Below are 113481 nucleotides of genomic sequence, written 5' to 3'. Positions count from 1 at the left end.
AAAAAACTCCGCTTATTTCCTACTATATAGCCATCATAAACCTATTTGATTTTTCAAAAAAAGATATTGACACTATAAATTTACAGTGCTAACATTCAAATTGTAATTGAATATGGTCTCTGTTAGGTGAGGCTCCTGTATAGAGAAACGCTGCTGCCCAAAAATGTCGAGAGACGCCAATGGGTCAACAGGAAAGGTCGGAATGAAGGCCTTTTTTAACGTAGCTGGTTTCAGTACCTATGCTATACAGTGCTAAAACTCAACGAGGGAGAGGTGCGTATATTTTGTCATACACAAAACTGTTTTGATCTATATTTACTAACAGTCTTTGTTGTGGACTCTTTTAACTGCGAATTCAGACCTTTACTCGTTTTGAGTAAAGGTCTTTTTACGTATTATGCACCTTACTATGAAACAAACATAGCATATTCAGAAACTACTAAATTGTACGGAGGTGAGGAACAGTTGGCAATTGATGATTCGGCCCAGATACCCATATGTTTTACGTTAATATTTCATCATGGAGGTAAGAAAGAAACTGTTCCTCCTAATTTTAAATAGTCGAGTAACAGCTTGTTTCCTCCTCCATGAAAAAGGAGGAACTACCGATGTTAAATTTACAAAGACAAGAAACGAAACATTCATACGATCAAGATTGTATGAAAACAAATAACAAATTATTAGTGGAAGCCGCAACGCAGGATGCAAACAAAGCGTTACAACTTTTAGAAACAACAGAAAATGGACTCTCTAAAGAAGAAGCGTCTCGTAGACTTTCTTTATATGGCCTTAATGAAGTAGCTCATAATAAAACATCACCGTGGTACATTCAATTTCTGCTGGCATTTAAAAATCCATTTATTTTTGTTTTATTAGCTCTCGGCGCACTTTCTTTTTTCACAGATGACATACAAGGAACTATTGTCGTATCTGTAATGGTAATGCTAAGTGCAACGATTCGCTTTTTACAAGAATTTCGTTCTCAAAAAGCTGCGGATCAGTTAAAGGCTATGGTTCGAACAACGGCGAGTGTCTTTAGAATAGATAGATTTGTACACGAAACAAAAAATGTAAAGATTTTAAAGCAAACCGATACAACGGAAATTCCAATTGAGGAACTTGTACCTGGCGATATTATCTCACTTTCAGCCGGAGACATTGTTCCAGCTGATGTGCGTATTTTATCGGCTAAAGATTTATTTGTAAATCAGTCTTCTTTAACGGGGGAAGCACTACCTGTAGAAAAGTACGAAAACTGCTATCATACAGAAAATAAACATCTATTACCGAAAAGCACGAAAAAAAATTACAATCCACTCGATATGGAAAATCTTTGCTTCATGGGGACAAATATTGTAAGTGGTAGCGCAAAAGCTGTTGTCGTCTCCACAAGTACTGATACGTATTTCGGCTCTTTAGCAAAAAAAGTAATCGGTAAACGCGTAGAAACAAGCTTTGATAAAGGTGTAAACAAAGTAAGCTGGCTCTTAATTACATTCATGCTTATTATGGCACCTATCGTTCTTCTCATTAACGGATTCACAAAAGGGGATTGGCAAGAAGCTTTCTTCTTCGCTATTGCAATCGCAGTTGGTCTAACACCTGAAATGTTACCAATGATTGTGACTGCTAATTTAGCTAAAGGTGCCGTTAACATGTCTAAACAGAAAGTAATTGTAAAACAGCTGAATTCTATTCAAAACTTAGGTGCTATGAACATTCTTTGTACCGATAAAACAGGAACTTTAACAGAAGATAAAGTTGTACTTGTTCGGCACTTAGATCCTAATGGTAATACATGTAATCGTGTATTACAATTTGCCTATTTAAATAGCTTCTATCAAACAGGATTGAAAAATTTAATAGATAAAGCCGTTATAAAACATACAGAAGAAAATCAAAAATTTGATCCATCCGTTTTTCAAAAACTAGATGAAATTCCATTTGATTTTGCTCGCCGGCGTATGTCTGTCATCGTGAAAGATATTTCAGGTGAACATACAATGGTTTGTAAAGGGGCAGTAGAAGAAATTTTATCTATTTGTAACTACACTGAAGTAGATGGCAAAGTTGTTTCTCTTACCGATGACATGCGCGTAAATGTAAAACAACTAAGTGAGACATTAAATAGTGAAGGTATGCGTGTTATTGCTGTAGCTTATAAAAAAGATAGACCAATACATGATACAGAGTACGCGGTACAAGATGAAAATGATATGATTCTCGCTGGATATATTGGCTTTTTAGATCCACCGAAACCATCTGCCGCTACTGCCATTCAAGCATTACAGAAGCATGGAGTACAAGTGAAAATTTTAACTGGCGATAACGAAATCGTGACAAGAAAAGTTTGCAAAGAAGTTGGATTAAATATCGGTGAGCCTGTCCTTGGTTACGAAATTGATTCTTTACCTGATAAAGCATTAGCAAAATTAGCCGAAGAAACAACTGTATTTGCTAAACTAAATCCAATGCAAAAATCTCGCATTATACGAGTATTACAAGGAAACGGACACACTGTAGGTTATATGGGAGATGGCATTAACGATGCCGTAGCGTTACGTGAAGCTGATGTTGGCATATCTGTTGATACTGCTACCGATATTGCAAAAGAGTCTTCCGACATTATTTTACTTGAAAAAAGTTTAACGATATTAGAAGCAGGTATTTTAGAAGGACGCACTACATTCGGAAATATTTTAAAGTATATTAAAATGACAGCTAGCTCTAACTTTGGAAATGTATTCAGTGTGTTGGTAGCAAGTGCTTTCATTCCCTTCTTGCCGATGCTTGCCATTCACCTTTTAATTCAAAACTTGCTTTATGATATTTCACAACTTTCTATTCCATGGGACAAAATGGATAAAGAATTTTTAGAAAAACCAAGAAAATGGGATACTGCCAACTTACGAAACTTCATTATTTGCATCGGTCCCATTAGTTCCATATTTGATATCATCACATATGTAGTCATGTGGAACGTCTTCGGCGCAAATACAGCTAGCGAACAATCATTATTCCAATCTGGTTGGTTTGTCGTTGGATTACTAACACAAACTTTAATTGTTCACATGATAAGAACACAGAAGATTCCGTTTATTCAAAGTACTGCATCAGTACCGGTTCTTTCATTAACCGCTTGTATTATGGCAATCGGAATTTACATTCCATTCTCGCCACTTGGAGCAGCCGTTGGATTACAAGCATTACCACTTAGCTATTTCCCTTGGTTAGTAGGAATACTATTAGGCTATGCTTTCTTAACACAGTTCCTAAAAAAAATTTATATTAAAAAGTTTCATAGCTGGTTATAAAAATGAGAATGAGCGGGTGCTTCCCGCTCATTCTCAAAAACATAACTTGGACTTATATGTATGGAGGTGACCATGATGGTATGGTATGACATTGTACTAAGATTATTTATTGCAATTATTGTAGGTGCTTGCATCGGAATGGAACGACAATGGAGACATAGGATGGCTGGGCTACGGACAAATGCTCTCGTATCACTTGGTGCCTGTATATTTGTTTTATTATCCGTCATGATTGATCACGATGCTAGCCCTTCACGTATTGCTGCTCAAGTCGTCAGTGGGATTGGTTTTTTAGGAGGCGGCGTTATTATCCGCGATGGTTTTAGTATTAGGGGGCTTAATACTGCGGCTACCCTATGGTGCGCTGCTGCTGTTGGTACTCTTACAGGCGCTGGTTTTCTCATTGCAGCTATATTAGGTGCAGCTGGCGTTTTACTAGCAAATATACTACTTCGCCCAATCGCTCTCTTTATGAATCAGAAATCAAAAGAAGAATCACCTGAACAAACGAACTACTTCCTTTCTCTTACTTGTTCAGAAGAACATGAAGCCCATATTCGTTTTTTACTTATGCACATGGTAAGTTCTGAAGGCATCGGTTTAAAAGAATTGTATAGTGAAGACGTAGATTCTAAGCAAAAAGTGTGTATACAAGCTACATTACATTGCAATACAAATGCAGCAGTCTTAATTGAAAAAATAGTGAGTAGAATGCTATTAGAAGCTGGCGTTACTGCAGCTGGGTGGAAAACTTCATTAGATTTAGAAGCAAGTTAAAAATGAAAGGTGTCATGATATTTACATCTTCATGGCACCTTCTACATAAACTTATTTTCTAATTTTTGCTGAAAAGACTTTTCTTGTTTACGTAATAATTGACTACCTCGTTGTAAAATCGGCATTCCATACTTATCATTAATTTGATCAATGACAGCAAGTAGCGGCTCTTCTTTCGCATCTTCTTCAAATGAAAACAAATCTAATTGCTTCACCGATTCAGTCTTCCACTCTATTTCAGTAGCTGTAACACCTAATAAACGAACGGAATCACCGTCCCAATGTTGCTTCCATAAACGAGATGCTGCTTGAAAAATATCTCGTTCTTCCCAAATGGCATTTTTCAATTGCTTACTCCTTGTTACTGTCCGCCTATCATGATATTTAATCATAATCTGAATATTATAGCTGACAAGAGTTCGCTTTTGTAATCTTTTACTCACTGATTTCGATAGCCTTTCTAACATATCAAGTAATTCTTTCTCTTCCTCCATATCCTTTGAAAAAGTCATCGAATTACCAACGCTTTTATGTTGTCCCATTTGACTCGGATCAACTTCTCTATCATCCACACCTTTTGCCCGCTTTTGTAAATCAACACCATGCTTTCCAATTTTAGCACGAATGATATGTTCGTTCCCTTTCGCTAACTGCTCAATTGTTTGTATATGAATATCATTTAATTTCTCAGCTGTTTTTTCTCCAATCCCATGCATCGCTCCAACCGGAAGTGGCCAAATCATTTCTGGAATATCTCGTTTTCGGAGCACGGTAATACCGAGAGGCTTTTTCATATCAGAAGCTGTTTTTGCTAGGAAAAGGTTTGGAGCAATTCCGATGCTACACGGCAACTGTAACTCTGTTAATAACGCTTGCTGAATCATCTTTGCTATTTCAAGAGGTGAACCGAGTGCGTAACAATCTGTAATATCTAAATATCCCTCATCTATTGATACTGGTTGTATTTTTTCCGTAAAACGGGAAAGGATTTGAAACATTTGAAATGAAGCTTCACGATATAATGTAAAATTAGGGCGCCTTACAACTAATTGTGGACATAACCTTTTCGCTTCCCAAAGTGGCATCGTTGTACGTATTCCATATTCTCTCGCCTCATAACTACATGTGATGATAATTCCTTTTCTTTCTTTTTCATTTCCAGCAACCGCTAACGGCTTCCCCTGTAATGATGGGTCATGAGCAATTTCAACAGATGCAAAAAAACAATTCATATCTACATGTAAAATAACACGGCCCTTTTTCGGATACATTTCTCGCATAGTACTCACTCCCTCCAAAGAACATTTGTTCCTTCATTATACCAAATTCATGTACAATATAATAATTACTTATTCTTTTTATCCTTATTTTTGCTATACTTAATATAGATATGGATATTTTTGTAAAAGGAGTGATCTATTATGAAATCAAACAGTAACCTCAATTATACATTTCTCATTATTATATTAATCATCTTAATTAATTATTTATTACTCCCTATTTTTGATATTAACGTAGCAGGGATTCTTCCAAGTCTACTAGGCATTATAACAAAGGACATACTGCCATGGATTTTCTTGTATTGGCTGATCCGCCTTGTAAAAGCAATCGAATCAAAATAAAAAGCGTGTAAATCAGTTGTGATTTACACGCTTTTTCTATTATATTACTTCGCTACTTCTTCAATAATTGCAACAACTAATTCTGCTGTTTTCGCTAATTCTTCAACAGGAATCTTTTCATTTGTTGTATGAATTTCTTCATAACCAACTGCTAAGTTAACTGTTGGAATACCGTGTCCTGCAATTACGTTTGCATCACTTCCGCCACCACTTTGGTGAAGAGAAGGTGTACGACCAATTTTTTCAGCTGCACGTTTTGCAACTTCTACAACGTGATCACCATCAGCAAATTTAAATCCTGGATACATAACGTTTACTTCAACGTCTGCATGACCGCCCATTTCTTTTGCAGTTGTTTCAAATGCTTCTTTCATTTTCGCAACTTGCGCTTCCATTTTTTCATTGATTAAAGAACGCGCTTCTGCAAAGATTTGTACGTGATCGCAAACGATATTCGTTTGTGTACCACCTTCAAAACGTCCAATATTTGCAGTTGTTTCAGAATCAATACGGCCAAGTGGCATTTTCGCAATTGCTTTCGCTGCGATAGTAATTGCAGATACACCTTTTTCTGGTGCTACACCAGCATGAGCTGTTTTCCCGCGAATAATCGCATTCACTTTCGCTTGTGTTGGAGCTGCAACAACGATTTCACCAACTTTTCCATCGCTATCTAATGCGTAACCGTATTTCGCAGTAATGCGCTCACGATCTAATGCTTTTGCACCAACAAGACCAGATTCTTCTCCAACTGTAATAATAAATTCAATTGTACCATGAGGGATATTTTTCTCTTTTAAAACACGGATTGCTTCGAACATGGATGCTAATCCTGCTTTATCATCTGCACCTAAAATCGTAGTACCATCTGATACGATATATCCATCTTTAATAGAAGGCTTAATTCCATTACCAGGAACTACTGTATCCATATGAGAAGTAAAGTAAATTGTATCAACACCATCTTTTGTTGCTGGTAATGTACAAATTAAGTTACCTGCACCATGCCCAGTAACAGCCATTGTGTCATCTTCAAATACTTCTACACCTAAATCTGTAAATTTCTTTGTTAATACTTTGCAAATTTCTGCTTCAAATTTCGTTTCAGAATCTACTTGTACTAACTCCATAAATTCATTTACTAAACGTTCTTGATTAATCATAAGACTGCGCCTCCTGCACTACCATTATGTATGTAACACTATTAATTATAACAGAATTTCGCAAAAGTTTCGAAATACAAGACAAAAAACAGACGGTTTATATGTCTAGATAACCATCTGCTTTCTATTACTCATTTAACAATACCCAGCGCATATGATCTTCCCACACTCCATTAACCATTAACATCTTCCTAGACACGCCCTCATACTGAAAACCTATCTTCGTCACGACTTGTATAGATGCTAAATTTCGTGGCATAATCGGTGCTTCTATACGATGTAATTGAAATTCCTCAAAAGCAACTTGAATCGCTTTTCTAAGCGCTTCTGTCGTATAACCTTTGTTTAACTCTTCCTTATCTAATTTATAACTGAGTACACAAGATTGGTAAATTCCACGAACGATTAAATTAAATGAAATACATCCAATTATTTTCGTATCATCACCCTTTTTAAAAATCCATAATCTAATGATTTTACCTTCTGCGAACTCTTTTCTATCCTTTTGTAACTTTTTCTTTTGATAATCTAACGTAAAAAAATCCTCTGGTCTATACTCTTCCCAGGCTTTTAAAAATTCACGATTTCTGTCGTAATATTGAAGAACTTTTTCAGCATACGACTCATCAATTTCCCTTAAATGTAAACGATTTGTTTCATATATTTTCATCATCGTATCTCCATTCTTCAGCTTGCATAACAAAAAACTTATACCCTATCATTCTTATATATTCTCTACGTACATACAAATTTCCTGTTATACTTTACACGCACTTCTCGAATTTTGTCATTTCTCTCCCCCTTGTCCACAATATCATTTCTCGTTACAATGATATTGTACTGATTTGCAAGGAGGTTTAACGATGCATAAAAAAGCTCAAAAAGTTATGATTTATGTAATGCTAATTTCTATGCTTGTAACAACATTACTTGCTGGCGCAAGTATGTTTTGGTAAAAAGGACGATCTGTTCGTCCTTTTTTTACTTTTTACACATAACAAAATAAACCATCTCGAAATCGAGATGGTTTATTTTATGTAAAGCACAATCGCTACAATACTAAAGGAAAATGACATTACAAGTGCTAGCACAAAACTTGTATATTGTTTCTGCTGAAATGCCCCAATAACAAAAGTAAGATTAAGTAATGCCATACATACAATCGCTACAAGATAAGAACATATATTAAAAGTTGCCAATATGAATGTAATAATAAATAGAAATCCCATAAAAAACTGCATATACGAAAGTTTTGGATTCAAGTACATATGAGCAACTCCTTTATCTAATTTAATCTTTCTATACTCTCATTAACGCATGGTTATGTACACATGTCAAGACAACTTATTACAATAGAAAAAACCAACTTTTTCGTTGGCTTTTTCATATGCAATGGCTCCTTTTTCTTTTGCCAATTGCTGAAATGACTTTTTCGATTTTACAATCCACACTTTCGTTCCAATTGGAATACGATCAAATAAATACTCCACATCATTTTTCTTCATTCTTATACACCCTTGTGAAATATACTTTCCAATTGAACTCGGTTGGTTTGTTCCATGTATTCCATATTTACTCCCATCAGTTCCTCGTGCATTAAATCCCATCCACCTAGATCCAAGTGGATTTTTCGGTGATCCCCCTGGAATATCTTTTGCAATATAATACGGATCCTTTGCTTTCATTACAATATCAAAAGTTCCCTCTGGGGTTAATTCATTTGTTTTTCCTGTCGCGACTGGAAAAACCTTTTGAATCTTCCCATCGTCAATATAAGCTAGTTTATTCGTCGCTTTATTTACAATAATAAAAGGATCACCGGCACGTGGATTATCACCAAGGGGCCAAATAGGCGATAAAGAAAGACATAATAGGAGAGAGAGAAGATACGGCATAAATAATTCCTACCTTCTATATAAGTTCTTTTATATTATCCTTTCCCTTAAAACGACTTTTAATGAGTAAATATTGTTCCATTTCGTATACAAGTTGAACAAGTTTCGCACGTATCTCAAATTCTTCACGTGTAGCCGGCAATGGCATCGCTCTAAATAATTCTCTCATTTCTTGAAGCTGTCTTAAAGAAATAACCCCGGTACTCTGAGGGCTAATAGCATTACTAATGTTTTCAACCACATCCGCAATCATGTCAGCTTGTTCATATGTCCACGATAAAGAAGCTGCTAACGGAATCATTCGCTCTAAAATTTCGAATTGTTGCATGCGCATATTAAAATAACGATAGTAATAGTCATCTTCTCGCATAAATGCATTCTCAAGTTTCTTAAACGATAAATCTCTAGCTTCATTTAGCATCTGTTCAGTCTCAATAAGTTCTGCCCCGCTCCAACTACTTTCTCGATTTCGTAAATACACAACCATTTCAAACAAAATCGTTTTAAAATTACTTTCTATTTTACCTTGATACTCTTTTAGCTTACTTTCACTACTTGGCATATACATATTCACTAAGAGAGCCACGCTAATCCCTACCGTTAATATCGCAATTTCATTTCCAACAATAAGCCATGTAATTTGTTTCAATGAATATAGATGCATCACAATAACTGAACTCGTGACAATACCTTCTTGAATTTTAAGCATAACTGCCGTCGGAATAAATGTAAGTAATAATACGCTAATTGCTAGTGGTGTATATCCAATTGTTTCAAAAATACAAAATGCGAACACCATTGATAATACACAAGCTAAAAAACGATGTAACGATACTTGAAGAGATTTACGTTTCGTATTTTGTACACATAATATAACTAAAATACCCGCTGAACTATAAAATTCTAATCCTAATAACTGAGCAATAAAAACGGCTGCGCCTGTCCCTATCGCTGTTTTTACTGTACGGTATCCAATTTTGAACATAGCATTGCTCCTATATGTATAAACGTATTTACAGTTAGTATAAAAAAAGGATGACACAATGTCATCCTTTTCTACTTATTATTCACGTATCCTTTACATATTACAATATTTTTTGTAAAAATTGTTGTGCACGCTCACTTTTCGGTGCTGCAAAAAATTCTGCTGGCGCACTATCTTCTACAAGTTTTCCACCATCTAAAAAGAGAACACGATCTGCTACTTCTTTTGCAAATCCCATTTCATGTGTAACAATTGCCATTGTCATTCCTGTCGTAACTAATGATTTCATAACTTCTAGCACTTCTTTTACCATCTCTGGATCTAATGCGGATGTTGGTTCATCAAATAACATTACTTCTGGTTCCATCGCTAGCGCTCTCGCAATTGCTACACGTTGCTTTTGTCCTCCCGAAAGACGATTTGGATACGTATCTTTTTTATCTAATAAACCGACCTTTTCTAAAAGTTTCTCGGCTTTCTTTTCAGCTTCTTGTTTCTGTACCCCTTTTACATTGATAGGAGCATACGTAATATTTTCTAATACAGTCATATGAGGAAATAAGTGAAAATGCTGAAATACCATTCCGACATTTTCACGAACGTGCATAATATTCGTTTTCGGATTCGTTACTTCTTCCGTTCCAATCCAAATGTGACCATTTGTCGGTGCTTCTAACACATTCATACAGCGTAAAAATGTCGATTTCCCTGATCCAGACGGTCCAATAATTGCTACTACTTCCCCTTTTCCAATCGTTGTTGTAATTCCTTTTAATACTTCGTTTTTTCCAAATGATTTATGAAGGTTTTCAATTTTAATCACTTTTCTTCATTCTCCCTTCAATTGCCTTCCCGACTAATGTAAGAATAATGACTAGCATATAATAAATGAATCCAACAAAAAGTAATGGTTCAAGATATTTAAATGTCTCCCCGCCTACGATGTAAGCACGACGCATTAAATCCGTCGCTCCTATTACTGTTACTACAGCCGATTCTTTCGTAAGTGTCGCAAACTCGTTCACAAGCGCTGGTAATATATTTTTTAATGCTTGAGGGAAAATAATATTTCGCATCATTTTCCCGTAAGGAATCCCTAAAGCCATCGCTGCTTCTGTTTGTCCTTTATCAACCGCTTGAATGCCGGCGCGAATTACCTCTGACATATATGCACCTGAATTTAAGCTAAATGCTAATACAGCTGCTACGAATGCCGGTATTTCATAGCCAATTATTTGCGGGACACCGAAATAAATAATCATTAATTGCAATACAAGTGGTGTACCACGGAAAATTGATGTATAAAAATCTGCCACTATATTTAATGCTCGTATTCTAGCAATTTTGCAAAGCGCTAATAACGTTCCTAAAATAAACCCAACTAACGCTGATACTGCTACAATTTTTAAAGTAACTTCTAGGCCTTTTAATATATATGGTATCGAAGGCGTAATTGCCGAAAAATCTAAGTTCATTCTTTTCATTCCCCTCACAGAAAAGTGAAAGGCAGCTTATTTTTCGCTACCAAACCATTTCTTCACTAATTTATCCATTTCTCCATTTTCTTGCATTTTTTTAATTACTTTATTAAATTCAGCTGTTTTGTCACTGTTTTTCGGAAGGGCAATTGCTGCTCCAACTTCTTCTGGCGCTTCTTTAATTTCAATTCCTTGTAAATCTTTCATTTTCTCTAAATAATTTTTAGCAACTGTGTCTTCTATAATTGCAGCGTCAAAACGACCAGCTTTAATTTCTTGTAAGATTTCTGGTATACGGTCACGTCCCTCAACTTTGAAATCTACTTGTTTTTTAAATTCTGCTGCTTTCTCTTCTTGAATAGACCCTGTTTGTACTCCTACTTTTTTCCCTTTTAAATCCTCTACAGATTGAATGTTAGAGTCCTTTTTAGAAATGACCATGTTTTTCGCAACAAAATAAATATCTGTGAAATCAACATTATTTTTACGCTCTGCAGTTGGCGTCATACCCGCCATTACGAAATCAACTTTTCCTGAGCTAAGAGATGCTAATAAACCACCAAAATCCATATCTTTCACTTTCACTTCATAACCAAGTTCTTTTCCGATATATTTAGCGACATCGACATCAAAGCCGATAATTTCATCACTTTTTGAAGCTTCTACGTATTCATATGGTTTATAATCTGCTGAAGTCCCCATAACCAGTACTTTTTTATTTTTTCCAGTAGCCTTTTCTTCCCCATTACTACAAGCACTGAACATACTTATAATTAAAATAAGTGCAAACGATATTGATAATAACTTCTTCATCTTTCTTCCCCCTAATAATGTATATTTAAAAGCTTAATAGAATATTTATTCGATGTTTGTATTGTATCAGCACTTTTATTTTTATGCAATATATAAAATAAAAATAAATAAAAAATCATTAAAACAGCTGTTAGTTATGCATAAAATAATGCATAAAAAAAAAAAAAAAAAAAAAAAAACAAGGTAATGTATATCCTATCGTTTTGAATCATAAATAAAAAAGGCGCTACACCCACTTAATTGTGAGCGTAGCGCCTTTTCAATTATTTATAGTTCTTCGCAATTCTCTTCGAAATACGATTGTAGTTTTGCAATAACTTGCATCGGTTCATGACCTTCAATTTCATGACGCTCTACCATCGTTACAATTTTTCCATCTTTTAATAAAGCAAATGACGGAGAAGATGGTGGATACCCTTCGAAATATTCACGAGCTCTTGCTGTCGCTTCTTTATCTTGACCTGCAAACACCGTTACAAGATGGTTAGGTCGTTTATCATAATGTACGGAATGCGCAGCAGCAGGACGAGCAATACCGCCTGCACAACCACATACAGAGTTTACCATTACAAGTGTTGTTCCATTTCTTTTAAACGCTTCTTCTACTGCTTCTGGCGTCGTTAATTCTGTATATCCAGCAGAGACAATCTCTTCACGAGCTTGGCGGACAACATCATTCATAAAAAAGTTAAAATTAATCAATCTTTTCCCTCCTCTAAAACTACCTATTTGTATCTTACCAGTTAATGTTTATGAAATACAAGTAAGTTTACTTGTATTTGGGTATAGAAAAGGTGTTAGAACCGTGTTCTAACACCTTTTTGTCACTTTTTCCATAATCTTCATATATTCACTAATCATTTTTTTATGCGACCCAACAATATAGTCAGGTAGTTCTGTTAGTGGGAAGAATTTAAGCTGAACCGCTTCTTCTTTGTTCATAACAAAATCTCCATCGTATTCGTCCGTATAATAAGCAGTCGTTACAGATTGAAATTCATCACCGTTTGCTAATTTTGTAAAATAGTTCGCTCCAGAAAACACATTGATTAATCGTAGGTTCTTCACCTTTATTCCTGTTTCTTCGTATACTTCACGAAAAGCAGTTTCTTCTGGGGATTCACTAAGCTCCATTAATCCGCCAGGCAGCCCCCATTTTCCGTAAGGCTCTGTTCTTTGTTGTAATAATACGTATCTATTTTCATTTATAACGAGTACAACAGCACCAACTAAAATTAAAGGGCGATGACCAACTATTTTCCGTAATTCTTCTACATATCCCATCGTTTCCCTCCTTTTTCGTTGTCCACACTATTGTATCATATGTATGAAACGACAAAATGCGTATATTTTTCATTTTTTTAACAAAATATTTATTTTATGTGCTTCATCTACTGTAGCTAACAAAATGGATTCAACTTCTGCGTTTTTCTCTAGAAATTCTCTCGCCCATTCTTCTGTTTTCCCTAATAAAGCAAGAACATCTTGCTGAATCCTCCCATCCTTTACTAATACAAAAGAAACTGGAGATTTTTTTCCCGCCACTTTCAGGTCAAGCCGCGAAACTCCCTCATATTCTGGATACCGAAATATAGAAACGACACCGTTCGCTTCCCATAATGCTAATTTGATCGTTTGAATATCGCTCACATTTCGCATACGAAGTTCTGAAAATAAATATTCCACCGTAATTCTCGCTTTTTTCAAATTGCTAAAATCAATGGAACCATTGTGTATAAGAATGATAGGTGCTGGCTCTAAAAAGCGTCTCCATCTATCCCATTTCAACATTAAAACTGAACTTATAATATGAAGTACAACGAGTATAAACGTTGTAATCATCGAGCCCATTAATCCTACTTTTTCATCAGACAATGCGTTAGAAATATTTCCGCCAAGCAATAACACTAATACAACATCTAAAAAGCGAAGTTGTGCGATGGACCTTTGTCCCATTGCTTTCGCAACTAATATTAAAAATATGTATGCTATGATAGCCCGAATAACCCATTCACTATTAGAAAGATGCCGTGCTCCCTCAAAAATATGCATATGCATCACTTTGCACTCCTTACATCCCAAACTGCTAGTCTGTTTTAGTTTGCAACGTTTATGAGTATATATGTAAAAAAGCTGGTTCGTTTAAAAACGAACCAGCTTTTTTTACTTAACGGAAAACATATACTTTTTATACGTTTTTCGTACCGATAATATGAGACCCATCATAATCATATTCGAGAACAAGGAACTTCCCCCATACGATAAGAAAGGTAATGCAATCCCTTTTACAGGCATTAATCCAACGATCATACCGATGTTTTGGAATATTTGAACCGTTAATATCCCAATCGATCCAGCACATAATAATGTACCGAATAAATTATCAGCAGAATAACCGATAATAATTGTTCTATATAGTAGTAATAGGAACAAGAATACAACTAACGCTGCTACGATAAATCCACCTTCTTCGGCAATTGTAGCGAAAATAAAGTCTGTATGCTTCTCAGGGATATAAACGTTCCCTTCGCCAAACCCTTTCCCTTCCATACCGCCACTACCTACAGCTAAAATTGATTGCTGTGTTTGATAACCTTGATCTGTATGTTCAAATGGATCTAACCAACCTAAAATACGTGATTGTTGGTGCGGTTTTAGTAGCGTAACTAACTTATTAAAGAAGAAATCCTCATACCTTACGTAAATAAATATTAACGTAGATAGTATGGTGACTGGAATAACTGTACATAACGCTATCAATTTCTTCTGAATACCTGACATAAATAAAATACATGCAATTGCAGCAGCATATAAGAACACCATCCCTGTATCCGGTTGGCTATATACAACAGCAATAGGCGGGAGGGATACTAGTACAATTTTACCTACTAATTTTAAGTCCGTTTGGAATGTCCTTGCCATATACTGTGCATTATGTTTCACTGCTATACTTGCTACTACGAGAAGCAATGAAATTTTGAAAAACTCAGATGGTTGAATTTGTCCAACTAACGGAAATACAAACCATCTTTTTGCACCTAATTTTTCAGGTGTGAAAGTGGAAACCGGTAGTATTTTCAAAAGAATAAGTGAAGCAAATCCAACGATATAAAGTGGCCAAGACAATTTTTGCAATTGATCTAAGTCAATGCTTGCAACAAGCAATAACAATACAACCCCAATTATGTAGTTCAAACCCTGTTTCATCGCAAAGTTTGCCTCTCCATATTGGCCAGTTTGCTGACTGCTATATATAGCAGCTATACTCGTAACACATAATGCTAACAAAATTAATATTAATTTTACATCTAAACTTTTTAGAAACTCGGTACTTCTTTTCATGACATCCTCCTGAAACATTGTTACAGCAAAATAAAAAACCAGGAGTCAACATTCTTCATGTTTTGACGACTGATTACACATTATCTATAAAACACTTATATAGAATAACTCTCTTTTTCATACAATACAATATATTATACTACAGTTTCATCAGTAAGATTTGCCAAAAAAATTATTCTTTTCTTATTTTATATCCATATACCATATATCAGCAATGTATTTTCATAAATTCCTAATACATAATCGTTCATTGTAAGATTACTGGGAAAGGTATTATACATATAGTAGGATGTAGATGAAGAAATAGGATGATAAAAAGCTCGCATAAGCGAGCTTTTCATTAATATACAGACGTATTATTTTCTGACGTATTTTCTAAAATTTCTTTTACACGTCCTAAGAACTTACCACAAATTAAGCCATCTAGTACACGGTGATCAAGTGATAGACATAAGTTAACCATGTCACGAGCACCAAACATGCCATTATCCATAATTACTGGGCGTTTTACAATTGATTCAACTTGTAAAATAGCCGCTTGTGGGTAATTAATAATACCCATAGATTGAACAGAACCGAATGATCCTGTGTTATTAATTGTAAATGTTCCGCCTTGCATTTCGTCCGCTTTTAACGATTTCGTACGTACTTTTCCTGCAAGTTCTGTAATTTCACGAGCGATGCCTTTAATTGTCTTCTCGTCCGCATGTTTAATTACTGGTACAAATAGTTCGTCCTCTGTTGCAACAGCGATAGAAAGGTTAATATCTTTCTTCTGAACGATTTTATCGCCAGCCCACATTGAATTAATTTGAGGGTATTCTTTTAACGCTTGTGCTACTGCTTTTACGAAGAAAGCAAAGAACGTTAAGTTAAAGCCTTCACGCTTTTTGAAATCACCTTTAATTGAATTACGGTATGACACAAGGTTTGTCACATCTACTTCAATCATCATCCAAGCGTGTGGCGCTTCGTGTTTACTACGTAACATGTTCGCTGCGATTGCTTTACGCACACCTGTTACTGGAATTTCGATATCGCCAGGCACTGTTGGTACAGAAACTGGTTTTGTAGCTTCTACTTTTTGCGCTACTGGCGCTACTTTTGGTGCTTCTGGACGCGCTTCTACTACTGCCGCTACCGCTTCCTCTTTCTTCGCCGCACCTGCTTGCGGAATATTTCCAGATTCCACTAGCTTTAAAATATCTTTACGAGTGATACGGCCGTTTGCTCCCGTACCTTCTACTAGATCTAAATCAACGTTATGCTCGCCCGCAAGTTTTAACACAGCTGGTGAAAAACGAGGTTTTCCATCAGTTGGTTGTTTTGCTTTCGGTGCTTTTTCAGGCGTAGCTACTTCTGCCTTTGGTTCTTCTTTTGTTTTTTCCTCAACTGCTGTTGCTGCTACTTCATCTGCGCCTTCTACTTGAATCACACAAACTACTTCACCTACAGCTAACGTATCACCTTCACCAGCGATTAACTCTTTCACAATACCAGTGAAAGAAGATGGTACTTCAGCATTTACTTTATCAGTCATTACTTCTGCAAGCGGATCATATTTGTTTACGTGATCGCCAACATTCACGAGCCATTTACTAATTGTACCCTCTGTAACGCTCTCCCCGAGCTGAGGCATTGTAATATTTTCTACAGCCATGTATAGTCCCCCCGATTAAAATTCCGCAAGTTCACGCATTGCTTTTTCAACTTTATCTGGATTTACCATAAAGAATTTTTCCATTGTTGGTGCATATGGCATTGCTGGAACGTCTGGACCTGCAAGACGTGCGATTGGTGCATCTAAATCAAACAGACAGTTTTCAGCAATAATTGCTGCCACTTCACTCATAATACTTCCTTCTTTATTGTCTTCTGTTACAAGAAGAACTTTACCTGTTTTAGAAGCTGCTTCAATGATTGCTTCTTTATCTAATGGATATACAGTACGTAAATCAAGAATGTGTGCAGAGATGCCATCTTGTGCTAACTTTTCAGCCGCTTGAAGAGCAAAATGAACACATAGTCCGTATGTGATAACAGTAATATCATCACCTTCACGTTTTACATCTGCTTTTCCGATTGGTAATACGTAATCATCTTCTGGCACTTCACCTTTAATTAAGCGATATGCACGTTTATGCTCAAAGAATAATACTGGATCTTCATCACGAATTGCAGCTTTTAGTAAACCTTTTGCATCATATGGTGTAGAAGGGATAACAATTTTTAAACCAGGTTGGTTTGCAAACATTGCTTCTACAGATTGTGAATGATACAACGCGCCGTGAACACCGCCGCCAAATGGCGCACGAACTGTAATTGGACAAGTCCAATCATTATTAGAACGGTAACGAATTTTTGCTGCCTCAGAAACAATTTGGTTTACTGCTGGCATGATGAAATCCGCAAACTGCATTTCAGCGATTGGACGCATTCCATACATTGCTGCACCAATTGCGACCCCAGCGATTGCAGATTCTGCAAGTGGTGTATCTAGCGCACGATCTTCACCAAATTGATCATATAATCCGTGTGTCGCTTTAAATACGCCACCTTTTTTACCAACATCTTCACCTAAAACGAATACTTTCTCATCGCGTTCCATTTCCTCGCGCATTGCTAATGTAATAGCATCAATATAAGACATTACAGCCATGAAACGTTCCCCCCTATTCTGCGTATACGTGCTTCAATGCATCTTCAGGTGCTGCATACGGAGCATTTTCTGCATATTCTGTTGCTTCATTTACGATATGCATAATTTCGTCTAACATTTGTTTTTCAGATTCCTCAGTCAACACGCCAACCTCTTTTAAATAAGCAGCAAATGTTATAATTGAATCATTTTTCTTCGCTTCTTCTACTTCTTCTTTATCACGATAAACACGATCATCGTCATCACTTGAATGTGCTGTTAAACGATATGATACTGTTTCAATTAAAGTTGGGCCTTCACCGCGTCGGCCACGGTCTGCTGCTTCTTTTACAGCTTTATATACTGCAAGCGGATCGTTTCCGTCTACTGTATATCCAGGCATACCGTATCCAATTGCACGATCTGATACATTTTTACAAGCTAATTGTTTTTCAACTGGAATAGAGATTGCGTATTTATTATTTTCACACATGAAAATAACAGGTAACTTGTGTACGCCAGCAAAGTTTGCACCTTCATGGAAATCACCTTGGTTAGAAGAACCTTCACCGAATGTAACAAACGTTACTAAATCTTTCTTTTCCATTTTTCCAGCTAATGCAATACCAACTGCATGTGGTACTTGCGTTGTTACTGGAGATGAACCTGTCACAATACGATTTTTCTTTTGGCCGAAGTGACCAGGCATTTGACGACCACCAGAGTTTGGATCTCCAGCTTTCGCGAAACCAGATAGCATCAGTTCTTTCGCTGTCATACCAAACGCTAATACAACACCCATATCACGGTAGTATGGTAATGCATAATCTTTCTCTCTATCAAGAGCGAATGCTGCTCCAACTTGTGCTGCCTCTTGTCCTTGACAAGAAATTACGAATGGAATTTTACCCGCACGGTTTAATAACCACATACGTTCGTCGATTTTACGTGCAAGTAACATCGTACGGAACATTTCTAATACTTGCTCATCACTTAAGCCAAGCTCTTCATGGCGCTTTTCTTTTACTTCTGCCATTTTTCATAACCTCCTAAATCCACATTTTTATGCGTGTAATGCTTTTCCATCTACAGCTAACGCTGCTTCACCAATCGCCTCAGATAATGATGGATGCGGATGAATTGTATGTGCTACTTCCCAAGGTGTTGCATCAAGTACTCTTGCAAGACCAGCTTCAGAAATCATATCTGTTACATGTGGTCCAATCATATGAACACCGAGAATGTCATTTGTTTCTTCATCAACTACAAGTTTTACGAAACCATCTGATTCGCCGTATACAAGCGCTTTTCCGATTGCACGGAATGAGAACTTACCTACTTTTAACTTATAGCCTTTTTCTTTCGCCTCTTGTTCTGTTAAACCGACAGAAGCAACTTCCGGACTGCTATATACGCATTTTGATACCATAGAATAATCAATTGGTGTAACTTCTTTACCAGCAATATGTTCTACTGCAGCAATTCCTTCATGAGAAGCAACGTGAGCAAGCTGTAAGCCACCGATTACATCACCGATTGCGTAAATATGAGATTCTTTCGTTTGATAAAACTCATTTGTTTGAATGTATCCTTTTTCCACAACGATATCCGTATTCTCTAAACCAATATTTTGCGTATTGGCTTGTCGTCCTACAGATACAAGCATTTTTTCTGCTTTAAATTCTTTATTCTCACCGTTATGTTCAGCTTGAATTGTTACTCCATTATCTTTTACCAATGTTTCTGGTAATACTTTTGCACCAGTTACCACTTTAATACCTTTTTTCTTGAATAGACGTTGCATTTCTTTTGAAACGTCTTGATCTTCTAGTGGTAGAATCGTTTTCGCATACTCTAATACTGTAACTTCTACACCGAAGTCAGCAAGCATAGATGCCCACTCAATACCGATTACACCGCCACCAACGATAATAATTGAACTAGGAAGCGTTTCCATTTTTAGGGCATGATCGGAAGACATTACGTACTCTCCGTCTAATTCTAAACCTGGTAATGAATTTGGACGAGAACCTGTTGCAATAAGTACATTTTTTGGAATTAACATTTCATTCTCTTCTCCACTTGCAAGTTCAACTGAAATTGTCCCTGGCATCGGAGAGAAAATAGATGGACCAAGAATACGGCCAATACCTTCAAACACATCAATTTTACCTTGTTTCATTAAATGTTGAACGCCTTTATGAAGTTGCGTTACAATCTTCTCTTTACGCTCTTGTACTTTTGCAAAGTTTAGTTCTACATTACTTGCAATAACCCCGAACTCTTCACTTTTCTTAGCAGTTGCATATACTTCCGCACTACGTAAAAGAGCTTTACTAGGAATACATCCTTTGTGTAAACAAGTACCACCAAGATTTTCTTTTTCGACTAGTGCAGTTTTTAACCCTAGTTGTGATGCACGAATTGCAGCAACATATCCACCAGTACCGCCGCCAACGATGACTAAATCATATTCTTTTGCCATTATCTCAACCCCTAGCTACCGTTTCTTTTTCACGTACAACATATTCTTTTGGAGCTTCTTCTTCACGTAATACACGAAGTGCTCCTTCTGCTAATGCTTCTAACTCATCTTCGCCTGGATGTACGATAACATCTGCAATCCAGTCCACTCGCTCTTTTATTTCATCGACAAGAATTTTACTGTAAGCAAGTCCGCCAGTTAATACGATTGCATCGATTTTCCCGTGAAGTACTGCGCTAGCCCCGCCAATCTCTTTTGCAACTTGATACGCCATTGCCTTATAAATAAGAGTTGCTTCAGGATCACCTTTTTCAACCATTTGCTCTACTTTAATCGCATCATTTGTACCGATTAAACTTACAAGTCCACCTTGTCCGACAAGTTTTTTAATCATTTCATCTCGGTAATACTCACCAGAGAAACACATTTCTACTAGTTGTCCTACTGGTACTGTACCAGCGCGCTCTGGACTAAATGGGCCTTCTCCGTTTAAACCGTTATTCACATCGATTACTCTTCCTTTTTTATGAGCACCAACTGTAATACCGCCACCCATATGTGTAACTAATAAATTTAAATCTTCGTATTTGTGATTTAACTGTTGAGCTACTTTACGAGCAACTGCTTTTTGATTTAATGCATGGAAAATACTTTTACGTTCCATACCAGCAATACCACTTATACGAGCAACCGGCTCCATTTCATCTACAACGACAGGGTCTACAATGAATGCGGGAATATTTAATCCAGAAGCAATTTCATATGCTAAAATGCCCCCAAGGTTTGAAGCGTGATGACCGCTAAACCCATTTTTTAAATCTTCTAACATCGCATCGTTTACTGTGTATGTTCCGCCCTCGATTGGACGAAGTAATCCCCCGCGTCCACAAACTGCGTTTAACTTTGAAATGTTAATACCGTGAGAATGTAGAACTTCTAAGATCGTTTCTTTACGAAACTCATATTGGTCAATAATTCGCTTATATTTTCCAATCTGTTCTTCGTCATGACGAATCGTTTCTTCTAAAACGGGTCTTTCATTATCAAAAACACCGATTTTTGTGGATGTACTACCCGGATTAATAACAAGAATTCGATTTAAAGACACTGTTGCTACCTCCACTAATAAATTCAAAAGGAGGTGGAAACCTCATAAGAGATAACCACACCTTTTGTAAAAGTAATATATGAATGATTAGCGACGGCTAATAATGTCGTGACCGTTGCGTAAGTATGTGCTACGAGAGTTTTTCAAGCTTGCAATGCGCTCTTCAGCTAGACGATCAGCTGCTACATAAGTTGCAATGCCATCGCGTTTTGAAATTTCGATTACTTTTGCAATTGTGTCATAAATTGACTCAACGCGTTTTAATGCACGTTCTCTATTGTATCCATATAACTCGTCTGCTACGTTAATTACGCCACCTGCATTAATTACATAATCTGGTGCGTATACGATACCCATTTCATGAATGATGTCGCCGTGACGATCTTCTTTTAATTGGTTATTCGCAGAACCAGCGATTACTTTTGCTTTAAGTTGTGGGATAGTTTCGTCATTAACTGTTGCGCCTAATGCACATGGTGCGTAAATATCACATTCAACACCGTAAATTTCATTTGGCTCAACTGCTGTTGCACCGAATTCTTCTACTGCACGTTGTACAGCTTCTTTATTAATATCTGTAACGATTAGTTTTGCTCCTTCAGCGTGTAAATGTTTGCATAGGTGATATGCTACGTTACCAACACCTTGAACAGCAATTACTTTTCCTTCTAAATTATCAGTACCGAAAGCTTCTTTCGCAGCAGCTTTCATACCACGATACACACCGTATGCAGTTACTGGAGATGGGTTACCAGAAGAACCGAATGATGGTGAAATACCTGTTACAAAGTCAGTTTCTTCGTGGATAATATCCATATCATCTACTGTTGTACCAACATCTTCAGCTGTAATGTAACGTCCGTTTAGCCCTTGAATGTAACGTCCTAATGCACGGAACATTGCTTCGCTCTTATCTTTACGTGGATCACCGATAATTACTGTTTTCGCACCACCTAAGTTTAAACCAGCTGCTGCGTTTTTGTATGTCATCCCTTTTGCAAGACGCAATGCATCTTCAATCGCCGCTTCTTCAGAATCATATGTCCACATTCTTGTTCCACCAAGAGCTGGTCCAAGTGTTGTATCATGAATTGCAATGATTGCTTTTAAACCAGATTCTTTATCTTGACAAAATACTACTTGCTCATAATCATATTTTTCTAAGTATTCGAAGATTTCTAATGTCATTGTCGTTTCCCCCTAATTGTTTTACCCTATTTGGTTTATTTTGAAGCAGTCGCAACTGCCAATGCTAATGAATATACTTTTGTTTCCGCTGAATCAGCACGAGATGTTAAAACAATCGGTGCTTTTGCGCCAGCAATCATTGCTCCTACTTTTGCATCTGCAAAGTATACGAGTGATTTATATAGCACATTTCCAGCTTCAATCGTTGGGACGAGTAAAATGTCTGCCTTACCTGCTACATCACTTACTATGCCTTTATGTTCTGCTGCAATTTGTGATACTGCATTATCTAAAGCAAGTGGTCCATCAACGACACAATTTTTAATTTGTCCGCGGCGATTCATTTGAGTTAACATCGCTGCATCAATTGTCGCTTGCATCGCAGGATTCACAACCTCTACTGCTGCAATTGGTGCTACCTTTGGCAAATCCATTCCTATTGCCCGGGCAACTTCTACAGTATTCTGTATAATAGCAGCTTTCTGTGTTACATCAGGTGCAATGTTCATCGCTGCATCTGTAACAAAAATGAGACGATCGTAATTTGGAACTTCAAATGCTGCAACGTGTGAAAGTACGCTACCTTTACGAAGTCCCCACTCTTTATTTAATACAGCTTTCAAAATATTTGCTGTTGGGATGTTTCCCTTCATGAGCACATCTGCTTCGCCATTTCTTACAGCTTTCACAGAAAGTTCTGCAGCCTCAGCACTTGACTGTGCTGCAATCACTTCAATATGTTCTGAAGTTTGTAAATTATGTTCTTGTAACATCCCCATTATTTTTTCTTGGTTTCCATATAGACGAAATTGAGCTAGCTGTAATGCAATTGCTTTCGCTACAGCTTCAATTACTTCATGATCTTCAGCTACTGCTACAGCCACAGTTTTTTTAGGCTGGCCTGCCGCTTGATCAATTAAGTGTTCTAACTTCATATTTTGTAATCAACCCTTTCCGTCGTCCCTCGTCTTTTTATTAAGCAAATACCGTGCCAACTTTTTAAAGTGGTCTTACCAATAATGAAAACGCATTCAAAACACAGTAAAATCAATACTTCGGAAAATAACAAAATATTCTGTCTTATTTTGTCACTTTTTGTATACCATGCAATAAATTGCACGGTACGCAATTTATTGCATGCTATTTTTTGCACACTCATACTTTTCTAGCTTGTAATATAAATTTCGAACCGAAATTCCTAACGCTCTTGCCGTTTGTGTTTTATTTCCACCAAATCTCTCTAAATATTCATGAATGATATTCCCTTCAAACTCCGTCACTAAATGCTCAAGTGGCTTTTCTTCTAACTCAGGTAATAAATGAGCTTGCTTTGACTCCACCTGCTCTTCGTTATGTAATGGGGGTAAATGTTGTACATCAATATAAGTCTCGTTATAATTCATAAAGATAATAGCTCTCCCCAAAATATTTTCAAGTTCCCTCACATTCCCTGGCCATTCATATGATTGTAAATATGAAATAGCAGAATTAGTGAGCCCCTCTATATTTCTGCCATAATCTTGGTTGATTTTTTGAATTAATCTGTCTGCGATTGCCGGTATATCCCCTTTACGCTGACGAAGAGATGGAATTTGAATTGGAATTTTATTTAATCGATAATATAAATCCTCCCTGAACTCTCCTTCTAAAATGGCTTTTTCTAAATTCACGTGCGTCGCTGCAATCACTCTGACATTAATAGGGATTGCTTTCGTTCCACCAACTTTTACAATCTCTTTTTCTTGCAAAACGCGAAGGAGTTTCGCTTGCGTATTGGCAGATAGTTCGCCTATTTCATCTAAAAAGATACTGCCGTTATTCGCTTCCTCAAAGAATCCACGTTTTCCGCCTCTTTTCGCGCCAGAAAATGCACCTTCCTCATAACCAAATAATTCACTTTCTAACAACGTCTCTGAAATAGCCGCACAGTTTACACGAACGAACTTATTATATTTTCGATTACTTCCATTATGGATAGCATGTGCAAACAATTCTTTACCTGTCCCTGACTCCCCGCGTAGCAATACTGTTGCTGGTGTATTCGCCCCCAGTTTTGCCTGCTCAATAGCAGCCGTTGTTTCATCTGAATTTCCGACAATGTCATCAAATGAATATTTCGCTTCTAACGTTCGAATAATTTGCCTTGCTCGATTCAATTCATTTGTTAACTTTTGAATTTCTGATACGTCACGAATTACACCAACGCTTCCTTTTAATATTCCATCTACAATGACCGGTGCTACGTTTACAATTACATCTCGCTTTTTTTGGCCAATCTTCATATGTATTCCTCGTACCGCCCTGCGCGTTCGAAGTACTTTCATATGCATACTTTCACCTTCTACAATATCAGTTGTAGCTGGCTTTCCAATAATGTCCTCTTCTGTTAAACCTGTTAATTTCGTATATGCAGGGTTAATTACTAAACCTCGACCTTTTTCATCCACGACCGAAATGGCTTCCTCAGACGAGTTAATAATCGCCTCAAGTAACGTTTGAATCTCCTTTAAATCTGTAACTTCTTCCGCAAGATCTACAACCTCTGTTATATCTTTAAAAATCGCAAATGCCCCTTGCACTTCTCCTCCCTCTTTTAATATTGGAATACGGGTTGTAATAATTTTCTTTCCATTCTCAAGCGTCAGTTCATAATTTACTTCTATTTGTTTCGTACGTATAATACGAAGCAACTTACTAGTCGGAATAACTTCTAAAATATATTTGCCTACCGCATCTTCTTTTTTATACCCGATAATACGCTCTGCACTTTTATTAAATAGGCGAACTTGTCCTTCTTGATCAATCACTATCATACCATCATGCGTAGAGTTTAAAATTAAATCACCTTGCTGTGTTTGTTCTTCTAACTTTCCAATTAAATCTTCCTTCTCATGTGCTAATCTCGTAACAATCTTCGCAATATCACCTGGTATAAGAAGAGTATCTTTATGCTTTTTCTTTAATAACTCTTTATGTAAATCATCATCACCTGTCATATCAAACATTACATCAATGTGCATAGAAAGAAACGGCGTTACACTCTCTCCAATGGTAACCCCGTATTCCTTAGCCATTTGCAATCCTTTTGCTACCGGATTTATATCAATAACCCCTATAATTTGAAATATATTCGAACTTTGCAACAGATTCAGCAATGTACTGCCACCTTCACCTGCACCAACAATTAAAACTTTTTGTTTCATATATTACACTTCCTCTCGAAGTATCTCTGCAAAATTTTTCACACCCTTATCTTACTCGTTCAGACCCCTCTTGACAAACCCCCTTTTCATATAACATCATTAAAATAAACAAAATAATCTGAAAAGGAGAGTTTATATGCAGCGTTACCTTGCTCTATTATTAGCACTCATCCCTATTTCATTAGCTGTGTTTGGCATCAAATTAATGAGAGATACTGTATTCGGGATTCTATTTCCTCCACTCTCCATACTTTGGTTACAATTTTTAATTGGCGCTCTTTGCTTCGGACTAGGGTTTTATATTTTTGGTGGCTTCGTCTTACACCGAGACCGTAAACGAAATAAAGTACAAGCGCGCTTTAGAAGATAGGAAATTCCTACTACTTATCAATAAAAAAATGAGACCGTTACACGCGGTCTCATTTTTTTATTGGCAATAACGTTCTTGCCGTTTCAGGATAATCCGTAATAATCGCCGATATATTCATATCAAAATATTTACGCATAAGTGTTTCTTCATTAATTGTATAGGGCCGAACTTCTACATCACTTTCCATCGTTAATTCAGCAATGGCATCTTGAAGATAACGATAATTCGGATGCACTGCTGTAGCGCCCATTTTTTTCGCATATGCCCACGGGCTATGCAAGCCTTCACGATATAAAATCGCTGTTTGAATATCAGGAGCCATCATATGACACCTTTTCATGCTGTAGTGATTAAATGAAGAAAATATAACACGATCTTCTAGATTAAATTTCCGTACAAGCGTTATAACTTCTTCCTCTAAACCTCTGTATGGAATTTTATTGTTTTTAAGTTCAATATTAAGTAGCAACTCTGTTTTTTCAATCCATTCTAACACCTCTTCTAAAAGAGGTATTTTACAAAATCCTACTTTATCACCAAATTTATAGCTCGCATCTAATTTACATAAATCCTCATATACATAATTTCGGACCGCACCTTTTCCATTCGTTGTCCGGTCCACTGTTTCATCATGAATGACAACAACCTTTCCGTCTTTCGTTAATTGAACATCAAGCTCAATTCCATCTGCCTTAAAAGATTCAGCTGCTTCAAATGAAATCATCGTATTTTCTGGGTACGTTCCCGCTGCACCACGATGTGCAAATATAAGAGTCATCCTCACTCCCCCAATCTTTATGCTATACTATACGAAAAAGGAGGTACTTCTATGAGACCATTACAAATTTCTCCAGACACTGCAGTCCGCCTATCAAAAGCATTAGGTGTTCCACTTGAACAACTTATGCATATGCCGCAGCACATTTTAATTCAAAAGTTAGTTGAATTAGAAAAACAAAATAAAGACGAAGAATAATACAGTCCTGTTTCACAGGACTTTTTATTATTTTCTATTATATCATGGATGACTTGCTTGCTAAAATCCCTCATTGGATATACCGTGATTCAATTTAACCCTCGCTTCAAACATGTATATTAAATTAAAGTAAATAAAAAGACCAATGAATTCTAACATTCATTGGCCATGAAATAAAAAGTTCATTGGTTTTACATTTAATATCAAGCATCAATTTCAAGAATGATTAAGCTTTACTAAAACTTATATCTCTTACTATTTTTACTCTCAGCTAGCCTTATGTTCAAGTCTCAACTTATCCGCAACCATTGCGATAAACTCTGAGTTCGTAGGTTTTGCTTTTGACATAGATACTGTATAACCGAATAAGGACGAAATAGAATCGATATTCCCACGACTCCATGCTACTTCAATTGCGTGACGGATTGCACGCTCGACACGGCTTGCTGTTGTATTATATTTCTTCGCGATATCTGGATACAATACTTTCGTAATAGATCCAAGTAATTCGATGTCATTGTACACCATAGAAATTGCTTCCCTTAAGTACATGTACCCTTTAATATGAGCAGGCACACCAATTTCATGAATGATACTCGTAATGCTTGCATCTAAGTTTTTCGGTTTTCCATCTACTGTTGTTGCTGATCGGAAAGATGGCAGTGGACGTTTAATAGTAGCGTTCGCTTTACCGCTCACTTGACGAATATGACTCGTTAAATTCTCCATATCAAATGGTTTTAATATGAAATATGACGCACCTAAGTCAACTGCTTTTTTCGTCACATCTTCTTGTCCAAACGCTGTCAACATAATTACGCTAGGCTGTCTTAACCTTTCAATATGGCGCATTTTCTCTAGTACAGCTAACCCATCTAAATGTGGCATAATAATATCTAATACAAGTACATCCGGCTGCTTATCTTTTAATAAATTTAAACACTCTTGACCATTATAAGCAGTACCGATTACTTCCATATCCTCTTGAGCAGCTACATAACTCTCTAGCATTGATACTAATTCTTTATTATCATCCACAAGACATACTTTAATTTTCTCCACAGCTTTTCCTCCCTTACCGAATCGATTCTCCGACATGTGTATCCTTCTAGGCTACATGAATTGTTCGACAATTGTGTGAAAATTCCCTTTTAAAGTTTGTTACTTTCCGATAAAATCACAAAAAAATATGTTTATCGTTCATTTATTCCTTTTCGCAACACATTCCATCATAGAAAAACAACGAAACGTTCAACCCTTTCCTTTTATTTTACAACAAAAAACACCTCTTGCGGAGCTTTTACAAAATTTCAACGAATTTTTCAATAGAAAAACGAGCTAATTATTAATTAGCTCGCTTTTCTTTCTTGATCATAAATGTTAATTCCAGCCTCATGTAACATCCATTCAATATGAACACCATATCCTGATGTTGGATCATTTACAAATACATGTGTAACAGCGCCAATTACCTTTCCATTTTGTACAATTGGACTTCCGCTCATCCCCTGTACGATACCACCTGTTTTCGCTAATAAACGTTTATCTGTTACTTTTATTACCATGCCCTTTGTTGCCGGAAACTTTTGCGGTACTGTACTCACAACTTCGATATCAAACGCTTCCACTTTATCTTGATCAATAACTGTTAATATTTTTGCTGGTCCTTCTTTTACTTGATGAGATAGTGCAATAGGCATTGCTTTATCCATTACGCCATTTGTCATATTTGTATTCAATTTGCCAAAAATACCAAATGGACTATTTATTGTAATATTGCCAATCACTTCACGATCAGGTGAGAACCTCGCTAATTTCTCCCCTGGATTCCCATGACTACCTCTTTCAATTGATGTAACTGTCGAACGCATAATTTGTCCATCTTCGACTTGAATCGGCTTTTTCGTATCATTATCAGAAATGACATGACCAAGTGCCCCATATTTCATAGAATCAGGATGAACAAATGTCATTGTTCCGATTCCAGCTGCCGAATCACGAATATATAAACCAATGCGATAAGACGATTCTCCACTGTCTTTTTGTGGTGTTAACTTAGTGCGGATATGCTTTCCATCCCTTAACAAAACGAGATTTAGCGGTTCGCCTGTTTCCCCACTATTATGAATAAATGGTGCTACATCACTCATTCTTTCAATTGTTTTACCATTAATTTCAGTAATCATATCTCCAATTTGCACACCGGCTGTTTCACCAGGAGATACTTTCCCTTTTTCAGTTTGAATTAAATGATGGCCTACAACAAGTACCCCTTTTGTGTTTAACTTTACACCAATTGATTGTCCACCTGGAATAACTTTGAAATCTTTTAATACTCTCACATTTACTTTTTTCACTGGAAAACCAGCAAGCTGAAACACCATATCTGCTTCACCATTTTGATGAGAATTTACCATAAGTCCTTGTTTTTGTTCATTTGAACTTACTGTAAACACATGACGATCTGTAGATGAAGCTTTAAACACTGGTAATGAAGCTATTTCTGATTGTTGTCCTTCAAAAACAACAAGTTGCTTCGGAGATGAAATAAACGTCCGAAGCGGCTTAAAACACCCAATAAAAACTAAAGAAACAAGGAGAAAAATACCTATTATTTTGCGAAATCTTTCTAATTTCAATTTGTTCACTCTCCTCGCTCCTACCCCACATTCAGCCTTTTGGCTTCACTTTTTAATCTCTCCTTGCAATGCTTTATTTATAACCGGAAGAATTAAGAAATCATCATTTGAGAAAAAAAGCTATCCATTACTGGATAGCCTCTGCTGTCTGTTTAAAATGATGCGCTTGCGTAAGTAATTCTTTCGCATGTTCTGTCGTTAAATCTGTAATTTCCACACCAGAAATCATTCGAGCTATTTCTGTTACTTTATCCTCCATAGTTAAAACGGTAACTGACGTAATTGTTCGATCATTTGCTACTTGTTTTCGAATAAATAGATGCGAATCCGCCATTGAAGCTACTTGAGGTAAGTGCGTAATACAAAGTACTTGTGAGTTTACTGATACTCGATAAATTTTTTCCGCAATAGCCTGTGCGACCCGGCCACTTACACCAGTATCCACCTCATCAAAAATTACAGATGCAACACCTTGATGCTTAGAAAAAATACTTTTTAAAGCTAAAATAATACGAGATAACTCTCCGCCGGAAGCAACCTTTGAAAGTGGTTTTAGCGGCTCACCTGGATTTGTTGAAATATAAAATTCCACATGGTCATAGCCATCCGCCGTAAGTCTTACTGGTGCTCCCTCCACAAGAGGCTCTTCAGCATTTCCTTCTCTCTTCATAATTCTCACTTCAAATTTTGTTTTTTCCATATATAATTCTTTTAATTCCTGATGAATGGCATTTGTAAGATGCTCTGCAAGTTCATGACGCATATTACTTAACAACGTTGCTTCTTTCAGAATAACACTTTCTAATTCTTTCAACTGTTTCTTCGTCGTTTCAATATGAACGTCTTTATTTTCAATCGTAAAAATTTCTTGTTCAATTTTATCAGCATACGCTAAAATCTCTTCTACAGTATTTCCATATTTTCTCTTTAGCATACGAATTTCATTTAAACGCGTTTCAATTTCGTCTAAGCGATTCGGATCATATTCCATCATATCGAGCTTTTCTCTTAGTTGATACGCAACTTCTTCTAATAAATAATAACTATTGGCAATGGAATCATGATTTTCTTGATACACTTCATCTAAATGTGTAATACTCTCCATTTGTCCCATTGCGCTTCGTACATTATCTAGTCCTTGTCCATCAGCACTTAACGAGCGATACGCGTCACCTAATGCTTTATAAATCTTTTCGAAATTAGAAATTTGCAATCGTTCTTCAGTTAAGTCATTTTCTTCATCCATCTTTAAATCCGCTTTACGGATTTCTTCATGCTGGAATTGAATTAAATCTAAACGATGTGCCATTTGTTGTTCATTTTCACTTAACGATTTCAACTGTTTTTTTAATTTCTCATAGTCAGCATATACGTTTTGGTATATATCTAATTGTTTAACGATACGCTCTCCATCAAAATGATCGAGCATAAATAGATGACGTTCTTCATTCATTAAGTCTTGCGTTTCGTGTTGCCCATGGATATCAACAAGTGTTTTTCCAATTTCTTTTAATACACTAAGGGTAACTAGTTTTCCATTTACACGACATACACTTTTTCCGTTTGCAGCGATATCACGCTTCAAAATAATCATGCCGTCTTCTATTTCTATATCCAACTCTTCTGCTTTTTCAATACATGGATGCTTATCATCTTCCACATAAAATAGTCCCTCTATCTCAGCTTTTTCTGTTCCGTATCGAACAAATTCTGCTGAACCACGGCCACCTACAAGTAAACTAATCGCATCAATAATAATCGATTTTCCGGCCCCTGTTTCACCACTTAAAACCGTTAATCCTTTTTGAAAAGAAATATTTAATGCCTCAATAATAGCAAAGTTTCTAATCGATAATTCCGATAACAATGCCCCATTCACCTCGTTATAAACTAATCCCCTATGAAGGGCTTTTCTCAGTTCTTTATTCAAATAGTCATACTATATGTTTGTATGTATAAATTACTTTTCTAACCGCTCCATTGTACCAAACATTTGTTTTACGGGTCAATCCACCTATTTCCTAATTTTATTCAAAGAAAATATTATATTACAATTAAGAATTCACGTTTTTAACCAATAAAAATATCCTGTTCACTTTCCACTTTACAGAGGAAAGCAAACAAGATTTTTTTGTTACAGCATATTTAAGAAACGATCAGAGACAACACCTGTGTCTTCAGGTGTACGGCAAATAATTAAGCAAGTATCATCACCACAAATGGTTCCGATGATCTCATCCCACTCTAAATGATCAATAAGTGCTCCAAGTGAATGAGCGTTACCAGGCAATGTTTTTAGCACAAGCATATGTCCTGCCGTGTCTAATTTTACAAATGAATCCACTAGATTGCGTTTTAATTTTTGTAACGGGTTAAATCGTTGATCTGCTGGCAAGCTATATTTATAGCGCCCATCATGTAATGGCACTTTCACTAAGTGCAATTCTTTAATATCGCGCGATACTGTTGCTTGCGTTACATTAAATCCCTCATTACGTAGAATATCAACTAATTCATCTTGTGTTTCAATTTCTTTGTTCGCAATAATTTCCCTGATTTTAATATGGCGCTGACCTTTATTCATACATTTGCACCTCACACTATCTCTTACCATAGTTTAAACATTGGTATACTTCACTTATTTATGTTAACTTATAATTCGTTACTTGTACACAATTGTTTTTACAATCATTATACAATTACAACAAAAAGAGGAACAACATATGTTATTCCCCTTTCCCTTTTTGTTTTAGGACATCATGTGCCTCTGTAACTACTTGCTCAACAGAAACTGGAGAATGATTTTCGCCATTCTCACGTTCACCATGCCATTTCAGATGAATTAAAAATTCAATATTACCATCCCCGCCCGTAATTGGTGAGAATGTTAAACCTTCTACGTCGTATCCTTCTTTTATAGCAAAGTCGACAATCATTTCTACGACAGCCTCATGTACTTTTCGATCACGAACGATACCCTTTTTACCAACTTGCTCTCTTCCAGCTTCAAACTGCGGTTTAATTAACGCTGCTACATCCCCATTCGGCATAAGCATTGTTTTTAAAACTGGCAATATAAGCTTTAATGATATAAATGAAACATCAATACTAGCAAATTGCGGTAAACCACGTTCTAAGTCTGCTGGTGTTACGTAACGGAAGTTTGTTCGTTCCATTACGACAACACGCTCATCTTGACGTAATTTCCACGCAAGTTGATTGTACCCTACGTCTAATGCATAAGATAATTTCGCTCCATTTTGAAGCGCGCAATCGGTAAAGCCACCAGTTGATGAACCAATATCTATCATAACTTTATCTTGTAAATCAAGATGAAATGTCTCTAATGCCTTTTCAAGTTTATAACCACCACGGCTTACATACGGCATAACTTGCCCCTTCACCGTAATCTCTGTATCTTGTGGGATTTTCTCTCCTGGCTTATCCAATCTCATCTCATTCGCATATACAAGGCCGGCCATAATGGCGCGTTTTGCTTTCTCACGTGTTTCTATAAGCCCTCGCTCTACTAATAGTACATCTACTCTTTCTTTTTTCGCACTCATTTGTTACGCCCTTTTTTGTTTTGATGGAATCATTGTATGAATACGGTCTACAACAGCATCTGTCGTTAAACCGATTTCTTCTAATAATTTTGTTACACTACCGTGCTCTATGAATCGATCTGGAATACCCATTCGTTCAACTAACGCACTATGGTACCCGTTCTCAGACGCAAATTCAACTACTCCTGTTCCAAAACCACCAATTAAGCAAGCTTCTTCAATCGTTAAAATTGGTATGTTTTTTCCTAAGAGATCATGTAAATATGCTTCATCCATTGGTTTAATGAAGCGAGCGTTCACTACTTTTACTGAAACCCCAGCCTTTTCAAGACGCTCAGCCGCTTCCATTGCCATTGGTATTGTCGTACCAAATGTTAAAATAGCTGCTTGTGTACCTTCTTTTAACGTTTCCCATGAACCGATTGGAATCGCCTTTAATTCTTCATCCATATGAACGCCTAGTCCATTACCTCGTGCATAACGTAATGCGATTGGTCCATCTTCATATTGCATCGCCGTGTATACTAAATGTTGCCCTTCATTTTCATCTTTCGGCATCATAAGTACCATATTCGGCAAGTGACGTAAGAATGAAATATCAAATACACCTTGATGCGTTTCACCATCTGCTCCTACTAAACCAGAGCGATCGATTCCGATGAAAACATTTAAATTTTGGCGGCATATATCATGAACAACTTGGTCATATGCTCTTTGCAAAAATGTTGAATAAATCGCTAAGAATGGTTTCATACCTTGCGTTGCCATACCCGCTGCCATTGTTGTAGCATGCTGTTCTGCAATACCTACATCAATCATACGATCTGGGAATTCTTTTTGGAATTTCTCAAGTTTTGATCCAACAGGCATTGCAGGTGTAATTGCAACGATACGCTCATCCGTTCTCGCTAACTTAAGTACTGTTTCACTAACAACAGCACTCCATGCTGGTGCAACCTCTTTCGGTTTAACGAAGTCACCTGATTCAATTTTATAAGGTCCTGTTCCATGCCAAGTGCCAATAACATCACTCTCAGCTGGTTTGTAACCTTTTCCTTTTTTCGTAATAACATGAACAAGCACCGGGCCTTTTGTTTTCTTTGCATATTGCAACGTTTCGAATAACTTTTCATAATCATGTCCATCGACTGGACCTAAATATGTAAAGCCTAACTCTTCGAAAAAGACACCGGATACTAGTAAATATTTAAGACTATCTTTTATTTTCTCTGCTGTCGCAGCAACTTTCCCACCGACAGCTGGGATTTTCTTCAAAATATACTCTAGCTCGTCTTTTACCCAATGGTATTTTCCTGCGGTACGTAGACGTCCAAGCACATTATGAAGCGCACCAACGTTTGGCGCAATTGACATTTCATTATCATTCAAAATAACAATCATATCTGTTTTTTCATGTCCAATATGGTTCAATGCCTCTAAAGCCATTCCGCCCGTTAAAGCACCATCACCAATGATTGGTATAACATATTCTTTCGTTTTCTTTAAATCACGTGCTAGAGCCATTCCCATTGCAGCAGATAATGATGTCGAGCTATGGCCAGTTTCCCATACATCGTGCTCACTCTCACAACGTTTTGGGAAACCACATAGACCTTGATATTGCCTTAATGTGCCGAATTCTTTTGCACGTCCAGTTAAAATTTTATGTACATAGGATTGATGTCCTACGTCCCATAAAAATTTATCTTTCGGACTATCAAATAATTTATGCAGAGCAATTGTGAGTTCTACTACACCTAAATTAGGCGCAATATGTCCACCTGTTTGAGAGAGCTCTTCAATTAAAAACTTACGAATATCCTCACTCAATCCCTCTAGTTCACTGATAGACATATCTTTCAAAAAACTAGGGTTTTGAATTTGCGTTAGATCCACATGGATCACTCACTTTCATTTCATAATCTGTCAACATGTCAAATATTATAAAAAACATTTACACAAAACAAGAAATTCTCTTTTTTTTATTTTTCACCTTGTCCTGCTATTAACCAGTCTATTGCGCCCTAATCTTATTATAAACTATATTTCTTTAGGCGATGAAAAAAATAGCCGCTAACACGAAGTGATAACGGCAATGTAATCTACATATATTTTTGCCAATAACAAGAAAAGAAAAACCTTTTCCTACATTTATATCATAAAATGATGAATGACTCAACAAATGAAAACGCTGTTATATTAGTTATTACGTTTTGCAATCAAATCGCAAATAGATAGTAAATATTCATCTTGTAATTGCAAGGAACTAATAGCATCTTTTGCTTTTGCAATCGTTTCTTCTAAAATATCCTTTGCTCTATCTACAGTAAATAACGTCGTATATGTGCTCTTTTCGTTGGAAACATCACTACCAATCGGTTTTCCAATCTCTTCTTCGGTTCCTTCCACATCTAAAATATCATCTCGAATTTGGAAAGCTAGGCCGATATATTTTGCAAACTCAAGTAATTTTTCTTCCTGTTCTTCTGTGGCATTAGAAAGTATCGACCCTGCTAGTACAGCGAATTCAAGTAGTTTCCCAGTCTTATGCTTATGAATATATTCTAGCTCATCGATCGTAAGCTGTTTCCCTTCCGCTTCCATGTCTGCTACTTGTCCGCCAACCATTCCCTCTGGTCCTGCCGCCTTTGCAAGCTCAAGTACAAGTCTTACTTTTTTCTCAGCTGAGATTTCCTTTTGTTCATATGCCATAATAACTTGAAAAGCATATGTCAACAAACCATCTCCTGCTAAAACCGCCATCGCTTCACCAAATACTTTATGATTTGTGGGCTTCCCTCTTCTTAAATCATCATCATCCATACAAGGTAAATCATCATGAACTAATGAGTATGTATGTATCATTTCAAGAGCACAAGCTGCACCTACACCAAGATTTTTTTCTTTACCAAACGCTTGTAATGTTGCAAATAAAAGTAACGGGCGGAGACGCTTTCCACCCGCTTCCAAAGAATATGCCATCGCTTCACGAAGTACATTTGGACATTGTAATTCATTTGCATAGCTTACAAGCTTCTCTTCTACGAAAGTTTTACTTTCTTTCAAAAAAGTATCAAAAGCAATTGTCACTATGCTTCATCTCCTAAAGCAGTAAACGGTTCAAGCTCTCCATCTTCCCCAAGAATAACTGCCATTTGTTCTTGTACGTTCTTCAACTTCTCATCACAAAGCTTAGATAATTCCATACCCTCTTTAAAATAAGAAATTGCTTCTTCTAAAGGTACGTCACCTTGCTCTAACTTAGAAACGAGGTGCTCAAGTTGCGAAATTGCCTCTTCAAAGCTTAATTTATTTTCCATTATTCAATTCACGCTCCTCTATTCCTGATACGCTACAATCTAGTATTCCATCTTGTAATTGAACTGAAACAGCATCTCCAAGGCTAACATCTTTCACACTTTTTAACACTTGCTTCTCTTCATCATATACAAGCCCGTACCCTCTCATCATTACTTTAAGCGGACTTAGCGCTTCAAGTTTTTGAGCAGCTCTTACAAAGGTAAATTCTTTCGTTTGGAGTAACGTTTGCATTTCACGTTGCAATTGCTTTTGCAACGTTTCAACTGCTACCTTCGTTTGCATAATTTTTTGAGATGGGTGGTGCTTCTCTAAATAAAATGAAAGCTGTTTTAACTGATTTACCTTTTTATCAATATAGCGCTCTTTCGCTAACACAAGCTGTTCTAACGCTCTATCCAATTGCTCTTCTTTTTGCTCATATACTTGTCTTGGATAACGGAACGCATAAGATTTTTGCAATACTTGTAGTTTTTCTTCTTTTTTATGTACTAACTCTCTCATTGCTCTTTGCAACCTTAGAGTTCTTTGTAATACCTTTTCTTGTAACTCGATAATATTAGGCGCTGCCAGCTCAGCCGCTGCAGTTGGTGTTGGTGCTCTTAAATCGGCAACAAAATCCGCAATTGTAAAGTCTGTTTCATGGCCTACTGCTGAAATAATAGGGATCTCACTCTTGAAAATAGCTCTTGCAACCATCTCTTCATTAAACGCCCACAATTCCTCAATAGAGCCTCCACCGCGCCCAACGATTAGGACATCTATCCCTTCCATTTCATTCGCTGTACGAATCGCTTGTACAATTGAGGGAGCTGCTGACTCCCCCTGTACAAGTACTGGAAACACAATAACATTTCCAATTGGATAACGACGTTTAATCGTTGTTATAATATCACGAATCGCTGCCCCTGTTGGTGACGTAATCACACCTATTGTTTTCGCGTAAGGAGGGATTGTTTTTTTGTAAACTTGAGAAAACAATCCTTCTTCCTCTAAACGAACCTTTAATTGTTCGTAAGCTAAATGCAAGTTTCCGACTCCGTCAGGCTGCATGTCTTGAATATAAATTTGATAAGAACCACTCGCCTCGTAAACAGAGATTTTCCCTTTCACGAGTACCTTCATCCCATTTTCAGGTCTGAATTTAATATTACGATTATGACCCGCAAACATAACCGCTGCGATTCTTGCATTTTCATCTTTCAATGTAAAATACATGTGGCCACGGCTATGATTTTTAAAGTTGGAAATTTCACCTTTTAACCAAACAGACTGCAAATGCGGATCATATTCTATTTTTGTTTTTATATAGCGTGTTAACGCTGTAACGGTTAAATATTGTTTCTCCATTTCTCTCTCCTCATAGCCGACTCAAATTATTTACAAACGACACCTGCACGCTTAGCCGATTCAACAGTATTATGAAGAAGCATTGTGATTGTCATTGGACCAACACCCTTTGGCACAGGTGTAATGTAACCTGCAACATCTAACACGTTGTCAAAGTCAACATCACCACAAAGTTTTCCTGTTTCTAAACGGTTTACACCAACGTCGATTACAACTGCTCCTTCTTTCATATAATCAGCTGTTACCATTTTAGGTCGTCCTACTGCTACGATTAAAATATCAGCTAATTTCGTTAACTCTTTCATATTTTGCGTCTTAGAATGACAGTATGTGACAGTTGCATTTTCATTTAAGAACAATTGTCCCACTGGCTTGCCGACAATATTACTTCTTCCAATTACTACAACATGTTTTCCTGAGATATCAAGATTTGTTTCTTTTACTAACTCTACAATACCATGCGGTGTACATGGAAGGAATGTATCTTGTCCCGTCATCATACGTCCTACGCTGATTGGGTGAAATCCATCTACATCTTTTTCTGGTGAAATTCTTTCAATGATAGCTTTTTCTTCAATATGTTTTGGTAAAGGTAATTGCACTAATATGCCATTAATGCGGTCATCGCCATTTAAGCGATCGATTTCAGCAAGCAAACGCTCCTCCGTAATTGTTTCAGGAAGTTCAATTAGCTCTGAATAGATTCCTACTTGTTCACAGCCCTTTTCTTTTCCTTTTACATAAGAACGAGATGCTGGATCTTCTCCAACTAGAATAACTGCTAATCCTGGTACAATCCCTTGCTCTTTCAACTTCACAACTTCTTCTGTTAATTGTGCTCGTTTTTTCTCCGCAACTTCATTTCCTTTGATGATTACTGCTACCATTTTAAGATTCCCCCTTAAAGAAATTACAGTGTATCTTTTATATTAGATAAAACGCCGTTAATAAAACGACGAGATTCCTCATCCCCAAATGTTTTAGCAATTTCAATTGCCTCGTTAATTGTTACGTTGTGTGGAATTTCTTCCATATATTTCATTTCACACACAGCTACACGTAAAATACTGCGATCAACAATACTAATACGCTCAAGCTTCCATTTTTTTAAGTTTTGACGAATCGCTTCATCAATTACTTCTTTATTTTCTACAAAACCTACTACAAGTGATTCTAGAAACTCATTTGTTTCTTCACCTTCATCTAGCGTGTTTTCCACCGCTACTTTCGGTTCTAATTCACCTGTAATATCCATTTGATATAATGCTTGCATAGCTCTTTCTCTAGCCGTCCTACGTTTCATTGTAACTCTCCTTTATGCTTCAAGTCTTTCCTTATGCTTTGTTATATTATTATAATTTATAAGCCGTCAATTCACTTACTCTTACAGTTTTCATTGATTTTCCAACCTTATAATACAATGATAATAACACAATTTATCGTTTCACACACGGGTTACAAGGCTGAAAAATAATAAAAAGATTAACTTCAAGTTCCATATCTTATCACAATGTACGTTTTTTGGTAAAACGAAACATTTTCTTTTTTATTTCTCATTTTTTGAAATAGTATAATAATTAGAGGGTTGTAATTTGTGAAGAAACGAAACGATAAAAAAGATGCCTATGTTACTAGGCACCTTTTTCATTCTTACACTGGTTCGATTTCTGTTTTTTGTGTTTCGAATGTTACGCCAACGATGTGAACATTCACTTCTTTTGGCTCAAGCCCTGTCATTGTAAAGAGTGCTTGGCGGATGTTGTCTTGAATCTTTTGTGCAACAACTGGAATTGCTACGCCAAAATACATCACAACATAAAGGTCAACGATAATATCTTCGTTTGCTAATTCAACCTTTACACCTTTACCATGATTTTTCTTACCTAACTTCTCAACAACATCTGTAGCAAAATTACCACGCATTGCCGCTACGCCTTCTACCTCAGCAGCTGCAATACCTGCGATTACTTCAATTACTTCTGGTGCAATTTCTACTTTACCAAGAGTTGTATCTTGACCCATATCTAACATATGTTCAGCCATGAAAAAAACCTCCTTTAATGTATCACTGCGTCACAAGTTCATGCTCTTCCAAAAATTTCGTATTAAACTCACCTTTTACAAAATCAGGATGATCTAACAATTGCAAATGGAACGGGATTGTTGTATGTACGCCTTCAACGACAAACTCACTGAGTGCACGCTTCATTTTTGCAATTGCCTCTTCACGTGTTTTTCCGTGAACAATTAATTTAGCAACCATCGAATCATAGAAAGGTGGGATTGAATATCCCGGATATACAGCTGAATCGACGCGAATACCAAATCCGCCTGGTGGTAAGTACATTTCTACTTTACCTGGAGATGGCATAAATTTTTTGGCAGGGTTTTCCGCATTAATTCGGCATTCAATTGCCCAACCATTAAATTGTACTTCTTCTTGCTGTAACGATAACTTTTCTCCAGAAGCAACAAGAATTTGTTCTTTAATTAAGTCCACCCCTGTTACCATTTCAGTAACTGGATGCTCAACTTGGATTCTCGTATTCATCTCCATGAAATAAAAGCTTTTCGTTTTATATTCATAAATAAACTCAACCGTACCAGCACCTGTATAATCAACCGCTACCGCCGCTTTAACTGCCGCCTCACCCATCTGCTTACGCACATTTTCATCAAGTGCTGGTGATGGACTTTCTTCTAGTAGTTTTTGCAAGCGGCGCTGAATTGTACAATCACGCTCTCCTAAATGAATGGCATTTCCGTGTGTATCTGCCATTATTTGAATCTCAACATGGCGGAAATCTTCAACGTACTTTTCTAAGTATACACCAGGGTTCCCAAAAGCGGTACTAGCTTCTTGCTGTGTAATTTGAATTCCTTTTACAAGCTCTTCTTCATGGCGCGCAACACGAATACCTTTTCCGCCGCCACCTGCAGTCGCTTTAATAATAACAGGATATCCAATTTGATTCGCAAGTTCGATCGCTTCTTCGGTATTTTTAATAATTCCTTGTGAACCTGGTACAATCGGAACCCCTGCTTCTTTCATTGTATCACGAGCAACGTCTTTTGTGCCCATCTTTGAAATAGCTTCTGGACTTGGACCGATAAAAATTAAGTTACATTCACGGCATAGCTCTGCAAAATCTGCATTCTCTGCTAAAAATCCGTATCCTGGATGGATCGCATCGCAGCCTGTTAACTTCGCAACACTAATAATGTTCGTCAAATTTAAATAGCTTTCTTTCGAAATCGTTGGTCCTACACAGTACGCCTCATCAGCAATTTGTACGTGAAGTGACTCTTTATCTGCTTCTGAATAAATTGCGACTGTTTCAATATCCATTTCTTTACAAGCACGAATAATTCGTACAGCAATTTCCCCACGATTGGCTATTAATACTTTTTTTATCATCACAAAGACTCCCTTATTACGCTTTTACAAGAAATAGCGGTTGTCCATACTCAACAAGCTGTCCGTTATTAACAAGAATTTCAACAATTTCTCCATCTACATCTGCATCGATTTCGTTAAATAACTTCATAGCCTCGACGATACATACGATAGAATCTTTCGATACTCTATCCCCTACACTTACATATGGAGGCGTATCAGGAGAAGAAGAAGAATAGAATGTACCTACCATTGGTGATGTAATTTTATGTAGGTTTTCATTCTGAACAGCTTTTTTCTCTTCTTGTTTTGGCACTTCCACTTGCGCTGCCGCTACTGTTGTTTCAACTTCAACAGGTGCTACTGGTTGCACGGCTTGTTTTGCTACAGGTGCTTGCACCGCAACAACTTCATTACCACGCTTTTTCATTTTGATTGTCGTACCATCTTTTTTGTATTCAAATTCATCAATATTAGAGCTATCAATTAATTTAATTAATTCACGAACTTCTTGAATTTTAAACATGTAAAATCCACTCCCATACTCTTGTTTGTCCCGTTTTTACAGATTTCTCGTCACTAAAAACTAGATTGACTGTAAAAATACGATGTACTCTATTAGAAAATGTATTTCATTTACTAATAGAAATAGTTACTATTTCCATCTTACGATAAATTTTTTAAACATTCCAATTTATATTTCTTTATAATAAATCGAAATTCCTGTACAAATGTTATCCCAACAAAAATTTAATACCTAGTAATAATACCAAGTTTCACATGAAATTGGCAAGACCACTTCCTAAAAAACATCCACTACTTATTCAAAACTGTACATAGTAAACACCCCACTCCCGCTCTACTCTTCGCCACATCTACAGTCAATAACGTATTTTTACCAAATATTATTTTTTTGTTTACACGTCGTTCATCATTCCTTCATATAAGAATAGTATGTTCAAAGTGTAGAAAATATATTGTATCGAGGTGTGGACATATGATATGGCTCATTCTCTTCTTACCTGCCGTAATGGTCTGGGCATTCGTTCTCTTCATCCACGTCAAATCCGGAAAAAGTAATCATCGCTACCATGAACCACTAATCTTTTACTCACAACGTATTTCTCCGTTCCGAGTTGAACATAATAAAAACAATTACAAAGACGAAACAGAAAAAAGCTATCGAAAATGATAGCTTTTTTCTGTTATTATTTTCACTCCACTGATTAAAGTTCTACTTTATCTAACTATTTTCAAACAATCCGATTCTTAAAAACTAATAATCCGCGAGGGATTTCCCCGCGGATTATTAGTTTTTATTTTGTTGGTGGATCAAATTTTACACCTACATCTTTTGATCCGCCTTCACTTCTTACAAGTTGTATAATCTTATTCGCTTCTTTTTGTGAATGCTTTGCTGCTTTTACAGTTACTTTAATGTCAGTTCCATCAGCTCTTACAAGAGCATCTTTATATCCACCTTGAGATTTAATTACTGTCTCAAGTAATTCTTGTTTCGTTTCCATTGTCGTAATTGCATCAAAATTATCTTTTGCTTTACTCTTTTCTGTTGCTGAAGATTTTGCTGAATTCATCACTTCTTGTAATCTTGCTTTTTGTTCACTTCGCTGATCTTCCATTTGCATACGTAATGCTGTAAAATTTTCATCACTTGATTGAACTGTTACGTTAGCTTCTTTTTTACTTGTTTCTTTTGTAGCACTCTCTTTTTTATCTGTTTCTTTGTTTGTTTCTTTATTTGATGTTTCCTTGTTTGTATTTTCTTTTTTAGGCGTTTCTTTAGGCGCTTCGTTTGTTACTGCTTTATCAGTACCTTGTTTTTCTTGTCCAATCTTTTCACCTGTTGCCGGCGATGCTGTATTCATTTTGTCTGGAGTTGTTACGTAATACACAGATAGTACAACAACTAAACTTAACATCGTTAATAGCCAAACCGTTTGTTTTTTTAACACTTTATTTCCTCCCTATCAATTTTTCGGTGAAACTGAAACGCGATGGGCTGGCACATCTAGCAGCCGTATTACAGCTTCTTTTACCATCGCTTTAACTTGTATATTATCCACTCCCTTTGCTACGACAAGAACACCTCGCACTTTCGGTTTCTCTGTTCGTAAAACAACGGGAGTTTCTTTATCCCCTTCACGTATAATGACTGTCTTTTCATCAAGAGACTCGTCTTCTACTTCCCTCTTGCCGCCTGTTTTATCTGTTTCACCTGTTGTTTGTGAACGTTTCACTGTATTTTTTTCTAATATTTTTTCCTCTGATGAATCTAAATTCACATTAATCGTTACATCTTTTACTCCTGCTATTTCTTCTAAGGCTGCTTTTAATTCTTGTTCATACGCTTTTTCATATTTTTCTACATTTGACATATTATCATTATTTTTTTGTCCAAAAGTTGGTACATCTTTTTCTTGGTTTTGCGTTTTTTGTTCTTTAAATACAGGTACTTCTTCTTTTTTACTTGAAAAAAAACTACTAGAAAACATAAGCAACATTCCAAGTATGAGTAGGACAAGTAAGAACTTAGGTGTTACCTTTTTTCCCTTCTCATTACTTTCTTTTTCATCTCCATTCAATAAGTTTCGAAAAAATGAGAACTTCGAATTTTTATCTTTATTGTCCATTTACTCTACCTGTCCTCCCTTCCATTTGAACTTGGATTTGTTTATTCTCTAGTTGCCACCTGCTTGAAAAGAAGTCTTTCATTTCTACATTCGTTTCCTCTACTTTTTTCGGTGGTTCTTTCGTGTTAATTTCAACTGGTTTTACTGTTTCGATTGCATCATTTTTACTACGTTCCTTTTCTTTTAACGTCACAACAACAGATTGAATATCTTTCGCTGACTTTACTTCCGCTGTGCTTTCCGCCGCGACTATTTGTATTTCAGAGACTGACATACCATACTGTTTCTCAAACTCTTTTCCTACTTCTTTTTTCATTTTGGTAGCCATCTCTTCTAAACTATATGCACGTGTTAGAGCTTGTATTTCTTTTTTCTTCGAATCTATTGAATTTTTTACAGATCCTTCTGCTACGTACTTCTCTTCATTAAAATTTGCGATTACTTCATTTACATCTGTTTGCAATAGTTTAAAAAGCGGCGTTAAAATTAAAACAACTAATAATAGACTTACAACGAATTTAACGTACTTTTGCAAATTAGAATTTGGAAGAATAAGATGAAGCATTGTAGCTAAGAGTAAAAAAACGATAATATTTCGAATCCACTCTGTAACAAATTGCATACCCTTCACCTCCTACCGCATCATAAGTGTAATGTTCCCCGCAGCAATAATAATTGTGATACTTAAAAAGAACATAAACGATACGATAGCTAAGCAAGCAAATACATAAATAATGCTCCGTCCAATGATATCTAAACATTGAATAATTGCTCCGCCGCCAACTGGTTGCAATACTGCTGCTGCGAACTTATAAATAAATGCGATGCAAAAAATTTGAATCGCTGGAAAAGCGACAATTAAGCATAGAATGACGAGCCCGATAATTCCGACTGTGTTTTTTAATAATCCCGACGCACTAATAACTGTATCCGCTGCCTCGGTAAACATCCTTCCTACCACGGGAATAAAGTTCCCTGTTACAAATTTAGCTGTTTTCACAGCGATTCCATCAGCAACAGCTGTCGCTGTTCCTTGTACAGATAATACGCCTAAAAAAATCGTTAAAAAGATACCGATAATCCCGACGCTAACGTTTTGGAGAAGCTTGGACAATTTCGTAACTTTATATTGGTCACTCATCGTACTTACAATACTTAATATCGTTGCAAGTAATAAAAGTGGTAGAACGATATAATTCATCAGAAGCCCACTCGTATTCATTAAGAAGATGATAATCGGATGAAAAAACGATACGGATACAACACCACCGCCTGTCGCTATGAGTGCTAGCAAGATAGGCAATAACGCTAATATGAAATCTACCATTGTTTGTATCGTTTCTCTTGCATATGTCATGACGACATAAAAGCTATTTAAAGCGAAAATAATCAGTACCATATATACAACTGCATCAGCAATTTTACTTACACTACTCTTTGAAAATGCCGATTGCAGTGATTGCAATAATGCACTAAAAATTGTGAGCATAATGAGCGTTCCAAGTAGTTTCCCATTTGCAACAAGCTCGTGAAATAAGTACTTTAATAAACCTAACATCCACTCTTTTATAGAAATTTCTTTTTCTCCCTTTACAAACTCCATAAAGCTACCTTTTTGACTCTCTGGTAAGTAACCTCCATATTTTGTAACAAGCCCGTCCCAAAATTGCTTCACATCTTCAATTCCGAGCTTATCCAATTGTTGATCAACGACGTTTGTTTCTACAGGAGAAGCTTGTACAACAACCGGTAAAGAAAAGAAAAGGAAGCAAGCAAATAGCAGCTTAGCTCCAAACCCCCTCAACATTCACTCCCCCTTATCCCGTCGGTAAAAATCCGAGAATAGTTTCAATTACAACTGTCAAAATAGGGATCGCCATAACGAGAATTAAAATCTTTCCAGCCAATTCAATTTTCGAAGCGATTGCCCCCTGCCCTGCATCCTTTGTAATTTGCGCTCCAAACTCAGCAATATAAGCAATCCCAATAATTTTTAGCAACGTTTCTACATATACGTTGCTAACTTTCGCTTCACTCGCTACTCTCTCAATCATTTGTAAAATAGCGTGAATTTGATCGATTAAAAGAAGGAACATTACGCTACCTACGAACACAATAAATAATGACGTAATGCTGGATTTATGCTGATTCAATACAGCTGCTAAAAACGTAGCAACGAGGCCTAATCCGACAATTTGTATAATTTCGATTCGAACCGCCCCCTTTACTGGAAGAGAAAGACACTTTTAATCTTGTCGAATAGCGTATTAATTAAAAATGCGACATGAAATAAAATAACGACAAAACCGACAAGGATAACCCAATTTGCAATATCCTCACGCTTTAATTCTTTTAGTACAGTATGAATGAAAGCTAAAACAATGCCGATTCCGGCGATTTGAAATATTAATCCAACATCAATGGACATCGTCTTTCTCCCTCCTATAGCAGTAAAATTACGATAAGTAGCCCCGCTAGTACTCCTAAGCTCTTAATCATCTTTTCATATTGCAGTTGTAATGCTTTCGCTTCTTCTTCTTCTCTCTCTAAATGTGTAATACATAAGCGAATATGTTTTTGCTGTGATTCACGATCATGTTGTCCAAGCGTTTCACCAAATTGCTGCAAAATCTCATACTCCGTTTGTTGAAATGCTGTTAGCTTCCAATTTTCTTTCAAACTATCTATCCAAGCTTCTCTTACTGTTTGTTCTCCGCTTTCTAGCCTGCTAGCGAAACTTTGAAATATCCAATTTAACGGCTTCGGCATTTGTTTTACTAATCGCTCAGCGGCTTCAGACAAAGGTGTATGCCCATACATAATTTCTGCCTCTAATGATTGAAGTGCCGCTTTTAATAATCTAAGTTGCCTTGGCCTCTCACTGTATCTTTTAGCGTATGAAAACCCGAAGAAGGTGCTGACCGCAACGATTAACACTGCACCAAATATTTTTACCATACGCCCTCAGCCTTTCTATGAGGTAATACCGATTTTCCATTCTTATCTTTCACTTGCATAACTGTTCCTGGCCCTCTTGCTTTTGACAATTCTACAAACCTATCAAAAATGCCGAGCTCTAGCACTGCCTTTAATGATGGGCGTTTCACAACATCATCATAAGAAAATCCATGTGCACTTATAAAAAGCTGAACTCCTGCATGTACTGCCTCCATAATTGCCTCACTATCTTCTTTACGACCAATTTCATCCACAATTAATATATCCGGGCTCATAGAACGAATCATCATCATCATTCCTTCAGCTTTTGGACATGCGTCTAACACATCTACTCGTGTGCCAAAGTCATATTGTGGGATACCTTTCACGCAGCCAGCAATTTCTGACCGTTCATCAACGATCCCCACTTTACACGAAGGTATTTTCGAAGCACTTACACCTTGACTCATGCAACGTGCTACATCTCTTAAAAGTGTTGTTTTCCCCGTTTGTGGCGGGCCAATTACCATCGTGTTTAACCATCGTGATTCATACAAATAGGGCAAAAGCGGTTCAGCAATTCCTATTTTTTGACGAGCAATACGAATATTAAAAGAAGAGACATCTCGAATCATTTTCACTGTGCTTTTTTCTGTAATGACTTTTCCTGCTAAGCCAATTCTATGCCCACCTCGAAGTGTTACATACCCACGCTTTAATTCTTCTTCCATCGTATAAATTGAGAAGTGACTTAACTTATTCAATAAGTAAAGAGCATCCTCTGCTGTAACGATATAGTCATAAAAAAACACTTCACCATGAGCAATACACTCTAGCGGTCTTCCAATTCGAACACGGATTTCCTCTAGAGCATCGTACTGCTTACAATTTCCCACTAACTGCTTCATCGTTTTTGGTAAAACTTCTAATACTTCTTTCATCAGCTTCGCCCCACTATACTCGACTTACTTATTTCAACAACGCGATAAAAATGCAGCCAATTCCAAGCGCTAGAAAAAAGAGTTTCAAGAAAGAGATCTCACTTGCCACACTCGCTATGCCTATTGTCATTGTTAAAATTAATACGGTCGGTCCAACAAACGCCAACATACCATTTATAAACAATGCTTTCTTCGCATCATTCACATAAAGCATAAGCAAAGCGGCGAATATTTCCGCGCTACCTGAAAACAACCGAAGCAGCCCCATTACAAGCACAGATGTTTCCATTGCCGCTAGCCACTGTTTCATTCTCCCACCTTCTCCCATAACGGTTACTAGTGCGTGTGCTAAAAAAGAATATATTTGTACAACCATATGCAGAGGTTGTCTATTTCAGAATTAAAAACATAATTTTTATCTACCGTCTTCCTTTAATCTGAATATTCTTATTTCTGATTATGTATTATGGTATATTTAATTTAAAAGGGGAATAGACGATGCAGCAAGTTACTTTAGTACCACTAGATTTACGCTATGCAAATGCGATTTTCAAGCTATCAAGTGATCCACATATAAAAAACGCATTAGGAATAAAAGTAGAAACAATCGAAGACACGAAAGCATTTCTTCTTTTCACAATAGAAGAAGAACGCCAAAAGAGATCTTTATCAAGAATAGTTGTAAATGAAGAAAATGAAATAATTGGTCTCACCACACTTAAACATATTAATTATGAAAAGAAACAATCTCACATTGGTAGTTGGCTCGGCTATCCGTACTGGGGAAAAGGATATAATCAGGCTGCAAAAAAAGAAATCTTGAAAATCGCCTTTTTAGACTTACAACTTTCCTACGTATTTGCTGGTGCTAAAACGAATAATATTCGCTCTATAAAAGCACAAGAAAAACTACCTTATATTTCATTGCATGTGGAAAACAAGTTTCCAGACGAACACGCTGCACTAGAGAAAGAAGTAAGGTCACCTTGCTCTCTGCACGTCGTGTCACGCGAAAAATTTTTAAACTGGTTGGAATTACAAAATGAGGAGGAAAAATATGAAGGCATTGAAAATTAGTGTAACCGTTGTAGTAGAATTAGCTCTTATTTATCTTTTTTCATTATTGGTCGGCTGGTCATTTATGGAGGCCTTTTTCTTTGGTAGTTTAGCGATATTCGGGGCAATTTGGCTCATTGCTTTAAATATAAATCAAAATAACAACATCGATCACACTATATATAAAACAGGTACGGTAAAACCTTTTCAAATGACATGGGGTCCTTACACAACAGGTGCTGCTAGTCTTACAGCTTTCAGTTTTATAATAACCACTATTTATTATCTGCCCTATTTCCTATAAATAAAAAAGCACTCGTGATTATCACGAGTGCTTTTCTACTATGCACGAGAAACGTATTTACCTTCACCAGTGTTGATGATAAGTGTTTCGCCTTCGTTAATGAAGATTGGTACTTGTACAACAAGGCCAGTTTCTAATGTAGCTGGTTTTGTTACGTTAGAAGCAGTATCACCTTTAATACCTGGCTCTGTTTCTGTAACTTGTAATTCAACTGTGTTTGGAAGTTCAACACCAAGTACTTCGCCTTGGTAAGTCATAATAGATACTTCCATGTTTTCTTTTAGGAATTTAAGCTCGCGCTCGATTTGTTTTTCACCAAGTTCGATTTGCTCATAAGTTCCGTTATCCATAAATACGTGAGCCTCACCGCTTGCGTATAAATATTGCATACGACGGTTTTCGATGTGTGCTTTTTCTACTTTCTCACCTGCACGGAATGTTTTCTCTTGAACAGAACCTGTGCGAAGGTTACGTAGTTTAGAACGAACGAATGCAGCACCTTTACCTGGCTTTACGTGTTGGAAATCAAGTACTTGCCAAAGGCCATTATCCACTGCAATTGTTAAACCTGTACGAAAATCGTTTACTGAAATCATGTAAAAAAATCCTCCTGTATGTTACAAAATAATAAGTTCTTTTGGTGATTTCGTAATTACTTCATTACCTTCACTTGTTACAATGATATCATCTTCAATACGTACGCCGCCAATACCTGGAATATAAATACCTGGTTCTACTGTTACAGCCATACCTGATTCAAGTACTGTATCAGAACGGAATGCTAAACCTGGTGCTTCATGGATTTCAAGACCGATTCCATGACCAGTAGAATGTCCGAAGTATTCACCGTATCCTTTTTCCGTTATGTAATCGCGCGTTAACGCATCCGCTTCACGACCAGTTAAACCAGCTTTAATACCGTTCACACCACGTAATTGTGCTTCTAAAACGATATTATAAATTTCTTTCAATTTATCAGATGGTTCACCAACTGCTATCGTACGAGTAATATCAGAGCAATATCCTTTGTAATAAGCGCCGAAGTCTAATGTAACGAAATCTCCTGTTTCTATCACTTTTTCAGATGCCACGCCGTGCGGTAATGCCGAACGAAGACCTGAAGCAACGATAATATCAAACGAAGAAGATGTTGCTCCTTGTTTTCTCATGAAAAATTCAAGTTCATTTGACACTTCAATTTCAGATACTCCCGGGCGAATGAATGATAGAATATGTTCAAAGGCAGCATCTGCAATCTGTGCAGCTTCCTTTAATATCTTAATCTCTGAATCAGTCTTTATCAAGCGTAACTTTTCTACAAGCCCAGAAGTTGGGATAAATTCAGCATCGATTGCTTCTTTATGCGCTGAATAAGAACTATATGTAAGAGTATCTTGCTCAAAGCCAAGCTTTTGAATTCCTAATTCTTTCACTTGCTTTGCAACTTCATCAATGATTAGTCCTGCATGCTGTACAATCTCGTATCCAACCGCTTGTTTAGTAGCTTGCTCTACGTAACGGAAATCTGTAATAAATTGAGCGCGGTTTTTCGAAATGAGTACAACACCAGCTGTTCCTGTGAAGTTAGCCATATATCTACGACTATGTTCATTTGTTAACAAAATACCGTCAATACCAGCCTCATCAAATGCACTTCTTAATCTTTCGATTTTCTCCATTACTTTATGCCTCCCTCAATTTCTCCATTAATGCAAATAACGCTAACTTATAGCCATAAAAACCAAATCCAACAATTTGTCCCGCACAAACAGCTGCCGTCACAGATTCGTGACGGAACGACTCACGCTGGTGAATGTTAGAAATATGTACTTCAATAACAGGAATCGAAATGCTCGCAATTGCATCTCGAATCGCATAGCTATAATGCGTAAATGCTCCAGGATTTAAAATGATCCCTTCATATATATCTTCTGCCTCATGAATACGATCGATAATCGCACCTTCATGATTCGATTGGAAACATTCTAACTCCACTCCCATTGCTTCTGCTTCTTGCTTCATATCTGCTTCAAGTGTCGCTAGCGTGCCCTTTCCATATACATTTACCTCCCTGACACCGAGGCGATTTAGGTTAGGACCGTTTACGAGGAGTACCTTTTTCATATGCTTAAAACTCCTTAATATTAAATATCTATATAACATTTTAACATAGGAGTTACTTATTTGAATAGTTTGTCTTCTCTTCCCCTTCTCGCTCAACTTTATTCGTATTTACTGCGTAGGAAACAGAGTATGCTATAAACACACCATACAATATAAAGATGCATATTGTCGTCACAATTGTTTCTTTCGGTAAATGGAGTGCACTTTTAATAGCAGGAGCTATTAACCCCACTCCGAAAAATAGTAACGCCCACCAAAATAGACCATAAATCATCCCTGGAAGAATTCCTTCAAACTTTGCCAAAAACGCTTTATACAAAAAGGCAATTAAAATCGAAAGTAGTGCCATACAAACAATTCCTGACACATTGCCCCATACCCCTTCTTTCCAGCTTCCAAAGGCAAATGGTAATAATAAATAGTTCGGTCCCGCTTCTGTAAATGAAAATATATGAAGGAAATACCATATCCCTCCCCAAAACAATCCACCAAATAAACCAATTTGTACAAAATTCCTTGTTCCTAATTGTTCTTGACTCACATCGACACCTCCACTCAATAGTATGCCCGAAACTATTTTGAACCATGTTTAAATACTGCGAAATTTGTCTATAAAAAGAATAAGAAATGTCCGACTCTCGTAACATTTTTCCTTGTCATATACTTGTATTTGTCGATAAAATAAAGGAAACTCGGTGATTGTCTTATTTCAAAATGACAGAACCCAGTATGACAATTGCCTCTTTTTCCACATAAGAGAGAAACAAATACAGGTTGGTGTTAATAACATGGCAGAAGAGTCAAAACAAATATATGGCGGGCAAGCAGTCATAGAAGGAGTTATGTTTGGCGGTAGAGAATATACTGTTACAGCGGTTCGTCGTAAAGATAAATCGATTGAATTTTATCGATTACCACGCGTTCGTAATAAAGCATTATCTATCCTGAAAAAAATTCCATTTTTACGAGGGATTGCCGCTATTGTGGATGCAAGCGCGAACGGAGCAAAACATTTAAACTTTGCTTCAGAACGATTTGATGTTCACCCAGAAGAAGACGAACAAATTGCAAATAAAAAAGAAGAACAATCGAAGTTAACGATGGTATTAGGAGTTGCAGCAGTTGGCGTTTTATCTTTCATATTCGGTAAAGTCATTTTTACAGCAGTTCCTGCATTACTAGCTGAATTAACGAGACCGATTTTCCCATCTCATACAGGGCAAATCATTGTCGAAAGTGTCATTAAGCTCATGCTATTATTGAGCTATATATACTTTATTTCTTTAACGCCACTCATTAAGCGGGTATTTCAATACCATGGTGCGGAGCATAAAGTAATTAATGCCTATGAGAATAATCTTTCATTGACTGTAGAAAATGTTCAAAAACAAACTCGCCTTCATTATCGTTGTGGCAGTAGCTTCATTATATTTACAGTCATTATTGGAATGTTTGTTTATTTCCTTGTCCCTACAGATCCACTTTGGGCCAGAGTGGTAAACCGAATTTTATTAATTCCAGTCGTTCTCGGCATTTCTTTTGAAGTGTTACAATTTACGAATCGATTACGCGATATTCCAGTATTACGCATACTTGGATATCCCGGATTATGGCTACAACTATTAACAACGAAAGAACCAACAGATGATCAAGTGGAAGTAGCCATTGCATCGTTTGAAGAATTATTACGTTTAGAAAACAAACAATAATTATTTAAAAATGGTGTTCAACTCCTTTCCTCATCGTTAATATACTAATTTTAATATATGTTTTTAGGAGGTGTTCCTTATGAACGGTCGTTCGTTTACTTTCGCTATATTTGTGCTTATTATCGGATTAGCAATATTCGGCCTTGTTTCATCTGTCATTACAGATCCAATGGGAGTGTTAAGAAATATTGGTATCATGTTGGCTGTCGTTGGTATCTTTTATTTACTCTACAAAATGTTTACAAACTCTAGCGGTTCAGCAAATTCGCAAAGCTCATATAAGCGTGCTGCAAAACAATCGAGCCGCAAACATGGGAAACAAAATGTAGCACCCCTAAGCAATTCTTTCTTTAAATCAAACGCTTCTAATGACAAAGGGAAAAAAGGTACTCCTTCCACTTTGAAGCGAAAAAGAAAACAATCTCATTTAACTGTCATTGAAGGTAAAAAAAACAAAAAGAAAGACCGTGCTTCCTTTTAGGAAATACGGTCTTTCTTTATATTTTGCAGTACTTCTTTCAAACTTTTATCTTTCATACTTTCAATTCGAAGGTGATGATTTGCAAATGGTAAATTACGTGTCACATCATTAGGTACAACGACGCACGTTAACCCTGCTGCAATCGCTGCTTTCAATCCGTTTAACGAGTCTTCAAATACAACCGCTTCAGACGGATTAATCCCTAAATCTTCTATCGCAATTCGATAAAGTGCTGGATCTGGTTTTACCTTTTCAACATCTTCTCTCGTTTTAATGATTTCAAAATAATCTCGAATTTGTAGCTCTTCCAAAAAAGGAATCACCCATTCTCTAGATGAACTAGAAGCTAACGCGATTTTTAATCCCATTTCTTTCGCTTCTTGTAAGTATTCTTTTACCCCGTCACGAGCTTCTGGTATTTTCATTTTCTCTTTATGTAAAGCTTTCACTTTTTCTTTTACTGCATGCTTGTTAAACTTCTCTTTTAATTGGTCATTTAAATATGCATACAATACATCATCTGTCGTTCCAATACACTTTGCAAATTCTTCTAAAGGTAACTCCCCACCGTACTCACGAACGGCGTCTCTGAAAGAGTGAAACCATATTGTTTCTGTGTCCACAATTAATCCATCAAAATCAAAAATAATTGCTTTCATAATTCTCCCATCCTTTTCGATTGAAATAAAAAAGGAAACGACTTACGTTCCCCTTAATTACTTTTCTCTTCATTTGCTTTTTGAACGCCACGAAGTGTTTCCACTCGAATCTCATCTTGTTCAAAGTATTGTACTAAATCACCAATGCGGTCAATTGCTTCCCAGCTTAAATGATGTTCAATTCCTTCTACATCATTGTAAATCTTACTTTCATCCACACCGATAATACGCATAAATTGTTCTAACAATTCATGACGATATACGAGACGTTCTCCAATTTTTTTACCTTTTGATGTTAATACAAGCCCTCTATATTTTTCATAAATTAGATATTCATCTTTGTCTAATTTTTGCACCATTTTTGTTACAGAGGATGGATGTACACTAAGCGCTTCAGCAATATCAGATACGCGGGCATAACCCTTTTCATCAATCAACAAATAAATTTGTTCAATATAATCTTCCATACTAGGGGTAGGCATCGGTTTCCTCCATCCAATTTCATTTTGCTCATTCCGTACGAAGCAATCAATAAAATGATACACCAGAAAGAATAACGTGACAAGTTGAAAACAAGCCTAAATATATAAAACAAAAAAGAATCTGTATTTGCATACAGACTCCTCCTAAGTAAAGTATTGTATTTCTGCATCAGGAAAAAACTCATATATATAACCTCTTATCGTTTCTTCCAATACTTCCGCATCATCTTTTTTATATACATATTTCCCGATGCCATATCGTCCCCATTTATATTTACGCTTCTCTTCATCCATTTCAAGCTTCGTACTCGGATAACGCTCCTGAATGACCTTTTTTGCTGGTTTTGTAAAGCGATGTTGAATTAATTCAAATGTTAAATTCGGTATGTACAAATCTTGTAGTGCATTGTACAGTCGCTCAAATAGTTCACGATATCCTTCTTCCCATCCTTCATGCATATAAAGCGGCGCAACTATAAATCCAAGTGGATAACCCGCGCCTGCCACTTTACGAGCAGCTTCAATTCTTTCTTCAAGTGGTGATGTCCCTGGCTCAAAATTTTTAATTACATACCGTGAATTAATACTAAACCTAAAACGAGTTTTCCCGTTATGTTTTGCATCTAATAAATGATCAACGTGCGAATATTTCGTAACGAAACGTAAACGCCCATATTCACTTTCTCCAATAAACTCTATCGTCCGCTTTAATGCATGTGTTAAATGATCAATTCCAACGATATCTGATGTACAAGCAGCTTCGAATCTTGTTATTTCAGGTGCTCTTTCATCCATATATTGCTTTGCTTTCTCAAATATTTCTTCAAGATTCACATACACGCGAACGTAAGGCTTACTCCCAAGTGTCGTTTGTAAATAACAATAATGACAATGTCCCATACATCCTGTTGCAAGCGGAATCGCATATTCAGCTGACGGTTTTGACGTATCAAACTTTAATGTCTTCCTCACCCCAACGACAAGCGTTGATTTTGCATTACGATACTTTTGCAAATCATTTTCACCCGGCAAATTTCTAATTTGATTATGGGATGTCGTTTCACGAATCTCTAGTCCCATCTTCGTAAACTTCTCATACAGCTCTTTTCCAAGTGGGTATTCAAGTGCCTTCGGTTCAAAATAAACAAGTTTTGGCATAAACGGTTTCATATGCTTCCCTCCTCTCGTTATTATGGGAAACGTTTAAAAATTAACACGCATTAAAGTTTTCCACTTCAGTAACTTGCGTTGCAAGTTACTGAATGTTATAATTCGGATAACAGCTACCTTGCACAGCAAGTTACCTGAGTAAAAGGTGGTGAAATCATGCACAGCCAAATGTTAAAAGGTGTGCTCGAAGGTTGCATCCTATACATCATTTCACAAGAAGAAGTGTACGGATATGAACTGAGTACAAAATTAAATAAACATGGATTTACATTCGTAAGTGAAGGAAGCATATATCCGTTATTGTTACGTATGCAAAAAGAGAAATTGATTGAAGGAACATTAAGAGCCTCCTCACTTGGCCCAAAGAGAAAATATTATCACGTAACGGATAAAGGGTTAGAACAGCTTGAAGAATTTAAACAAAGCTGGGGAATGGTTTCAACAACGGTGAACAATTTATTACAGGGGAGTGATGGGGATGAATGCACAAGACATGATTAAATTGAACAACAAAAAACGCGAACTTCTAACACCTGAAAATGAAGTTGCTTATAGCGATATGTTAGTTTATCTTCGTTTATCTAACGTGCCAGAGCAACAAGTAGAAGAACTATTACTAGAAATATTAGATCATCTCATCGAAGCACAAACAGAAAATAAAAATGCTTATGACATTTTTGGTGATGACTTACAATCTTATTGTGATGAACTCATATCGGCTTTGCCGGTTCAAACAATGTTAGAAAAAACTTCTTTAATCGGCTTTGTTATTAGCTTACTTCTCGCTATACAGTTTGGAATGGACACCATTGCTTCTCTTTTCATCTTCTTTTTTGAAAAGAACACCGAAATAATAAGTCCACCTTTTAGTATCCTTGGAACTACTTTGTCTGTTTCAATAATTATACTAGGTATACTATTTATTTTATATTTATTAAAGCGGTACTCCTTTGATCAGAAAATGAATTGGAAAAGAAGAATTCTATTTGGGTTCGCATTTGCTATCCCGTTTTGTTCCGCTATATTCTTAAATATTTATTTTAAAAAACAACCTTATCTCATTTATCATCTAACCTTTTGGCAAAATGCTTTAATTGCTATATTATTTTTCATTTTATATAAATTGCTATACAAAAAATCAAATTTTTAGCAGCCCTTCAAAAGGCTGTTTTTCTTCTGTCTAATTTTACAAATCGAAAAATTTCATAAAGAAAATAAGAAAAATGCAAAATAATTAAAGTTAATTGTTGACGTGATGCTTTTATTATCGGTATCATAAATCTTCGTGAGCAATTATTTTTCGTTATACGATTTTTTTATTATTACTGAATTTTTGAGAGGAGAAATTAGATGTCAGTTAAGAAGAAAACGCAAGTACGCACCGGCAAAATGGTACGTGAACTAATGTTAGCAGACGAAGATGTAAATGCTTCGCTAATTATGGTATATAGTGAAAACGGTGTAAACGCAGAAATTAAAATCGAGGGCTTAACGCCGAAATGTAACGAAGAATTATTTTTGAGCGGAAACGTGGATTGGAACAAGAGTGTTATTTATAAAATTGTTGATTTCACTGGAAACGCTGAAGTTGGTAAAGTTACATTAACAGCGATGAACAAAAATAATGTTTCTCTAGAAATAGAACGCGTTATGTGGAGTAAAGAAAATAAAGAGGCAGCTGAACAAGAAGAAACAGTTGTAGAAGCTACTCCGAAAAAAGAAGTAGTTGTAGAAGCTCCTAAAGCAGTTACACCTGCTCCCAAGCCTATTACACGTGTGGAAACACCTGTTACAGCACCAACACCTAAGCCTACTCCGGCACCGACACCGAAGCCAGTAAGTGTAGAAGCAGCTGTGGAATTATCTACTCCAGCACCTGTGAAACGAGAAGTACCAACTCCAGTTACAAAGCAAGAGACAGCACCGGTCGCGCCTGCAAAACCGAAACAACCTGCTTTGACTGAAACAAATTCAAAACTACAAGAAAATTATGTGAAACTCGTGAAAAAGACAATTGAAGTTTGTCAAGATTACGAGCTTGGCATCGACATAGATGATTCTATTGAAGGCTTAAAAGAAGAACTACAAAGCCAAGGTATTAGCGTTACATTTGACAAAGAAATTATGGACGTTGTAAATCGCCTTCGTTCTTTACAAGATAAAGGAATCAAAGTAGAAAAAGTACTTAATTTACTATAAAAAAATAAGAGGCGGCAATTGCCACCTCTTATTTTTTATAATTCCATTCTTTACTTTCATACTTTTCTTTCGCTAATGTTTGCACTTCATGTAATTGTTCTTCTGTTAATTCATACGGAACAAGCTCTACATCTAATCCTTTTTCAAACCCAACCTCAAACGCTTTAGTTAACTGCTCGATTGTAAACGTACGGTCTGTTAATTCGTTAATTGCTACCGCTTTAGATGAGAACATACTCTTCATACGTTCTTTCACACGTTCATTCGGGAATAAAAACAGATCATATAACTCATCTAAATCTATTTCTAATGGAATCGACCCGTGCTGTAAAATAACACCTTTTTGACGTGTTTGCGCACTACCAGCGATTTTTCTTCCTTCTACTACAATTTCATACCAAGACGGCGCATCAAAACATACGCCTGAGCGTGGATTTTTTAAATTTTCACGATCTGCTTCTGTTTTTGGAACTGCATAATACGCTTCTAACCCTAATGCTTTAAAACCATCTAATAAACCTTGCGAAATAACACGATACGCTTCTGTAACTGTTTTTGGCATATTCGGATGATCTTCAGACACAATAACACTGTACGTTAATTCTTTATCATGTAGTACACCCCTACCACCTGTTTGACGACGAACGAATCCATATTTCTTTTCGTTAACTACATCCATATTAATATCTTTTTCAACACGCTGGAAATACCCGACTGTTAATGTTGGTACTTCCCATTCGTAAAAACGAATGGTTGGTGGCATTTTCTTTTCACTTTGCCAATTTAATAAACATTCATCTAACGCCATATTAAATGCCGGTGAACATTGACCAGAGTTAATATAACACCATTTTTCTTTTCCCATCCTGCACCTCATATAACCAATTATTTTTCACATTCTCTAGTCTACCAAATTCGACAAAATTTGTGAAAGAATACGAAATTTCTTCTTATATACAAATGAATCTGTTGCATAAATACATACGGGCATTATAATATTGAAAGTAGGATAAGAAAAAAGGGAGCGATAGAATCGTGTCAACAACTTGGATTATTTTATTAGCCGTAATCGTAGCGTTCATCGGTTACACTGTATGGATGTATTTCTATCAGAAAAAATTAATTACAACACTTTCAGAAGAAGAGTTTCGCGCTGGCTACCGTAAAGCACAGCTTATCGATATTCGCGAAGCAGACGAATATACTGCAGGGCATATTTTAGGCGCACGTAACATTCCGTTATCACAAATTCGCCTTCGTCATAAAGAACTTCGTAAAGATCAACCAGTTTACTTATACTGTCAAAGTGGATTCCGTACTGGCCGTGCAGCTCAATACTTAAAGAAACAAGGCTACAAAGATTTCTACCAATTACAAGGTGGATTTAAAACGTGGACTGGAAAAATTAAAAAGAAATAATAACATACAAAAACTAGCTGAATGATTCAGCTAGTTTTTTCATTCCATATTATTTGCAATGTATAATAAATTTTTCTTAATCACATCTTTATCATTTTCTTGTGCATTACGATACAGGAGCTGATATTCAAGTCCTTTCTCTTTCCATATAAGCGCAGCAAATTCGTCTCCTCGCTCGGAGTCATCCTTATTTTTAAAATAAGCGAATGCTCCATTATTCAATTTCATTTGTTCTTGAAATCGTTTCTCTTCCACAAGATCTGGAAAACTATAAGGAAAGTTCGCAACATTTAACTCAATATACTCATTTCTACTTGGATCCTGCTGTTTATATTTGATCATTAAGACAGCGTTCTTTTTTCCAATCGTTCTGACTTCTCCCTTCACATCACTCGTAATGTCATACGGTAAAAACGCCGGCACTTTAAATTTCACTGGAAAATATTTCGAAAGCTCCTTCAGCGGAATTGGATCCGTAACACGATCCATAGCTCCCCCTGTTGTTCCCACAAATTGTTTTTCTTCTTGCATCGTTTGCTGAAACGAACATGAACTTAGCACTAGACTAGAAAACACGAAACAAATGATTCCTTTTTTCAATTTGTTTCCGCCCTTTCATACCGCTATCTTTATGAACCAAGTGTTTATATGCTATTCATATTCGCCTCATTAACAAACTCCCCCTCTGAAAACTTTCCATGTTATTCCCACACATTTTGACAAAACTTCTTTTATAGACGCAAAAAAGACCCCCTATCATTCTCACGCTCAAATAAAAAGGTTACGCGAATAACAGAAGTCCTATTTATAACATAGTTTGTGAAAAGCTTTTCAGGTCAAGATTTTTTCATTCTTATTATTTTCCCTTTATAATAAGGAGAGAGGTGATACATATGGCCAATATAAAACAAATTGCAAAAACCGCTGGTGTATCCATATCAACTGTTTCTCGCGTCCTGAATAATCACCCTTACGTAAAAGAAGAAAAACGTAAACGTGTTCTAGACGCTGTTGAAGAATTGAACTATGCCAAAAATATAAATGCTATTCACTTAATAAAGGGAAAAACATATACGATCGGTGTTATGCTCCCTTTCATTAACCTTCCATACTTCAGTACCATTATTGAAGGAATCGGCAACGAAGCGTTAGCAGCTGGATATCACATTAATTTATGTCAAACGAATTACGATAGTATCGAAGAAATTCGTGTTCTTGAAATGATGAAAATGAAACAATTCGACGGGATGATTATTTGCTCTCGAACGAGTTCATGGGAACAAATTGAACCTTTCGCAAAATTTGCTCCTATTATTTCATGCGAAAAAATGAAGCACCCCCTCATTTCATCTGTCTACGTAGATCATTATGAAGGCTTCCGTCTTGGCACCACCTATTTACTCAATAAAGGCCATGAAAAAATCGGGATTTGTTTAGCAAGAAAAACAAGTGTAAATTCCATGGAACGTGAAAAAGCGTTTGCTGATACACTTCGTAACGAAGGTAAAACGTCACATCCCGAATGGATTTTTCACCAATGCTATACAATGCAAGACGGTGCAAAAATACTCCATCGTATTTTAAACATGAAAAATCGTCCAACCGCTATTTTTACAGCGAACGATCAAGTTGCAGCTGGTTTATTAACAGAGGCTCGAAAGCAAGGTCTTCGAGTACCCGAAGACCTCGCTATCCTCGGATTTGATAATCATGAAATTTCAAAGGCGTTAGAAATTTCAACAATTGAACATCCCGGTCTCGAAATGGGCTCACATGCGTTTTCTTTATTCCATAAACAAATCCAAAGTGAGCAAATTATCGGGAACGCAAAAGAGCTTTCATTCCATTTAATTGAGCGAGATACTGTCTAAAAAGAGCGTTACCTATAGCGCTCTTTTTCAGTTCTTCACCTATTGACTTTATATTTTTACTCGCATATAATGAACCTAACGAACGGTAGGTAGGGGATGAAAATGACAGCAAACCGCATTAAAGCTGTAGCACTTTCTCATTTCGCACGCTACGGCTACGAAGGAACTTCATTAGCAAATATTGCTCAAGAAGTCGGGATTAAAAAACCATCAATTTACGCACACTTTAAAGGAAAAGAAGAGCTATATTTTATATGCTTAGAATCCGCTCTTCAAAAAGATTTACAGAGCTTCACAGGCGATATCGAAAAGTTTTCAAATTCGTCTACTGAAGAATTGCTCTTACAGTTACTAAAGGGCTATGCAAAACGATTTGGTGAAAGTGAAGAATCAATGTTTTGGTTACGAACTTCTTATTTTCCACCTGATGCATTTCGCGAACAAATTATTAATAAAGCAAATGTACACATTGAAAACGTCGGAAAACTTTTATTCCCTGTATTTAAAAGAGCAAGCGAACAAGATGAGTTGCATAACATTGAAGTAAAAGACGCCTTAGAGGCTTTTCTATGCTTACTTGACGGTCTTATGGTTGAACTACTATACGCAGGTTTAAATCGTTTTGAGACACGTTTAGACGCTTCTTGGAAAGTATTTTGGCGTGGACTTTCAAACTGACGGATTGCTCCTTTGCAATGCGTCGTTTTTAAGCCCTTTACCTAACGACTGGTAGGAAGGAGAAATGACATATGGCATGGATTTATGTAATCTTAGCTGGTATTATTGAAATCTTTTGGGTAATTGGATTAAAACACGCGGAGGCTCCACTTGAATGGGCTGGTGTTGCGTTATTAATTACAATTAGTTTCGTCTTATTATTTAGAGCTTATAAAGATTTACCTGTTGGTACTGTATACGCAGTCTTCACTGGAATTGGAGCTGGCGGAATCGTTCTTACAGAAATTTTCGTTTTCGGAGAGCCATTCTCTATCGTAAAAGTATTATTAATTGGTTTAATCTTCTTTGGCGTAATTGGTTTAAAACGAGTAACAGAAGAAAAAGAAGCGAAGGAGGCCGCATAAAATGGCTTGGGTATTTTTAATTCTAGCTGGTATTTGTGAAATTATTGGTGTACTCTTTATGAAAGTAGCCACTGAAAAGAAAGGCTGGGCACCAAAAGTTATTTTAATCGCTAACTTCGGCGTAAGCTTCTTCTTCTTATCCCTTGCGATGAACACATTACCGATGGGAACTGCTTACGCGATTTGGACTGGAATCGGAACTGCCGGAAGTGCACTTCTAGGTATTCTTATTTTCCGCGAATCAGCGGATTGGCGCCGTCTTGCCTTCTTAAGCTGCATTCTATGCGGCGCTGTTGGCTTAAAACTATTAAGCTAACGTGAGGTGAATGTCATGTGGAAAGAAAAAGGGAAGCAACTGTTAGCATGGATCACACTTAGTATCGTCATTCTATTACAAATCAGTTTTCATATAATAGAATGGTTGTTTCATAAAGTAGTATCCATTCTCACATTCCTTCCTAACATGACACTTGAAATGATATCAATCGTTTGGTCCATCATTGCCTCCATTGCAATCTTCATTATATGGAGTATCGCCAAGCTATGGAATACGTTATTTAAAAAGGACAGTTCTTCTGAAAAAGAGTAACTGTCCTTTTTTATATTCATTCAGACTTTCTGTAGAAGTTTGATGTGATAAGACAAAGAAGACCAACTATGACAATACTTATACCAATCCCTTTATGCAAATTAGGAAATGGTGATGGGATATCTGAGTAAAAATTTGCTAATATGAGACCAATTGAAAATAAAAATACCCCTATTCTATATAACCATTTTCTTTTGTTCATCATTCTTCCCTCCTAACATTTTTCATACACTCCTTTCTTTTGGACATACTACCTAAAAAAGGAGTGAATAATATGCAAAATTCTATACATAAGCAGATCCTATTTTTATTTTTCCTCTTTCTCATTCTCGTTATCGTTTTCAGCTTTATATTACATACTCCGAAAGATGTTGTACCGAGTAACCTCTCTGTTTATAAACTTTTACTTTCCTATTGTCGTTATTGAAGAAGGTGCCTTTTATAGGGCACCTTTTAAAATTCTCTCTTCTCATACAATTTCACTGAAACGAAGATAGATATTATAAACATGCATATTGAACTAATGAATAACACGCTGTTATATAGTTGAATTTGTTCTAGGTTGATTCCAAAGAAAATAGAAGAAACGGCCATAGGTGCTATTAGTATAAAAATCGCAATAAAAATAGTTTTTTTATAGGCCAACCAAAACGATATCGGTAAAACAAAGCTTAAATACACTAAAATAAAGCTAATACTAGCAACCATTGTCGTTTCAATAAATTCAAATAGGTTAACCCCATTCTTCATTCCCATCGTAAAACAACCGACCATTACACTTATAAAAAGAATAATAATTGCTACTATATATTTTGCAAATACAATATGTTTTTTCAATATTGGTAAACTATTTACTATAACTTCACTCTCATTTTTACTATCTGCTTCAAATGTTTTTACTGTTGCCCCAATTGTAATAATTACCGACATAATTATGAACAGATTTTCCGTATCTGTTAAGGCCATATAAAAGAAAACAGGATACAATATGTACCAAATTAAAAATTTCCATTGAATGATGAAATCTTTTAAAATTAGTTGTTTCAACGCTATTTTCCTCCTCTCACAGATCACGTTCATTGTACAAATGAATTGAGAAAAACATGGACATAACATATAAAAGAAGCAATCCTGCTATAAAACAAATATTTACGACTAAACTTGTGTTCCAAGCATTTTCTACATCTAACCAAACGTTACTTACAATCAATCCACTCAAATATCCCAATGCAAGTCCGGCGAACGGAGCAATTTGTTTGGCACTGCTATATCCTACTGAGAATTCAATCGGAAGTACAATTATGCTACAAACAAATCCACCTGTTATACCTCCGAGAATTTCTCCCCACAGCATAAATCCAGTCATATGCTCATTTTGCAACTGTATGAAACCAACCACTAGTGAGAAACATCCACCTAGAGCAACTAAAATACTTACAAATATGTATTTCCCTATGACAAGATCTTTACGGTCAAACGGTAAACTATTTACTATCAGTTCACTTTTATTTTTCCCCTCATAACTCATTGACAGTATCATGCCAAGAGCAGGTACAAACATACTAAATGTCATCAAAAAACTATCACTACTAAAATCAACAATGAGCAGGAACAAAAAACATATAAGATAAACAAACCCTAACTTTCTTTGCATCATCATATCTTTTAAAACTAATTGCTTAATCATGTATTGCACCTCCTAATATGAAAATGTCCCTTCTATAACTCTGCCTGCTGAAACATTTTCATTGAGAGGAACATTGATATGAATATACTCACTAATACTCCAATACCAAGAACACCCATTGCTTGTGTAGCCTCTTGAGAGTGAAGTACTTTTAACATAATTGTTTTATCACCAAAAATATTGCACATAAGACCAATCATACCTATTAAAGGAAACAGCATAATCAAATTCAAGACTGTAATAACTTTATATCCCCCAATGTAATTAGTCGGTATCGTTACTACACAATAAATCAAAGTTGCTACTATCGCTGAAAACACTGCATATCCAGGAATGACTATATCCCTGTCCAATAAAATATTTCCTAATATTACGACTATAAAAGTTACACTTAAACCAGCCATAATAAATAATGTGCTTGAAATATATTTAGCTATAATTATCTCTTTTCTCGTTATAGGTAAACTCACTAATACTTTTTCCGCTTTACTTTTCTCGTCATAATAAAAAGAAATATATATAATCGTACTACATGTTATAAATAATCCTATTGCAATCCCCATTGGTTCGACGGAATTCTTAAAGATAGATAAAATAGGGATTAAAAAATAGAAAGGAAACATCTTCTTCTGTAAAAAAAACTCCTTCAAAATCAACTGTTGCATATGAATTCTCCTCTCTATAAATCACGCGTTTCATAAATTTTAATTGTAAGAAGCATAGAAACGATATAGACACTAGCTAATATAATTCCTCCAATTATAAATACACCAATATGCAGCGGATTCATAATCCACTCAATGAATGAAGGTGCTGTTTCATTCAGCCCATCACTAATAAACATCCAAAAAATTACACCTACTCCCATTGATGCTGCTGATACTATACTTCTTACTATCTTCGATTTTGTACCGTAATAACTAGGGAAAAGTATCACAACAAAAAACAAGGCGTAAATAGCTCCATTTATTACTTCATACCATGGAATTTCAATGTATAGATTAGGATGATAGGCACCAATATCACCAATGACCACAATACCTCTTATAAGAAAAACAACTAACATCGTAGAAAGCATGCCACCTACAATAAATATTGCACAGGAAATATATCTAGCAATGACGATATCCTTTCGACTTACCGGTAAACTATTTATAACAATGTCACTTTTATTCCTTTCATCCATAAAGATTAACGTCATAACCGAGGAAAGTGTTATAAATAGACAACTCACCGGAAATAACCCTTCACCATTTGGATCTAACATAAATAACAAAAGTGGCATAACAAAATTCACTAACCACGTTACCCGAAAAAAGAACAAATCTTTATATACGAGCTGACGCATAGGCATCTCTTCCTTTCGCGGTGTAAACGATAATATCGTCTAATGTAGGCTTTTCTAGTACAACCTCATTTCCAAACCAATCTATAATTGCTTGTTTATCCTTCGCTAAACCTTCAAAACCAAACTTATTTTTTCGTAATCCAACAAATAGTTCTTTTCCTTCTCGGTCTAATAAATCATTACTTCCTTTTACAATTACGTAGTTCTCCATTAAGTCTTCTTTTTCACCAGTAAATATAATTTCTCCATCGTTGATAAACGTAATATAATCTGCGATGCGCTCTAAGTCTGTTGTAATGTGCGTTGAGAATAAAACAGATACTTCATCTTCCATTACAATTTCTTGCAGCATATCAAGTAATTCACTTCTAACAACTGGATCTAATCCTGCTGTTGGTTCATCCATGATGATAAACTCTGCGTGGTGCGAGAGCGCGATGGCAATCGCAAATTTCATTTTCATCCCTTTTGATAGTTCTTTAATTTTTTTATACTTTGGAACTTGCAATCTATGCATATACGATTGATACTGCTCTTCGTCCCACTTTTTATATAACGGTGCAATAATACGTTTCATTTGCTCACACGTTAAATCTTCGTAATAATGATTTTCATCATATACAAAGCCGATATTTTGTTTTATTTCCTTTTCAGCTTTCTTATTGTCCTTGCTAAAAATTTTTATATCTCCACTATCTTTTCTAATTAAATTCATAATCATTTTAATCGTCGTACTTTTCCCGGCTCCGTTCGGTCCGACAAATCCCATAATATATCCGCGTGGTAATGTAAAACTTATATTTTTCACTGCAAAATCTTTATAACTTTTACAAACATTTTTTAGCTCTAACACCCTTTATTCCCCCTCATATAAACACGCTATCATCTGCTGTAAATCTTCAAGTGAAAGCTGCAACGCTTTACTTTCATTCACAATCTCTTCCGCTTTACTTTCCAATAGGCGAAGCCGCTGTTCTTTTAATAGTTCATTATTTTTACGTGAAACATAAGTCCCCTTCCCAGCAACGGTTTCTATATATCCTTCTTTTTCAAGCTCCTCGTACGCACGCTTCGTTGTAATTACACTAATTTGTAATTCCTTCGCTAAGCTACGAATAGACGGTAATTGGTCTCCACCCTTTAAACCACCATTTAAAATAAGCTGGCTTAATTGTTTTCTTATTTGTACATAAATAGGGTCTTGGGAAGAATTCGAAATAATAATATTCATGTTTTCCTCCAGTGTGTATATACTGTATATACCTTATATATACAGTATATACACACCATCCTATTTTTGGCAAGAAAAAAAGACCAACATTTTCCTGTTGGTCTTTCGTATATGTATCACTTTTCAAAGCGATCTAACATCTCATCTCTCATTCCGAAACTCACTACCGCAATTCCTACATACATAAACAGAAGGAACGCCGGATGAACTGTGTTGTACCAAGTGCTATCAACAATTAAATAAATCGTTAATGCCACAACAAGAACAAACGCTAAGATAAACATATAAAAGTGTCTTGTACTACCCATGATAAACTCCTCTCTTCTCACTTCACCATTCAACAGTATATTTTATCGAATAATTCGATATGACTCAAGGTTAACTTTCTGTTATGTAATCAAGTTCCACCTTTACAATGTCCTCACATGCTATTGAAATGATCGTTCCTTGCTTATCAATTGCCGTCACTTCTCTATTATCCATTACACGATGCGCTACTCTTTCTAGCACTTTTCCTTGGTCCCGGTAACAAAATTCTTTTACATCTTTAATTGTTTCTCCATTTTCTAAATGGTATACCATTCTATAACATCGATAGCCCACACTTTCACCCCCGTCTTGCTCGTTTTTTCACATATACATAAAAATGAGTAATTTTTGCCTCATCACATCTTCTTAATTTCAATAAAATTCTAACAAAAATAAATACTTTTATCAAACCGACTTTTTCAACAAAACTACCTATAAAACTACACCTTTACACCATTAGGGAACAAAAAATATAATTTTTTAACATTTCTTTCACCATTTCTGCACAAATTCTCCATACAAAAAAAGAACCCGCCGCAGCGAGTTCTTTTTTTATTATTCTAATTAAACTTGTACAGGAGCTGGCTTTTCATAACGTAAAACTGGTTTACGTGCAGCCATCGTTTCGTCTAAACGTTTAATGACTGTTGTATGAGGTGCTTCTTGTACAACTTCTGGATTTTCTTCTACTTCTTTAGCAATTTGAATCATCTTATCAATGAAACCGTCTAAAGTTTCTTTTGATTCTGTTTCTGTCGGCTCAATCATAATACATTCTTCCACATTTAATGGGAAGTAAATTGTTGGTGGATGGTAACCGAAATCAAGCAGGCGTTTTGCGATATCTAATGTACGTACACCAAGTTTCTTTTGACGACGACCTGATAATACAAACTCATGCTTACAATGTCTATCGAACGGAAGATCATAGAATGGTGCTAATCTTCTCATCATATAGTTCGCATTTAATACCGCATACTCCGTTACTGCACGTAGTCCATCTGGACCCATAGAACGAATGTATGTGTATGCACGAACGTTAATTCCGAAGTTACCGTAGAATGGTTTTACACGCCCAATTGCTTCTGGACGATCATAGTTAAAGCGATAGCCATCTTCCGTTTTCTCTAAAATTGGTTTTGGTAAGTACGGAATTAAATCAGCTTTCACACCTACTGGACCAGAACCTGGGCCACCGCCGCCGTGAGGACCTGTAAATGTTTTATGAAGGTTTAAATGCACAACGTCAAATCCCATATCTCCTGGGCGCGCTTGGCTTAATACCGCATTTAAGTTTGCACCATCATAGTATAATTTACCGCCTGCGTTATGGACGATTTCTGCCATTTCTAAAATATTTTCTTCGAATAAACCTAATGTATTAGGGTTTGTTAACATAAGTGCTGCTGTTTCTTCATTTACAACACGTTTTAAGTCTTCTAAGTCAACAAGACCATGTTCATTTGATTTTACCGTAATTGTTTCAAAACCAGCTACAGTTGCAGATGCTGGATTCGTTCCGTGAGCAGAGTCAGGAACAATTACTTTCGTACGGTTAAAGTCACCATTTGCTTCATGGTATGCACGAATTAACATTAAGCCTGTCCATTCTCCGTGTGCACCAGCTGCTGGTTGTAATGTAACAGTATCCATACCTGTAATTTCAATTAAATGCTCTTGTAAATCGTACATTAATTCCATTGCACCTTGTACCGTCTTTTCGTCTTGCAACGGATGAATATTTGCAAATCCTGCGAAACGAGCTACACTCTCATTAATTTTCGGATTATATTTCATCGTACAAGATCCAAGTGGATAGAAGCCAGAATCAACACCGTGGTTACGGTTTGAAAGTGCTGTATAGTGGCGCATAATATCAAGTTCAGATACTTCTGGTAGCTCTGCATCTTCTACTCGAATATAATCGCTCTCAAACACATCTTCTAGTTTCACTTCTTCTACATCTAATTTTGGTAAGCTATATCCTATGCGTCCTTCTTTACTCACTTCAAAGATAAGTGCTTGGTCTTGGTTCTTCATTGGATAGCCCCCATTTCGTTTACAAGTGTGTCAATTTCCTCTTTTGTACGAAGCTCAGTTACTGCTACAAGCATATGGTTCTCATGCTCTTTATAATCACGGCCTAGATCGTAACCGCCGATAATATTCTTTTGTAATAATGCATCGTTTACTTCTTTCACTGGGCGCTTGCAATCTACAACAAACTCATTGAAGAATGGTCCAGCAAATGTAACTGTGAAGCCTTTGGCTTCAAATTGACGTTTTGCGTATTGCGCTTTAGAAATGTTTTGACGCGCCATTTCTTTCACACCTTGTTTACCAAGTGCTGTCATTGCAACAGAAGCTGCTAATGCATTTAACGCTTGGTTTGAACAAATGTTAGACGTCGCTTTATCACGACGAATATGCTGTTCACGTGCTTGTAACGTTAATACAAATCCACGTTTACCATCTGAATCTACAGTTTGTCCAACAAGACGTCCTGGAATTTTACGCATAAATGCTTTCGTTGTTGCAAAGTAACCACAGTGCGGTCCACCAAACTGCGTTGGAATACCGAATGGTTGTGCATCACCGATTACAATATCAGCACCAAATTTCCCTGGTGGTGTTAATGCGCCTAATGATAATGGATTTGAAGAAACGATAAATAATGATTTTTGTTGATGAACGATTTTTTCAATATCAGCTAATTTTTCAACTTGTCCAAAGAAGTTTGGATATTGAACGATTACACAAGCAACTGTATCATCTACTTCACTTTGTAATACGTCTAAATCTGTTACACCATCTTTATGATTAATTTCAACAACTTCAAGATGTTGACCTTTTGCATACGTTTCAAGTACTGCTCTTGATTCTGGGTGCACTGCACTAGATACAAGAATTTTCTTTTTACGAGTATGGCCAGCCGCTAGCATTGCCGCTTCAGCTAAAGCTGTACCTCCGTCGTACATAGAAGAGTTTGCTACATCCATTCCTGTTAATTCACAAATCATTGTTTGGAATTCAAAGATCGCTTGTAATTCCCCTTGTGAAATTTCTGGTTGGTATGGCGTGTAAGCTGTATAAAATTCTGAGCGAGAGATAACATGATCTACAATTACTGGAGCGTAATGATCGTATACGCCTGCTCCTAAGAAAGAAGCGTATTCTTTTAAGTTCGCATTTTTACTAGCCATTTGAGATAACTCTTTTAAAAGCTCTGGCTCTGATTTTGCTTCTTTAATTTTTAAATCCCCTTTAAAACGAACACTCTCTGGAATATCAGAGAATAACTCATCGATCGTTTGAACGCCGATCGTTTGTAACATTTCTTTTTTGTCTTCTTCTGTCATTGGAAGATAACGATGCAACATGAAATCTACCCCTCTCCCCGTTACTTTGAACGTTTATAAAATGGTGTTGGAACAACTACTGCTTTGACGCGTTTATTACGAATTTCAATTTCTACTTCTGTATCAACTGCTGCGTATTTTACATCAATTAGTGCTAAACCAATGCTTTTCTTTAACGTTGGAGATTGTGTACCACTCGTTACTTCCCCAATTTTTTCTTCTCCAATAAATACAGGGTAATGCGTACGAGGAATTCCACGTTCAATTACTTCGATGCCGACTAATTTGCGAGGTGCACCGTTTTCTTTTTGCTCTTTTAACGTTGCTTTTCCAAAGAAGTCTGCTTCTTTATTTGGTTTTACCGCAAAGCCAATTCCAGCTTCAATCGGTGTAATATCTTTTGATAATTCTTGACCATAAAGTGGTAATGTTGCTTCGAAGCGAAGTGTATCACGAGCACCTAAACCACATGGTTTTAAGCCCTCTTCTGCTCCAACTTCAAGAAGTTTCTCCCAAAGTTTTGCAGCATCTTCACTCTTACAGTAAATTTCAAATCCATCTTCACCTGTATAACCTGTACGAGATACAAGTGCTGGAATTCCATCTACAAGAATATCGTTTTTAAATTTAAAGAACTTAATTTCTTTCAAATCTTCTGACACAACTTTTTGTAAAATGCCTTCTGCTTTTGGTCCTTGAATTGCAAGCTGTGCAACTTCACTAGAAACATTGACTACTGTCGCATCGCCAATTACATGGCTCGCTAACCATTCGTAATCTTTCTCGATATTTGATGCGTTGATAACTAATAAATAGTCTTCTTCACCACGTTTGTAGATTAATAAATCATCTACTGTACCACCATTTTCGTAGCACATTGCTGTATATTGTGCGCCCCCTACCTTTAAGGTAGAAACGTCATTTGTAACAACACGTTGTAAAAATGCTAAACTATCTACACCTTTTACCTCAACTTCTCCCATATGAGACACATCGAACAAACCTGCCGCTGTACGTACAGCTTCATGTTCTTCTTTAATGCTTGAAAATTGAACTGGTAACTCCCAACCACCGAAGTCGATTGTTTTCCCACCATACTTCGCGTATACATCAAATAACGGTGTACGTTGTAATGTAATCATGCTCTCTCCCCCTTATGCTCTGACAAATCAATAAAAGTTGTTTCCCTTATCTAAACATTTTCACTCTGAAAAGATAGGATATACGGAATCTCATTATATTTTTTTATGAAAGCGTAAATAAAAAATCACTTTCTTGGATAAAATACGAAAGATTCCACACATTTCACACCATTATCCTAACATTATTCGCTATATTTCATCAATATTCTAGCATAAAAAATAATTTAGAATTTTTTATGCTTAATCTTATTACATACAGTTTTTAAGATTTAGTCCTTTATCTTTACTTATTGTTTACCTTTCAGTAAGTGTAATAGTGCCTTATTACAAGGCTTATATATTAAAGATTTTTTCATAATTACTTTAGTTTATAAAAGGTGGGAGAGTCGTAATGAATGTCGATATTTCCATAGATCGAACGTGGCAAAACAATTTTTTAAATAGAATTGACGAAGATGGTCCTTGGACAAACTGGGATTTATATCATTTAGCTTATGAAACAGAAAAATCGTTACTTGTCCCTACTTTTGATGGATTACAAGCACCGAAACATTTATCTCATTTCACACCACTTCCTCATCAATTAGAAGTCGCTCAAAATGTTATTGAACAAATGAATGGTAAAGCGATTCTAGCAGATGAAGTAGGACTTGGAAAAACAATTGAAGCTGGACTTATTTTAAAAGAATATATGGTCCGCGGTCTTGTGAAAAAAGTACTTATACTCGTCCCAGCCTCTCTCGTATCACAATGGGCATACGAATTAAATACAAAGTTTTTCATTCCAGCAGTAGCCCAAAAGAAAAGCTACTCGTGGGAACAAGCCGATGTGATTGTATCATCAATTGATACTGCAAAACGTTCACCACATCGTGATATCGTTTTGAACTTAGAATATGACCTTATTATTATCGATGAAGCACATAAACTTAAAAATAATAAAACAAAAAACTATGAATTTGCACAGCGATTAAAAAAGAAATTTTGTTTATTATTAACCGCTACTCCTGTCCAAAATAAGATTGATGAAATTTTCAACCTCGTTTCTTTATTAAAACCAGGACACTTAGGCAATCAATCCAATTTTGAAGAATATTATGCTTCAAAAAATCGTTCAGCCGAATCTGATGAAGATTTAAAAGCTCTTATTAACAAAGTAATGGTCCGAAATCGGCGTCATAATACCGGGATAGATTGGCCAAAGAGACATGTACGTACGATTTTTGTCGAGTTTAATGAAGAAGAGCAAGCTTTGTATAACAATATTGAAAATTGGCGAGGACAAGACGCCTTCACATCGGCTTTCTCATCGTTAACTTTAAAACGGGAAGCGTGTAGTAGTCGTGAGGCCGTTTACTATTCATTAAAAAAACATGTAGAAAAACGACAGAAGGAAAATGAACATTACGTAAAAGATCCGCATATCGATGTGCTAATGGAGAAAATTAATCATATTCCTTTTAACTCAAAAGCAAATAAAGCGCTAGAGCTTATAAAAGAAATTGATGATAAAGTCGTCATCTTCACAGAATATCGAGCGTCACAAATGTACTTACAATGGTTTTTACAACAACACGGTATTTCTTCCGTCCCATTCCGCGGCGGATTTAAACGCGGGAAGAAAGATTGGATGAAGGAACTTTTCCAAAATCATGCGCAAGTGCTAATCGCAACGGAAGCTGGTGGTGAAGGAATTAACTTACAGTTTTGTAGCCATATGATCAATTATGATTTGCCATGGAACCCAATGCGTCTTGAACAAAGAATCGGACGTATTCACCGTCTTGGTCAAAAGAATGATGTTCATATTTATAACTTAGCTACAAAGCACACTGTTGAAGAACATATTTTGAAACTGTTATATGAAAAAATTAATTTATTTGAGCGTGTGATCGGTGAACTTGATGAAATTTTAACGAGAATTAATATGAAAAACATCGATGCACACATTCAAGAAATATTTACGCAGTCAAAAAGCGAAGGAGAAATCCGAATTAAGATGGAAAACTTAACATCTATTATCGACTTTGCGAAACGAAATGAAGCTGAGGTGCAAGGCTATGCAGCAACATGAAATTCATAATTACTTATACAATTTTTTTGAGGCGAATAACTGTGAAATTTTAGAACGTTCTCCTCATCTATTGGATGTGCAATTAACAATTGAGATGGATAAATTATTAATGAACCGTCCTTTTTATTGGCACTATCTTGAAAAAACAGGAGGCGTACCGAATCCGATGCGCCTTACTCTTATTACAAATCCAGAAAATGAAGAAGACGATGGCGAGCTTATTCACTATGGTTCACCACGCCTTCATCAAATTTTCCAAACAACAAAAGAATTAGGCTCTTACATACGTTTATATGAAGAAGTACGGCATAGCGGAGCAACGCATACACCGCTCCATCCGTGGCTCGGTGTAAATATAAAAGTTTCCTATCAATGTGATCGAAAAAAAGATATTCTTCACTCGATTGGCATTCATCTTATTTCTGGCACAATGATTGCAAACTTTCATGAAACATTAACTAAAATTAAACTTACACCGAAAATACCTGATTTTTGTTTTACGCTCTCGCCTATTATTAAACCGCAAAGTGGTTTACAACGTATAGAGGATGCTTTAAAAAATATTATTGCAGAAGATGACCATACGTGGGCGAAAGAAGCAAGAGTGCGCTGGAATCACGATTTGGACCTTTTAAATCGTTTTTATGAAGAAAGTGATGAACTTCCTGAAAGCTATGAAATTGAAAAACAAGCACTGCAAGAACAATATGAACCCCGCATTACAGTGCAAATTATTAACGGTGGACTCTTTTATGTTACCGCGAATCATTTTCTAACTTAAAAAGCCCCTTCATTTTTTTGAAGGAGCTTTTTTGAATTATCCTCTATCGCCATTACGCTCTTGTTGTTTTTGCTTTGCCATACGTTTTTGATACGCACGATCCTTTGCACTCACATGATTTGCATCAGTTGGAAGATTTTCTTTTGAACGGCCAATTCCATTACTCATCTTTTCCACTCCTTCTTATGTCTTTCAAAATACACCCTTATTTTCAGCTAGAGATACAATCCTTATACAAAAAATAAGAGCAGCCATTGGCTCCTCTTACTCGCTCACGTATTTTTGAAACATATCATGGATGCCTTTATTTACTAGGTTCGAGATCTGCTCGTCAGATTTATTCGGATAACGATCACGCAATCTGATAGATGCCTTCACCATTAAATTTTCTAATACAGAACGGCCGCCTTCTCCATAAATAATTTCAGCATATTCAACAAGCCTTCCATCCTCTACTGTTGCTGGATTATGATTGAAGAAAAATTTACTCATTGTCTCCACCTCTCTCTTTTGATAACGTTTACATTTATATAAATTATTTATGTTATTTATTTCACAATATTGTATGCATGTATATTTAATTAGTTTCATTATAAAGCAACATATCGATAGTAAATATGTGATTTTCCGTCCATTTTGTGAACAAACTAAAAATGAAAGCGTTTCCTTTATTATATACTAAAAAAACTTACTACGCTAGGGGTATTTTTTCAATCTACTACTTCCTCAAAAAGTGATATATTTTTCCTTTTCCTATTAAACCTTATACAATTTTCAGAAATTATATTATAAAATATATGTATGACTTAAGGAGGATTTGTATGAATCAAAATAAAAAAGCTATATTAGATCTTGTCTTTTATCTCGTAATCCCATTCCTCATTTGGAAATTTGCAAAACCTTATATCGATCCTTATTACGCGATGTTACTTTCCTCTGTTCCAGGGATTATTTATACACTGTATACCTTTAAAAAAGAAAGACAGTTTAACGTAACAGGGTTCTTTATTTTAATTACACTCATTTCTAATACAACGGTAGATCTATTATCCGGATCAGCTGAACGAATGTTGTGGAACGATGCGTATTATCACATCGTACTCGGCATTATCGTCATATGTACAATTTTTATAAAAAAACCACTTATGTTATATTTCGCAGCAGATATTGCTGCACTGCAAGGCCATGACCGTGATAAAAGTCGTGAACTGTATCGTGATAGTCGTATCTATCCAGCATTGCAATATTTAACGCTATTTTTCGGTCTACAATTCATATTAAAAAGCTTCTTAAAGATTTATTTCATCTCTGTTTTCGGTGTAGATGGCTACGGTGAAATGAGAGCGATAATGACGGCTGTTGGATGGGGCATTTCCATTTGTATCGGAATAGGGTTCGTATGGGTGAACAATAAAATACATGCCGTTACAGAAGAAAAGGAATCTGTGCAGTAAATAAAAAATCCCCTAGTAGTATGATGCTACTAGGGGATTTTCACTTTGCTACACATATTACGAAATCGTTAACTTGATTTTTTTCTTTTATTTTTTACGTTTCGATAAAACAAAGCAGCACTAAGCGGCATAACACCAAACCACTTATTCATAAATGGCTCCTTTTCAGCACGGCGTTGTTCTTTCTTTTGTTTACGATCTTCTTTTGGAGCATCCATATACGACACAAACTGCTGCGTCACAAAGCGAACATAATCATTAGTAGACATATTATCATCACCTCTACTTGATTAGTATGTCCACTTTTTTATCCATTAATCTTTTCTTTTAATTCATTCATAATTTGCTTTACAGACTTATTCGTCGTATCGATATGAATATGAGCCTCTTCATAATAAGCTCGGCGCGATTCGAATTTCATTACAAATGCATCTATATCTTTCTTCTGAAATAGTGGACGTGTCGTATCTTCACGAAGCCTCTCTGCAATTATGTGTGGATCACAATATAAATACACGACAGTGCCATTTTCCTTCATCCACTTTCGGTTTTCCTCTCGCTCAATGATTCCGCCGCCAGTTGTAATGATTACATTTTCAACAGGTAGTGCACGTAACATCTCACTTTCATATTCCCGAAAAGCCATTTCACCTTCTTCAGCAAAAATATCACGAATCTCCTTCTCTTGCTTCTCTTCAATTTTTTGATCTGTATCTATAACATCCATATGAAGTTCTTTACTTAATGCTTTTCCAATTGTTGTTTTCCCAGCTCCCATATAGCCGGTTATGTATATAGATTTCATGTTCGTTCCTCTCAATCATCCGTTATTATTTGTTATTATAACGAAAGATTACACTATTTAATAAAAAAACGTCTTGTTCCCATTATGCAATGAAGAACAAAACGTCACATACATGCTTTTACTTATAAGTACCTCTTCTCACCCACTGCGTTGCAATCCATTTCTCACCTTTCGTTACAGGTGCCCCTCCGTGTAACGTAAGCTCATTTAATGATTGGTCTTGATAAAAATACTCAAAGTATACTGCCATTCCCTTTCTAGGATGCACAGAAAGATTTAATTTCGGAAAGAATGTTTCTCCGCCTTCTTCTACATCATTTAAATACATGACAAGCGTACTAATACGATTATTAGCGGCTGATCTACTATGTTCCGCAAAATAATCATAGTGTGCTTTATATTGTTGATCCACTTCATAATTTAAAATGTGTAATCCTTCTCCATGCGAAACAGGAACATTCATGATAGATGAAATTCGTTTTTCAATCTTCGCAGTAAGTTCATTATCATCTAAAAATGCACCACTACTCGTTCGAATATCATTTACATCACGTGATGAACCAACTTTAGAACGTGTTAATTTATTTTTAGACAATTCGATCAATTCGTCACACTCTTCATCACTTAATACATTTCCTAACACGACAATAAGAGGTTCTTCAAATTTTGAAATAATTTGTATTTCCCTATCTTCTGTCATAATTGCATTTCCTTTATGATCAAAAATAGTTTGCTCCTTATTTTCACCTATTTGATTGTTGTTTGTCATTTCCCTATTCTCCCTAAAAATAATGATTGGATAGCATGAATATATCATATTCTTTCTACCTTTCTCTTTTTTGAGAAAATTTAAACTTTTAATTGTTTTATTTATCCATTCCCTTTTAAAAAACAGCCAATTTTCAAATGATAAATCATGGTTTTTTATCCATATATTTCACATACTATCCTTCTATCCAATCGAATATTTTCTCATCCTTTTTTCTATACCGAAAGCTTACTTTATAGAATACTTCTTGTTTGATTTTGCACTGTAACGAAACGAGAATAACGTCGTTTTCAAATACGTAATTTCCACTCGCTTCGCCCTTTTCATATGAAAAGAAAAAAGTGTCTTCCTTTTCTTTTTGCAGTAAGTCTTTTTTTATATTTGTAATAGATTGATTTAGTATTTCCTCCAGTACAAACTTTTGCTCTATTTCAATATAAAATCTTTTATCTATAAGCAACATATTCGTTTCGTATATAAAGAACGAAGTTAATAATATAAGAAAAATGATTGTTCCTGGCATCGTAAATCCATCTTGTTTTATCATACATGTATTCCCATTTCGCTATACCTTATAGCTACACCTTCATATATTTTCCCGCTCCTATCTTTCACATTGATAAAGAGCAAATGAGGTGTTACTTCATACGAAACCATTTCAACATTTTGTAATATAACTTCTCTTCCGCGCATGTTCACTTTTCTTATAAGGTGATTATTCAATTTTTCATACGTCACTTCATCTCCAGTGCGAAGACGGAAGCGCAACATACTCTCTCTATTTTCAGGAACTATTTTTTCCACAAATGATACTTCACGAAACTCTAACTGTACTTGTCCTACAAACACATCCCATTCCCAATTATTTAACCCTTTTGATTGCTTGTTTTCTATTCCAATAAAGTTTAAACGTGGTAAGAGTAAAAAGAACAGTGATAACAGAAAAAAACATACGATCATTTCAATTAATGTAAATCCAACTTCTAATTCATTTTTTCTCCCGCATAAAAGCATTGTTCCATCATTTTTCCTTTCACATCTTTCCACATCGCACAAACTTCATTTCCTCCCCAATATGTGTAATATACATTTCCGTTTATGACTTTTTCTTTCTGTTGTTTTGCCTCATTCTCATACATATATAAAGCTGCTTCTTTTTTTAATAATACAAATGCCTTATAACGAATTTGTATGTTTTTTCGTTCTTGCATAATCAATACTGTCTGAGGAAGTAGTAAAGATACCATCATCATTACTATACTTAATACTACAAGCATTTCAGCCATCACTGACCCTTTTTGACATTTCACGATACGTAAATCTCCCTCTTCCAAGCTGGAATACAATCTCATATTTATAACTTTGATACGAAAGTAAAATCGTGCCACCTCTATTAATATTTCCACTCGGATTATATGTCATCGGATTTGGAAAAGTATTCAAATCCAATTGTATATCGCTATCATATTCTCTTTTAATGATAGAAAGATCCGTACTCGATTCCCCTATATAATACATATGTCTATCTTTATGCCATCGTAATGTATAGTGTTTTTGACGGTTTATGGCTAATTGTTGCATATACAAAATATCATTTGAAAACTGTCTTAAAAATTGTTCAATTTTTTGTTTTTCATATAAGGAGTATACGTTAAAATACGTGACCATACTTAGTACAGAAATTGCAAATAAAACGAGTAGCATTTCTAAAAGGGTAAAACCTTTTTGCTTCACAGTTTCCCACTTGTTACTGTGCCATCATTGGAAATATGAATAGCTTCACCATTCGGACACTCATCCTTTGTAATATATTTCCCATCAATTAGCTCTTTTAGCGAGGGAATTTTATTATGTTGTAGTTGATATACTTGTATTTGCGCTTCTATAGATTTCACATAGGCTTTACATCCTTTTCCTTCGACGGATGAACGCTGCGTAACTACATTCGGAATAATTAATAGTAATAATACAGTGATGACGACCATAACTAATAACATTTCTAAAAGGGTAAACCCTTCCTCATTCTGCATGTAAATGCCTCCTATATAGAATTCATCATTTGAAACATTGGCATAATCATCGCTAAATACATAAGAACGACTATTGCTCCAATACACGTAAATAAAATCGGTTGAATAATCACTAACATACGTTTAATTTTTTGCTCCATCTTTTCCATAATCAGATCACTATAATCACCTAATTCAATCGCCAAATTACCGTTTGCTTGGCCATGTGTAATAATATAAGAAAGTTCTTCCTCATAATATCCGCTTTTAGCAATAATAGATTGCAACGGTTCTCCCGCAATTAATTGGTGTTTAATTCGGCCCGCTTCATACTGAAAGAACGGATGATATTTTTGCTCCATCATTATTGTTAGAGCCTCAAGTACTGATAGTCCTCCGTGTAATAAGCCGCTCAATTGAGTAGCGAAATAATGCGAATGCTTTAAAATAAGAAATGTTTTTATGAGGGGAATACGAAGCATAATTTTTATCTGCTTCATATGCGGGAGTTTCCGAAAGTACAATATATATACACTACAACCCACCATAACAATAAAAATAGTGCTAAAAATAAGGTAGGGGAGTAGCTTAATTGTACTTAATATTTGTTCTGTGAATAACGGTGCTGTAGAACCAAATGAACTATATACCATGTCAACCTGTGGTAATAAAATGCGGTTAAAAATCAAAATCATGATTATTAAAAAGAACGCCAAAAACATAGGATACTGCATTATTTTCATCATATCTTTCCTATACTTATCCTTTTTATAAAGAAGTGCACTCCCTTGTTGCAACGCAAAAGAAATATCACCATGTTGCTCGGCATAAAATAAATAGCTTAACATCTCCTGATGAAACTTTAATTGATGAAAAGAATCGTGTAGACTTTTTCCATTTTTTAATCCATCAATCATGCGCTGCAATTGTACTTTCTTTTCTAAAGGTAATTGAAACCGTAAAAATTCTAATGCCTGCAAAAGAGAATATCCTTTTTCTAATAGTTCTCCTAATCGTTTCAGTAATATTACTTGATCACTTAAACTCCATATTTTCTTAAACATAAACATCCTCTTCTAAAAATCCTAAAGCGTACCCTTTTCGCAGCGAAGACTCTAATGTCTCATGCTTGTACGTGACACATTCCCCGTTTGCTTCTTTAATCGCTTGTTTTAATTCATACCCATATAACAACTCATAAATACTCGCTTGCCTTACTTGCCTCATTGATTTACATACAGTTGAGCACTTTCTTTTGCAAAACGGACACTTCAATTCAACAAGTCGCTGTGCAGCTATAGCCAATAAAGATTGTTCAATCTCTTGCCTTGTTATGCCAAAGTCCATAAACCGAAGTATTGCTCCTTTCGCATCATTCGTATGCAGTGTCGTCATTACTAAATGGCCAGTCAAACTTGCTCTTATAGCGATTTTTGCTGTTTCTTCATCACGAATTTCACCGACTAAAATAATATCTGGATCATGACGTAAAATAGCCTTCAGTCCCGCCTCATATGTTATACCTGCTTTTTCATTTATTTGAATTTGTAATACATCGTCATTTCTTTTTTCAACTGGATCTTCCAGCGTAACGATGCGACGTGTTTTCTTTTTTCTAATTACTTCTAATAATGCATACATTGTTGTTGTCTTTCCTGAACCAGTCGGTCCCGTAAAGACGAGTAATCCATGAGAATAATGTAAAAAAGAAAGTAGTTTCTTCGCTGTACTTGGAAATAACGAAAGATGAGATAATGGCTGAATAGATGCTTGTAAATGAAGACGAATAACGAGACTTTCTTGATATACGGTTGGAAGCGTGGAAAGGCGTAAATACACTTCTTGTCCATCTATTTGTAAATACAGTGAACCGTTTTGTGGTTTCCGCCTCTCTCCTATATCCATGGATGCTAAAAATTTAAAGTGTGAAACAAGTTTTTCTCCAAATTCCTTTTCAATGTATTGTTTCGTCATTAAATCTTTTCCTATACGCAGTGGAACCGCTACATCCTTCTTCCGGGGCACAATATGTAAATCCGAAGCTTGTACCCTACACGCCTCTTTCAAAATCATATTCGCAAAGCTTTCAATTCCATTCATCATTTTTCCCTCCCCACTATGTATATAGCATGAAGAAATCCATCTGAAAAATCGGTATTTTTGCATTTTCACTAGATGAAAAAGGAAAAATATGTTTGTGAAATTATGAACAATTTCCGAATTATTGTCTAAAATTACCTATACCCATGTTTATCTGTATTATAATGTTATTATCTTGGATAAAGTGATAAAGGTGGAGATCCTCATGGAACAAGCTTTAAAAATTACAGGTGTTTTAGCTGACCCAACTCGTTATTACATTTATAAATATATTTCTCAAAAACATAGTTACGTAACTGTACAAGAAATTGCAGATGAGTTTGACATTCATCCAAACGTAGCGCGTTTACATTTATCTAAATTAGAAGATGTTCATATGCTGAAATCTGAAACGAAGAAAACTGGAAAAGGCGGACGACCAAGCAGATTATATGTATTATCTGAAGATGTTATCCAATTACAATTCCCATTCCGTGACTATCAATTGTTAGCAAGAATCGCGTTTAATTCTTTACTTAGCCTTGGTGCTGCTGGTGAAAAAGCGCTCTACGAAACAGGGAAACAATTCGGGGCCGAATTAATGCAACAACATATGCAGCGTTTAAATGTGAGTGAAGATGCCTTAACAGTTGAACAAAAAATTCAAATTGCAAAAGAAGCCTTTTCGACAGCTGGCTTATCACCTGCATTTGAATTAAGTGCAGATGGAACGAAAATTTTCTATGATGTACACAATTGTCCATTTAAAGAAGTTGCTGTCCATCACCCAACTGAAATTTGTAATATGCACGGAGATATGATGAAAGGGATTTTTGAAATCCTATTCCCTAACACGGAATTAACACGAAACGATAGTTTACTAGATGGATGTAAATCTTGTAATTATAAACTAACAATTTAATCTCTCATATAAAAAGAAGCCAATTATAATTGGCTTCTTTTTATATGAACGAATATTTACAATAGTAAGAAAAATAAACTATAATGAAGTGAGGTTTACTTTTTTTAGAAAAGGAGGGAGATGGCATGGAGCGCATGTTTCGCGTTCTCGGCTTTTGGACTGGAATTTTCTCGGTTATGTTTTATGTAGGGGATATGCACTCGACCGCACTACTATTTTTAGGACAAACAGGATTCTTCGTACTTTTAAGCTATTTAAATTTAACAGAGCGTATGTATATATACGTATTTGGGGCATATTTAACTGTTTTCTTCATAGGATTTACATACTACACGACGTTTTTACTTGTCCCTGGGGCTGGACATTAAAAGATGGCATTTTGCCATCTTTTTTTAATTCCGCAATCTCCTAGTTGACTTATAGGTTTTATTACCTTATATTCTATATAACAGATTGGAATTAGGGGGAATCAACATGAATACACTGCTTGTCGGAATTAACGTTGCAGTCATGCTCATTTTAGTTGGCGTATTATATTATATGCAACGTAAGCATGTATCTTTTAATAAACGCGTATTTACCGCTTTAGGAGTCGGAATTATCTTTGGTCTTATATTACAATTTATTTATGAGCCAACTTCTAAAGTAATTATTGAATCAAATACTTGGTTTGGCTTAATCGGTAACGGTTATGTGAAATTACTTCAAATGATCGTTATGCCACTTATTTTAGTATCTATTATTTCAGCATTTACAAAATTACAGTTAACGAAAAACCTTGGTAAAATTAGTGGTCTTATTATCGGAATTTTAATTCTTACTACAGGAATTGCTGCAGCTGTCGGTATCGCTGCAAGTGCAGGATTTGATGTATCTGCAACAGGCCTACAACAAGGTGATGCAGAATCTGCTCGTCTGAAGCTAGTTGAAGAAAGATTTACTTCTATTGAAAAAACAACAATTCCAGATAAATTATTAGAACTATTGCCTACAAATCCATTTCTTGATTTAACAGGCGCTCGTCCAACATCAACAATTTCTGTTGTAATATTTGCAGCCTTTATCGGCATCGCCTTTATAGGTGTAAAACGAAAATATCCAGAACAAGCAGAGCTATTTAAGAAAATGCTTGATGCTGTATATGCAATTGTAATGCGTATGGTAACATTAATTTTACGTCTTACTCCATACGGCGTATTAGCTCTTATGGCAAAAACAGTTGCTGGTAGCGATATAAATGCTATTTTAAAACTTGGTAACTTCGTGTTAGCGTCTTACGTGGCACTTATCGTAATGTTCGTTATCCACTTATTATTAATTGCTCTATCTGGTTTAAATCCAATTCAATATTTGAAAAAGGTGTTCCCTGTATTAACATTTGCATTCACATCTCGCTCTAGTGCTGGCGCAATGCCATTAAATATTGAAGCGCAAAAAGAAAAACTTGGTATTTCTGAAGGAATCGCTAACTTCGCAGCATCATTCGGAGTATCTATCGGTCAAAACGGTTGCGCAGGTATTTATCCAGCAATGCTTGCAATGATGGTCGCTCCAACTGTAGGAATCGATCCATTACAACCACAATTTATTTTAACTTTAATCGCTGTCGTTGCGATTAGCTCATTCGGTGTTGCCGGTGTTGGTGGCGGTGCAACATTCGCAGCATTAATCGTACTATCTACAATGAACTTACCAATCGGTATTGTTGCTCTTGTTATCTCAGTTGAACCATTAATCGATATGGGGCGTACAGCTCTTAACGTAAGTGGTTCTATGACAGCAGGTCTTATTTCTAGTAAATGGCTTGGTGAATTAGATCAAGATACGTACAACCAAGATGATACAAAAACTGGTGAAATTGCTTCATAATAAAAAGGACGCTAACAGTTTTGTTAGCGTCCTTTTTTAGTTCTTTTCATCTTCCTCTTTATCTTTTATACATAAGGCATAACATATTGTTTCAAACACTATGTATAGATATAAAGAAATTACACCGTTTTTCATTTTTTTAATAACTATTAATTATAAACTAAAGACTAACTATTATTCCTCATCTGCAAACTGTAAAAACTCCTCCAACCGCTCCTTTAACTCCTCCTCTATCTCACAATAAGATTCATCAACAAGTTCACCACTTAACTTACTTCCCCAATACCTTATTTGAAGCGGTACTCCTAAAAAATAACTACAACATTCCCAGATAGGAACTGTATAAAATTCAATCATCTTTCCTTCTTCATCTAATACAGCTATCGAAATGGATGAAGAATATCCTGTTTCAAAAGGATATTCTTTATCTCTGATGAGTTCTATAAATAATTCCATGTTTTTTTCTATGTACAAATGTGAATAATCTTTAAAAAGTTTAAATGATATTCTCTCTATTTCATTCTCCATGCATTGAATCTTCTCTTTTAACTCCAATGTAAAATCTCTTTCTGTATACTTCATCTCCGTCTCCTTACACATAGAAAAAGAGAATACAATAACATATTCTCTTTCCTCACATATATTTCATTATCTCACAGCCCGTCCTTTTCACAAATAACCATTTTGTTCGCACCATTTATGAAATTGTCCTACGTCTACTCCAACTAACACGATATCCTTTAGCTCTACATCAATGATTTGTTCTCCAATTACAATAGCAAACTGCGATTCTAATTTTGTCTCGTTTTTCTTTACAATTCCAATTCGGTTCCGATGCGGTCCATCTTTTATATATGCTTTTTGTCCTACAATATCAAAGTTCAAGATCTTCACCTCTTTTACTGCGCTCAAATTGGAAATACGATCTCCACCTCTGAAAATTTCCTTTCATTGCACTATTTCTCTATATATATGACGAAACAATAAAAGAGTCCTTCCTTCTTTACAATTATTTTTTCTTTGTTTCATTTTTGTGATTGAAACGTAAAGTTTATAATAAAATACACTTGGAAGCGCTTTCTATGTAATTTTTTATGTTATAATGTATAAGTAGAACTTCGTAAAGAGGGTTAAAAAAAATGAATACAAAAATGATTAAAAAAGTAATTGAAGCATTAAAAGTATATGGCTTTCAGAATGTATCATTCTGTGACAAAACGAAGCAATTTTTATTTCATAACGAAACCGATATTATGAGCGGCTATGCAGAAATAACGTATAGTAGTCAATTTGAAAAATTCAACGTACAAATTCATCCTATTGAAACGCATCACCAAGGAGAGTTACAAGAGGTTGAAAGACATATACAAGCCTGTATAAGAAAAGTGGAATATTTAAACGCACTTCTTAGCGGACAAACAAAACTAGATGATAAAATTATTATAATGTAAAAAAGAACGTGATAGCCTCACGTTCTTTTTTTACATTATACGTTCATCTTTTCCTTCAGCTGTAATCCCGTAATGGACTCTAATACATCCATTGCTTCTCCAAATGTCATATCAAAAATTGTCTTGTCCTCTATGTATGGAAATTGTCTGAAACGCTTTTCTAACGTTTTCACGGCGTCTGACGTAAAGTGTGCACTATCAATGCCAAATTCTGTTTCAAGAAGAACGATCCAATCTAACACATGAAAACCTAATCCATTTACAAATGAAATAAGTTTTTCTTCTGGCTGTGAAGATAAGAATACGTGTCGTTCCATCTCACTAAAAAGTTCTTCTCCTAAAATATGAGCTAATTCATCATCATGTTCGCGATCAATGATTTCTTCATAACCATAATCATCAACAAGCTCTTCTACTTCTTCACTATCTGCAAAAAGTAATTGGTTAAGCTGCGCATCTTTCTTGAATTCACTATTTTGTACGACTTCTAAAAAACTCGTTTCCCATCCATTTTCTAATTTCATATTATGTACTCCTTTATATACATTTCTTATCATCACTGTACCCAAAAGATCACTTTTATAACCTTGTAGACAGTTACTATTATTTCACATGATTCATAACATAAGATGCAAATTCTGCTGCATCTCCTCCAAAAATATTTATTTCTGGCAAATGATAGAACGTTGTTTGGAGCAGGTTTCCTTCATGATATACATATATATTTTTCTCTAGCGCAATCGCCATTCCAAACTCTGTGTGGCTACCGTTTCCACCATCTAATATAAGTAAAAATACATCCGCTTCTTTAATAGCATTCTTTTCTGCCTGACCAATTTCTCTTAATTGATCTTGATTCACTGCTCTTTCATTTCTTGTCCAATCATATGTATGGTGCCATCCTGCATGTTTCAGTTCATTTGCTATAGAACGTACAAGGTGTTTATTTTGGAATCCTGAGGCGATATAAAAATTCATTTATATACACTCCTTCATTATATAAGGGGGAAACTCCATTTTAGCGTTATTTGCTATAAACATAATAAAGAATAACTTCAAAAAAAATCCCCATCTTTAAAACTTATTTGCGTTTAAATGATGGGATGCCTCATGGTCTTCTTTTATTTTTTGTTTTTTATAACTTTCATCAGCTAACATTTCTAGTTCAGCTGTTATTTCTGATTTTTCAAGCTCTCTTTCTTGCGAAAACTTCCTTGAAATATAAACAATAACACTACCAACGTACAACACAAAGCATATAATAAGTGCAGTATTTTCATAGAGACTTAGCTCCAACACAGTCACTCCTAATCCATTCGTATTTTCACGCTTCATTAATCGGAATTTCCCTACTAACCATTTGTTACCCCGCATTAACGGGCAGTACGACCCCCCACCTCAAAATTCAGCGAACACAAAGAAGTTAGGTGGGGGATTAACTGCCCGTAAAAGCCCGATTGGTTCAACTAATAATCAGTGGGGGTGAACCTCCCACTGATTAAAGTTTCACTTTATTGTAACATAAAAACACCGTTTCTTGGAATCTTTCACCCTATTAAAAGAGGCATGATTGTTTCATCATGCCTCTGAAATATGTTGAATGATTGTTTGAATTGCTTCTTTTCCATTATATTTTTTTAGAGCTGTTTTATACATTTCATTATTTTGATTTAATTCTTCGACATGCTTTATAAGAGATTTCACAGTCACATCTTCTTCATACAATACGGAAGCATATCCTTGTCTCTCAAAAGACTCCGCATTTAGTATTTGATCTCCACGACTTGCAAATTTCGATAGTGGAATTAAGACCATCGGCTTTTGCAATGTTAAAAACTCAAAAATGGCATTAGAGCCCGCACGTGAAATAACAAAATCTGTTATCGCTAATATATCTGGCAATTCTCCGTGTACATACTCAAATTGTCTATATCCTTCTTTATTTTGTAAACTATCATCAAGATTACCTTTTCCGCAAAGGTGAACAATTTGATATTTTTTCAGAAGTTCTGGTAACGCTTCTCGAACCGTTTCATTAATTTTTTTTGCGCCCAAACTTCCTCCCATGATTGTAATAACTGGCTTTTTACGTGAAAAGCCTAAAAATGCTAAACCTTTTTCACAATTTCCCTTTAGTACTTCTTCACGTACAGGAGAACCTGTATAGATTACTTTTTCTTTCGGTAAATGTTTCGCAGCTTCTTCAAATGTAACAAATATTTTCGAAGCGAAACGGAGCGCAATTTTATTTGCTAGTCCTGGCGTCATATCAGATTCATGTAATAAAACAGGGACTCTATTTAGCCATCCTCCAATTACGACTGGTACAGATACGAAACCACCTTTTGAAAAAATCACATCCGGTTTTAGTTTTCGAATTCTTACATATGCATCCATAACACCGATACGATAAACTTAACTAAATCTATACAATTCAATCAAATTTACACGAGTTAGTGCTTCATCGTGTTCTCGCAGCATTTACATCCCTATCGTGATGGCTATTGCATGAAGCACAACACCACTCACGTATTTTTAAACTCCACTGTCCTTCTGGTTGAACTGAATGGTCGTATTTAACTCCGCAACATGAGCAAATCTTGCTTGAAGCGAACCATTTATCAGCTTTTACATACGCAATGCCATACTTCTCGCACTTGTATGATAAACATTGAAAGAAGAAGTTTAATTTTTGAAATAAAAATGCTTTCGATAGTTTTTTGTTTTTTAACAGGTTTGAGATAGATAAGTCTTCCACAACAATCCTCATTGGTTTGGTTTTCACCAATTTAGCTGTTGCTTGATGGATATGGTTATTTCGGATATTCTTAATTTTCCTAGATAACCGCAGGTGCTCAGCTTTCGCTTTTTCATATCCGGCAGATTGAGTTTTTACACCTTTTTTAAATCTCCTAGACATATCTCTTTGCGCTGACTTTTTCCTTTTCAAAAGTTTTTTAACCTTGGCATCTTTGTTTATATTTCGTTCTTTCGTACCATTAGAAGCTACAAACAGCTCTTTTAAACCAACATCCACACCGATTGACTCATTGGTTAGTTCTTGTGATTCAAAATCTTCTTGGAACCCCATACTAATCCACCAGTGACGACCATCAAATGTAACTCTTGGATTGGATGGTTTTTTATTTCTTGGTAGTTGTTGGCTTGTTTTCACTTCTCCAATAGACTGAATATGAACGACTTTCTTTCCTATAATCAGCCTTTCATAATTGGCATAAAATCCTTGGATTACATCTTTTTTAGATTTATAAGAAGTGTGATAACCATTTTTGTACTTTTTGAACGAATTTTTTCTCGCCGTATCAAAATCTTTTGAAGCCTGTTTAGGAACTTGTGCATTAATGTCTTGTAACCACTCATATCTCTTTCGCTTCTTGATCTTTGTAAATCGTTTCTGTAAAGCTAACTGTGAAACAGATTTTCCAAATAGCTTATAGTATCTATCACTCATTCTTTTACAATAGTTATAAGCGAATCTTGCAGCACCAGCATGATTTCTAAGCACTTGTTCTTGTTCAGGCGTTGGAATCAGTCTGACTTTCTTCGCCAATATCATCAGAATGTAACTCCTTTAATGAAAGATTGGTTCTTCTGAATCATAGCGTGTTCCACCAGCATTCTCCTGAGACTACTCGGATGCAAACCTGTTAATTCTGATACTTGACTAACTCGTAAAAATTTCATTATTATTCTTACCTCATTAAACTCACGATAGCACATATGTTCGATAAATTCAATGAGGTTTGATAGATTTAATTAAATGTATCTCGTTCAACTAAGGGCGCAATTCCTTAGCCAGTTCTCTTATGAACTTCTCCTGTTTTCACATGAGCGCAGACTATATGTTTATCTCTTTAGAGATAGAGGATTTTTCCACCACCATAGGCTTGTGATGTACTCTCGTCAGTTATACGAGATAGTCGTTGAACGTTCATCTTATCCATTTTGACTTAGATGATTCGAGGCGGAAGACCCATTGTTCTAATGTTTAGGATTTAACCTTACATCATCTGATTGATTTTTTCTGCTTTCGCAACATTCACGCTCACCATTTCTAGCCACGTTGTAGTTCAATCAGCTTTAGGGATTGCCCGCAGTTAACCCTCACTACTAGCCAATCACTTGACTAGCAGGGCTTACTGATATATTTAATTAACTTTCGTTATAATTGGTTAAATAAATCGTAACAGTTAGTTACCCTTCATCACAAGAAATGGATCTTTTATATTTTTCAAATCAAAATAACGGCGTAGCTTTCCGCTCGCAATACTATAGTACGGAATGCCTTCCTTTTCTATAATTGTTTTCTCAATTCCTTGATGAGAACCAATATAAGAAATATCCCAATTTTGTTCTTGTAAATGCGGAATGATGGCTAAATTAGGTGTTACATGCCCTGCCGAACCGCCACCTGTAAAGACTATTTTCTTCATACGTCTCCCCCTTCTACACTATAATACACTAAAATATCTTGCCTCAGGGTGAGAAAATACCATAGCCGTTACAGATGCTTCTGGCTCCATCATAAATCCTTCCGTTAATGAAATGCCTATTTCTTCTGGATGAATAAGTCGAAATAATTTTTCTTGATCCGCGAGTTCTGGACATGCTGGATAACCGAAGGACACGCGTATCCCTCTATATTTTGTACGGAAACGTTCTTCCATTGTCAGTTCTGGTGAATCTGGAATACCCCAACGATCACGAATAAGCATATGTGTCTTTTCAGCAAGTCCTTCTGCTAGTTCGAGCGCTAACGATTGAATGGCATGACTGCGTAAATAATCACCTTTCGCTTTCCACTCTTCAGCAATGTCACGAACACCTTCTCCAACCGTAACAGATAGGAAAGCAACGTAGTCCATCTCATCTCCAACTGGGCGTAAATAATCACCTAAAGTACGATATGGTGCTTTTCCTTGTCTTGGGAATGTGAAACGCTCTATAACACGCGCATGATCTTCTGGATCATATATTACAATATTTTTTCCGTCGCTTTGCGCTGGGAAAAATTGATACACTGCTTTCGGCTTTAACCAAGATTGTCCTTCCTGCAATAATTCGTCTATTAAATCATTTAATTCATGTGCTCTTTTATCTCCCTCTTGCAAAAGCTTCTTCACACTTCCTTTTAATCCAAGGTGATGTCCAAGTAGCATTTGTCTATTTAAAAATGGAGCGAGATGAAGGGCGGGAATATCGCGTAATACAATTCGTTTTGTTGAATCAGGCACGATAACCTCAGCCTTCGGTAATGGCTCAATTACTGCTGGAATTTTTACTTTCTTCTCTTCTTTTGTTACGATATGAAGATGACGTTCTTTTTTATCTTGTTTCATCTTCTCACGCTCTTCTTCTTTTTGAAGCTTATTAATAATATCAAGACCAGTCATTGCATCACTCGCATAACATACGAGCCCTTTATAGGATGGCGAAATACGATTATCTGTAAACTTTCTCGTTAACGCTGCCCCGCCTACAACGATTGGAATATCAATATCCGCTGCTTTTAAATCTTCAGCAGTCGTTACCATTTGTTGCGCTGATTTTACTAGTAAACCAGAAAGCCCAATAATATCCGGCTTCTTTTCTTGTACTTCTTGCACAATTCGATCGGAGCGAACATTGATTCCTAAATTAATAATCTCATATCCATTATTCGCTAAAATAATTTCAACAAGATTTTTCCCAATATCATGTACGTCACCTTTAACAGTTGCTAATAATACTTTCCCTTTTTTCGCACTATCGCTAGATTCCATATGCGGCTCTAAATAACTTACAGCAGCTTTCATACTTTCAGCACTTTGCAATACTTCAGCAACGATAAGCTCATTATTATTAAATAATCTTCCTACCTCATCCATTCCTGTCATAAGCGGACCATTAATAATATCAAGAGGTTTCCTTCCTTCTGTAAGTGCGAGACTTAAATCTTCGTGTAAACCTTGTTTCGTACCTTCCACAATATAATTTGCTAGTCGTTCATCAAGAGTCAACGTTTCTTGCACAACGACATCTTTCTTTTTGGCGACTCGGTAAAAGTTTGTAAATTCTTCTAACGTCTCTTTCGTCGTTTCAAATAATAATGCATCTGCAAGGCGTTTTTCTTCATCAGGAATTGACGCATAGCGCTCTAATTTTTCCGTATTTACAATCGCGTAATCTAACCCTGCTTTCGTTGCATGATATAAAAAGACGGAATTTAACACTTCACGGCCAGCTGGTGGTAAACCAAATGATATGTTACTTACACCTAAAATCGTTAAACACTCTGGTAATGCTTCTTTAATAAGGCGAATCCCTTCTATCGTCGCAGCCGCCGAGCCAATATACTCTTCATCACCTGTCCCTACAGGAAATACAAGTGCATCAAAAATAATATCTGACGGGCGTATACCATATTTCGTCGTCAATAACTCATAACTTCTTTTCGCAATTTCTAGTTTTCTTTCCGCACTTACTGCCATTCCATCTTCATCGATTGTTCCAACTACAATTGCAGCACCATATTTCCGAAGAAGCGGTGTCACTTTTTTAAATCGCTCTTCTCCATCTTCTAAATTAATTGAATTAATAACAGCTTTTCCTTGAATATAAGTAAGAGCTCGCTCCATCACATGTTCATCTGTTGAGTCAATCATAATCGGTACTTTTAACACTTTCGTAACTTCTGCCAAGAAGTTTTCCATATCTTCTGTTTCATCGCGGTCCGGGTCTGCCATACAAATATCAATAATATGAGCATTTTTCTTCACTTGCGCTCTAGCGATTTCAGCAGCCTCTTCAAATTTCCCTTCTGCTACTAATCGTTTAAATTTACGTGATCCAATAACATTTGTTCTTTCACCAACAAATAACGGTCTCATAGAGTCATCATATTGCAGTGCCTCTAATCCACTAACCCCATGTCCCACTCTCTCTTGCTGTTCACGAGGTTTAAGAGACGTTAATGCGGATTTCATTGCTTTTATATGTTCTGGTGTTGTACCACAACAACCACCGATAATATTAACCCATCCTTCTTCAGCAAATCGCTTCACCTTTTCGGCGAGAGAAGATGGAGATTCATGATAATGTCCATCTTCATCAGGAAGACCTGCATTTGGATAACAAGAAATGTAACATTCCGATAAATCAGATAGAGAACGAATATGGTCTCTCATAAACTCCGGGCCAGTCGCACAGTTTAATCCAACAGATAATGGCTTCATATGTTCTACCGATAAGTAAAAAGCCTCAATTGTTTGCCCAGCTAAGGTCGTTCCCATTGGTTCAATCGTTCCCGAAATCATGATAGGTACAATTGTATTTAGTTCATCAAAAGCCGCTTGAATTCCAATATAAGCAGCCTTCACGTTACGCATATCTTGACTCGTCTCAACGAGTAATACATCCACTCCTCCTTTCAACAATCCTCTTGCCTGCCGGGTATAAGCTTCAATTAATTCTTCAAACGTCACACCACCAGTAACACTAATCGCTTTCGTTGTCGGTCCCATTGCTCCCGCAACATATACTTCCTTCCCGCTTTCTTCGACTGCTTGCTTCGCTAAACGCGCTGCCTTCTCATTTAGCTCCTCGTCTAAATGAGATAACTCATAATCACTTAGTACAATATTTGTCGCCCCAAATGTATTTGTTTCAATAATATCCGCTCCAGCTTCAATATAAGCTTTATGAATCTTTAAAATAACATCTGGTCTTGTTTCTACTAAATACTCATTACAACCTTCGTACTCCTCTCCTCCGAAATCTTCCGCAGTTAAGTCCTCTTGCTGGATCATCGTTCCCATTGCACCATCTAATATTAAGATGTTATTTTGTAATTTTTCTTCTATACATTTCATCAATTAATACCTTCTTTCACTTCTTGCTTTTCTCTCACATATTTAACAAGATGTTCTGTAATTTCATATTTTAGAAATGGTGTAATAAGATAAATGCCGTTAAAATATTTCATCGCCGCATCAATTAGTTCTTGTGAAATGCGAACTCCTTCCTCAATTGCTGCCTCTTTCGTTTCATGCCCATCCATTCTCTCCCTTACTACGTCAGGCAGCGTAATGCCTGGCACCTCAAAATGAAGGAAATCTGCATTCCGTTTACTTATTAATGGCATAATCCCAATAAAAATAGGCTGTTCCAAATGCTTTGTCGCCTCATACACTTCTTCAATTAACGCGATATCGTAAATTGGCTGCGTTAAGAAGTATTCCGCTCCAGCATCTATTTTCCGTTCCATTCGCTTAACCGCTGCTTTTAAATGTCTTACATGCGGGTTAAATGCACCGCCCACAGAAAACCTTGTTGCCGGTCCAATGGATTTCCCTAAAATAGAGCGCCCATCATTCATTTCTTTAATCATTTTAATGAGCTCAATAGAGGATAAATCATATACAGAAGTGGCACCTGGAAAATCACCAACACGCGCTGGATCTCCAGTTAAAGCTAACACTTCTTCCATACCTAATGCTGATAGACCTAGTAAGTGAGATTGTAGTCCGATGACGTTATGGTCTCTACATGTTAAGTGCGTCAATACCGGAATATCATGCTTCGTTAATAATGCTCCCATTGCCATATTCGAGATACGAGGCGATGCTAATGAATTATCTGCTAGTGTAATAGCATCTGCTCCAGCTCTTTTCAATGCTCTTGCGCCTTCAAAAAATCGCTGCGTATCTAACGTTTTTGGTGGATCTAATTCCACTACGACTGTCGTTTGTTTTTTTGCTTTCTCTGCTAAAGTGACATGAGCTTTTGAACGTTTCTCATGTGTATGAACTACTTTTGGTCTTTGAACCGTATCCTTTTCTATTACAGGCGTAACATTTAAAGTAGCACGTTTCATACTTTCAATATGTTCTGGAGTCGTGCCACAGCAACCACCCAATAACCGAATACCTTGCTCAATAAATTTCGGTGTCATCGCTTCGAAATAAGCTGGACTTCCCTCATATACGTAGCGTCCCTCCACATAATTTGGGAGACCTGCATTTGGATATGCTGACAAGTAACCATTTTTCGGAATCGATATCATTTTAAAAGCTTCCGTCATATGAAGTGGCCCTAGTTGGCAGTTCAATCCAACAACATTTGCACCGTAATCTAAAAGCTGTTTTAATATTTCATTTACATCATTTCCATTTTGAGTCGTACCCGCCTCATGTAACGCCAATTGCGCTACAATTGGAATATTCGTTTCTTTTCGTAACACCTGAACAGCATGAAGTAATTCAAACTCATCATAAAAAGTCTCTAATAGCAGTCCATCAACCTGTTCTTCTAATAATGCACTTGCCTGTTCCAGTAACATAAATTCTCGCTCCATATCAGTTGTCGTAACCGCCCCGATATGTTTCATACCACCAATTGTGCCTAAAATTGCATTTCTGTCTGTAACAGATGCTTTCGCCAGTTTTACTGCCGCTCTATTAATTTTAGTAACTTGATTTTCTAATCCATACATACGTAATTTCGCTTCATTTGCTCCGTACGTATTTGTTTGAATCACATCTGCCCCAGCCGCTACATATTGCTTATGAATCGATATAATTAAATCTGGATCAGATATATTCAATTCTTCAAAACTACTTTGCAAACCATGTGAATGTAATAACGTCCCAACCGCACCATCACCTATTACAATTCCTTTTGATAATAAATCTAGCAATTTCACAAATCTCCCTCATTTCTATCAATATAAAAACCCCCTCTTCACTTTGAAGAGGGGGACATAATCGATCCTCCTCTTATTATGCAAAACATTCGTTTTGCAGGTATTAGCACCGTTTCAAACATTTCGTTTGAAGGTTGCCGGGTTTCACAGGGCCTTTCCCTCCACCGCTCTCAATAAGAGTTTGTCTTTATTATTTTATTTATGTAGCTAAAAGGAAATGCGTTCCCCTTTTAACAATGTTTGTTAATTTTTTTATAAATTTAGCACGCACAAATACAAAAGTCAATGACACTTGCGGAAAAATAAAAATTATTTAAAATAAAGTTGCAATTCAATTATCTTTTGTTGTAAAGTTAAAACCATAATAAAATTTCATACGAACATTCTTATCTAGAGAGGTAGAGGGACTGGCCCTATGACGCCTCAGCAACCATTAACATTTGTTAATAAGGTGCTAATTCCAGCAAATTGTGAAAGATTTGACAGATGAGAAGAAGACTCTATTCAAACCGAAAGCCTTCTTCTTAGAAGGCTTTTTTTATTTTATATTCAATTAATGGTTCAATTTAAAAAGGAGGAATTTTCACATGTCAACTATCGAAACAAAACTAGCGCAAATCGGAAACCGGAGTGAAACTACAACAGGAACTGTTAATCCACCTGTTTATTTTTCAACTGCTTATCGTCACGAAGGAATTGGTAAATCTACTGGATTTGATTATTCACGAACTGGAAATCCAACGCGCGGCCTATTAGAACAGGCAATCGCAGACTTAGAATGCGGCGAACAAGGTTATGCCTGTAGTTCAGGGATGGCAGCCGTTCTTCTTGTTCTTTCCCTATTCCGCTCTGGGGACGAACTTATTGTTTCCGAAGATTTATACGGTGGCACTTATCGATTATTTTCTGAGCACGAAAAAAAGTGGAATGTTCGATGTAGATACGTAAATACACAATCTATTAAACAAATTGAGCAAGCCATCACAACGAAAACGAAGGCTATTTTCATAGAAACCCCAACTAATCCATTAATGCAAGTTACCGATATTGCCGCTGTCGCAACTGTAGCGAAAAGACACGGACTACTTCTTATTGTAGACAACACATTCTACACGCCTTATATACAACAGCCATTAACAGAAGGTGCCGATATCGTACTTCATAGCGCAACGAAATATTTAGGTGGTCATAACGATGTACTAAGCGGACTTGTCGTTGCAAAAGGAAAGGAACTTTGTGAGGAAATCGCTCATTATCACAATGCCTCTGGTGCGGTCTTAAGTCCATTTGACTCATGGCTATTGATTCGTGGTATGAAAACGCTAGCGCTTCGCATGAGACAACATGAAGAAAATGCAAAAGCAGTTGTTGCTTATTTAAATGATGAGGACGGGGTGACAGATGTATTTTATCCTGGAAGAGGCGGCATGATCTCATTTCGTCTGAAAGATGAAACATGGATTAATCCATTCTTACAATCTTTATCCTTAATTACATTTGCTGAAAGTCTCGGTGGTGTTGAAAGTTTAATGACATATCCAGCAACGCAAACACACGCTGATATTCCAGAAGAAATTAGAACAGCAAACGGTGTATGTAATCGTCTTCTTCGATTTTCCGTTGGCATTGAAAATAGTAACGATTTAATTCAAGACTTACAGCAAGCCGTTAAACTTGTAAAAGAAGGTGTAAGAATATGAATTATTCTATAGATACACTCTTACTGCACAACCAATATAAACATGACTCGCAAACAGGAGCTGTTAACGTTCCCATCTATAACACATCAACATTTCACCAATTTGATGTAGATACGTTCGGGAAATATGACTATAGCAGGTCAGGCAATCCAACTCGTGAAGCTCTTGAAGACATCATTGCTTTATTAGAAGGCGGAACAAAAGGATTTGCCTTCGCATCAGGAATTGCAGCGATTTCTACTGCATTCCTCCTCCTTTCACAAGGTGATCACGTACTCATTTCAGAAGACGTATACGGAGGGACTTATCGAATGATAACTGAAGTTCTCTCCCGTTACGGTGTTTCACATACATTTGTTGATATGACCAATTTAGAAGAAATAAAGCAAAACATTAAGCCAAATACAAAACTCTTTTATGTAGAAACACCTTCCAATCCACTTTTAAAAGTGACAGATATTCGTGCTGTTTCTAAACTTGCAAAATCTATTGGCGCCCTTACTTTTGTTGATAATACATTTTTGACACCACTATTCCAGAAACCACTTGACCTTGGCGCTGATGTCATTCTTCATAGTGCCACAAAATTCATTGCCGGTCATAGTGATGTTACTGCCGGATTAGCAGTTGTAAAAGATGCCGATCTCGCTCAAAAACTTGGCTTTTTACAAAATTCATTCGGCGCTATTCTAGGCCCGCAAGATTGTTCTCTCGTACTTCGCGGTCTAAAAACATTGCATGTACGTCTTGAGCATTCAGCTGCTAATGCCAATAAAATTGCACACTATTTACAAGAGCACGCTAAAGTTCAAAATGTCTATTATCCAGGATTACACACACATCTTGGATTTAACATTCAACAATCTCAAGCTACATCAGCAGGAGCTGTCCTATCTTTCACTTTACAATCAGAAGACGCACTTCGCCAATTTTTATCAAAAGTAAAATTACCTGTCTTTGCGGTTAGTTTAGGGGCTGTCGAATCGATCCTTTCCTACCCAGCTAAAATGTCACATGCAGCACTATCGCAAGAAGCCCGTGATGAAAGAGGTATTTCAAATTCATTACTTCGGCTATCCGTCGGTCTTGAAAATGTTGACGATTTAATATCCGATTTTGAAAATGCCCTTTCTTATGTAGAAGAGCCTGTAAATGCATAGAGAGCAGAGAAGATATGAAATTAAGTTATCATATCTTCTTTTTTACGCTGATAAGTATATTTTTCACCCCTTCGTATAATTCATAAAAAAATGACAGGTCACTATCTATTTTCAAGTAATGAATTAATTGATATATTAAGAAGTAAAAAAGGGGCAAAAATAATGGATACATGTGCAGATGTTTTAATCGTTATCGATTTACAAAATGGAGTATGTTATAGTGAGGAGCATTTATTTAATTTACAAAATTTACTTACAAAAGTAAATAAAAGAATTTCTTCATATAGAAAATCAAATAAACCAATTCTTTTCGTTCAACATTGTGATGATGATTTAGTACCTGAAAAAGAACTTTGGGCTATTCATTCAGATTTAGATGTTCAAAAACAAGATTTTTTTGTAAGAAAAACACATGCCAATTCTTTTTATAACACAAACTTGAAAGAGATTTTAGATCAATTATCTGTACATCGTATTGAATTTTGTGGTGCTCAAACAGAGTACTGTATGGATACCACGATTAAATTTGCCCATGGACTAGGGTACGAAAACTTCATGGTCCAGAAAGCAACCTCTACGTTAAATAATCCATTTATGTCCGCAAAAGAGACAATTGATTTTTATGAAAATATATGGAACCACAGATTTTTAAAATTGATGAAAGATGAAATCTAGAATACATAACTAACGTCTTGGTAATTCTAAGATTTATCAGCTATATTCAAACATTTCATTTTCACCATAAAGAAGCTGACTACATTCGGCTTCTTTTCTTTTAACCTGTTTTATATTCTATATATAACATTATAATTCCTTTGTCATATTATTTTAAAAATTTTGTATATTCATTTGAAAGAATAAGAAAATCATGATAAAATTGTGTTACAAATATATCTATATCTTTCAATTTTTAAAACGCATCGAAATTTTCACCCAAAAATGTCATTTTACAAAACCGTGCTAAATTATCTACTTTATTTACATCAGGGTCTCTTTTCTTACAATTTCTTTACTTTAGGAATGTTTTTCTGCAACAACTGTTTTCTTTTCTTTAATTTTTTGGTATGTATAGTATGGTATAACAGCTCACACGGAGGTGGAAAAGAACATGTTAGAAACCTTTCAAAAAGAAATAGAACTATATGAAAGCAATGCAGAATTATTGAAAGTACTTGCTCATCCTGTTCGCTTATGTATTGTAAAAGGATTAATTGAACGTGGTCCAAGCAACGTTTCTACAATGTACACTGGCTTAAACATGCCACAATCTACAATTTCACAGCATTTAGCAAAGTTAAAAAGTGCTAAAATCGTTTCAAGTGAAAGAAAAGGATTGGAAATTTATTACAAAGTAGAAAACGAAACAATTATTCAACTCGTTCGCGTATTATTGGGTTAGGGACTCATAGACAGAGAAAAAGGACGTATTTTATATTTTTCATCTCATATCTTTAATATAAATATATATCATGAGAGGAAATATATGATGCTACATAAGTCGTATTAAAAAACAAGACACAGAACTATGCTGTGTCTTGTTTTTTTATATTTTCAAATACCGATCCAAGTGTAACTGTTGCATATGTTTCGTATGTATAACAACATCACATGCACTCCCTAATCCTCCGCTCAAAATCATAGAATGAACTGCACGATTTTGTTTTTGAATTTCAGAAAAAGGATCCCTATCTTGATGATTCGTAAGCAGCTCTAGTATTCCTGCCGCTAACAAAAACTCAGATTGTTTCTTATGCCATACCATATTCATACCTTGCAGGCTAAACATTTCTTTCAGTTCGTCCCAATGAATATGAGTAGTAAGATCCATTTCACCTGGATACGCTAAAGGATTACGAATTAACTTATGCTCGTAATATCCTCGTAAACTACCTTCTTGATGTGCAGGATGCATCCATTCTTCTTTTGTATATCCATAATCAACTGTAATACATAAACCTCGTTGAAACCATTTCACAATTTCTTTTATATATTCTTCCATCGCAATCGGCACTTCAAAACGCTGACCTTCAGCAAGATGAATATTATATTTCAATAAGTATCGACCAATTCTTTTATGTAACGGCCTACATACTTCTGCAAGTTTCCCTTCCTCTGTGTACGTAACACGTACTTCATACAATATTCCATTTCTCTTCTCAATTACTTCAACAGGAAATGCATCAAATAACTCATTCGAAAAAAGAATCCCCTCGAACGATTCTCCCATTTCACTATGCGACGTATAATATGACACATTAGAAAACGAACAAAGAGTTTTTTGCTGCAATTTTCTATGAAAAGGGCTCATTTCAATTATCGAATAGTTTAAATCAATAAAGGTTTCCGGTGATAATTGCTTCCATTCTTGTAAAACATCATAGGCAAACCTTCCTGTCCCCCCACCAATCTCACAAATATGTGGAGCAACTTCACCATTTTCAACAAGACGAATAAAAAACTTAGCAAAGGTTTTTGCAAACACAGAGGATACGTTGCTACTTGTAAAAAAATCCCCTTCTCTTCCTATTTTTTCACGTTCTTTCATATAATATCCATGTTCCTCTGCGTATAATGCGAGGTTCATATATGTACTGTATGAAATTGAATAATCCTTTTCTTTTTCCATCCATTCTTTTAAAATGAGCTCCATCTCCATACTAGCTCCTTACTGTAAAAATGGATTATTTTCTTTTTCAAAACCAATGCTTGTTTCTGGACCATGTCCACATAACACCGCTGTTTCATCAGGTAATACAAATAATTTCTCTTCAATACTTCCAATCAATTCTGCAAAACTTCCACCAGGTAAGTCTGTTCTTCCAATACTCATTTGGAACAATACATCTCCAGAAAATACAGCATTCGCCTCTTTACAGTAATAAGAAATACTGCCTGGAGAATGTCCTGGTGTCTCAAAAATTTCAAAGTTAAATGAACCAATTGCTAATGCACCTTCTGCATCAATAATATGATCTGCTGGTTTTGCTGTAATGCTGCGATTCATCATAAAGATTTGAGAACCATTTACAGTTGCATCGCCTAACCAATCTGCTTCTTCTTTATGTACGTACACAGGAATATGAAAAGCGTCTCTTACCGCATCAACAGCACCAATATGATCAAAGTGAGCATGTGTTAATAAAACAGCCAGTGGCTTTAATTGTTCTTCTTGTAAATATGTAACGAGCTTCTCTCCTTCGTGACCAGGATCAAAGATAATACACTCATTTTGCTCATTCGTTAAAATATAAGCATTTGTTTGTAATGGGCCTAACGGCATTTGTATCCATTTCATATGAAAATCTCCTCCAATTATTAAACTTACTTTCAATGATACAACATTTTTTTCTCTTAGGAAAAGAAAGGATGCTATCTCGACAATCATTTTTAAAACATGTACAATATAAAAGAGTAAATATTCCAAAAACTCATATTAAGGAATGGGTAGACAGAGGAGGATATTGTATGGGCCTTGTTATTATTTTTACGCTTGTCACTCTGTTAGCTGTATTTGCTACGCTTAGAACACTTCGCGAAAAGAATTTTCTCGCGGGCGGCTTTGCAATTGCAACTGTACTCGTTTTCGGATGGTTTACAATCATGACTGTTCTATATAACGGGTACCCACCAGCAGCTTAATTCATTTACATGCTCGTCTTCATCAAGATTTCGCACAAAAAGAGGAAGGGTTTCCCCTTCCTCTTTTCATACTTCACAACTTATATCATCTTCGCTTCGTATTTGTGCTTTTTTACAAGCCAAGCTCCTCCGATAACACCTGCATCATTACCAAGTGTTGCAATAGCTAACTTCGTGCTCTTTACAGCACGTGAGAAAGCATATTGCTCAAAATAGCGTTGAATTGGTTCTAATAGTGCATCTCCAGCTTTAGAAACGCCTCCGCCAATAACGATTTTCTCTGGGTTCAACGTGCTAGAAAGGTTCGCTACAGCTAATCCTAAATAAGAAGCTACCTTTTCTACTACTTCGCCTGCTAGTTCATCACCTTGTCCATGTGCTTCAAATACGTCTTTTGATGTGATACGTCCTTCTTCTGCTAACATAGAACGTAGAATACTTTCTTTATCAGTCTCTTGTATTTTTTGCATAGCAACACGCACAATACCTGTTGCAGATGCTACAGTTTCTAGGCAACCAGACTTCCCGCAATTACATGGGAAAGCATTTTCTGTAACGACTGTAATGTGTCCGATTTCACCAGCAGCACCGCTTACACCGTGTACAATCTCACCATTGGCAATTACACCACCACCAACACCAGTGCCAAGTGTCATACAAATTAAATCTTTTGCTCCTTCACCAGCACCTTTCCACATTTCACCAAGCGCTGCTAAGTTCGCATCATTATCAATAACAACAGGTAATCCTGTTTCTACTTCTAATAAATCTTTTAACGGATAGTTTTTCCATCCTAAGTTAACCGCTTCATAAATCATTCCAGACGCCACGTGTACAGGACCAGGAGCTCCCATACCAATACCGATTAACTTACTTTTTAATTCGCCTAACTCTTCTAACTTTTTATCAATAGCTTTCGCTACATCAAGTGTAATATGTTTTCCTTGCTCATTTGTATTCGTAGGGATTTCCCACTTATGTAAAATTTCACCGTATACATTAATAAATGCTAATTTAATCGTTGTACCACCAAGGTCAACACCAACTAACCATTTCTCTTCCATGTTGCTTACCTACCTTTATCTAATTCTTATTTAGCTCTTTTTGAATTTCTTGCTTCAATAAAAATAAAGCTGTTTGATAGTCTTGTGGATCAATTAGCTGTGATTGATTTAATTCACGCAATTCATCTTGCATTAATTGTAAATCTGCAATTCGATCTCCCGTATAAATAATCGTACCAAATTTCTTTAGCAATTGCTGAATATCATATATAGATACCATTTCATCACCCTCTATGCTCACTTACTATAAAAAATTATAATAAGAAAACGTTCACATATTTTATTATAATCAAGAAGAAAAAGTCTCGTCAATTTTTATTTGTCTATACAAGCCCATTTTTAACCATTGTTCCTTTTTCTGTAATAATTTTTTCTATATTTTGATCAAACGGCTCTATTGGAATATGGTCCACCATTTGAAAACTATAAGCTAATGATAGCGTTTTCCCTTTATAATGCATGAGATAACGATCATAATAGCCACCACCATATCCAATCCGTTCTCCTCGCTCTGTATAAGCTACACCTGGTACAATTTGAAGGTCAATTTCATCTGCATTCACTTCTTCCGTAAGCGCTGGAATTGGCTCACGTAAATTCATATACACTGTTTCTAACTGATCAAAATTGCTAATTTGCCTAAAGGACATCGTTCTTGTTTCTTTATTGCACTTCGGAACAACAACTTTCTTTCCTTCTTCCCAAGCTTTTTCGATAATAGAATATGTATTCACTTCATTTTCCATTGAGAGAGTGATTCCAATTGTTTTAGCTTCAGCCCACTCTTTTTGCGCATACAACGAAAATGCTATTTGCTCTGATAAATTTGTATACCGTTCTCTTGATAAAGAATTCATGTGCTCTATTATTTGTTTACGTAAACGTAGTTTCTCTTCTCTCACACATTTCCCCCCTCACAGTGATACTTTGCTCTACGATGATAGTGTATCACTTTTAAGAGAGGAATCGAATAAAAAAAGAAACAGTAGGAAAATATTCCTACTGCTTACTTTGTTTCACGGTGTAACGTAGACTTCTTGTCACGCTTGCAATACTTTTTAAGCTCGATACGCTCAGCGTTGTTACGTTTGTTTTTCTTTGAGATATAGTTACGATCTCCGCATTCTGTACATGCTAGAGTAATATTCACACGCATTCTTATTTCCCTCCAGTACTAATAACTTAAATCAGACTATACTATAATACCACTTTTAAAATAAAAATTCTACACCTTTTGATATTGTCTAATTTTTTCTATAAGATTTTTCATGTTTTCCCTTGCTATTACTGGGTTTCTAGCATGCGAATACACTAAAAATTTCGGTTGTTTTGTGTCAGAAACGATATAAGACCACTCTTTTTCGGTATATTTGAACTGCACTCCTTCAAATATACCTTCTTCCTTTCTTTCGATATCAGCTAATAATTTCCTCATTACTTTCCCTTTTTCATTCCACGAACATACAACTTCATCACAAAGTAAATAGAGCGGCGGCGATTGCTCTACTATGCTGAGAAAGGTTTTTCCCTGCAATGCTATTAACTCAAATAATTTTCCAATTCGATATAAAATATCTCGCTTCCATCTCGCTTGAAACGATTTTTTTTCATCCTGCGTATAAAACAAAAGGTAACATTCTCCTAATTTCAAAGACATTGGGTAAATATTTCCTGCCGACTCCAGTAATAAATCTGGTATATCTACCTCTTCAAAATTTGTTCCTTGGTAAATATTACTATGATTATCATATAACTCAAAATAATTTCCTTGCTCTGAAAACATAAGCGCCATATTTGCTTTACTTGATTTCATCAAAGCTTTCACATGATCCTTTTGTTCGCCCGCATAAATCCACGTAACTGTGCATCCGAGCCTTTGCAAAAAGAGCATAAGCAAATGTTGTAACATATCATTTCTCTTATTAATAAGAAGATGGAACTTCTGTTTTTTTATTTTCTCAATATCAATACGCTCTAATACAGCCTCTATATAATCATGTAAAGAAACGTGTACTAGCTTATTCCGCCCTATTTCCTTCTCACATGCGTAATAAAACGACTCAGACATATACACTTGTTCTATCGCTTTTTGCTGCTTATACGTTAACTGTGCCCCATCCTTACCATACAACTTTATAACAACCTCTTTTTCCTTTTCCGCTTGAATGAAAACCCCGCCCGCACATTGCAAATCTTGAATGCTGTACTGAAAAAGTGATTCGTTCATTTCTTTGCATTCCATCGTATGAATCCCAATACCATGAATCGCATGAAGAAAAAGATTTTTATAAGAAGTCATTTCTATATGTTCTTGACTCCCGATTAATACACTTTCCCCTTTGGCAAAAAGAGAGCCGTACGCCATCGCAACCTTTACAATAAATTGAGGCGTAATCTCCACATTACCTCTTCCTACAATGCGGCTTTTTTGCAACCATCCTGCACTCTTCTCACTTTCTTGAACACCAGCCGATCCGACTACCGAATGACTGTCAATTGCCTTATATGGCCATAGCTTTCCCTTTTGCTTAATTACCGTACTTTTCCCTATATGGCAATGGTCCGCTACAATGCTTTTTTGAAACAGTGTAACGTCATCTTCTACCATTGTATGTTCTCCTATTGTCGTTTCTAATAACTCACAATATTCCCCAATATGCGCATTTGCAAAAATAATACTTTTTTGAAGATGAGAATAACTTGAAACAACACTATTTTTCCCAATAATAGAGTACGGCTCAATTACAGCACCAGCACCAATTTTTGCTCCCCCTCCAATAAAAGAAGGGCCGTGAATTTTCGTTCCTTTTCCAATCGTTACCCCTTCTCCCATCCATACCATCGGTAATACTTCCGTATATGGAATAGGTACTTGCAATTTTTTCGTTAACAAATCAAATTGGGCTTGTCGATATTGATCAAATGTACCGATATCTAACCAGTAACCTTCTGACAAATATGCAAATAATACATTCTTATCTGCTAATAAGGGAAACACATCTTGACTGAAATCAAAAAATTCTCGGGGCGGTATGTAAGAAAAAATTTCTGGCTCCATAATATATATACCTGTATTTACAATATTAGAGACCACTTCATTCCAACTCGGTTTTTCTATGTATCGTGTAACCTCTTGTTCTTTGTTCATTACAACTAAACCGAATGAGAGTGGATTTTCTACTTCCTTTACAAACATAGTTACCATTCTTTTCTTTTGTTCATGAAACGTAATTCCTTCTGATAATTGAAAATCAGTTAACGCATCCCCACTTATGACAACAAACGTTTCATCCAAAAATTTTTCCGCTTGTTTAATACTCCCTGCAGTTCCAAGCGGTGGAGAGTCTTCAAAGTAGTACAAATTGACGCCCCATTTGCTACCGTCACCAAAATATTGCTTAATGGCCGTACTCATATACTGAACAGTAATTGCAATCTCACGTATACCATGCTGACGTAATAATTCAATATTGTATTCTAAAACTGGCTTTTCTAATAATGGCAACATCGGCTTTGGAGTATTACATGTTAATGGTCTAAGGCGTCGTCCTTTTCCTCCAGCTAAAATAACCCCCTTCATATACTTCAGCCTCCACTTATATAATGTTCAGTAACTTCATATACGATATGTATATTATCTACCCAGCATTAACTAGCAGTATAAAATAAAGTGAAACTTTAATCAGTGGGGGTTTTCTTCATCCCCTACTGATTACTAGCCTTGACCAATCGGGCCGACAGGCAGTAAACTTCCCCTTATATACATTCACCTTTCAACAACTGAAGAAAGCGCTTACTATTAAATTTGTAAAATATTACTTAATAAGCGAATAACATATACGCCCTATTTTTTCCATTATATTATGATACATCTTATCATCATAAACTAAAGGAAACAACGAGCTTTTTTTGTCATGTTTTGACTAAAAAAAGCAGGTGATGTTTCACCTGCTTTTTTCTTTATTCATTTAATAAGTAATGCTTTCCTTTTACTAAATAAAAAACATTTTCAGCAATATTTGTAATATGGTCTGCTACACGTTCAATATATCTCGCTACAAAGGATAACTGTGTAATTTGTGTAATTGCTTCTGGTTGTTCTGGAACTGAAGATATAAATTCACGAATCGCTTTCCCATATATTTCATCAACAGAATCATCCATTTCGGCAATTTGCTTTGCAAAAGTTAAATTTTCTTGCTCATATGCATCTAACGCTAACTGTAACATCTTATTTGCAATCGCAAACATCTCATCAAGATTGTGCAAACTAACCGACACGTCTTTTTCCCCGAGACGAATGGTTGATTTCGCAATATTAACAGCATGATCTGCAATACGTTCTAAATCTGTCGCTGTTTTAATTGAAATGAAAATCCTTCTTAAATCACTTGCTACAGGTTGCTGCTTCGTAATAAGCATAAGCGCAAGATCATTTATCTCCTCTTCTAAATGATCCATACGATAATCACCATCTATTACCTCTAACGCTTTCTCTACATCCTTTTTATGAAGGCCTTCCATAGCAAGCAATAAAGCTTCTCTCGCTAGTTCACCAAGCTCAATCACCTTTTGCTGTAACGTTTTTAAATCACATTGAAATTGTTCTCGTACCATTGTTTCTTCCCCCTCAATATTATGTGCCAATATATATAACTCTCCTACCTAGCCTACTTATAATAAGCCTTAAGATAGGAGAAGTATTACTTCTCTAATTTAAATGAGGTAAAAATAAGAAATACCCTCTGTTAAGAGGGTATTTGCTCTTAGCCTTGCTAGCGACATCAACCGAATCGGCCTGTAATATAATCTTCTGTACGCTTATCTGAAGGTGTCGTAAATAATTTATTTGTATCTGTATACTCCACAACTTCTCCACTTAAGAAGAAAGCAGTTTTATCTGAAATACGCGCAGCTTGTTGCATGTTATGCGTTACGATAACGATACTAAAGTCTTTCTTTAACTCTTGAATTAATTCTTCTACTTTTAATGTTGAAATGGGATCTAGTGCCGATGTTGGCTCATCCATTAAAATAACGTCTGGTTCAATCGCTAAACAACGTGCGATACATAGACGCTGTTGCTGTCCACCAGATAAACCGTATGCATTATCATGCAAACGATCTTTTAACTCATCCCAAATCGCTGCTCCACGTAAACTTTTTTCAACGATTTCATCTAGCGTTTTCTTGTCGCTAATACCATGAATTTTCGGCCCGTATGCTACATTTTCATAAATAGATTTTGGAAATGGATTTGGTTTTTGGAACACCATTCCTACATGTGTTCGTAATTCTTCAACTGGGTATGATTTATCAAATATATTGCGCTCTCTATATTCAATTACGCCTGTAGTTCGCACGATTGGTACTAACTCTACCATACGATTTAATGTTTTTAAGTACGTTGATTTACCACAACCACTTGGCCCGATAATTGCCGTAACTTCATTCTCATGAATGCTTAAGTTAATATCTTTTAAGGCATGGTCTTCTCCGTACCATAAATTTAAGTTTTTCGTATCAAATACTACTTTCTTTGGCGCAGTCTCAATTTTCTCCTCGTTTTTCACCTGTACATTTACTACTGTTGCTACCATTTGAATTCCCCTTTCATCCATTTCCAACTTATTTTCGATTTCGTAACCATAGGACAAATATATTGATCAAGAGCAATAAACCTAACAAAACAATCATCCCAGCAGCTGCTACATACTGAAATTCTTCTTGAGGTCTACTCATCCAATTAAAAATTTGAATTGGTAAAACTGTAAATCTATCAAACATACTAAACGGAACATAATTTGCAAATGCAAGTGCCCCAATAACTAATAACGGTGCCGCTTCTCCAATCGCTCTTGATATCGCTAACGTACAACCCGTTATAATTCCTGGGAAAGCATATGGCAATACAATTCGATACATCGTTTGCCACTTCGTAGCACCTAATCCGTAAGAAGCTTCTAATAATGAGCTTGGTACTGATCGTATCGCTTCTTGACTTGCTACAACAACTGTAGGTAAGACGAGTAAACTCATCGTCAGTGCCGCCGCAATGATACTCTCACCTAAATGAAGAGCATATACAAAAATAGTTAAGCCGAGTAATCCAAATACAACGGAAGGTACTCCTGCTAACGTTTGATTATTAATTTCTATTACCTTTTTAAATATAGATTCTTTCGCATATTGTTCTAAATAAAGAGCAGTTCCGACTCCAAATATAAAGGAGACTGGTATAACAATACTCATAAACAATATTGTTCCTGACAATGCCGCAGCGATCCCAGCTTCTTTCGGATTACGCGAAGCGAAGTTTGTAAAGAACTCTAACGAAAGATAACTTATACCTTTTTCAAAAATTTGAAAAAGCAAAATAAGCAGTATTACTATTGAAAACAAAATAGCTATATAAAATAACGTTTTGTAAACTCGATCTTTTAAAAAACGTGATGCCATATTTTCTTGTATTTTTTTATGATTCAACATTCGCATATTATGTCACCCTCCTAAAACGGCGCATAATAAACTGAGAAATGATGTTCATGATAAAAGTAAATAAGAATAACGTTGCGCCTACAGCGTACATGCTGTAATAAGTAATTGTTCCATGCGGAGCATCACCTAAACTCACTTGCACAATATAAGCCGTTAACGTTTGAATAGAGTGTGTCGGATCGAGCGATACGTTCGGCGTGGATCCCGCTGCAATTACAACGATCATCGTTTCACCGATTGCTCTGGAAGCAGCTAATATAATCGCTGCCATAATCCCTGTAAAAGCCGAAGGAAACACGACTTGTTTTACCATCTCAAACCGAGTTGCTCCAAGTGCTAACGAAGCTTCTTTCGTTCCTTTCGCTACAGCTCTCATTGCGTCTTCAGAGAGAGAGGCAATTGTAGGTATCATCATAACGCCAATCACAACACCTGGACTAATCGCATTAAAAAACTGTAAATCAGGTATAATCCGTTGTAAAAGCGGTGTAACAACTGTTAATGCAAAAAAGCCATATACAATTGTCGGGATACCTGCTAATAGTTCTAACATCGGTTTTAATACTTTTCTTACACTGTTTGAAGCATATTCGCTTAAAAATACGGCACACGCTAAACCGATAGGAATTGCTACGCACATAGCGATTGCTGTTACAAGTACCGTTCCACATATAAGTGGTAATATACCGAATTTAGGATCTTCAAAAAAAGGTAACCATTCTTTCTCTGTCAAAAAGGAGAGCAATGATACTTTTTGAAAAAACATTATTGTTTCATTAGAAAGCGTAAAAATAATTCCAAGTGTCGTCGCAATAGACACGCTAGCAATTATTTTTAGTAATAATGGAACGATTCGATTGATTCGCTGCGTTTTTTTTCTTTGTTTTGTATTTCTTTCAATCAAATGTTGTACAGAAAATGTAATTTGACTTTTGTCATTATAAGCCAAAGATGAAAACCCCTTTCCACCCTGACATTACCTTTTTATTTCTGTTAACATCCGCAGCTGTTCATTGTATTTTTCTTTTGGTAATTTTACATATCCTACCTCTTCAGCGAGATTACCAACATGCTGAATCATAAACTCAATATAATTTGCTACATTCATTTTATTTCGGATAGATGCATGATTCACATAAACAAATAGCGACCTAGATAACGGCTTATACTCACCTGATTGAATGGTATCTTTCGTCGGAAGTACACCATTTACTTTTATTGCTCTCACCTTATCTCGATTGGCCATATAATAAGCATATCCTACAAAAGCAATGGCATTTTTATCATTCATTACCCCTTGCATAATAACTTGATCATCTTCAGACAAAGAGACTTTTTTTACAATGCGACTTTTTTGTAAGATGACATTTTGAAAATAATCATACGTACCAGAGTCTACACCTGGCGCATAAAACTTTACCTGTTCACGTGGCCATGATGAATGAATTTGTGACCATCGCTTTTCACTTTCATCTTCACTCCATAATAGACGTAACTCGTCTACCGTCATATTGTCTACCCAAGTATTTTGACGATTCACAACGATTGTAAGACCATCGTAGGCAACTTCAAACGGTGTAAACTGAATGGAGTTTTTCTTCATTTCATTTTCTTCCACTTGTTTCATTACTCTCGAAGCATTATTTATATCTACTTCTCCTTTACTGAAACGTTTAAACCCTCCTCCTGTTCCAGAAACACTGATGGAAATTTTCACGTTCGGATGCACCTTTGTATATTCCTCCGCTACTGCTTCTATAATAGGAAAAACCGTTGAGGATCCATCAACTCTCACTTCTCCCATTTCATTCACAGCAAATGCAGTAGACGTGCCAACATAAAAGAAACATATCGACAGTATGAAAACTTTAATCGATGCACTTATCCATTTCACGTGTTCTTCCTCCTAGAAGTAACCGGAAATAACAGGATTACAGATATAAGAATACTGCTAAACTATTAATTCGGTTTTAATTGTTTGTAAAAGTTTTGTAAAGTTCCACAAGAATCAACATTAGGTAAATTATTAATCCGTAACCACTGTTCATCTTCACTGAGGATTGGTCCATAAAATCGCTCCCATAGTGAATACATACGTATCATTTGTGAGATCCCTTAAAATTCCGATATGATCTGCTTGTCCACTTTATTAAAACGTATGCATGAACCATAAAAAAAAGCACACTATCTTTTCAGATAGTGTGCTTTTTTAAAACTTTTTTATTCATCATCTTGCTCTTTATTTTTCTTTTTATTATCTATTTCTTCCTTTGTAGCTTCACCATTTTCTATTTTTTTTAAATCAAAGTACGCGTCCATAATGTCACGACTAATATATCCGTTAATACCTGATTTATCATCTACCCAAGGTACAACAACAGAAAATGCTACTTCAGGGTCTTCAAGTGGCGCATAACCTACTAATGTTAAGTTATATGTTTCTTTACGCTCACCGTTTGCTTTTCTACCAATCTCTTTATCTCCGCCATACACAGTTTGAGCTGTACCTGTTTTACCAGCAGCTTTATATGATGCGCCTGTAAAGTATTTCGCAGCTGTACCACCAGACTCATTAAATACTTGTCTAAATCCTTCCTGAACACGTTTAATTTGTGATTCAGGCATATCAATACGGTTTAGTACTTTCGGTTCCATTGAATGAACGACTTTTCCAACTTCACCTTGTTTCGCTTCTGGTTGACGAATTTCTTTTACAACTTGCGGCTGCATACGGTAACCACCATTTGCAATTGTTGAAACATACTGTGCTAATTGAAGTGGTGTATAAGTGTCATACTGCCCAATTGATAAATCTAATAAGAAACCTGGCTGATTTCCTCTACCTGTTTGACCCGCAGATTCATTTGGTAAATCGATACCTGTTTTTACACCAAGTCCAAACTGCCCGAAATAATATCGCATCGTATCAAATGCTTTTTGTGGTATATCTAACGTACCACCTTTCACATATTGAACACCTGCGATATTCATCGCTGTTTTAAACATATATACGTTAGAAGACATTTTTAATGCTGTTAAATCATTAATGTATCCCATCGTCTTCCACGAAGATTTTTGTGGCGTTCCCTTTAATCTGATTGGTTCATCAAGTTGAACTGAACCTGGT

At 36.0% G+C, this 113481-nt stretch carries 133 protein-coding genes, 2 pseudogenes and 3 riboswitches (1 of these 138 running past the window's edge); of the genes and pseudogenes, 33 read left to right on the top strand and 102 right to left on the bottom strand.

Annotation, left to right across the window (positions count from 1 at the left end):
- The first annotated feature begins 111 nt into the window (after nucleotides 1–111).
- Nucleotides 112–279, top strand: a riboswitch (M-box (ykoK) riboswitch).
- A gap of 329 nt (nucleotides 280–608) precedes the next feature.
- Together mgtA and AC0NJG_RS05840 are read left to right on the top strand one after the other, a co-directional pair.
- Entirely contained in the window at nucleotides 609–3314 is a 2706-nt protein-coding gene (mgtA, locus tag AC0NJG_RS05845) for a magnesium-translocating P-type ATPase (protein ID WP_474062919.1), read from the top strand.
- A 75-nt stretch (nucleotides 3315–3389) separates the two neighbouring features.
- Nucleotides 3390–4091 (top strand): MgtC/SapB family protein, encoded by a 702-nt coding sequence (locus AC0NJG_RS05840; RefSeq protein ID WP_140168682.1) that lies wholly within the window; start codon nucleotides 3390–3392, stop codon nucleotides 4089–4091.
- Between the two features lie 41 nt (nucleotides 4092–4132).
- Here the strand turns inward: AC0NJG_RS05840 and AC0NJG_RS05835 are convergent, their stop codons facing one another.
- Entirely contained in the window at nucleotides 4133–5371 is a 1239-nt protein-coding gene (locus AC0NJG_RS05835; RefSeq protein ID WP_048550729.1) for a DNA polymerase IV, read from the bottom strand.
- Nucleotides 5372–5512: 141 nt separating this feature from the next.
- Here AC0NJG_RS05835 and AC0NJG_RS05830 point away from each other — a divergent pair, with 141 nt between their 5' ends.
- Complete coding sequence (locus AC0NJG_RS05830; protein WP_087954341.1) at nucleotides 5513–5713, top strand: hypothetical protein; 201 nt, start codon at nucleotides 5513–5515, stop codon at nucleotides 5711–5713.
- Nucleotides 5714–5757: 44 nt separating this feature from the next.
- Here the strand turns inward: AC0NJG_RS05830 and AC0NJG_RS05825 are convergent, their stop codons facing one another.
- Both AC0NJG_RS05825 and AC0NJG_RS05820 read right to left on the bottom strand, forming a co-directional pair.
- Nucleotides 5758–6876, bottom strand: coding sequence for a tripeptidase T (locus AC0NJG_RS05825; protein WP_000609808.1), 1119 nt, complete (start codon nucleotides 6874–6876; stop codon nucleotides 5758–5760).
- A 127-nt stretch (nucleotides 6877–7003) separates the two neighbouring features.
- A complete protein-coding gene (locus AC0NJG_RS05820) occupies nucleotides 7004–7549 on the bottom strand; it encodes a GNAT family N-acetyltransferase (RefSeq protein ID WP_139866734.1) in 546 nt (181 codons plus the stop codon).
- A 190-nt stretch (nucleotides 7550–7739) separates the two neighbouring features.
- Between AC0NJG_RS05820 and prli42 the strand changes: the two genes are divergently transcribed.
- Nucleotides 7740–7832: a stressosome-associated protein Prli42 gene (gene prli42 / locus AC0NJG_RS05815; RefSeq protein ID WP_000549038.1), complete on the top strand. Its 93-nt coding sequence runs from the start codon at nucleotides 7740–7742 to the stop codon at nucleotides 7830–7832.
- Between the two features lie 72 nt (nucleotides 7833–7904).
- Here prli42 and AC0NJG_RS05810 read toward each other — a convergent pair whose 3' ends face one another.
- The 18 genes from AC0NJG_RS05810 to AC0NJG_RS05725 all read right to left on the bottom strand — a co-directional run bounded on the left by AC0NJG_RS05810 (nucleotide 7905) and on the right by AC0NJG_RS05725 (nucleotide 26011).
- Nucleotides 7905–8144 carry a DUF3894 domain-containing protein gene (locus tag AC0NJG_RS05810; RefSeq protein WP_070806812.1) on the bottom strand — a complete coding sequence of 80 codons (240 nt, stop codon included), beginning with the start codon at nucleotides 8142–8144 and terminating at the stop codon, nucleotides 7905–7907.
- A gap of 66 nt (nucleotides 8145–8210) precedes the next feature.
- On the bottom strand, nucleotides 8211–8771 hold the full coding sequence (locus tag AC0NJG_RS05805) for a L,D-transpeptidase (RefSeq protein ID WP_087954339.1): 561 nt from the start codon (nucleotides 8769–8771) through the stop codon (nucleotides 8211–8213).
- A 16-nt stretch (nucleotides 8772–8787) separates the two neighbouring features.
- Nucleotides 8788–9756, bottom strand: coding sequence for an aromatic acid exporter family protein (locus tag AC0NJG_RS05800; protein WP_087954338.1), 969 nt, complete (start codon nucleotides 9754–9756; stop codon nucleotides 8788–8790).
- 100 nt (nucleotides 9757–9856) lie between these two features.
- A complete protein-coding gene (locus tag AC0NJG_RS05795) occupies nucleotides 9857–10579 on the bottom strand; it encodes an amino acid ABC transporter ATP-binding protein (RefSeq protein WP_087954337.1) in 723 nt (240 codons plus the stop codon).
- Nucleotides 10572–11231, bottom strand: coding sequence for an amino acid ABC transporter permease (locus AC0NJG_RS05790; RefSeq protein WP_087954336.1), 660 nt, complete (start codon nucleotides 11229–11231; stop codon nucleotides 10572–10574). Before AC0NJG_RS05790 ends, AC0NJG_RS05795 begins: the two co-directional genes overlap by 8 nt.
- Nucleotides 11232–11267: 36 nt before the next feature.
- A complete protein-coding gene (locus AC0NJG_RS05785) occupies nucleotides 11268–12047 on the bottom strand; it encodes a transporter substrate-binding domain-containing protein (RefSeq protein WP_474062918.1) in 780 nt (259 codons plus the stop codon).
- Nucleotides 12048–12314: 267 nt separating this feature from the next.
- Nucleotides 12315–12728, bottom strand: a complete 414-nt coding sequence (locus tag AC0NJG_RS05780) for a BrxA/BrxB family bacilliredoxin (RefSeq protein ID WP_001979317.1) — start codon at nucleotides 12726–12728, stop codon at nucleotides 12315–12317.
- A 129-nt stretch (nucleotides 12729–12857) separates the two neighbouring features.
- Complete coding sequence (locus tag AC0NJG_RS05775; protein WP_087954334.1) at nucleotides 12858–13331, bottom strand: NUDIX hydrolase; 474 nt, start codon at nucleotides 13329–13331, stop codon at nucleotides 12858–12860.
- Nucleotides 13332–13400: 69 nt separating this feature from the next.
- Complete coding sequence (locus AC0NJG_RS05770; protein ID WP_087954333.1) at nucleotides 13401–14105, bottom strand: DUF421 domain-containing protein; 705 nt, start codon at nucleotides 14103–14105, stop codon at nucleotides 13401–13403.
- A 105-nt stretch (nucleotides 14106–14210) separates the two neighbouring features.
- A complete protein-coding gene (locus tag AC0NJG_RS05765; protein WP_016718455.1) occupies nucleotides 14211–15389 on the bottom strand; it encodes an FtsW/RodA/SpoVE family cell cycle protein in 1179 nt (392 codons plus the stop codon).
- A 340-nt stretch (nucleotides 15390–15729) separates the two neighbouring features.
- Complete coding sequence (locus AC0NJG_RS05760; RefSeq protein WP_087954332.1) at nucleotides 15730–17049, bottom strand: dihydrolipoamide acetyltransferase family protein; 1320 nt, start codon at nucleotides 17047–17049, stop codon at nucleotides 15730–15732.
- A gap of 15 nt (nucleotides 17050–17064) precedes the next feature.
- The gene (gene bfmBAB / locus AC0NJG_RS05755; protein ID WP_000290076.1) at nucleotides 17065–18048 is read right to left on the bottom strand and encodes a 3-methyl-2-oxobutanoate dehydrogenase subunit beta; all 984 of its coding nucleotides are present in this window, start codon (nucleotides 18046–18048) and stop codon (nucleotides 17065–17067) included.
- A 13-nt stretch (nucleotides 18049–18061) separates the two neighbouring features.
- Complete coding sequence (gene bfmBAA / locus AC0NJG_RS05750) at nucleotides 18062–19063, bottom strand: 3-methyl-2-oxobutanoate dehydrogenase subunit alpha (RefSeq protein ID WP_000852554.1); 1002 nt, start codon at nucleotides 19061–19063, stop codon at nucleotides 18062–18064.
- A gap of 27 nt (nucleotides 19064–19090) precedes the next feature.
- Nucleotides 19091–20512: a dihydrolipoyl dehydrogenase gene (gene lpdA, locus AC0NJG_RS05745; protein WP_001051288.1), complete on the bottom strand. Its 1422-nt coding sequence runs from the start codon at nucleotides 20510–20512 to the stop codon at nucleotides 19091–19093.
- Between the two features lie 4 nt (nucleotides 20513–20516).
- A complete protein-coding gene (buk, locus tag AC0NJG_RS05740) occupies nucleotides 20517–21620 on the bottom strand; it encodes a butyrate kinase (protein ID WP_048550744.1) in 1104 nt (367 codons plus the stop codon).
- An 87-nt stretch (nucleotides 21621–21707) separates the two neighbouring features.
- Entirely contained in the window at nucleotides 21708–22808 is a 1101-nt protein-coding gene (locus tag AC0NJG_RS05735; RefSeq protein WP_000171362.1) for a leucine dehydrogenase, read from the bottom strand.
- A gap of 35 nt (nucleotides 22809–22843) precedes the next feature.
- Nucleotides 22844–23743 (bottom strand): phosphate butyryltransferase, encoded by a 900-nt coding sequence (yqiS, locus tag AC0NJG_RS05730; RefSeq protein WP_048550746.1) that lies wholly within the window; start codon nucleotides 23741–23743, stop codon nucleotides 22844–22846.
- A 195-nt stretch (nucleotides 23744–23938) separates the two neighbouring features.
- Nucleotides 23939–26011: a sigma-54 interaction domain-containing protein gene (locus AC0NJG_RS05725; protein ID WP_474062917.1), complete on the bottom strand. Its 2073-nt coding sequence runs from the start codon at nucleotides 26009–26011 to the stop codon at nucleotides 23939–23941.
- Between the two features lie 136 nt (nucleotides 26012–26147).
- Between AC0NJG_RS05725 and AC0NJG_RS05720 the strand changes: the two genes are divergently transcribed.
- Complete coding sequence (locus AC0NJG_RS05720) at nucleotides 26148–26381, top strand: DUF2627 domain-containing protein (protein WP_001190188.1); 234 nt, start codon at nucleotides 26148–26150, stop codon at nucleotides 26379–26381.
- A 49-nt stretch (nucleotides 26382–26430) separates the two neighbouring features.
- On the opposite strand, the gene AC0NJG_RS05715 is transcribed toward AC0NJG_RS05720, so the two are convergent.
- Nucleotides 26431–27159, bottom strand: coding sequence for a glycerophosphodiester phosphodiesterase (locus AC0NJG_RS05715; RefSeq protein ID WP_048550749.1), 729 nt, complete (start codon nucleotides 27157–27159; stop codon nucleotides 26431–26433).
- Between the two features lie 51 nt (nucleotides 27160–27210).
- Here AC0NJG_RS05715 and AC0NJG_RS05710 point away from each other — a divergent pair, with 51 nt between their 5' ends.
- Entirely contained in the window at nucleotides 27211–27357 is a 147-nt protein-coding gene (locus AC0NJG_RS05710) for a YycC family protein (protein ID WP_001247671.1), read from the top strand.
- Nucleotides 27358–27624: 267 nt separating this feature from the next.
- On the opposite strand, the gene spo0A is transcribed toward AC0NJG_RS05710, so the two are convergent.
- From spo0A to accB, 14 genes are all read right to left on the bottom strand, one after another.
- Nucleotides 27625–28419, bottom strand: a complete 795-nt coding sequence (gene spo0A, locus AC0NJG_RS05705; RefSeq protein WP_014297988.1) for a sporulation transcription factor Spo0A — start codon at nucleotides 28417–28419, stop codon at nucleotides 27625–27627.
- Nucleotides 28420–28706: 287 nt separating this feature from the next.
- Nucleotides 28707–30005, bottom strand: a complete 1299-nt coding sequence (spoIVB, locus tag AC0NJG_RS05700; RefSeq protein ID WP_002028467.1) for a SpoIVB peptidase — start codon at nucleotides 30003–30005, stop codon at nucleotides 28707–28709.
- Between the two features lie 118 nt (nucleotides 30006–30123).
- Entirely contained in the window at nucleotides 30124–31863 is a 1740-nt protein-coding gene (recN, locus tag AC0NJG_RS05695; protein WP_000947752.1) for a DNA repair protein RecN, read from the bottom strand.
- Between the two features lie 267 nt (nucleotides 31864–32130).
- On the bottom strand, nucleotides 32131–32580 hold the full coding sequence (gene argR / locus AC0NJG_RS05690) for an arginine repressor ArgR (RefSeq protein ID WP_001032581.1): 450 nt from the start codon (nucleotides 32578–32580) through the stop codon (nucleotides 32131–32133).
- Nucleotides 32581–32722: 142 nt separating this feature from the next.
- Nucleotides 32723–33562: a TlyA family rRNA (cytidine-2'-O)-methyltransferase gene (locus AC0NJG_RS05685; RefSeq protein WP_001274742.1), complete on the bottom strand. Its 840-nt coding sequence runs from the start codon at nucleotides 33560–33562 to the stop codon at nucleotides 32723–32725.
- A gap of 3 nt (nucleotides 33563–33565) precedes the next feature.
- Nucleotides 33566–35458 carry a 1-deoxy-D-xylulose-5-phosphate synthase gene (gene dxs, locus AC0NJG_RS05680; RefSeq protein ID WP_000366448.1) on the bottom strand — a complete coding sequence of 631 codons (1893 nt, stop codon included), beginning with the start codon at nucleotides 35456–35458 and terminating at the stop codon, nucleotides 33566–33568.
- Nucleotides 35459–35761: 303 nt separating this feature from the next.
- Nucleotides 35762–36652: a (2E,6E)-farnesyl diphosphate synthase gene (gene ispA / locus AC0NJG_RS05675; RefSeq protein WP_000150362.1), complete on the bottom strand. Its 891-nt coding sequence runs from the start codon at nucleotides 36650–36652 to the stop codon at nucleotides 35762–35764.
- The gene (xseB, locus tag AC0NJG_RS05670) at nucleotides 36652–36882 is read right to left on the bottom strand and encodes an exodeoxyribonuclease VII small subunit (protein WP_000428423.1); all 231 of its coding nucleotides are present in this window, start codon (nucleotides 36880–36882) and stop codon (nucleotides 36652–36654) included. The genes ispA and xseB overlap by 1 nt, the downstream gene beginning before the upstream one ends.
- The gene (xseA, locus tag AC0NJG_RS05665) at nucleotides 36872–38230 is read right to left on the bottom strand and encodes an exodeoxyribonuclease VII large subunit (protein ID WP_474062916.1); all 1359 of its coding nucleotides are present in this window, start codon (nucleotides 38228–38230) and stop codon (nucleotides 36872–36874) included. The genes xseB and xseA overlap by 11 nt, the downstream gene beginning before the upstream one ends.
- Nucleotides 38231–38256: 26 nt before the next feature.
- Nucleotides 38257–39117: a bifunctional methylenetetrahydrofolate dehydrogenase/methenyltetrahydrofolate cyclohydrolase FolD gene (folD, locus tag AC0NJG_RS05660; RefSeq protein WP_000226737.1), complete on the bottom strand. Its 861-nt coding sequence runs from the start codon at nucleotides 39115–39117 to the stop codon at nucleotides 38257–38259.
- A gap of 23 nt (nucleotides 39118–39140) precedes the next feature.
- On the bottom strand, nucleotides 39141–39533 hold the full coding sequence (gene nusB / locus AC0NJG_RS05655; protein ID WP_087954329.1) for a N utilization substance protein NusB: 393 nt from the start codon (nucleotides 39531–39533) through the stop codon (nucleotides 39141–39143).
- A gap of 347 nt (nucleotides 39534–39880) precedes the next feature.
- Nucleotides 39881–40273: an Asp23/Gls24 family envelope stress response protein gene (locus tag AC0NJG_RS05650; RefSeq protein WP_000807630.1), complete on the bottom strand. Its 393-nt coding sequence runs from the start codon at nucleotides 40271–40273 to the stop codon at nucleotides 39881–39883.
- 22 nt (nucleotides 40274–40295) lie between these two features.
- Nucleotides 40296–41648 (bottom strand): acetyl-CoA carboxylase biotin carboxylase subunit, encoded by a 1353-nt coding sequence (accC, locus tag AC0NJG_RS05645; RefSeq protein WP_000592876.1) that lies wholly within the window; start codon nucleotides 41646–41648, stop codon nucleotides 40296–40298.
- 16 nt (nucleotides 41649–41664) lie between these two features.
- Entirely contained in the window at nucleotides 41665–42153 is a 489-nt protein-coding gene (accB, locus tag AC0NJG_RS05640) for an acetyl-CoA carboxylase biotin carboxyl carrier protein (RefSeq protein WP_000472870.1), read from the bottom strand.
- A gap of 471 nt (nucleotides 42154–42624) precedes the next feature.
- On the opposite strand from accB, the gene AC0NJG_RS05635 reads away from it, so the two are divergent.
- Entirely contained in the window at nucleotides 42625–42819 is a 195-nt protein-coding gene (locus tag AC0NJG_RS05635) for a hypothetical protein (RefSeq protein WP_046957516.1), read from the top strand.
- Nucleotides 42820–42943: 124 nt separating this feature from the next.
- Here the strand turns inward: AC0NJG_RS05635 and AC0NJG_RS05630 are convergent, their stop codons facing one another.
- From AC0NJG_RS05630 to AC0NJG_RS05590, 9 genes are read right to left on the bottom strand one after another with little or no spacing between them, the layout of a single operon-like run.
- A complete protein-coding gene (locus tag AC0NJG_RS05630) occupies nucleotides 42944–43600 on the bottom strand; it encodes a SpoIIIAH-like family protein (protein ID WP_000914702.1) in 657 nt (218 codons plus the stop codon).
- Between the two features lie 15 nt (nucleotides 43601–43615).
- Nucleotides 43616–44278 carry a stage III sporulation protein AG gene (gene spoIIIAG / locus AC0NJG_RS05625; RefSeq protein ID WP_000368876.1) on the bottom strand — a complete coding sequence of 221 codons (663 nt, stop codon included), beginning with the start codon at nucleotides 44276–44278 and terminating at the stop codon, nucleotides 43616–43618.
- A complete protein-coding gene (gene spoIIIAF / locus AC0NJG_RS05620; RefSeq protein ID WP_001161052.1) occupies nucleotides 44268–44900 on the bottom strand; it encodes a stage III sporulation protein AF in 633 nt (210 codons plus the stop codon). The genes spoIIIAG and spoIIIAF overlap by 11 nt, the downstream gene beginning before the upstream one ends.
- Nucleotides 44901–44912: 12 nt before the next feature.
- Nucleotides 44913–46085: a stage III sporulation protein AE gene (spoIIIAE, locus tag AC0NJG_RS05615; protein WP_000943695.1), complete on the bottom strand. Its 1173-nt coding sequence runs from the start codon at nucleotides 46083–46085 to the stop codon at nucleotides 44913–44915.
- Between the two features lie 10 nt (nucleotides 46086–46095).
- Entirely contained in the window at nucleotides 46096–46479 is a 384-nt protein-coding gene (gene spoIIIAD, locus AC0NJG_RS05610; protein ID WP_077317075.1) for a stage III sporulation protein AD, read from the bottom strand.
- Nucleotides 46480–46502: 23 nt separating this feature from the next.
- A complete protein-coding gene (spoIIIAC, locus tag AC0NJG_RS05605; RefSeq protein ID WP_000020914.1) occupies nucleotides 46503–46706 on the bottom strand; it encodes a stage III sporulation protein AC in 204 nt (67 codons plus the stop codon).
- Nucleotides 46707–46720: 14 nt separating this feature from the next.
- Nucleotides 46721–47236 carry a stage III sporulation protein SpoIIIAB gene (spoIIIAB, locus tag AC0NJG_RS05600; RefSeq protein ID WP_000238697.1) on the bottom strand — a complete coding sequence of 172 codons (516 nt, stop codon included), beginning with the start codon at nucleotides 47234–47236 and terminating at the stop codon, nucleotides 46721–46723.
- Nucleotides 47230–48156 carry a stage III sporulation protein AA gene (spoIIIAA, locus tag AC0NJG_RS05595; protein WP_087954326.1) on the bottom strand — a complete coding sequence of 309 codons (927 nt, stop codon included), beginning with the start codon at nucleotides 48154–48156 and terminating at the stop codon, nucleotides 47230–47232. Before spoIIIAA ends, spoIIIAB begins: the two co-directional genes overlap by 7 nt.
- 28 nt (nucleotides 48157–48184) lie before the next feature.
- The gene (locus tag AC0NJG_RS05590) at nucleotides 48185–48466 is read right to left on the bottom strand and encodes a YqhV family protein (RefSeq protein WP_000816054.1); all 282 of its coding nucleotides are present in this window, start codon (nucleotides 48464–48466) and stop codon (nucleotides 48185–48187) included.
- Between the two features lie 188 nt (nucleotides 48467–48654).
- On the opposite strand from AC0NJG_RS05590, the gene AC0NJG_RS05585 reads away from it, so the two are divergent.
- Both AC0NJG_RS05585 and AC0NJG_RS05580 read left to right on the top strand, forming a co-directional pair.
- A complete protein-coding gene (locus AC0NJG_RS05585; protein WP_087954325.1) occupies nucleotides 48655–49233 on the top strand; it encodes a GNAT family N-acetyltransferase in 579 nt (192 codons plus the stop codon).
- Nucleotides 49214–49516 carry a hypothetical protein gene (locus tag AC0NJG_RS05580; RefSeq protein ID WP_087954324.1) on the top strand — a complete coding sequence of 101 codons (303 nt, stop codon included), beginning with the start codon at nucleotides 49214–49216 and terminating at the stop codon, nucleotides 49514–49516. Before AC0NJG_RS05585 ends, AC0NJG_RS05580 begins: the two co-directional genes overlap by 20 nt.
- Nucleotides 49517–49554: 38 nt before the next feature.
- On the opposite strand, the gene efp is transcribed toward AC0NJG_RS05580, so the two are convergent.
- From efp to AC0NJG_RS05560, 4 genes are read right to left on the bottom strand one after another with little or no spacing between them, the layout of a single operon-like run.
- Nucleotides 49555–50112, bottom strand: a complete 558-nt coding sequence (efp, locus tag AC0NJG_RS05575) for an elongation factor P (protein WP_000626508.1) — start codon at nucleotides 50110–50112, stop codon at nucleotides 49555–49557.
- 21 nt (nucleotides 50113–50133) lie between these two features.
- A complete protein-coding gene (gene pepQ / locus AC0NJG_RS05570; protein ID WP_087954323.1) occupies nucleotides 50134–51195 on the bottom strand; it encodes a Xaa-Pro dipeptidase in 1062 nt (353 codons plus the stop codon).
- Between the two features lie 4 nt (nucleotides 51196–51199).
- On the bottom strand, nucleotides 51200–51640 hold the full coding sequence (gene aroQ, locus AC0NJG_RS05565) for a type II 3-dehydroquinate dehydratase (protein WP_000757082.1): 441 nt from the start codon (nucleotides 51638–51640) through the stop codon (nucleotides 51200–51202).
- A gap of 52 nt (nucleotides 51641–51692) precedes the next feature.
- Complete coding sequence (locus AC0NJG_RS05560) at nucleotides 51693–52181, bottom strand: YqhR family membrane protein (RefSeq protein WP_140168625.1); 489 nt, start codon at nucleotides 52179–52181, stop codon at nucleotides 51693–51695.
- A 247-nt stretch (nucleotides 52182–52428) separates the two neighbouring features.
- Between AC0NJG_RS05560 and AC0NJG_RS05555 the strand changes: the two genes are divergently transcribed.
- Both AC0NJG_RS05555 and AC0NJG_RS05550 read left to right on the top strand, forming a co-directional pair.
- Nucleotides 52429–53349, top strand: a complete 921-nt coding sequence (locus AC0NJG_RS05555) for a DUF1385 domain-containing protein (protein WP_000807112.1) — start codon at nucleotides 52429–52431, stop codon at nucleotides 53347–53349.
- Nucleotides 53350–53428: 79 nt separating this feature from the next.
- On the top strand, nucleotides 53429–53830 hold the full coding sequence (locus tag AC0NJG_RS05550) for an SA1362 family protein (protein WP_014893520.1): 402 nt from the start codon (nucleotides 53429–53431) through the stop codon (nucleotides 53828–53830).
- Here the strand turns inward: AC0NJG_RS05550 and AC0NJG_RS05545 are convergent.
- The 3 genes from AC0NJG_RS05545 to splB all read right to left on the bottom strand — a co-directional run bounded on the left by AC0NJG_RS05545 (nucleotide 53827) and on the right by splB (nucleotide 56141).
- Nucleotides 53827–54489, bottom strand: coding sequence for an HAD family hydrolase (locus tag AC0NJG_RS05545; protein WP_173601272.1), 663 nt, complete (start codon nucleotides 54487–54489; stop codon nucleotides 53827–53829). The two genes, AC0NJG_RS05550 and AC0NJG_RS05545, sit on opposite strands and share 4 nt — an antisense overlap.
- A 53-nt stretch (nucleotides 54490–54542) precedes the next feature.
- Complete coding sequence (gene mntR, locus AC0NJG_RS05540; protein ID WP_001143075.1) at nucleotides 54543–54971, bottom strand: transcriptional regulator MntR; 429 nt, start codon at nucleotides 54969–54971, stop codon at nucleotides 54543–54545.
- A gap of 144 nt (nucleotides 54972–55115) precedes the next feature.
- Nucleotides 55116–56141 carry a spore photoproduct lyase gene (gene splB / locus AC0NJG_RS05535; protein WP_087954319.1) on the bottom strand — a complete coding sequence of 342 codons (1026 nt, stop codon included), beginning with the start codon at nucleotides 56139–56141 and terminating at the stop codon, nucleotides 55116–55118.
- A 156-nt stretch (nucleotides 56142–56297) separates the two neighbouring features.
- Between splB and AC0NJG_RS05530 the strand changes: the two genes are divergently transcribed.
- From AC0NJG_RS05530 to AC0NJG_RS05520, 3 genes are all read left to right on the top strand, one after another.
- Nucleotides 56298–56642, top strand: a complete 345-nt coding sequence (locus tag AC0NJG_RS05530) for a PadR family transcriptional regulator (protein WP_087995615.1) — start codon at nucleotides 56298–56300, stop codon at nucleotides 56640–56642.
- Nucleotides 56620–57291: a DUF1129 domain-containing protein gene (locus tag AC0NJG_RS05525; protein ID WP_131100714.1), complete on the top strand. Its 672-nt coding sequence runs from the start codon at nucleotides 56620–56622 to the stop codon at nucleotides 57289–57291. Before AC0NJG_RS05530 ends, AC0NJG_RS05525 begins: the two co-directional genes overlap by 23 nt.
- A 200-nt stretch (nucleotides 57292–57491) precedes the next feature.
- The gene (locus AC0NJG_RS05520; protein ID WP_048550780.1) at nucleotides 57492–58340 is read left to right on the top strand and encodes a hypothetical protein; all 849 of its coding nucleotides are present in this window, start codon (nucleotides 57492–57494) and stop codon (nucleotides 58338–58340) included.
- A gap of 28 nt (nucleotides 58341–58368) precedes the next feature.
- Here the strand turns inward: AC0NJG_RS05520 and AC0NJG_RS05515 are convergent, their stop codons facing one another.
- Nucleotides 58369–59205, bottom strand: a complete 837-nt coding sequence (locus AC0NJG_RS05515) for a lipoate--protein ligase family protein (RefSeq protein WP_087954316.1) — start codon at nucleotides 59203–59205, stop codon at nucleotides 58369–58371.
- Between the two features lie 170 nt (nucleotides 59206–59375).
- On the opposite strand from AC0NJG_RS05515, the gene AC0NJG_RS05510 reads away from it, so the two are divergent.
- The gene (locus tag AC0NJG_RS05510) at nucleotides 59376–59759 is read left to right on the top strand and encodes a rhodanese-like domain-containing protein (RefSeq protein ID WP_000108655.1); all 384 of its coding nucleotides are present in this window, start codon (nucleotides 59376–59378) and stop codon (nucleotides 59757–59759) included.
- Nucleotides 59760–59798: 39 nt separating this feature from the next.
- Here AC0NJG_RS05510 and AC0NJG_RS05505 read toward each other — a convergent pair whose 3' ends face one another.
- A complete protein-coding gene (locus AC0NJG_RS05505) occupies nucleotides 59799–60335 on the bottom strand; it encodes a DNA polymerase III subunit delta (RefSeq protein ID WP_140168628.1) in 537 nt (178 codons plus the stop codon).
- 317 nt (nucleotides 60336–60652) lie between these two features.
- On the opposite strand from AC0NJG_RS05505, the gene AC0NJG_RS05500 reads away from it, so the two are divergent.
- The 5 genes from AC0NJG_RS05500 to AC0NJG_RS05480 all read left to right on the top strand — a co-directional run bounded on the left by AC0NJG_RS05500 (nucleotide 60653) and on the right by AC0NJG_RS05480 (nucleotide 63301).
- Nucleotides 60653–61630 carry a LacI family DNA-binding transcriptional regulator gene (locus AC0NJG_RS05500; RefSeq protein ID WP_143881499.1) on the top strand — a complete coding sequence of 326 codons (978 nt, stop codon included), beginning with the start codon at nucleotides 60653–60655 and terminating at the stop codon, nucleotides 61628–61630.
- A gap of 96 nt (nucleotides 61631–61726) precedes the next feature.
- Nucleotides 61727–62308: a TetR/AcrR family transcriptional regulator gene (locus tag AC0NJG_RS05495; RefSeq protein ID WP_003267456.1), complete on the top strand. Its 582-nt coding sequence runs from the start codon at nucleotides 61727–61729 to the stop codon at nucleotides 62306–62308.
- 71 nt (nucleotides 62309–62379) lie between these two features.
- Nucleotides 62380–62712, top strand: coding sequence for a DMT family transporter (locus AC0NJG_RS05490; protein WP_000312349.1), 333 nt, complete (start codon nucleotides 62380–62382; stop codon nucleotides 62710–62712).
- A gap of 1 nt (nucleotide 62713) precedes the next feature.
- Nucleotides 62714–63028, top strand: coding sequence for a DMT family transporter (locus tag AC0NJG_RS05485; protein WP_000312623.1), 315 nt, complete (start codon nucleotides 62714–62716; stop codon nucleotides 63026–63028).
- 15 nt (nucleotides 63029–63043) lie between these two features.
- The gene (locus AC0NJG_RS05480; protein ID WP_088326701.1) at nucleotides 63044–63301 is read left to right on the top strand and encodes a DUF3975 family protein; all 258 of its coding nucleotides are present in this window, start codon (nucleotides 63044–63046) and stop codon (nucleotides 63299–63301) included.
- A gap of 16 nt (nucleotides 63302–63317) precedes the next feature.
- Here the strand turns inward: AC0NJG_RS05480 and AC0NJG_RS05475 are convergent, their stop codons facing one another.
- The 12 genes from AC0NJG_RS05475 to gcvT form a co-directional block, all read right to left on the bottom strand.
- Nucleotides 63318–63503 (bottom strand): hypothetical protein, encoded by a 186-nt coding sequence (locus AC0NJG_RS05475; RefSeq protein WP_071726690.1) that lies wholly within the window; start codon nucleotides 63501–63503, stop codon nucleotides 63318–63320.
- Between the two features lie 251 nt (nucleotides 63504–63754).
- The gene (locus tag AC0NJG_RS05470; RefSeq protein ID WP_139304125.1) at nucleotides 63755–64381 is read right to left on the bottom strand and encodes an ABC-2 transporter permease; all 627 of its coding nucleotides are present in this window, start codon (nucleotides 64379–64381) and stop codon (nucleotides 63755–63757) included.
- Nucleotides 64365–64988 (bottom strand): ABC-2 transporter permease, encoded by a 624-nt coding sequence (locus AC0NJG_RS05465; RefSeq protein ID WP_088326705.1) that lies wholly within the window; start codon nucleotides 64986–64988, stop codon nucleotides 64365–64367. The genes AC0NJG_RS05470 and AC0NJG_RS05465 overlap by 17 nt, the downstream gene beginning before the upstream one ends.
- A 32-nt stretch (nucleotides 64989–65020) precedes the next feature.
- A complete protein-coding gene (locus AC0NJG_RS05460) occupies nucleotides 65021–65653 on the bottom strand; it encodes an ABC-2 transporter permease (protein WP_308902227.1) in 633 nt (210 codons plus the stop codon).
- A gap of 14 nt (nucleotides 65654–65667) precedes the next feature.
- Complete coding sequence (locus AC0NJG_RS05455; RefSeq protein ID WP_474062915.1) at nucleotides 65668–66336, bottom strand: ABC-2 transporter permease; 669 nt, start codon at nucleotides 66334–66336, stop codon at nucleotides 65668–65670.
- On the bottom strand, nucleotides 66317–67189 hold the full coding sequence (locus AC0NJG_RS05450; RefSeq protein WP_474062914.1) for an ABC transporter ATP-binding protein: 873 nt from the start codon (nucleotides 67187–67189) through the stop codon (nucleotides 66317–66319). Before AC0NJG_RS05450 ends, AC0NJG_RS05455 begins: the two co-directional genes overlap by 20 nt.
- Before the next feature lie 3 nt (nucleotides 67190–67192).
- Complete coding sequence (locus AC0NJG_RS05445) at nucleotides 67193–67567, bottom strand: GntR family transcriptional regulator (protein ID WP_001021351.1); 375 nt, start codon at nucleotides 67565–67567, stop codon at nucleotides 67193–67195.
- A 116-nt stretch (nucleotides 67568–67683) separates the two neighbouring features.
- Entirely contained in the window at nucleotides 67684–67875 is a 192-nt protein-coding gene (locus AC0NJG_RS05440; protein ID WP_000535935.1) for a hypothetical protein, read from the bottom strand.
- A gap of 70 nt (nucleotides 67876–67945) precedes the next feature.
- A complete protein-coding gene (locus AC0NJG_RS05435; protein ID WP_000262495.1) occupies nucleotides 67946–68149 on the bottom strand; it encodes a DUF3929 family protein in 204 nt (67 codons plus the stop codon).
- Between the two features lie 291 nt (nucleotides 68150–68440).
- Complete coding sequence (gcvPB, locus tag AC0NJG_RS05430) at nucleotides 68441–69916, bottom strand: aminomethyl-transferring glycine dehydrogenase subunit 2 (RefSeq protein ID WP_000795696.1); 1476 nt, start codon at nucleotides 69914–69916, stop codon at nucleotides 68441–68443.
- Nucleotides 69913–71256: an aminomethyl-transferring glycine dehydrogenase subunit 1 gene (gcvPA, locus tag AC0NJG_RS05425; RefSeq protein ID WP_000903231.1), complete on the bottom strand. Its 1344-nt coding sequence runs from the start codon at nucleotides 71254–71256 to the stop codon at nucleotides 69913–69915. The genes gcvPB and gcvPA overlap by 4 nt, the downstream gene beginning before the upstream one ends.
- Nucleotides 71257–71276: 20 nt before the next feature.
- On the bottom strand, nucleotides 71277–72377 hold the full coding sequence (gene gcvT, locus AC0NJG_RS05420; protein ID WP_000631771.1) for a glycine cleavage system aminomethyltransferase GcvT: 1101 nt from the start codon (nucleotides 72375–72377) through the stop codon (nucleotides 71277–71279).
- A 391-nt stretch (nucleotides 72378–72768) separates the two neighbouring features.
- Here gcvT and AC0NJG_RS05415 point away from each other — a divergent pair, with 391 nt between their 5' ends.
- On the top strand, nucleotides 72769–74451 hold the full coding sequence (locus tag AC0NJG_RS05415; RefSeq protein WP_087954306.1) for a DEAD/DEAH box helicase: 1683 nt from the start codon (nucleotides 72769–72771) through the stop codon (nucleotides 74449–74451).
- Nucleotides 74438–75232, top strand: a complete 795-nt coding sequence (locus AC0NJG_RS05410) for a YqhG family protein (RefSeq protein ID WP_088326711.1) — start codon at nucleotides 74438–74440, stop codon at nucleotides 75230–75232. Before AC0NJG_RS05415 ends, AC0NJG_RS05410 begins: the two co-directional genes overlap by 14 nt.
- A 36-nt stretch (nucleotides 75233–75268) precedes the next feature.
- Here the strand turns inward: AC0NJG_RS05410 and AC0NJG_RS05405 are convergent, their stop codons facing one another.
- The gene (locus AC0NJG_RS05405) at nucleotides 75269–75400 is read right to left on the bottom strand and encodes a hypothetical protein (RefSeq protein WP_000064669.1); all 132 of its coding nucleotides are present in this window, start codon (nucleotides 75398–75400) and stop codon (nucleotides 75269–75271) included.
- A 96-nt stretch (nucleotides 75401–75496) separates the two neighbouring features.
- Nucleotides 75497–75724: a hypothetical protein gene (locus AC0NJG_RS05400; protein WP_000032699.1), complete on the bottom strand. Its 228-nt coding sequence runs from the start codon at nucleotides 75722–75724 to the stop codon at nucleotides 75497–75499.
- A 73-nt stretch (nucleotides 75725–75797) separates the two neighbouring features.
- On the opposite strand from AC0NJG_RS05400, the gene AC0NJG_RS05395 reads away from it, so the two are divergent.
- Together AC0NJG_RS05395 and AC0NJG_RS05390 are read left to right on the top strand one after the other, a co-directional pair.
- Nucleotides 75798–75914 (top strand): hypothetical protein, encoded by a 117-nt coding sequence (locus AC0NJG_RS05395; RefSeq protein WP_003279814.1) that lies wholly within the window; start codon nucleotides 75798–75800, stop codon nucleotides 75912–75914.
- A 139-nt stretch (nucleotides 75915–76053) separates the two neighbouring features.
- Nucleotides 76054–76686: a VC0807 family protein gene (locus tag AC0NJG_RS05390; protein WP_087954304.1), complete on the top strand. Its 633-nt coding sequence runs from the start codon at nucleotides 76054–76056 to the stop codon at nucleotides 76684–76686.
- Between the two features lie 68 nt (nucleotides 76687–76754).
- Here the strand turns inward: AC0NJG_RS05390 and AC0NJG_RS05385 are convergent, their stop codons facing one another.
- The 10 genes from AC0NJG_RS05385 to comGA all read right to left on the bottom strand — a co-directional run bounded on the left by AC0NJG_RS05385 (nucleotide 76755) and on the right by comGA (nucleotide 82369).
- A complete protein-coding gene (locus AC0NJG_RS05385) occupies nucleotides 76755–76955 on the bottom strand; it encodes a YqzE family protein (protein WP_000106081.1) in 201 nt (66 codons plus the stop codon).
- 38 nt (nucleotides 76956–76993) lie between these two features.
- Nucleotides 76994–77491 carry a shikimate kinase AroK gene (aroK, locus tag AC0NJG_RS05380; protein ID WP_088326713.1) on the bottom strand — a complete coding sequence of 166 codons (498 nt, stop codon included), beginning with the start codon at nucleotides 77489–77491 and terminating at the stop codon, nucleotides 76994–76996.
- Between the two features lie 118 nt (nucleotides 77492–77609).
- On the bottom strand, nucleotides 77610–78260 hold the full coding sequence (locus AC0NJG_RS05375; protein WP_474062913.1) for a 2OG-Fe(II) oxygenase: 651 nt from the start codon (nucleotides 78258–78260) through the stop codon (nucleotides 77610–77612).
- Nucleotides 78261–78435: 175 nt separating this feature from the next.
- The gene (gene comGG, locus AC0NJG_RS05370; protein ID WP_087954301.1) at nucleotides 78436–78807 is read right to left on the bottom strand and encodes a competence type IV pilus minor pilin ComGG; all 372 of its coding nucleotides are present in this window, start codon (nucleotides 78805–78807) and stop codon (nucleotides 78436–78438) included.
- Complete coding sequence (gene comGF, locus AC0NJG_RS05365; protein ID WP_113712357.1) at nucleotides 78804–79274, bottom strand: competence type IV pilus minor pilin ComGF; 471 nt, start codon at nucleotides 79272–79274, stop codon at nucleotides 78804–78806. The genes comGG and comGF overlap by 4 nt, the downstream gene beginning before the upstream one ends.
- A complete protein-coding gene (gene comGE, locus AC0NJG_RS05360; RefSeq protein ID WP_140168626.1) occupies nucleotides 79244–79546 on the bottom strand; it encodes a competence type IV pilus minor pilin ComGE in 303 nt (100 codons plus the stop codon). The genes comGF and comGE overlap by 31 nt, the downstream gene beginning before the upstream one ends.
- Nucleotides 79539–79994: a comG operon protein ComGD gene (comGD, locus tag AC0NJG_RS05355; RefSeq protein WP_087954300.1), complete on the bottom strand. Its 456-nt coding sequence runs from the start codon at nucleotides 79992–79994 to the stop codon at nucleotides 79539–79541. Before comGD ends, comGE begins: the two co-directional genes overlap by 8 nt.
- Entirely contained in the window at nucleotides 79991–80290 is a 300-nt protein-coding gene (gene comGC / locus AC0NJG_RS05350; RefSeq protein ID WP_001178694.1) for a competence type IV pilus major pilin ComGC, read from the bottom strand. The genes comGD and comGC overlap by 4 nt, the downstream gene beginning before the upstream one ends.
- An 11-nt stretch (nucleotides 80291–80301) precedes the next feature.
- Nucleotides 80302–81333 carry a comG operon protein ComGB gene (gene comGB, locus AC0NJG_RS05345; protein ID WP_088326717.1) on the bottom strand — a complete coding sequence of 344 codons (1032 nt, stop codon included), beginning with the start codon at nucleotides 81331–81333 and terminating at the stop codon, nucleotides 80302–80304.
- On the bottom strand, nucleotides 81326–82369 hold the full coding sequence (comGA, locus tag AC0NJG_RS05340; protein ID WP_474062912.1) for a competence protein ComGA: 1044 nt from the start codon (nucleotides 82367–82369) through the stop codon (nucleotides 81326–81328). The genes comGB and comGA overlap by 8 nt, the downstream gene beginning before the upstream one ends.
- 205 nt (nucleotides 82370–82574) lie before the next feature.
- Between comGA and AC0NJG_RS05335 the strand changes: the two genes are divergently transcribed.
- The 3 genes from AC0NJG_RS05335 (at nucleotide 82575) to AC0NJG_RS05325 (ending at nucleotide 85139) form a co-directional block, all read left to right on the top strand.
- Nucleotides 82575–83270: a helix-turn-helix transcriptional regulator gene (locus AC0NJG_RS05335; RefSeq protein WP_000434105.1), complete on the top strand. Its 696-nt coding sequence runs from the start codon at nucleotides 82575–82577 to the stop codon at nucleotides 83268–83270.
- 125 nt (nucleotides 83271–83395) lie between these two features.
- Nucleotides 83396–83638 carry a DUF2626 domain-containing protein gene (locus tag AC0NJG_RS05330; protein WP_000440714.1) on the top strand — a complete coding sequence of 81 codons (243 nt, stop codon included), beginning with the start codon at nucleotides 83396–83398 and terminating at the stop codon, nucleotides 83636–83638.
- Between the two features lie 106 nt (nucleotides 83639–83744).
- The gene (locus AC0NJG_RS05325) at nucleotides 83745–85139 is read left to right on the top strand and encodes an L-cystine transporter (protein ID WP_001094339.1); all 1395 of its coding nucleotides are present in this window, start codon (nucleotides 83745–83747) and stop codon (nucleotides 85137–85139) included.
- A gap of 174 nt (nucleotides 85140–85313) precedes the next feature.
- Here AC0NJG_RS05325 and AC0NJG_RS05320 read toward each other — a convergent pair whose 3' ends face one another.
- Complete coding sequence (locus tag AC0NJG_RS05320) at nucleotides 85314–85721, bottom strand: hypothetical protein (RefSeq protein WP_474062911.1); 408 nt, start codon at nucleotides 85719–85721, stop codon at nucleotides 85314–85316.
- A gap of 87 nt (nucleotides 85722–85808) precedes the next feature.
- Entirely contained in the window at nucleotides 85809–86024 is a 216-nt protein-coding gene (locus AC0NJG_RS05315) for a DUF3912 family protein (RefSeq protein ID WP_001008330.1), read from the bottom strand.
- 254 nt (nucleotides 86025–86278) lie between these two features.
- Between AC0NJG_RS05315 and AC0NJG_RS05310 the strand changes: the two genes are divergently transcribed.
- Nucleotides 86279–86590 carry a hypothetical protein gene (locus AC0NJG_RS05310; protein WP_029439923.1) on the top strand — a complete coding sequence of 104 codons (312 nt, stop codon included), beginning with the start codon at nucleotides 86279–86281 and terminating at the stop codon, nucleotides 86588–86590.
- Nucleotides 86591–86625: 35 nt separating this feature from the next.
- On the opposite strand, the gene AC0NJG_RS05305 is transcribed toward AC0NJG_RS05310, so the two are convergent.
- The 8 genes and pseudogenes from AC0NJG_RS05305 to AC0NJG_RS05270 form a co-directional block, all read right to left on the bottom strand.
- Nucleotides 86626–87114 carry a hypothetical protein gene (locus tag AC0NJG_RS05305; protein ID WP_140421179.1) on the bottom strand — a complete coding sequence of 163 codons (489 nt, stop codon included), beginning with the start codon at nucleotides 87112–87114 and terminating at the stop codon, nucleotides 86626–86628.
- A gap of 79 nt (nucleotides 87115–87193) precedes the next feature.
- Nucleotides 87194–87568, bottom strand: a complete 375-nt coding sequence (locus tag AC0NJG_RS05300) for a nucleoside 2-deoxyribosyltransferase (RefSeq protein WP_087954293.1) — start codon at nucleotides 87566–87568, stop codon at nucleotides 87194–87196.
- Between the two features lie 96 nt (nucleotides 87569–87664).
- A complete protein-coding gene (locus AC0NJG_RS05295; protein ID WP_000817964.1) occupies nucleotides 87665–87925 on the bottom strand; it encodes a DUF3966 domain-containing protein in 261 nt (86 codons plus the stop codon).
- 243 nt (nucleotides 87926–88168) lie between these two features.
- Nucleotides 88169–88993, bottom strand: a pseudogene (gene murG, locus AC0NJG_RS05290) (undecaprenyldiphospho-muramoylpentapeptide beta-N-acetylglucosaminyltransferase); the annotation flags it as partial.
- Nucleotides 88994–89051: 58 nt separating this feature from the next.
- Nucleotides 89052–90167: an RNA-guided endonuclease InsQ/TnpB family protein gene (locus AC0NJG_RS05285; protein ID WP_474062910.1), complete on the bottom strand. Its 1116-nt coding sequence runs from the start codon at nucleotides 90165–90167 to the stop codon at nucleotides 89052–89054.
- Between the two features lie 640 nt (nucleotides 90168–90807).
- Nucleotides 90808–91044 (bottom strand): annotated as a pseudogene (locus AC0NJG_RS05280) (glycosyltransferase); the annotation flags it as partial.
- Between the two features lie 18 nt (nucleotides 91045–91062).
- A complete protein-coding gene (metH, locus tag AC0NJG_RS05275) occupies nucleotides 91063–94461 on the bottom strand; it encodes a methionine synthase (protein ID WP_474062909.1) in 3399 nt (1132 codons plus the stop codon).
- Nucleotides 94461–96293: a bifunctional homocysteine S-methyltransferase/methylenetetrahydrofolate reductase gene (locus AC0NJG_RS05270; RefSeq protein WP_087954288.1), complete on the bottom strand. Its 1833-nt coding sequence runs from the start codon at nucleotides 96291–96293 to the stop codon at nucleotides 94461–94463. Before AC0NJG_RS05270 ends, metH begins: the two co-directional genes overlap by 1 nt.
- Before the next feature lie 70 nt (nucleotides 96294–96363).
- Nucleotides 96364–96473: riboswitch (SAM riboswitch) on the bottom strand.
- A 203-nt stretch (nucleotides 96474–96676) separates the two neighbouring features.
- Nucleotides 96677–96786: riboswitch (SAM riboswitch) on the top strand.
- A 94-nt stretch (nucleotides 96787–96880) separates the two neighbouring features.
- On the opposite strand from AC0NJG_RS05270, the gene metI reads away from it, so the two are divergent.
- From metI to AC0NJG_RS05250, 4 genes are all read left to right on the top strand, one after another.
- Complete coding sequence (metI, locus tag AC0NJG_RS05265; protein ID WP_000103876.1) at nucleotides 96881–97993, top strand: cystathionine gamma-synthase/O-acetylhomoserine thiolyase; 1113 nt, start codon at nucleotides 96881–96883, stop codon at nucleotides 97991–97993.
- Nucleotides 97990–99153: a cystathionine beta-lyase gene (gene metC / locus AC0NJG_RS05260; protein ID WP_143881536.1), complete on the top strand. Its 1164-nt coding sequence runs from the start codon at nucleotides 97990–97992 to the stop codon at nucleotides 99151–99153. The genes metI and metC overlap by 4 nt, the downstream gene beginning before the upstream one ends.
- 162 nt (nucleotides 99154–99315) lie before the next feature.
- Nucleotides 99316–99828, top strand: coding sequence for a cysteine hydrolase family protein (locus AC0NJG_RS05255; protein ID WP_087954285.1), 513 nt, complete (start codon nucleotides 99316–99318; stop codon nucleotides 99826–99828).
- A 433-nt stretch (nucleotides 99829–100261) separates the two neighbouring features.
- Nucleotides 100262–100552 carry an ArsR/SmtB family transcription factor gene (locus AC0NJG_RS05250; protein ID WP_000894375.1) on the top strand — a complete coding sequence of 97 codons (291 nt, stop codon included), beginning with the start codon at nucleotides 100262–100264 and terminating at the stop codon, nucleotides 100550–100552.
- Nucleotides 100553–100696: 144 nt separating this feature from the next.
- On the opposite strand, the gene AC0NJG_RS05245 is transcribed toward AC0NJG_RS05250, so the two are convergent.
- Nucleotides 100697–101809, bottom strand: coding sequence for a class I SAM-dependent methyltransferase (locus tag AC0NJG_RS05245; protein WP_474062908.1), 1113 nt, complete (start codon nucleotides 101807–101809; stop codon nucleotides 100697–100699).
- Between the two features lie 9 nt (nucleotides 101810–101818).
- On the bottom strand, nucleotides 101819–102448 hold the full coding sequence (locus AC0NJG_RS05240) for an MBL fold metallo-hydrolase (protein WP_000871248.1): 630 nt from the start codon (nucleotides 102446–102448) through the stop codon (nucleotides 101819–101821).
- 170 nt (nucleotides 102449–102618) lie between these two features.
- Between AC0NJG_RS05240 and AC0NJG_RS05235 the strand changes: the two genes are divergently transcribed.
- Nucleotides 102619–102792 (top strand): DUF2759 domain-containing protein, encoded by a 174-nt coding sequence (locus AC0NJG_RS05235; protein WP_000524853.1) that lies wholly within the window; start codon nucleotides 102619–102621, stop codon nucleotides 102790–102792.
- Between the two features lie 80 nt (nucleotides 102793–102872).
- Here the strand turns inward: AC0NJG_RS05235 and glcK are convergent, their stop codons facing one another.
- The 12 genes from glcK to AC0NJG_RS05175 all read right to left on the bottom strand — a co-directional run.
- Entirely contained in the window at nucleotides 102873–103856 is a 984-nt protein-coding gene (gene glcK, locus AC0NJG_RS05230; protein ID WP_000391706.1) for a glucokinase, read from the bottom strand.
- A 19-nt stretch (nucleotides 103857–103875) separates the two neighbouring features.
- Complete coding sequence (locus tag AC0NJG_RS05225; RefSeq protein ID WP_000253699.1) at nucleotides 103876–104076, bottom strand: YqgQ family protein; 201 nt, start codon at nucleotides 104074–104076, stop codon at nucleotides 103876–103878.
- Between the two features lie 103 nt (nucleotides 104077–104179).
- Nucleotides 104180–104758, bottom strand: a complete 579-nt coding sequence (locus AC0NJG_RS05220) for a 5-formyltetrahydrofolate cyclo-ligase (protein WP_087954283.1) — start codon at nucleotides 104756–104758, stop codon at nucleotides 104180–104182.
- A gap of 104 nt (nucleotides 104759–104862) precedes the next feature.
- Nucleotides 104863–105012, bottom strand: a complete 150-nt coding sequence (rpmG, locus tag AC0NJG_RS05215; RefSeq protein WP_001265616.1) for a 50S ribosomal protein L33 — start codon at nucleotides 105010–105012, stop codon at nucleotides 104863–104865.
- Nucleotides 105013–105081: 69 nt separating this feature from the next.
- Complete coding sequence (locus tag AC0NJG_RS05210) at nucleotides 105082–107436, bottom strand: sugar phosphate nucleotidyltransferase (protein ID WP_087995404.1); 2355 nt, start codon at nucleotides 107434–107436, stop codon at nucleotides 105082–105084.
- A 380-nt stretch (nucleotides 107437–107816) separates the two neighbouring features.
- The gene (gene phoU, locus AC0NJG_RS05205) at nucleotides 107817–108473 is read right to left on the bottom strand and encodes a phosphate signaling complex protein PhoU (RefSeq protein ID WP_071726941.1); all 657 of its coding nucleotides are present in this window, start codon (nucleotides 108471–108473) and stop codon (nucleotides 107817–107819) included.
- Nucleotides 108474–108640: 167 nt separating this feature from the next.
- Nucleotides 108641–109456, bottom strand: a complete 816-nt coding sequence (gene pstB / locus AC0NJG_RS05200) for a phosphate ABC transporter ATP-binding protein (RefSeq protein WP_000226683.1) — start codon at nucleotides 109454–109456, stop codon at nucleotides 108641–108643.
- Nucleotides 109457–109484: 28 nt separating this feature from the next.
- The gene (gene pstA / locus AC0NJG_RS05195) at nucleotides 109485–110351 is read right to left on the bottom strand and encodes a phosphate ABC transporter permease PstA (protein ID WP_001242551.1); all 867 of its coding nucleotides are present in this window, start codon (nucleotides 110349–110351) and stop codon (nucleotides 109485–109487) included.
- 1 nt (nucleotide 110352) lies between these two features.
- Nucleotides 110353–111303, bottom strand: coding sequence for a phosphate ABC transporter permease subunit PstC (gene pstC / locus AC0NJG_RS05190; protein WP_048550844.1), 951 nt, complete (start codon nucleotides 111301–111303; stop codon nucleotides 110353–110355).
- Between the two features lie 27 nt (nucleotides 111304–111330).
- The gene (phoX, locus tag AC0NJG_RS05185) at nucleotides 111331–112248 is read right to left on the bottom strand and encodes a phosphate ABC transporter substrate-binding protein PhoX (RefSeq protein ID WP_474062907.1); all 918 of its coding nucleotides are present in this window, start codon (nucleotides 112246–112248) and stop codon (nucleotides 111331–111333) included.
- A 65-nt stretch (nucleotides 112249–112313) separates the two neighbouring features.
- A complete protein-coding gene (locus AC0NJG_RS05180) occupies nucleotides 112314–112457 on the bottom strand; it encodes a hypothetical protein (protein ID WP_474062906.1) in 144 nt (47 codons plus the stop codon).
- A 117-nt stretch (nucleotides 112458–112574) separates the two neighbouring features.
- On the bottom strand, nucleotides 112575–113481 hold the end of the coding sequence (locus AC0NJG_RS05175; RefSeq protein WP_087954280.1) for a peptidoglycan D,D-transpeptidase FtsI family protein. It continues 1220 nt past the right edge of the window; only the last 907 of its 2127 coding nucleotides appear in the window; its start codon lies beyond the right edge, outside the window — the gene reads right to left on this strand; its stop codon occupies nucleotides 112575–112577.

The sequence above is a fragment of the Bacillus sp. SSR7 genome (genome assembly GCF_055902415.1).
Note: the sequence above shows the minus strand (reverse complement) of the source record. Positions and strands in the feature narration are given on the sequence as shown.

What these genes read in the sequence shown, in the direction of transcription:
- mgtA (WP_474062919.1), top strand. Translation starts at nt 609, where the DNA reads ATGTTAAATTTACAAAGACAAGAAACGAAACATTCATACGATCAAGAT.
- AC0NJG_RS05840 (WP_140168682.1), top strand. Translation starts at nt 3,390, where the DNA reads ATGGTATGGTATGACATTGTACTAAGATTATTTATTGCAATTATTGTA.
- AC0NJG_RS05835 (WP_048550729.1), bottom strand. Translation starts at nt 5,371, where the DNA reads ATGCGAGAAATGTATCCGAAAAAGGGCCGTGTTATTTTACATGTAGAT.
- AC0NJG_RS05830 (WP_087954341.1), top strand. Translation starts at nt 5,513, where the DNA reads ATGAAATCAAACAGTAACCTCAATTATACATTTCTCATTATTATATTA.
- AC0NJG_RS05825 (WP_000609808.1), bottom strand. Translation starts at nt 6,876, where the DNA reads ATGATTAATCAAGAACGTTTAGTAAATGAATTTATGGAGTTAGTACAA.
- AC0NJG_RS05820 (WP_139866734.1), bottom strand. Translation starts at nt 7,549, where the DNA reads ATGATGAAAATATATGAAACAAATCGTTTACATTTAAGGGAAATTGAT.
- prli42 (WP_000549038.1), top strand. Translation starts at nt 7,740, where the DNA reads ATGCATAAAAAAGCTCAAAAAGTTATGATTTATGTAATGCTAATTTCT.
- AC0NJG_RS05810 (WP_070806812.1), bottom strand. Translation starts at nt 8,144, where the DNA reads ATGTACTTGAATCCAAAACTTTCGTATATGCAGTTTTTTATGGGATTT.
- AC0NJG_RS05805 (WP_087954339.1), bottom strand. Translation starts at nt 8,771, where the DNA reads ATGCCGTATCTTCTCTCTCTCCTATTATGTCTTTCTTTATCGCCTATT.
- AC0NJG_RS05800 (WP_087954338.1), bottom strand. Translation starts at nt 9,756, where the DNA reads ATGTTCAAAATTGGATACCGTACAGTAAAAACAGCGATAGGGACAGGC.
- AC0NJG_RS05790 (WP_087954336.1), bottom strand. Translation starts at nt 11,231, where the DNA reads ATGAACTTAGATTTTTCGGCAATTACGCCTTCGATACCATATATATTA.
- AC0NJG_RS05785 (WP_474062918.1), bottom strand. Translation starts at nt 12,047, where the DNA reads ATGAAGAAGTTATTATCAATATCGTTTGCACTTATTTTAATTATAAGT.
- AC0NJG_RS05780 (WP_001979317.1), bottom strand. Translation starts at nt 12,728, where the DNA reads ATGAATGATGTTGTCCGCCAAGCTCGTGAAGAGATTGTCTCTGCTGGA.
- AC0NJG_RS05775 (WP_087954334.1), bottom strand. Translation starts at nt 13,331, where the DNA reads ATGGGATATGTAGAAGAATTACGGAAAATAGTTGGTCATCGCCCTTTA.
- AC0NJG_RS05770 (WP_087954333.1), bottom strand. Translation starts at nt 14,105, where the DNA reads ATGCATATGCATATTTTTGAGGGAGCACGGCATCTTTCTAATAGTGAA.
- AC0NJG_RS05765 (WP_016718455.1), bottom strand. Translation starts at nt 15,389, where the DNA reads ATGAAAAGAAGTACCGAGTTTCTAAAAAGTTTAGATGTAAAATTAATA.
- AC0NJG_RS05760 (WP_087954332.1), bottom strand. Translation starts at nt 17,049, where the DNA reads ATGGCTGTAGAAAATATTACAATGCCTCAGCTCGGGGAGAGCGTTACA.
- bfmBAB (WP_000290076.1), bottom strand. Translation starts at nt 18,048, where the DNA reads ATGGCTGTAATGTCTTATATTGATGCTATTACATTAGCAATGCGCGAG.
- bfmBAA (WP_000852554.1), bottom strand. Translation starts at nt 19,063, where the DNA reads ATGGCAGAAGTAAAAGAAAAGCGCCATGAAGAGCTTGGCTTAAGTGAT.
- lpdA (WP_001051288.1), bottom strand. Translation starts at nt 20,512, where the DNA reads ATGGCAAAAGAATATGATTTAGTCATCGTTGGCGGCGGTACTGGTGGA.
- AC0NJG_RS05735 (WP_000171362.1), bottom strand. Translation starts at nt 22,808, where the DNA reads ATGACATTAGAAATCTTCGAATACTTAGAAAAATATGATTATGAGCAA.
- yqiS (WP_048550746.1), bottom strand. Translation starts at nt 23,743, where the DNA reads ATGAAGTTAGAACACTTAATTGATCAAGCGGCAGGCCAGCCTAAAAAA.
- AC0NJG_RS05725 (WP_474062917.1), bottom strand. Translation starts at nt 26,011, where the DNA reads ATGAAACAAAAAGTTTTAATTGTTGGTGCAGGTGAAGGTGGCAGTACA.
- AC0NJG_RS05720 (WP_001190188.1), top strand. Translation starts at nt 26,148, where the DNA reads ATGCAGCGTTACCTTGCTCTATTATTAGCACTCATCCCTATTTCATTA.
- AC0NJG_RS05715 (WP_048550749.1), bottom strand. Translation starts at nt 27,159, where the DNA reads ATGACTCTTATATTTGCACATCGTGGTGCAGCGGGAACGTACCCAGAA.
- AC0NJG_RS05710 (WP_001247671.1), top strand. Translation starts at nt 27,211, where the DNA reads ATGAGACCATTACAAATTTCTCCAGACACTGCAGTCCGCCTATCAAAA.
- argR (WP_001032581.1), bottom strand. Translation starts at nt 32,580, where the DNA reads ATGAATAAAGGTCAGCGCCATATTAAAATCAGGGAAATTATTGCGAAC.
- AC0NJG_RS05685 (WP_001274742.1), bottom strand. Translation starts at nt 33,562, where the DNA reads ATGAGTGCGAAAAAAGAAAGAGTAGATGTACTATTAGTAGAGCGAGGG.
- xseB (WP_000428423.1), bottom strand. Translation starts at nt 36,882, where the DNA reads ATGGAAAATAAATTAAGCTTTGAAGAGGCAATTTCGCAACTTGAGCAC.
- xseA (WP_474062916.1), bottom strand. Translation starts at nt 38,230, where the DNA reads ATGGAGAAACAATATTTAACCGTTACAGCGTTAACACGCTATATAAAA.
- folD (WP_000226737.1), bottom strand. Translation starts at nt 39,117, where the DNA reads ATGGTAGCAGTAATCATCAAAGGAAATGAAGTTGCGGAGAAAAAACGA.
- nusB (WP_087954329.1), bottom strand. Translation starts at nt 39,533, where the DNA reads ATGAAACGTAGGACGGCTAGAGAAAGAGCTATGCAAGCATTATATCAA.
- AC0NJG_RS05650 (WP_000807630.1), bottom strand. Translation starts at nt 40,273, where the DNA reads ATGGCTGAACATATGTTAGATATGGGTCAAGATACAACTCTTGGTAAA.
- accC (WP_000592876.1), bottom strand. Translation starts at nt 41,648, where the DNA reads ATGATAAAAAAAGTATTAATAGCCAATCGTGGGGAAATTGCTGTACGA.
- accB (WP_000472870.1), bottom strand. Translation starts at nt 42,153, where the DNA reads ATGTTTAAAATTCAAGAAGTTCGTGAATTAATTAAATTAATTGATAGC.
- AC0NJG_RS05635 (WP_046957516.1), top strand. Translation starts at nt 42,625, where the DNA reads ATGATATGGCTCATTCTCTTCTTACCTGCCGTAATGGTCTGGGCATTC.
- spoIIIAG (WP_000368876.1), bottom strand. Translation starts at nt 44,278, where the DNA reads ATGGACAATAAAGATAAAAATTCGAAGTTCTCATTTTTTCGAAACTTA.
- spoIIIAF (WP_001161052.1), bottom strand. Translation starts at nt 44,900, where the DNA reads ATGCAATTTGTTACAGAGTGGATTCGAAATATTATCGTTTTTTTACTC.
- spoIIIAE (WP_000943695.1), bottom strand. Translation starts at nt 46,085, where the DNA reads ATGTTGAGGGGGTTTGGAGCTAAGCTGCTATTTGCTTGCTTCCTTTTC.
- spoIIIAC (WP_000020914.1), bottom strand. Translation starts at nt 46,706, where the DNA reads ATGTCCATTGATGTTGGATTAATATTTCAAATCGCCGGAATCGGCATT.
- spoIIIAB (WP_000238697.1), bottom strand. Translation starts at nt 47,236, where the DNA reads ATGGTAAAAATATTTGGTGCAGTGTTAATCGTTGCGGTCAGCACCTTC.
- spoIIIAA (WP_087954326.1), bottom strand. Translation starts at nt 48,156, where the DNA reads ATGAAAGAAGTATTAGAAGTTTTACCAAAAACGATGAAGCAGTTAGTG.
- AC0NJG_RS05590 (WP_000816054.1), bottom strand. Translation starts at nt 48,466, where the DNA reads ATGAAACAGTGGCTAGCGGCAATGGAAACATCTGTGCTTGTAATGGGG.
- AC0NJG_RS05585 (WP_087954325.1), top strand. Translation starts at nt 48,655, where the DNA reads ATGCAGCAAGTTACTTTAGTACCACTAGATTTACGCTATGCAAATGCG.
- AC0NJG_RS05580 (WP_087954324.1), top strand. Translation starts at nt 49,214, where the DNA reads ATGAAGGCATTGAAAATTAGTGTAACCGTTGTAGTAGAATTAGCTCTT.
- efp (WP_000626508.1), bottom strand. Translation starts at nt 50,112, where the DNA reads ATGATTTCAGTAAACGATTTTCGTACAGGTTTAACAATTGCAGTGGAT.
- pepQ (WP_087954323.1), bottom strand. Translation starts at nt 51,195, where the DNA reads ATGGAGAAAATCGAAAGATTAAGAAGTGCATTTGATGAGGCTGGTATT.
- aroQ (WP_000757082.1), bottom strand. Translation starts at nt 51,640, where the DNA reads ATGAAAAAGGTACTCCTCGTAAACGGTCCTAACCTAAATCGCCTCGGT.
- AC0NJG_RS05555 (WP_000807112.1), top strand. Translation starts at nt 52,429, where the DNA reads ATGGCAGAAGAGTCAAAACAAATATATGGCGGGCAAGCAGTCATAGAA.
- AC0NJG_RS05550 (WP_014893520.1), top strand. Translation starts at nt 53,429, where the DNA reads ATGAACGGTCGTTCGTTTACTTTCGCTATATTTGTGCTTATTATCGGA.
- AC0NJG_RS05545 (WP_173601272.1), bottom strand. Translation starts at nt 54,489, where the DNA reads ATGAAAGCAATTATTTTTGATTTTGATGGATTAATTGTGGACACAGAA.
- mntR (WP_001143075.1), bottom strand. Translation starts at nt 54,971, where the DNA reads ATGCCTACCCCTAGTATGGAAGATTATATTGAACAAATTTATTTGTTG.
- splB (WP_087954319.1), bottom strand. Translation starts at nt 56,141, where the DNA reads ATGAAACCGTTTATGCCAAAACTTGTTTATTTTGAACCGAAGGCACTT.
- AC0NJG_RS05530 (WP_087995615.1), top strand. Translation starts at nt 56,298, where the DNA reads ATGCACAGCCAAATGTTAAAAGGTGTGCTCGAAGGTTGCATCCTATAC.
- AC0NJG_RS05525 (WP_131100714.1), top strand. Translation starts at nt 56,620, where the DNA reads ATGAATGCACAAGACATGATTAAATTGAACAACAAAAAACGCGAACTT.
- AC0NJG_RS05520 (WP_048550780.1), top strand. Translation starts at nt 57,492, where the DNA reads ATGTCAGTTAAGAAGAAAACGCAAGTACGCACCGGCAAAATGGTACGT.
- AC0NJG_RS05515 (WP_087954316.1), bottom strand. Translation starts at nt 59,205, where the DNA reads ATGGGAAAAGAAAAATGGTGTTATATTAACTCTGGTCAATGTTCACCG.
- AC0NJG_RS05500 (WP_143881499.1), top strand. Translation starts at nt 60,653, where the DNA reads ATGGCCAATATAAAACAAATTGCAAAAACCGCTGGTGTATCCATATCA.
- AC0NJG_RS05495 (WP_003267456.1), top strand. Translation starts at nt 61,727, where the DNA reads ATGAAAATGACAGCAAACCGCATTAAAGCTGTAGCACTTTCTCATTTC.
- AC0NJG_RS05490 (WP_000312349.1), top strand. Translation starts at nt 62,380, where the DNA reads ATGGCATGGATTTATGTAATCTTAGCTGGTATTATTGAAATCTTTTGG.
- AC0NJG_RS05485 (WP_000312623.1), top strand. Translation starts at nt 62,714, where the DNA reads ATGGCTTGGGTATTTTTAATTCTAGCTGGTATTTGTGAAATTATTGGT.
- AC0NJG_RS05480 (WP_088326701.1), top strand. Translation starts at nt 63,044, where the DNA reads ATGTGGAAAGAAAAAGGGAAGCAACTGTTAGCATGGATCACACTTAGT.
- AC0NJG_RS05475 (WP_071726690.1), bottom strand. Translation starts at nt 63,503, where the DNA reads ATGAACAAAAGAAAATGGTTATATAGAATAGGGGTATTTTTATTTTCA.
- AC0NJG_RS05470 (WP_139304125.1), bottom strand. Translation starts at nt 64,381, where the DNA reads ATGAACGTGATCTGTGAGAGGAGGAAAATAGCGTTGAAACAACTAATT.
- AC0NJG_RS05465 (WP_088326705.1), bottom strand. Translation starts at nt 64,988, where the DNA reads ATGATTAAGCAATTAGTTTTAAAAGATATGATGATGCAAAGAAAGTTA.
- AC0NJG_RS05460 (WP_308902227.1), bottom strand. Translation starts at nt 65,653, where the DNA reads ATGCAACAGTTGATTTTGAAGGAGTTTTTTTTACAGAAGAAGATGTTT.
- AC0NJG_RS05455 (WP_474062915.1), bottom strand. Translation starts at nt 66,336, where the DNA reads ATGCGTCAGCTCGTATATAAAGATTTGTTCTTTTTTCGGGTAACGTGG.
- AC0NJG_RS05445 (WP_001021351.1), bottom strand. Translation starts at nt 67,567, where the DNA reads ATGAATATTATTATTTCGAATTCTTCCCAAGACCCTATTTATGTACAA.
- AC0NJG_RS05440 (WP_000535935.1), bottom strand. Translation starts at nt 67,875, where the DNA reads ATGGGTAGTACAAGACACTTTTATATGTTTATCTTAGCGTTTGTTCTT.
- AC0NJG_RS05435 (WP_000262495.1), bottom strand. Translation starts at nt 68,149, where the DNA reads ATGGTATACCATTTAGAAAATGGAGAAACAATTAAAGATGTAAAAGAA.
- gcvPB (WP_000795696.1), bottom strand. Translation starts at nt 69,916, where the DNA reads ATGAAGAACCAAGACCAAGCACTTATCTTTGAAGTGAGTAAAGAAGGA.
- gcvPA (WP_000903231.1), bottom strand. Translation starts at nt 71,256, where the DNA reads ATGTTGCATCGTTATCTTCCAATGACAGAAGAAGACAAAAAAGAAATG.
- gcvT (WP_000631771.1), bottom strand. Translation starts at nt 72,377, where the DNA reads ATGATTACATTACAACGTACACCGTTATTTGATGTATACGCGAAGTAT.
- AC0NJG_RS05415 (WP_087954306.1), top strand. Translation starts at nt 72,769, where the DNA reads ATGAATGTCGATATTTCCATAGATCGAACGTGGCAAAACAATTTTTTA.
- AC0NJG_RS05410 (WP_088326711.1), top strand. Translation starts at nt 74,438, where the DNA reads ATGCAGCAACATGAAATTCATAATTACTTATACAATTTTTTTGAGGCG.
- AC0NJG_RS05405 (WP_000064669.1), bottom strand. Translation starts at nt 75,400, where the DNA reads ATGAGTAATGGAATTGGCCGTTCAAAAGAAAATCTTCCAACTGATGCA.
- AC0NJG_RS05400 (WP_000032699.1), bottom strand. Translation starts at nt 75,724, where the DNA reads ATGAGTAAATTTTTCTTCAATCATAATCCAGCAACAGTAGAGGATGGA.
- AC0NJG_RS05395 (WP_003279814.1), top strand. Translation starts at nt 75,798, where the DNA reads ATGCATGTATATTTAATTAGTTTCATTATAAAGCAACATATCGATAGT.
- AC0NJG_RS05390 (WP_087954304.1), top strand. Translation starts at nt 76,054, where the DNA reads ATGAATCAAAATAAAAAAGCTATATTAGATCTTGTCTTTTATCTCGTA.
- AC0NJG_RS05385 (WP_000106081.1), bottom strand. Translation starts at nt 76,955, where the DNA reads ATGTCTACTAATGATTATGTTCGCTTTGTGACGCAGCAGTTTGTGTCG.
- aroK (WP_088326713.1), bottom strand. Translation starts at nt 77,491, where the DNA reads ATGAAATCTATATACATAACCGGCTATATGGGAGCTGGGAAAACAACA.
- AC0NJG_RS05375 (WP_474062913.1), bottom strand. Translation starts at nt 78,260, where the DNA reads ATGACAAACAACAATCAAATAGGTGAAAATAAGGAGCAAACTATTTTT.
- comGG (WP_087954301.1), bottom strand. Translation starts at nt 78,807, where the DNA reads ATGATAAAACAAGATGGATTTACGATGCCAGGAACAATCATTTTTCTT.
- comGF (WP_113712357.1), bottom strand. Translation starts at nt 79,274, where the DNA reads ATGCTTTTATGCGGGAGAAAAAATGAATTAGAAGTTGGATTTACATTA.
- comGE (WP_140168626.1), bottom strand. Translation starts at nt 79,546, where the DNA reads ATGGCTGAAATGCTTGTAGTATTAAGTATAGTAATGATGATGGTATCT.
- comGC (WP_001178694.1), bottom strand. Translation starts at nt 80,290, where the DNA reads ATGCAGAATGAGGAAGGGTTTACCCTTTTAGAAATGTTATTAGTTATG.
- comGB (WP_088326717.1), bottom strand. Translation starts at nt 81,333, where the DNA reads ATGTTTAAGAAAATATGGAGTTTAAGTGATCAAGTAATATTACTGAAA.
- comGA (WP_474062912.1), bottom strand. Translation starts at nt 82,369, where the DNA reads ATGAATGGAATTGAAAGCTTTGCGAATATGATTTTGAAAGAGGCGTGT.
- AC0NJG_RS05335 (WP_000434105.1), top strand. Translation starts at nt 82,575, where the DNA reads ATGGAACAAGCTTTAAAAATTACAGGTGTTTTAGCTGACCCAACTCGT.
- AC0NJG_RS05330 (WP_000440714.1), top strand. Translation starts at nt 83,396, where the DNA reads ATGGAGCGCATGTTTCGCGTTCTCGGCTTTTGGACTGGAATTTTCTCG.
- AC0NJG_RS05325 (WP_001094339.1), top strand. Translation starts at nt 83,745, where the DNA reads ATGAATACACTGCTTGTCGGAATTAACGTTGCAGTCATGCTCATTTTA.
- AC0NJG_RS05320 (WP_474062911.1), bottom strand. Translation starts at nt 85,721, where the DNA reads ATGAAGTATACAGAAAGAGATTTTACATTGGAGTTAAAAGAGAAGATT.
- AC0NJG_RS05310 (WP_029439923.1), top strand. Translation starts at nt 86,279, where the DNA reads ATGAATACAAAAATGATTAAAAAAGTAATTGAAGCATTAAAAGTATAT.
- AC0NJG_RS05305 (WP_140421179.1), bottom strand. Translation starts at nt 87,114, where the DNA reads ATGAAATTAGAAAATGGATGGGAAACGAGTTTTTTAGAAGTCGTACAA.
- AC0NJG_RS05300 (WP_087954293.1), bottom strand. Translation starts at nt 87,568, where the DNA reads ATGAATTTTTATATCGCCTCAGGATTCCAAAATAAACACCTTGTACGT.
- AC0NJG_RS05295 (WP_000817964.1), bottom strand. Translation starts at nt 87,925, where the DNA reads ATGAAGCGTGAAAATACGAATGGATTAGGAGTGACTGTGTTGGAGCTA.
- AC0NJG_RS05285 (WP_474062910.1), bottom strand. Translation starts at nt 90,167, where the DNA reads ATGATATTGGCGAAGAAAGTCAGACTGATTCCAACGCCTGAACAAGAA.
- metH (WP_474062909.1), bottom strand. Translation starts at nt 94,461, where the DNA reads ATGAAATGTATAGAAGAAAAATTACAAAATAACATCTTAATATTAGAT.
- metI (WP_000103876.1), top strand. Translation starts at nt 96,881, where the DNA reads ATGTCAACTATCGAAACAAAACTAGCGCAAATCGGAAACCGGAGTGAA.
- metC (WP_143881536.1), top strand. Translation starts at nt 97,990, where the DNA reads ATGAATTATTCTATAGATACACTCTTACTGCACAACCAATATAAACAT.
- AC0NJG_RS05255 (WP_087954285.1), top strand. Translation starts at nt 99,316, where the DNA reads ATGGATACATGTGCAGATGTTTTAATCGTTATCGATTTACAAAATGGA.
- AC0NJG_RS05250 (WP_000894375.1), top strand. Translation starts at nt 100,262, where the DNA reads ATGTTAGAAACCTTTCAAAAAGAAATAGAACTATATGAAAGCAATGCA.
- AC0NJG_RS05245 (WP_474062908.1), bottom strand. Translation starts at nt 101,809, where the DNA reads ATGGAGATGGAGCTCATTTTAAAAGAATGGATGGAAAAAGAAAAGGAT.
- AC0NJG_RS05240 (WP_000871248.1), bottom strand. Translation starts at nt 102,448, where the DNA reads ATGAAATGGATACAAATGCCGTTAGGCCCATTACAAACAAATGCTTAT.
- AC0NJG_RS05235 (WP_000524853.1), top strand. Translation starts at nt 102,619, where the DNA reads ATGGGCCTTGTTATTATTTTTACGCTTGTCACTCTGTTAGCTGTATTT.
- glcK (WP_000391706.1), bottom strand. Translation starts at nt 103,856, where the DNA reads ATGGAAGAGAAATGGTTAGTTGGTGTTGACCTTGGTGGTACAACGATT.
- AC0NJG_RS05225 (WP_000253699.1), bottom strand. Translation starts at nt 104,076, where the DNA reads ATGGTATCTATATATGATATTCAGCAATTGCTAAAGAAATTTGGTACG.
- rpmG (WP_001265616.1), bottom strand. Translation starts at nt 105,012, where the DNA reads ATGCGTGTGAATATTACTCTAGCATGTACAGAATGCGGAGATCGTAAC.
- AC0NJG_RS05210 (WP_087995404.1), bottom strand. Translation starts at nt 107,436, where the DNA reads ATGAAGGGGGTTATTTTAGCTGGAGGAAAAGGACGACGCCTTAGACCA.
- phoU (WP_071726941.1), bottom strand. Translation starts at nt 108,473, where the DNA reads ATGGTACGAGAACAATTTCAATGTGATTTAAAAACGTTACAGCAAAAG.
- pstB (WP_000226683.1), bottom strand. Translation starts at nt 109,456, where the DNA reads ATGGTAGCAACAGTAGTAAATGTACAGGTGAAAAACGAGGAGAAAATT.
- pstA (WP_001242551.1), bottom strand. Translation starts at nt 110,351, where the DNA reads ATGCGAATGTTGAATCATAAAAAAATACAAGAAAATATGGCATCACGT.
- AC0NJG_RS05180 (WP_474062906.1), bottom strand. Translation starts at nt 112,457, where the DNA reads ATGATACGTATGTATTCACTATGGGAGCGATTTTATGGACCAATCCTC.